Consider the following 112,002-nt stretch of genomic DNA (forward strand, 5'->3'; position numbering starts at 1 on the left):
ACCCGGCTCCCCGATCTCGTACGCCTCGTCGGCCTTGGTGCGATGCACCGAGTTGCGGTCCTCGAACGGGAACACCGCCACCGTGTCCGCACCCAGCTCGTACGCCGCACGAAAGCCGCGGATCGCGATCTCGCCGCGATTGGCCACCAACACCTTGCTGAACATGTGCGTCAACCTACTTTCCGTACGGCCATCGGGGGGTCATGCCTTGTCGAGGAAGTCCACGCGGGTCGCATCCCACGCCGAGCGCATCATGCCCGCCAAACCGGGATGGCGGGTCAGTCCGGGATCTTCCGCCACCACGCGCTGCGCGAATTCTCGTGCGGCCACGATGATGTCGAGGTGATCGAGCACCGAGAGCAAGCGAAGATTGCTGCGCGTGCCCGACTGGTCGGCGCCGAGCACGTTGCCTTCCCGGCGCTGGCGGAGGTCGAGCAGGGCGAGCTCGAATCCGTCGGTCGTTCCGGCCACCGCCTGCAACCGGTTCAGAGACGGTGAGTGCGGCCCCACGTCGGTGACCAGGATGCACAACCCCGGGTGCCCGCCGCGGCCGACACGACCGCGCAGCTGGTGCAACTGACTGACCCCGAAGCGGTCGGCATCCATCACCACCATCGTGGTGGCATTGGGGACGTCCACGCCGACCTCGACGACCGTGGTGCAGACCAGGACGTCGATCTCGCCGTGGTCGAAGGCCGTCATCACGGCGTCCTTCTCGTCGGCGGGCAGGCGGCCGTGGAGCAGTCCCACCCGGACACCCGACAGCGGTCCCGACCGCAGCGCCTCGAACACGTCGAGGGCGGCGGCCGTGGTCGGTGCGTTCTCGTCCTCGCCCTCGTCCGACGCGGACCGACGGGAGGACTTCTTGGCTCGGCGCGGCGGTGGGGTGTCCTCGTCCTCGCCGATCCGCGAGCACACCACGTAGGCCTGGCGCCCGGCGGCCACCTCTTCCGTGATGCGTGCCCAGGCTCGCTCCACCCAGCGCGGATGGGACCGGGCCGGGACCACCGACGTCGCGATCGGGGACCGGCCGCGCGGGAGTTCGCGCAGCGTCGAGGTGTCCAGGTCCCCCAGCGTGGTCATGGCGATGGTGCGCGGGATCGGCGTCGCGGTCATGACCAGCAGATGTGGGCTGATGTCACCACGCGCCTTGGCGCGCAGCATGTCTCGCTGCTCGACGCCGAATCGGTGCTGCTCGTCGACCACGACCATCCCGAGGTCGAAGAACGACACGGACTCCTGGATGAGCGCGTGCGTGCCGATCACGATGCCGGCGTCCCCGCTGACCACCGCGAGCAGTGCCGCCCGCCGCGCAGCCGTCGACATCGAGCCGGTCAACAGCACCACTCGGGTCGCGCGCTCCGGCGCCCCCAGTTCACCCGCCGTCGCCAGCGCACCGAGCTGAGCCGTGATCGACCGATGGTGTTGCGTCGCGAGCACTTCGGTGGGTGCGAGCAGCGCGCACTGATATCCGGCGTCGAGAACCTGCAGCATGGCGCGCAACGCCACGATGGTCTTGCCGGAACCCACCTCGCCCTGGAGTAGCCGGTTCATCGGATGCGGAGCGGAGAGATCGGTCCCGATCTCCTCCGCGACCGTTCTCTGACCGTCGGTGAGCTCGAACGGCAGGTCGTCGTCGAACGCCGCTGCCAGACCGTCGCGCCGGGGCGGACAGGCGGGCGCCGGCCGCGCGGCCGCCGATTGCCGACGGGTGGCCAGGACCAACTGCACGGCGGCGGCCTCGTCGAACCGGAGGCGATGGCGCGCGGCCTCGGCGTCGTCCTTCGACGCCGGGAAGTGGACGGCGCGCAGCGCATGGTCGAGGGGAGACAGTGCTTCCCGCGCCCGGACCACGTCGGGCAACGGGTCCTCGACGGGGTCGAGGTCCTCGAGAACCCTGCGGGTGCACCACAGGATGTCCCAGGATTCGATGCCCGCCGCCGCCGGATACACGGGAAGGAAGGGCAGCGCACGGACCGCGGCGTCCATGGCCTGACCCACTCCTCGACGCGGCCCGGCCGAGGCGTCGCCGCGCGAGATCAGATCCGACTCGTCGTCGTCGAGCACGAGGTACCGGGGGTGACTCAGACTCCACTTCGAGCGCCAGTACTTCACGGTGCCCGAGAACATCACCCGCTGGTCCTTCTTGATGGCGTGCTTCACGCGGGCCCCGTTGAAGAAGGTGGCCTTGACGTGCTGCCCGTCGCAGTCGATGGTGACCTCGAGCACGCTGATGCCGCGCTTGCCGCGGCGGGGGAAGAGCTCGCACTTGTCCACCCTGCCGACCACGGTGACGTGGTCGCCCTCGTACGGGTCGGTGGACCCCAGGCCGCTGCCCTGCGAGACGTAGCGCGACGGGACGTAGCGCAGCAGGTCCCCGACGGTGATCAGCTCGAACGACTCCTCCAGGGCGCGGGCCACACCCGTCTCGAGCACGGCGCTCAGCCGGTCGTCGAAATGTGTCACCGCACCCCTGTCCGTCCTACCGGCATCGCTGTCCTGCCGACCCTCGACCTCGACGGCCCTCCGTCGATCGCGTGCTCGGCATCCTCTCACCCGGTACCGTCACGGTCGTTCGCCACGCTCCGCCGTGACCCCGGTTTGGCCTGACGGGTCCCTGGCGCTAGTCTTGCAGGGTTGCGTTCGCCGGTTCGGCATGTCCGGATGTGCTGCGGACGCGAAGCTTCACCCCCTCATGATGTCCTGCAGTACCGATCGCGGCGCGCCGCATCGGTCTCACCACGAAGACCAAGGAGTTCGCGACTATGGCTGCCGTCTGCGACGTTTGCGCCAAGGGACCCGGCTTCGGTAAGTCGGTTTCGCACTCGCACCGCCGTACCAACCGTCGCTGGAACCCCAACATCCAGACCGTCCGTGCACAGGTCGCGCCGGGCAACACCCGCCGCCTCAACGTGTGCACCTCGTGCCTCAAGGCCGGCAAGGTGGTCCGGGGCTGACGTTCCCGCACGTTCCGAATCATCGGCGCTGCCCGACACCCTCGGTGTCGGGCAGCGCCCTTTTCGCGTTCCCGGCGGGTCGCCGACGTGACCGGTCCGGTTAGGGTCGGACGATGAGCATCGAGGAGACAGCCCCGACCGAGCCTCCCGTCGCCGTCCAGGACGGCGTGCTGCGCGTGCGCGTGGCCGCCCCCGGATCGGGCAGCGTGCTCGACGGTCACGCGATGGGCGACGGCGCGAGGGCATTGGAATACCTCGACGCCTCGGTCGGCGCGATTCTCTTGGTCGGCGGGGCCACCAACTTCTGCGGCGGTGGCGACGTCGCCGCCTTTCATGCGGCGCCCGAGCGCGGCGCGTTCGTCCACCAGCTCGCCGACCGATTCCATCGGTTCGTCCGCGCTCTCGCGGCGGCACCGGTTCCGGTGGTGGCCGGTGTCCCCGGGTGGGCTGCCGGTGCCGGCATGTCGCTGGTGTGCCACACCGACATCGCCATCGGTGGTCGCTCGACCAAGCTCCGACCGGCCTATCCCGCCCTCGGCTTCACCCCGGACGGTGGACTGACCTGGGCCCTGCCCCGCATCGTCGGGGTCCGCCGCGCCCGCGACATCCTGTTGACCGACGCGGTGCTGGGGTCGGACGAGGCCAACCGCCTCGGACTGCTCACCCGACTCGTCGGCGACGACGTCATCGTGTCGGAGGCAGAGCGGCTGGCGCGGACGCTCGCCGCCGGACCGACCGCCACGGTTCGCCGCACCAAGGAGTTGCTGCTGGCGTCCGCCGGGGCGAGCCTCGACGAGCAACTGGACGCCGAGACCGCCGCCATCACCGCGTCGGCGGATTCCCCGGACGGCATCGAGGGCGTGGACGCCTTCGTCGAGAAGCGGCGACCGAGCTTCGGGCGATGACGGTGCGACCGACCGCGCCCTAGGGCAACCGCCAGTCGACGGGGCGCTCCCCCATCGCGACGAGGTGGCCGTTCACGGTGCTGAACGGGCGGGAGCCGAAGAATCCTCGCGACGCGGAGAGCGGCGACGGGTGAACGGACGAGACGATCGGCGTCGAGCCGAGAAGCGGTGCGGCCGTGGCGGCGTCGCGACCCCAGAGCACCGCGACCAGCGGCCGCCCCCGCTCGGCGAGCGCGGTGATCGCGCACGCGGTGATCGCTTCCCACCCGGCGCGACGATGCGAGGCCGCGGCACCGGGTCGGACCGTGAGCACCCGATTGAGCAGCAGCACACCGCGATCCGCCCACGGTGTGAGATCGCCGGTGGTCGGTCGGGGCAGATCGAGATCCGCGACGTACTCGGTGAAGACGTTGTGCAGGCTCCGCGGTACGGGAGCGACGTCGGGAGCGACCGAGAAGCTCAGTCCCACTGCGTGTCCCGGCGTCGGATAGGGATCCTGGCCGACGAGCAGGACACGGACGTCGTCGAACGGGCGCTCGAAGGCGCGCAGCACGTTCTCCCGCGCGGGCAGCACCTCTCGGCCCTCGGCGATCTCGGCGTCGACGAAGTCCGCCATCGCCGCCAGCCGGTCCGCCACCGGCTCGAGCGCTCGAGCCCAGCCGGGGTCGATCGGTCCGAACGTCATGCGGCGCCCGCCGTGCCGAGGTCCTTCACCATGCACACCGACTGCTCCTCGTGTCGGTACAACCCGAACTTCGGCACCAGCGGTCGGTATCCGCTCGAGGTGTAGAGCCCTATGGCTTCGGGCTGCCGCAGGCCCGTCTCCAACACGAGCCGGCCCCGTCCGGCCGCGGCGGCCGAGTCCTCGATCGCGTGGAGCAACGCCCGCGCCGCTCCCCGCCCCCGGGCCCGCGGGCGGACGTACATGCGTTTGATCTCCGCATCCCCCGGCAACAACCCCGCGGCTTCCGGGCCGTCGTCGTGTCCCCGCCATCCACCCATTCCGACCGCTCCCTCGGCGTCGCCGACGACGAACAGCAGCCCGACGGGCGGCAGGAACTCCTCGACGCGCAGCGGCGTGGAATCCGGTCCACCGTAACGGCGGACGTACTCCTGCTGGACCTCGTCGATCATGTCGACCACGTCGCGATCGTCCAGGCGCGCGGTCCGCGGCGTCAGAAGCTCGTCCACCCGCGTACCCCCGTCCACTCGGATCCGTCGACGGTCACGATGCCCGCGCCTCCCTCCCCGCGATCTCCTACACCGCCGACGACGGTCCACCCCGACGGCAGTGCGGTGTCCGCCGGGAACGTGGCCAGCAGCACGTGATCCTCTCCCCCGCCGAGCACCCAGTCGAGGACGTCGGCGCCCAGTTCCGTGGCCGCCTCCCGCAGCGCGGGCGGGACCGGCAGACGAGCGGACTCGACGGCGAGCACGACGCCCGACGCGACCGCCAGGTGCGCGGCGTCCGCGAGCAGTCCGTCCGAGACGTCGCACATCGCCGTCGCACCCGCCCGCGCGGCCGCCGGACCGGCGTCGTAGTCGGGCTGCGGAACACGATGCGCCGCCAGCAGATCGGGGTGGTCCTCGACCTCGGCCACGAACAGTGCGTACCCGGCGGCGGACGCCCCGGTGGGTCCGGACACCGCCAGGACGTCGCCGGGCCGGGCGCCGTCACGGCGGATCGGCGGCGCGCCCGCGAGGTCGCCCACCGCCGTGACCGAGACCACGAGGTGATCGCCGGCCGTCACGTCACCGCCGACGACAGCGCCGCCGGCCCTGCTCGCCTCGTCCCACAACCCGGCGTTCAGGTCCTCCGCCTCGGCGACCGTCAGGTCGGCCGGGCAGGACAGCGCCACCACGAAGGCGGTGGACCGGGCCCCCATGGCGGCGATGTCGGCGCCGTTCTGCGCAATGGCCTTGCGGCCGATGTCCCGCGGGCCGGACCAGTCGCGGCGGAAATGGCGTCCCTCGACGAGCATGTCGGTGGTGATCACGACGCGTCCGTCGGCCGCGGTGACGACGGCCGCGTCGTCCCCCGGTCCGAGGAGCACGGAATCGGGGTAGGTCCGCCCGGCGGTGACCCGGGCGATCAGACCGAACTCGCCGAGGCTGTCCACGGGAGGGGACGTCTCGGCGTCGTCGGGGGTGGTGGGGGTGTCGCGACTCACGACGGCAGGTGTCCCTTCGGGGAGGTCTCGGCGGACCCGGACCGGCGCGCGCTGCGCCGAGGTCCATCGTCGCGCACCGGGGCACGCCGCCGGGTGCGGGGGTGGGCGGTCGCGTAGCGTCGAGCGTCGACGGCAGCACGATCGACGACGGGTGGTGGCACGGTGAGCAGCGACGAGACCGAGGACCGGAGACACCCGGCGCTGGTGGCCACCGCCATCGCCCTCCCCGTCGCCCTGGTGGTCGGCGTGATCGTCGCGGCGGTGCTCGCGACCCGCGCACCCGAGCAGGGCCCGGTGGCCCTCGGCACCGTGCCCGCCCCCGATGCCGAGTCGGCCGACTGCGCGTCGTTGCTCGGTGCGCTGCCCGACGAGTTCGACTCCTTCACCCGCGCGGCACTGGTCGATCCGGCCCCGGCCGGCGCAGCCGCCTGGCAGTCCCCCGACGTCGCCGAGCCGGTGGTGCTGCGGTGCGGACTGGAGCGCCCGGCCGAGTTCGATCGAGCCTCGCGTCTGGACGTGATCGACGACGTGCAGTGGTTCCCGGTGTCGGGCGACGCCCAGGGCATCGACGCCACCACGTGGTACGCGGTGGACCGCCCGGTCTACGTCGCCGTGACCGTACCGACGGGGACGGGACCCACACCGCTGCAAGCGATCACGGCCGTCGTCTCGCAGACTCTCGCCGCCGGTCCGATCGATCCGAACCCGATCAACTAGCGCAGGCCGGTACCGCGCGCCAACGCCGTCTCGACGAGGGTGCCCACGAGGTGCGCGTAGTCGATGCCCGCGGCCTCCCACATGCGCGGGTACATCGAGATCGACGTGAAGCCGGGCATGGTGTTGATCTCGTTGATCACGGGGCCGTCGTCGGTGACGAAGAAGTCGACCCGCGCGAGCCCCTGGCAGTCGAGCGCCCGGAAGGCCGCGACGGCGATCTCCCGGATGCGATCGGATGTCGCGTCGTCCAGCCGGGCCGGGATGTCGAACTCGCACACGTCGTCGAGATACTTCGAGTCGAAGTCGTAGAAGGCGTCGTCACGGTCGGAGTCCGGCATACGGATCTCGGCGACCACACTCGCGGATACCGACCCGTCGGGCATCTCGAGGACACCGCACTCCACCTCGCGGCCGACGACGGCGGCCTCGACGACCACCTTCGGATCGTGTTCGCGGGCCGCGCGGACGGCCGCATCGAGGTCGGCCCAGTCGGTGACGCGGCTGATGCCGATGGACGATCCACCGCGGGCGGGTTTGACGAAGACCGGCAGCCCGAGGCTCTCCCGCTCGGCAGCGTCCAGGGTGTCGCGATCCCGGCGCAGCACCACCTGGCGACCGATGGGTAGCCCCTCGGCGGCCAGCAGCTTCTTGGTGAATTCCTTGTCCATCGCCGCGGCGCTCGCGAGAACCCCCGGACCCACGTAAGGCACTCCGACGACCTCGAAGAGGCCCTGCACCGTGCCGTCCTCGCCGTACGCACCGTGCAGGACGGGGAAGACGACGTCGACGGTCTCGGTGGTCTCGGCGCCCGCGGAGGACATCCGGCCGGGGTCGGCGGCGTCGACGGTCAGCGCGAGCGGTTCGGCGTCCTCTACCGTCGGCATCGCGCGATCGAGGATGCGCAGCCGCTCCGGATCGGCCGTACCCCGGACCCAGGTGCCCGACCGGGTGATGCCGACGGGCACGACGTCGAAACGCTCGGGGTCGAGATGGCGCATGATGCTGCCGGCGGACACGCACGACACCGCGTGCTCGTTGCTGCGGCCGCCGTAGACGACGGCCACCCTGATGCGCTCACTCACGTGAGCACCGTACCCGTCCGGGTCACTCCGGCTTGTGACGCCGCCCCAACAGTCCGTGCACCGCGCCCTGAACCGACAGACCCTCGTGACAGACCCGATGGACGGCATCGGTGAGCGGCATCTCGACGTCGTACGCCTCCGCGAGAGCGCGAATCGACGTGCAGGACTTGACCCCTTCGGCGACCTGCCCGTGCGCCGCCTCCTGCGCGCTCTCGAGGGTGCCGCCCGCACCGAGGTTCTCGCCGAACGTGCGGTTGCGCGACAACGGCGACGAGCAGGTGGCGACGAGATCACCGACGCCGGCGAGACCGGCGAGCGTCGACGGATTGGCTCCCAGCGCGACGCCGAGCCGGGTGACCTCGGCGAGGCCGCGAGTGATGATGCTGGCGACGGAGTTGGTCCCGAATCCGACCCCGGCGGCCATCCCGCACGCGAGGGCGATCACGTTCTTGCACGCACCGCCGATCTCGCAGCCGATCACGTCGGAGTTGGTGTAGGGGCGGAAGTACTTGGTGGCGCACGCCGCCTGCAGCGCGATGGCGCGGTTAGAGTCCGGGCAGGCGATGACCGTGGCCGTCGGCTGCTCCGCGGCGATCTCTTTGGCCAGGTTCGGCCCCGACAGCGTGCCCACCCGCGACGGATCGGCACCGGTGACCTGACACACCACCTGTGTCATGCGCATGAGCGTGCCGGTCTCGATGCCCTTCGCGAGCGAGAGCAAAGTCACGTCGTCGCCGATGAGCGGCGCCCACTCGACGAGGTTCTCCCGCAACGACTGGGACGGCACCGCGAGGACCACCGTGCAGGCACCGTTCAGGGCGACCGCCGCGTCGTGCGTGGCTCGAATACCGTGCGGCAACGGCACACCGGGCAGGTAGTCCGGGTTCTCGTGGTCCTCGGAGATGGACCGCGCGAGCTCCTCGCGCCGCGCCCACATGGTGACCTCGGTGCCGGCGTCGGCCAGGACCTTCGCGAATGCCGTACCCCAGGAACCGGACCCGAGCACCGCTGCCTTCACCATCGCCGAGCCTCCGAGCGTCGTCTCCTCCGACCGCGGGGCTCCGCCGATCGTGGTGCACACAGTAGCCATCCGGGCCGTCGCCCGGGCCGCCATCCGGGACCGCGTTCCGAACGAGTCCGGGCAGCACTGGCAGGATCGACGATCATGACCACGTCGCCGCACACCGGGACCCCGGCCGCGCCCGGCGACCCGAATTCCCGTGTGCACGTCGTGCTGGCGGTGAAGAATCTCGCGGGCGCGAAGAGCCGGTTGGCCACCGCTTTGCCGGGATCGCGCCGGGCGGACCTGGTGGTGGCCATGCTGCTCGACACGGCCACGGCCGCCGCGTCGTCGTCGTTGGTCGTCGGGTGGTCGGTGGTGACGCCCGACCCACGGGTCGCGGACGCCGCAGCGCGGGCGGGCGCGACGACGGTGTCGGAACCGGACTTGCCGGTGTCGGACCCCACCGCACCGGGCGGTGTCGACGGTCTCAACCGTGCGCTGAGCGCGGCGCACGACGCGGTGCGCGGGAGCGGAGTCGACGTCGTCGCGTTGGCGGCGGACCTCCCCGCTCTCACGACTGCGGAATTCGACGCGGCGTACCGGGCCGCGACGCCGACGGGTCGCTCGGTGGTGGCCGACCACACCGGGCTCGGCACGTCCGCTCTCGTCGTCCGTGGCTCGGGGGTCGATCTGCGTCCCCTCTTCGGGCCGGATTCGGCCGCGCGCCACGTCTCCTCGGGGGCCGTCGCCCTGACGGGATCGTGGCCGGGCCTGCGGCTGGACGTCGACACCGAGGACGACGTCCGTCGTGCCGTCGCTCTGGGGGTGGGCGACCGCACCCTCGCCGTGCTGACGAACGCCGGGTGGCCGGTGGGTGAACACCGATCGCGGCAGTGACCGGGTGCCCATCGACTCGATCGGTGAGGAATGATCGTGAGGGTGAGCGACAAGGTGAGCGAGACCCGCGACGACCCCACCGACGACGGCACGTGGAGCGCCCCGCTGGCCACGGGCCGATCCGCTGCCGGCGAGGGACGCGCGGCACCCGGTGCGCCACCCGCGGCGACGTCGGACACCGCCGTGCCGGTCGACGCCCTCCCCGAGGACCGCTACCTCAACCGCGAGCTCAGCTGGCTCGACTTCAACTCCCGCGTGCTCGCGCTGGCGGAGGACGCCTCCCTGCCGCTGCTCGAGCGGGCGAAGTTCCTGGCGATCTTCGCCAGCAACCTCGACGAGTTCTACATGGTCCGGGTCGCAGGCCTGAAGCGTCGTGACGAGACCGGGTTGTCGGTGCGGTCGGCGGACGGACTGTCGCCGCGCGAGCAACTCTCGCTGATCGCCAAGAGAACCCAGGAGATCGCCGAGCGGCACGCGCGCACCTTCCTCGACAGCATCGTGCCGGAGCTCGCGGCCGAGGGCATCGACATCGTGCGGTGGTCCGAGGTGACCGAGGACGAGCGCGTCCGCCTCACCGAGTACTTCAACAGCCAGGTGTTCCCGGTGCTCACGCCGCTGGCCGTGGACCCTGCCCACCCGTTCCCCTACATCAGCGGCCTGTCGCTCAATCTCGCTGTCACGGTGAAGGATTCGACGACAGGCGGCGAGCACTTCGCCCGCGTCAAGGTGCCGGACAACGTGGACCGCTTCGTGCAGCTGCGGCGCGGCGAGCCGACGTCGATTCCGGCGTTCCTCCCGATGGAGGAGCTGATCGCGGCCCACCTCGACGTCCTCTTCCCCGGCCTGCAGATCGTCGAGCATCACGCCTTCCGCATCACCCGCAACGCCGACTTCGAGGTCGAGGAGGACCGCGACGAGGACCTGCTGCAGGCCCTCGAGCGGGAGTTGGCGCGCCGACGCTTCGGGTCGCCCGTGCGCCTCGAGGTGGCCGACGACATGACCGACCACATGCTCGGACTGTTGTTGCGCGAGTTGGACGTCGACCCCGGTGACGTGATCCAGGTGCCCGGCCTGCTCGACCTGTCGTGCCTGTGGCAGGTGTACGGCGTCGACCGACCGATGCTCAAGGACGCGCCCTTCGTCCCCGCGACGCATTCGGCCTTCGGCGAGCGGGAAACACCCAAGAGCATCTTCTCCACCCTGCGCGACGGCGACGTGCTCCTCCATCACCCGTACGACTCGTTCTCCACCAGCGTGCAACGCTTCATCGAGCAGGCCGCCGCCGACCCGCACGTCCTGGCGATCAAGCAGACGCTCTACCGCACCTCCGGTGATTCGCCGATCGTCAACGCCCTCATCGCGGCGGCCGAGGCGGGCAAGCAGGTGGTGACCCTCGTGGAGATCAAGGCCCGCTTCGACGAGCAGGCCAACATCGCCTGGGCCCGCAAGCTCGAACAGGCGGGTGTGCACGTGGTCTACGGACTGGTGGGACTCAAGACGCACTGCAAGACCTGCCTGGTGGTGCGCCGGGAAGGGTCGACCATCCGGCGCTACTGCCACATCGGCACCGGCAACTACAACCCGAAGACGGCGCGCCTCTACGAGGACGTGGGCCTCATCACGGCGGACGAGGAGATCGGCGCCGACCTCACGGACCTGTTCAACTCCCTCACCGGATACTCGCGCAAGGAGAACTACCGCAACCTCCTGGTCGCCCCGTTCGGGGTGCGTGCCGGCATCGTCGACCGCATCGAGGCGGAGGTCCGAGCACACCGCGAGGGCCGCGACTCCCGCATCCGACTCAAGGCCAACGCGCTCGTCGACGAGCAGGTGATCGACGCGCTGTACTGGGCGTCGTCGGAGGGCGTGCGCGTCGAGGTCGTCGTCCGCGGCATCTGCGCTCTCAAGCCGGGTGTGCCGGGTCTGAGCGAGAACATCGAGGTGCGGTCCATTCTCGGCCGGTTCCTCGAGCACTCGCGCGTACTGCACTTCAAGGCGATCGACGAGTACTGGATCGGCAGCGCGGACATGATGCACCGCAACCTCGATCGCCGTGTCGAGGTCATGGCGCAGGTGCGCGACGGGCGTCTGACCGAGCAACTCGGAGCCATGCTCGACTCCGCGATGGACACGACCACGCGGTGCTGGGTGCTGCAGTCCGACGGGTCCTGGTCGGCGTCTCCGGCGAGCGGTGAGACGGTGCGCGATCACCAGGTCTCGCTCATGCGCCAGCGCCGCTACACCGGATCGTGAGCCGCGGGTCGATGGCCGACACGACCGTGCGCGCCGCGGGTGCCGTTCTGTGGCAACGAGAGACGCCGGACGACGAGCCTCGGGTGGCCGTGGTCCATCGCCCACGGTACGACGACTGGTCGCTGCCCAAGGGCAAGGTGGATCCCGGGGAGATCCCCCTGGTGACCGCCGTGCGCGAGGTGGCCGAGGAGACCGGGTACGACTGCGTTCTCGGGCGCTCCCTCGGGTCGACCACCTATCCCCTGACGCGCGGCCGCACCAAACACGTCGACTACTGGTCCGCGCGCGTCACGGGCGGGGATTTCGTCGCCAACGACGAGGTCGATCGCATGGTCTGGGTGAGCCCGGCGCAGGCCCGCGACACCGTCTCCTACGACGCGGATCGCGAGGTTCTCGCACGGTTCGTCCACGGCCCGCACCCGACGTCGCACGCAGTGCTGGTCCGGCACGCGCGCGCCGGGTCGAAGGCGCGGTACCGCGGCGACGACGCCGAACGCCCGCTCGACAGCGTGGGGGTCCAGCAGGCGGAAGCGCTGGTGCCGGTTCTGACGGCCTTCGGCGGCACCGCGGTCTTCAGCGCGGAGCGCACGCGGTGCGTGCAGACCGTGGCACCGTGGGCCCGGTCGGTCGGTCTGCAGGTGGTCCCGGAGCGCGCCCTCACCGAGGAGACCTACGCCCGCGACCCGGACGTGGTGCGCCGCCGCGTGCGGGACATCGTCGCCACCACACCCGGTGTGCCGGTGATGTGCAGTCAGGGCAAGGTGATTCCGCCCCTGATGGAGTGGTGGGCCGAGCAGGACGGCCTGACCCTCACGCGGACCCGGTCACGGAAGGCGAGCGTCTGGCTCCTCGGTTTCGTCGGCGGGGTGTTGGTGACGGCCGACCACCTCGAATCGCCGCTGCCCGCGTCGGTTCGGGACGACTGACGCCGCGCGGACGTTCCGGACCCCACACGAACACGAGCGAGCCCCGGACCCCGTACGGGAATCCGGGGCTCGCGCGCGTGGTGGGGGTGCCTACTTGCGGGCGGTGCGCTTGGCCGGGGCCTTCTTGGCGGGTGCCTTCTTGGCCGGTGCCGACTTCTTCGCTGCCGCGGTGGTCTTCTTCGCAGCGGTGGTGGTCTTCTTGGCCGCCGTGGACTTGCTCGCCGTCGACTTCGCGGCGGTGGTCTTCTTCGCTGCCGTCTTGGCCGGCGCCTTGGTGGCGGTGGTCTTCTTCGCTGCGGTCTTGGCCGGTGCCTTGGTGGCGGTGGTCTTCTTCGCTGCGGTCTTGGCCGGCGCCTTGGTGGCGGTGGTCTTCTTGGCCGCCGTCTTGGCCGGTGCCGCAGTGGTCTTCTTGGCAGCGGTCTTGGCGGGCGCCTTGGTCGCGGTGGCCTTCGCCGCCGTCGTCTTCTTCGCCGCGGTGGTCTTCTTCGCGGCCGCGGTCTTCTTCGCGGCAGCGGCGGCACCACGCTTGACGGCAGGGCCGGTGGCGGCGAGCTTCTGCCCACCGGCGATGACGGCCTTGAACTGAGCGCCCGGGCGGAAGGCGGGAACCGACGTCGGCTTGACCTTGACCGTCTCACCGGTGCGCGGGTTGCGCGCGACCCGAGCTGCGCGGCGACGCTGCTCGAAGACGCCGAAGCCGGTGATCGTCACCGAGTCACCGCGGTGCACCGCACGCACGATGATGTCGACGATGTTCTCGACGGCATCGGTGGCGCTGCGACGGTCCGCGCCGGTCTTCTCGGTCAGGGCGTCGATCAGTTCTGCCTTGTTCATCGGTCATTCCTCCGCACACTGATGGCCCCTCGTCGGACCGACTGTGTACCACGGTAAACCGCGAAAGCGCACGAGTCCACGACCCGCGCCGTTTCGGCGTGGGTCCGTAAACCGTGTCGTACCAAAGCGTGTCGCGTCGACCGTGCCGAATCGGAGTGCCGTTCGGCGTGCCCTCGGTGCCGCGGGCCGCGGGCTCGGGGCCCGCCGAGAGGTCAGCGAGCGGGCTCGGGGAGGGTGATCGGCTTGTGGGACGGCCGTGTCGTTTCGAACGCGGAAATCGTGTCTACCTGCCGTAACGTCAGGCCGATGTCGTCCAGACCCTCCATCAGACGCCAGCGGGTGTAGTCGTCAATCTCGAAGCGCACCACGGTGGTTCCCGCGGTGATCGTCTTGTTCTCCAGGTCGACGGTCAGCTCGAGCCCCGGCTGTTCGTCGAGCAGTTTCCAGAGGATTTCGACGTCGGCTTGTTCGACGATCGCGGCGAGCAGACCGGCCTTTCCGGCATTTCCGCGGAAGATGTCGGCGAATCGCGACGAGACGACGACGCGGAAACCGAAGTCCGACAGCGCCCACACGGCGTGCTCGCGCGAGGATCCGGTGCCGAAATCCGGCCCCGCCACGAGAACCGAGCCGCGGTCGTACGGCTCGGTGTTCAGAATGAATCCCGGGTCCGACCGCCAGCCCGCGAAAAGCCCGTCCTCGAAGCCGGTGCGGGTGACCCTCTTCAGGTAGACCGCCGGGATGATCTGATCGGTGTCGACGTTGCTGCGGCGCAGCGGAACACCGATGCCGGTGTGCGTGACGAACGGTTCCACGGTGTGACTCCTCGTGCGATTCGGTGGTGCGAGCGGGCGGGGGCCGTCAGTCCAGGTCGGCCGGCGCGGACAGTCGACCGCGGACCGCGGTGGCGGCGGCGACGGCCGGCGACACCAGATGGGTCCGCCCGCCCTTGCCCTGTCGCCCTTCGAAGTTGCGGTTGGACGTCGATGCCGAGCGCTCGCCCGGCGTCAGCTGGTCGGGGTTCATGCCGAGGCACATCGAGCATCCGGCCTGCCGCCACTCGGCGCCGGCCGCGGTGAAGATGGCTCCGAGACCCTCCTCTTCCGCCTGGGCGCGCACCCGCATCGAGCCGGGCACCACCAACATGCGCACCCCGTCCGCCACACGACGACCGTCGAGGACGGACGCCGCCACCCGCAGATCCTCGATGCGCCCGTTGGTACAGGATCCCAGGAAGACGGTGTCGACGGCGATGTCGCGCAACGGCGTTCCCGCCTCGAGGCCCATGTAGCCCAGAGCCTTGCGCGCGGCCTGACTCTCGCCGTCGTCGGCGATGCGCTCCGGGTCCGGCACGGAGGCGCCGAGAGGAGCGCCCTGACCCGGGTTGGTGCCCCACGTGACGAACGGGGTCAGCGTGGAGGCGTCGATGCGCACCTCCTTGTCGAAAGTCGCGCCCTCGTCGGTGTGCAATTGCGACCAGGCCTCGACGGCGCGGTCCCAGTCGGCCCCCGCCGGTGCGTGCGGGCGGCCCTGCAGGTACTCGAACGTGGTGTCGTCCGGCGCGATCATGCCCGCACGCGCTCCGGCCTCGATCGACATGTTGCAGATGGTCATTCGCGCTTCCATCGACAGCTTCTCGATGGCGGACCCGCGGTACTCGATGACGTGGCCCTGCCCACCGCCGGTGCCGATCTGCGCGATGACCGCGAGGATCAGATCCTTGGCGGAGACGTCGTCGCCGAGTTCGCCGTCGACGGTGACCGCCATGGTCTTGAACGGACGCAACGACAACGTCTGCGTCGCCAGCACGTGTTCGACCTCGCTGGTGCCGATGCCCATGGCGAGCGCGCCGAACGCCCCGTGCGTCGAGGTGTGGCTGTCGCCGCAGACGACGGTGGTCCCGGGCTGCGTCAACCCCAGCTGCGGACCGATGATGTGCACGATGCCCTGCTCGAGATCACCCATCGAGTGCAGGCGGATGCCGAACTCCTCGCAGTTGCGCCGGAGGGTGTCGACCTGAGTGCGCGAGACGAGGTCCGCGATCGGCTGGTCGATGTCCACGGTCGGGACGTTGTGGTCCTCGGTCGCGATGGTCAGATCGGGCCGACGGACGGCGCGGCCGGCCAGGCGCAGACCGTCGAACGCCTGCGGGCTGGTGACCTCGTGGACGAGGTGGAGGTCGATGTAGATCAGATCGGGCTGGTCGCCCTCACCGCGCACGACCACGTGCTCGTCCCACACCTTCTCCGCCAGGGTCCTGGGTGCCATGCCGTTCCTCCTTCGCCTCCGTCGCGGACCCGGAGTCCACCGGGCACCCGCACCGCGACCGTCGTCCTGCATTCTCACCATGCGAGACGCTAGTATCGCTTCATGGGACATAGTAGCGGCATCGGCGTCCTCGACAAAGCGATGCGCGTTCTGCACGCTGCGGCGGAGGGCCCCTGCTCGCTGGCCGATCTCTGCGACGCCGCCGACCTGCCGCGGGCCACCGCGCACCGTCTCGCCGTCGGCCTCGAAGTCCATCGCATGCTCTCCCGCGACGCGGACGGGATGTGGCGGCCCGGGCCCGCCCTCGGCGAGCTCGCGCGCACCGCGGCCGATCCCGTCGTCGAGGCGTCCGCCCCCGTGCTCCCCCGACTGCGCGAAGCCACCGGGGAGAGCGTTCAGATCTACCGGGTCGAGGGGACCCGCCGGGTGTGCGTCGCCGCCGTCGAGCCGCCCACCGGGCTTCGGGACACCGTGCTCGTCGGGTCGCGACTGCCGCTCACCGCCGGCTCGGGAGCGAAAGTTCTGCTGGCATGGGCGGACCCGACGCTGCAGCGGGCGGTGCTCGCGGACGCCGCGTTCGGTGAACGCGCCCTCGCGGAGGTACGACGGCGGGGCTGGGCGCAGAGCGTCGCGGAGCGCGAGCCCGGGGTCGCGAGCGTGGCGGCGCCGATCCGCGGACACGACGGGCGCGTGGTCGCCGCGATCTCGGTCTCCGGACCCGTCGATCGCATGGGGCGCCGGCCCGGCGCGCGATGGGCGGCCGATCTGCTGGCCGCGGCGGAGAGCATCGAGACGCGGTTGGGTTCCTGACCGGGCGGCGGAGCGCCCGTACGACCCCGGGCGGCGGAGCGCCCGTACGACCCCGGGCGGCGGAGCGCCCGTACGACCCCGGGCGGCGGAGCGCCCGCCTCGACCGCGAAACGACACGAGGACCACTGCTGATGCAGTGGTCCTCGTGTATTACGTAGCCCCGACGGGATTCGAACCCGCGCTACCGCCTTGAGAGGGCGGCGTCCTAGGCCGCTAGACGACGGGGCCAGGATCTTCATGTGAAGCATGCGCTTCGGTGACGCTGGTGGAGCAACCGGACGAGCATAACCGGTGGAGGCCGTCCGACGAAATCGGACATCCTCTGCTGGGGTACCAGGACTCGAACCTAGAATGGCGGTACCAGAAACCGCTGTGTTGCCAATTACACCATACCCCACGGTGGCGGATCATCCGCCGGCTCGACCCGCTCCGATCAGGTGCCCCGGTGCGCTTCGAGCCGTGGAGAACACTACCAAACAGTGTCCGCGATTCACCAAATCGGCAGGTCAGGGTCCGGGTTCCGGCGTCGGTGACGAGTCGGGCTCGCGAAAGCTCACGTCGATCTCCTCGAAACCCTTGCTCCGCTGCGCCTCGGCCTGCGCCGTGTAGGCGTCGCGGTCACCGTCGGTCAGCTCGACGTTGTCCGTGAACGGGGTGAGCAGTGCCCGTGGATGGAGCGTGTCCACCCGCACCACGTTGACCTCGATGCAGAGCACCACGACCAGTGCCGCGATGTAGAGGAACGCGAGGAGACCGAGCACGATCGCGAACACTCCGTTGGTGGTGTCCGCGCCCCCGACGACCGTCTGGACGTAGTACCCACCGAAGGACTGCAGCACCTGCCAGAGCACACCCGCCAGGGCGGCACCCGGCAGGACGTCCCGCACCGTCACCGGCCGGGTGGTGCCGAGCCGGAACGCCACCACGAAGGTCGCGGTGTTGAGGACGACCGCGGCGATCACCACGAAAACCTGTGCGACGGAACCGAAGAAGCCCGCGGCGTTGAACCCGTTGAGGACGGTCACACCGATGACGGCGGTTCCGACCGTGACGAGCAGACCGAATCCGCGGATCCGTGCGGTGATCGGGTCCGGCCGCTCGTTCTTCGGCACGGCCCAGGCCACGTTCATCGCGTTCTGGGCCGCCACCGCGACACCGAGTCCGCCGTACAGCGACCCGACGACGCCGATCACGATGGCGCCCACTCCCCCGCTGAGCCGATCGGGCTGCCCGAGTTGATCCCCGATCAGCGGGATTTGACTCATGGCGGAATCCAGAATTCGTTGCTGCAGATCGGGATTGCCCGCCAGCACGATCCCGAGCGTGGTCGAGAAGAGAAGCAGCAGCGGGAACAGCGAGACGAACGCGTAGTACGCGATCAGGGCCGCGAGATACCCACCCTGGTCGTCGACGAACTTGTAGACGACGGCAAGCGGGTAGCCGACGGCAGGCCGGCGTCGCTGGAAGCGGTCCAGCCGCTCGGTCAACGACGTCGGCCGGGCCTCAGCCGTCGAGTCGGTCACGGGCCGCACGCAGTCGCAGGAGCGAGTCGTCTCGGCCCAGCAGGACCATCGACTCGTAGAGCGGCGGACTCACGTGCGATCCGGTGACGGCCACCCGAACCGGTCCGAACGCCTTGCGCGGCTTGAGCTCCAGTCCGTCCACCAACGCCGACTTCAAGGCCTCCTCGAGTGCCGGAGCGGTCCAGTCCGCCCCCTCGACGGCCGTGATCGCCGCGTCGAGAACGGGCCGCGCGTCCGGGCCGAGGTTCTTCGCCGCGGACGCCGGGTCGACCGTGAACTCCTCCCGCGGGGCCAGGAGAAACTTCAGCAGACCCCACGCGTCGGAGAGGACGACGATGCGCGTCTGCACGAGCTCGGCGGCCTCCGCGAATACGGCGTCGTCCACCCCGATGGGGTGACCGGCGGCCTCCAGGAACGTACGGAGCCGCCCCGCGAAGTCCGCGGGCTCCAGGAGACGGATGTGCTCGGCGTTGATCGCGTCGGCCTTCTTCTGGTCGAAGCGCGCGGGATTGGCGTTGACGGACCCGATGTCGAAGGCCTCCACCATCTCCGCGAGCGAGAACACGTCACGGTCGTCGCGGAAGCCCCATCCCAGCAGAGCCAGATAGTTGAGCAGCCCCTCGGGGACGAAGCCGCGCTCGCGGTGCAGGAACAGATCGGCCTGCGGGTCCCGCTTCGAGAGCTTCTTGTTGCCCTCGCCCATGACGAACGGGAGGTGACCGAACTCGGGAACCCGGTCCGCGACGCCGATGCGGACCAGCGCCTCGTACAGCGCGATCTGGCGAGGTGTGGAAGACAGCAGATCCTCGCCGCGCAGCACGTGCGTGATCTTCATGAGCGCGTCGTCGACCGGGTTGACCAAGGTGTAGAGCGGGATTCCGTTGCCGCGCGTGAGCGCGAAATCCGGCACGGTCCCCGCGCGGAACGTGGTGTCGCCGCGCACGAGGTCCGTCCAGGACAGGTCGTGCTCGGGCATGCGCAGCCGCACCACGGGCTTGCGCCCCTCGGCGAGGAACGCCTCGCGCTGGTCGTCGGTGAGGTCGCGGTCGGCGTTGTCGTACCCCAACTTCGGGTCCCGGCCGGCGGCCCGATGCCGTGCCTCGACCTCCTCGGGAGTGGAGAAGCTCTCGTATGCCTCGCCCGCCTCGAGCAGCGTGCGCACCACGGCGAGGTGCTGATCCCGCCGGAGCGACTGACGGTAGGGCTCGTACGGCCCGCCGACCTCGGGACCCTCGTCCCAGTCGAGACCGAGCCACCGGAGCGCGTCCAGCAGCGCGCGGTACGACTCCTCGGAATCGCGCGCGGCGTCGGTGTCCTCGATACGAAAGACGAAGTCGCCCCCGTGGTGCCGGGCGAACGCCCAGTTGAACAGCGCCGTCCGCACCAGACCGACGTGCGGGGTGCCGGTGGGCGACGGGCAGAATCGAACGCGCACGCTCACTTGTCCACCACCGGGTTGCTCAGGGCGCCGATGCCCTCGATCTCGACTGCGACCGTCTGGCCGGCGACGATCGGCCCGACTCCCTCCGGTGTACCGGTGAGGATCACGTCGCCGGGCAGCAGGGTCATCACGGCGCTGACCCATTCCACGATGGCCGGAATGTCGTGCAGCAGAAGCGAAGTACGACTGCTCTGCTTCGTCTCGCCGTCCACCGTGGTCGTGATGGCGAGGTCGCTCGGGTCGAGCGAGGTCTCGATCCACGGGCCGAGAGGGCAGAAGGTGTCGTGCCCCTTCGCCCGAGTCCACTGGCCGTCGTGCCGTTGGTGGTCGCGCGCGGTGACGTCGTTCGCGGCGGTGTAACCCAGGACCACGTCCAGGGCCCGCGCGGCCGGAACGTCCTTGCAGGGGCGGCCGATGACGACGGCCAGCTCACCCTCGTAGTGGACCTCGGACGAGGAGGGCGGGCGCACGATCGGCGCACCGGGACCCACGATCGAGGTGTTGGGCTTGAGGAAGATCACCGGATCCTGCGGTGCCTCACCGCCCATCTCGGCCGCGTGCGCCGCGTAGTTCTTACCGATGCAGATCACCTTGCTGGCCAGGATCGGCGCGAGGAGTCGGACGTCCGCGAGCGGCCAGGTCCGGCCGGTGAACGTGGGGGTGCCGAAGGGATGTTCGGCGATTTCTCGAGCCGTCCTGTCGTCTCCGTCGCCCTCGATGGACACGAAGGCGACACCGTCCGGGCTCGCTACTCGACCTAAGCGCATGGCGGGAGTCTATCGACGTGCCCGATATCGAGGGCAGACGGCGTGGGGCCTCGGCGCGGACACGGCGTAGGGTGACACCTGCACTCCAAAAGACGAGACGGGATTCTCACATGCTGAGACACCACACGTCGATGCGCAGCACGTACACCGCGTCGACGGCGGGCCGCTGGTGCATGCTCGTCGTCGGCATGCTCGCCACGGCCTCGACGGCCCTCCTGCTCAACGGTGCGGCGTTCCTCATCCCGGCGCTGCAGGATCAGCGGGGACTGTCCCTCGCCGGCGCCGGCGTGGTCGTCGCCATGCCGACCACCGGCATCGTGCTCACCCTTTTCGCGTGGGGAGCGGTCGTCGACCGCATCGGCGAACGCCGCGCGCTGATGGCCGGATCCGCCCTGACGGCCGCGTCCGCGTTCGGCGCGGCATTCTCCGCCGACGTGGTCCCCTTCGCGCTGTTCCTCCTCCTGGGCGGAATGTGCGCCGCGAGCGTGAACTCCGCGACCGGCCGGGTGGTGGTCGGGTGGTTCCCACCCCACCGGCGCGGTCTCGCGATGGGAATCCGTCAGATGTCGCTCCCCCTCGGAGTCGCGATGTCCGCGTTGACGATCCCCGCCCTGGCCCGCGACCACGGCGTGAGCGCGGCCATGCTGCTGCCCGCGATCGCCGCCGCGGTGTCCGCCCTCGCCTGCGTCGTGGCGGTGTACGACCCGCCCCGCCCGTCCCGTGCCGCCGCCTCGAGCGCCGCGCTGCTGCGCAATCCGTACCGCGGTCGCACGGACCTGTGGCGCATCCATGCCGCGTCGGTGGCACTGGTGGTGCCGCAGTACGTCGTGTGGACCTTCGCGCTGGTCTGGCTGATCGACCGCCGGGACTGGTCCGCCGCGGCCGCCGGTGTCGTCATCACCGTCGCGCAGATCTGCGGCGCGGTCGGCCGCATGATCGCCGGCGCGGTGTCCGACCGAGTGGGGAGCCGACTCGGACCGATGCGGGCCGTCTCCGTTCTCGTCGTACTCACGATGGCCGCATTGGCCGTGACGGACGCGCTGAACACCGGGGTCGCCGTCGTCGTCGCGGTCGTTGCCTCCGTCGCGACGGTCTCCCCCAACGGATTGGCGTTCACCGCGGTCGCCGAACGCGCCGGCCCCTTCTGGAGCGGCCGCGCGCTCGGGGCCCAGAACACCGCGCAGTTCGTCGCCGCGTCGGCCGTGCCGCCCACGTTCGGCGCGGTGATCACGCACTCGTCCTACGCGGTCGCGTTCGGCGTCTCGGCCGCGATCGCACTCCTCGCGGTGCCGATCGTTCCCCGCGAGCGCTGACGCACACGCGGGGCACGAGGCGAACGACGCGTCAGAGCCGACCGGTGATGCGCTCGCCGATCTCGGCGGTCGTGCCGGGGGCACCCGGGGTCCGCTCGGCGAGATCGGCCGCGACGGCCGCCTCCACCCGAGCGGACGCGTCGTCCCGGCCGAGGTGCGCGAGCAGCATCGACACCGACAACACGGCGGCGGTCGGATCCGCGATGCCCTGGCCGGCGATGTCCGGAGCGCTGCCGTGCACGGGTTCGAACATGCTCGGGTTGGTCCGCGTCGCGTCGATGTTCGCGCTGGCGGCGAGCCCGATGCCACCGGTGACGGCGGCCGCGAGGTCGGTGATGATATCGCCGAACAGGTTGTCGGTGACGATCACGTCGAACCGTCCGGGGTCGGTCACCAGGTGGATCGTCGCGGCGTCGATGTGCTGGTAGGCCACCTCGACGTCCGGGAATTCGGTCGCCACCTCGGACACCGTGCGGTGAAAGAGCGAACCGGCGAACGTCAGGACGTTCGTCTTGTGCAGCAGCGTCAGGTGGCCACGACGTGCCGTCGCCCGCGCGAAGGCGTCCCGCACCACACGTTCGACGCCGAACCGCGTGTTGACGCTGACCTCGGTGGCCACCTCGTGCGGCGTGCCGACACGCAGGGCACCGCCGTTGCCGGTGTACGGACCCTCGGTGCCCTCGCGCACCACCACCACGTCGATCGGCGGGTTGCCGGCCAACGGCCCCTCGACGCCCGGATAGAGCTTCGACGGGCGCAGGTTGATGTGATGGTCGAGCTCGAAGCGCGCCCGCAGCAACAGGCCTCGCTCGAGCACCCCGCTGGGCACGGACGGATCACCGATCGCGCCGAGCAGGATGGCGTCGTGCTCACGGATCTCGGCGAGCACCGAGTCCGGCAGCAACTCGCCGGTCGCGTGGTAGCGACGAGCGCCCAGGTCGTAATCCGTGGTCTCCACGCCCGGCTCGACCGCGCGCAGAACGTCGAGAGCGACGCCGATCACCTCGGGACCGATGCCGTCTCCGGCCAGAACCGCCAGTTTCATCGTGTTCCCTTCCTTCGCGTCGTCGGTGCTCAGGACAGGTCGACGAGCTCGAGGGTCGACGCACCCACCGCCGCGGCGATGGAGTCGCGCACCTCCGACGGCACGTCCCGATCGACACGCAGCAGGATGGTCGCGCCGGTGCCCTCCGCGTCCTGGCTGAGCGCGGCCGCCGCGATGTCCACGCCGGCATCACCGAGGGCGGTGCCGATGCGGCCGAGCGACCCGGGCCGATCCTCGTAGGTCACGAGGAGGTTCTTGCCCTCGGCACGCAGATCGAAGTTGCGGCCGTTGATGTTCACGATCTTCTCGACGTGCTGCGGGCCGGTCAGCGTGCCCGCCACGTTCAGCACGGTGCCGTCGCCGTACACCGCGCGAACGTCCACGACGCTCCGGTGGTTGGGGCTTTCGGGCGCAGTGGTGACCTCGGCGGTGACGCCGCGCTCCTCGGCCAGCGACGGCGCGTTGACGAAGGTCACCGCGTCCTCGATGACGGCCGAGAACAGACCACGCAGCGCCGACAGCTTGAGAATGTCGACGTCCTCCGACGCCAGCTCACCGCGCACGTCCACGGACAGCGACGTCGGGAGTCCGTCGGACAGAGCGCCGAGCAGGACACCCTGCTTGCGCACGATGTCCAGCCACGGAGCGACCTCCTCGCCGACCGCTCCCCCGGAGACGTTCACGGCGTCGGGCACGAACTCGCCCGCCAGCGCGAGCAGCACCGACTTCGCGACGTCGGTGCCGGCGCGGTCCTGGGCCTCGGTGGTCGACGCCCCGAGGTGCGGCGTCACGACGACCTGCGGGAGCTCGAACAGCGGGCTGTCCGTGCAGGGCTCGGAGGCGTAGACGTCGATACCGGCGGCGAACACGTGCCCACTGGTGATGGCGTCGGCGAGGGCCTGCTCGTCGACCAGTCCGCCGCGGGCGGCGTTGACGACGATCACACCCTTCTTGGTCTTGGCCAGTGCGTCCTTGCCGATCAGACCCTTGGTCTCCGGGGTCTTCGGGAGATGGACGGAGAACATGTCCGCTCGCTCGAGGAGCTCGTCCAGGGAGACCAGCTCGATGCCGAGCTGCGCCGCGCGCGCGGGCGAGACGTAGGGGTCGTACGCGATGATGTGCGTCTCGAAGGCGGCGAGACGCTGCGCGAAGAGCTGGCCGATGCGGCCGAGGCCCACGACGCCGACGGTCTTGCCGAAGATCTCGACACCGTTGAACTTGCTGCGCTTCCATTCATGGTTACGCAGAGTGGCGTCGGCCGCCGGAATCTGCCGCGCGGCCGCGAGCAACAGCGTCACGGCGTGCTCGGCGGCGGTGTGGATGTTCGAGGTGGGGGCGTTGACCACCAGGACGCCGCGCTCGGTCGCCGCGGCGACGTCGACGTTGTCCAGTCCGACGCCGGCGCGCGCGACGATCTTCAGCTTGGTTCCCGCGGCCAGGACCTCCGCGTCGACCGTGGTCGCCGAGCGCACGAGGATGGCGTCGGCGTCGGGAACGGCGGCGAGCAGTGCGGGCCGATCCGGCCCGTCGACCCAGCGGACCTCGACGCCGTCACCGAGGGCGTCGACGGTGGACGAGGCGAGCTTGTCGGCGATGAGGACGACGGGACGGCCTGGCTGGCTCACGTGGGAATCTCCCTGATCGAGTGGCGCCGGGCGGCGATTCGCGCCCGCGCGAGTGGTTCTCGTGGTAGAGCGTGCTTGACGGGAAGGAGCCTAGTGGTGGCCCCGACCCGAGTGCGGGGCACCCTCCGCTCGGGCGAGCGAGAAGATGCCCCGCAGGGGATCGACGAGACGCGCCGGTCAGGCCGTCTCGGTGATCGGGCGATCGACCCAGCTCATGAGATCGCGCAGCTTCTTGCCGGTGACCTCGATGGGGTGCTCGGCGTTCTGCTTGCGCAGGCCCTCGAGCTCGGTGTTGCCGTTCTCGACGTTCGCCACCAGGCGACGCGTGAACTCACCCGACTGGATGTCGGCCAGGATCGCCTTCATGCGCTCCTTGGTGCCGGCGTCGATCACGCGCGGGCCGGAGAGGTAGCCGCCGAACTCCGCGGTGTCGGACACCGAGTAGTTCATCCGAGCGATGCCGCCCTCGTACATGAGGTCGACGATCAGCTTCAGCTCGTGCAGCACCTCGAAGTAGGCCATCTCCGGGGCGTAACCCGCCTCGACCATGACCTCGAAGCCCGTCTTGACGAGCTCCTCGGTGCCGCCGCACAGCACGGCCTGCTCACCGAACAGGTCGGTCTCGGTCTCCTCCTTGAACGTCGTCTTGATGACGCCGGCGCGGGTGCCGCCGATGGCGCGGGCGTAGGACAGTGCGAGCGCCTGCCCCTCACCCTTGGGGTCCTGATCGATCGCGATCAGAGCCGGCACGCCCTTGCCGTCGACGAACTGACGACGCACGAGGTGCCCCGGTCCCTTCGGCGCGACCATGCCGACGGTGATGTTGTCCGGCGCCTCGATCAGGTCGAAGTGGATGTTCAGGCCGTGGCCGAAGAACAGCGCGTTGCCGTCCTCGAGGTTCGGCTCGATGTCGTCCTTGAAGATCTGCGCCTGTGCCGTGTCCGGCGCCAGCAGCATGATGACGTCGGCCCACTGCGAGACCTCGGCCGGCGTGCCCACGCCCAGGCCCTGCTCGGCAGCCTTGTCGCGGGACTTCGACCCTTCCTTCAGACCGATACGGACGTCGACGCCCGAATCGCGCAGGCTCAGCGAATGCGCGTGGCCCTGGCTTCCGTAGCCGATCACGGCGACCTTGCGGCCCTGGATGATCGACAGATCGGCGTCGTCGTCGTAGAACATCTCGACTGCCACTGGTGGTTTCCTCCTCGTCGTTCCGGGCACGGTGCCCGGTGAAAATCTGTGTGTGCTGCTCTACCGCGACGCTGCTTCGTCGCGCATCGCGCTACCGCGACGCGGTGATCGACTTGGGTCCGCGCCCCACTGCCACGACCCCGGATTGGACGATCTCCCGAACACCGTAAGGGTCGAGCATCCGCAACAGCGCCTCGAGCTTGGACCGCGTCCCCGTCGCCTCGACCGTCAGAGACTCCGGCGACACGTCGATCACCTTGGCGCGGAACAGGTTCACCGTCTCGATGACCTCGCTCCGCACGCTGGCGTCCGCGCGCACCTTGATGAGCACGAGTTCGCGAGCGACGGACGCCTCCGGCTCCTGCTCCACGATCTTGATGACGTTGACGAGCTTGTTCAGCTGCTTCGTCACCTGCTCGAGCGGGAACTCGTCCACCGTCACCACGATGGTCATGCGCGAGATCTCCGGAACCTCGGTTCCCCCCACCGCGAGCGAGGCGATGTTGAAGCCGCGGCGGGAGAACAGAGCGGCGACGCGGGCGAGGACGCCCGGCTTGTCCTCGACCAGGACGCTCAGGGTGTGACTGGTGCTCACTGATCGGTACCTTTCGCGTTCTGCTCGAGGGCAGCCTCGGTGACGTCGCCGACCACGCCGGGCTCCTGGGCGGCCTCGGCCTCGTTGTCGAACAGCGGACGGATGCCGCGCGCGGCCTGGATCTCGGTGTTGCTGGTGCCGGCGGCCACCATCGGCCAGACCTGGGCGTCCTTGCCGACGATGAAGTCGATGACCACCGGACGGTCCGTGATGGCCCGTGCCTGCGCGATGACGTCGTCGACGTCCTCCTCGCGCTCGCACCGCAGGCCGACGCAACCGAGCGCCTCGGCGAGCTTGAGGAAGTCCGGGATGCGGATCGTGCCGTGCGTACCGAGCTCGGTGTTGGAGTAGCGCTCCTCGTAGAAGAGCGTCTGCCACTGCCGCACCATGCCGAGGTTGCCGTTGTTGACCACGGCCACCTTGATGGGGATGCCCTCGACCGCGCAGGTCGCGAGTTCCTGATTGGTCATCTGGAAGCAGCCGTCGCCGTCGATGGCCCAGACCTCGGTGTCCGGCAGGCCCATCTTGGCGCCCATCGCGGCGGGCACCGCGTAGCCCATGGTGCCCAGACCACCCGAGTTCAGCCACGTGCGCGGCTTCTCGTACGAGATGAACTGTGCCGCCCACATCTGGTGCTGACCGACGCCGGCGCAGTAGATCGCGTCCGGGCCCGCGGCCTTGCCGATGGACTGGATGACGAATTCCGGCGACAGGGCGCCGTCGGACGGGCGGTCGTAGCCCAACGGGTAGGTGCGACGCACGCCGTCGAGGTAGGACCACCACTCGGTCAGGTCGGTGGACGCGCCCGTGGCGTGGTCGGCGCGCACCGCCTCGACGAGCTCGGTGATGACCTCGCGGCAGTCGCCGACGATCGGGACGTCGGCGAACCGGTTCTTGCCGATCTCGGCTGGGTCGATGTCGGCGTGGACCACCTTGGCGTCGGGCGCGAAGGAATCCAGCCGGCCGGTCACGCGATCGTCGAACCGGGCGCCGAGCGTGATCAGCAGGTCGCTGCGCTGCAGGGCGGCGACCGCGGCCACGGTGCCGTGCATACCGGGCATGCCGAGGTTCAGGTCGTGGCTGTCCGGGAAGACGCCGCGCGCCATCAGCGTGGTGACCACGGGGATGCCGGTCAGTTCCGCGAGCTCGAGCAGCTCGGCCGACGAATCGGACTTGATGATGCCGCCGCCGCAGTACAGGACGGGCCGTTCGGCGGCCGCGATGAGGCGTGCCGCCTCCCGCACCTGCTTGCCGTGCGGCTTGGTCACGGGGCGGTAGCCCGGCAGACGCATCTCCGGCGGCCAGGAGAAGGTGGTGTCGGCCTGCAGGACGTCCTTGGGGATGTCGACGAGCACGGCTCCGGGACGGCCCGAGTTGGCCAGGTAGAACGCCTCCGCGATGGTGCGCGGGATGTCGAGCGCGTCCGTGACCAGGAAGTTGTGCTTGGTGATCGGCATCGTGATACCGGAGATGTCGGCTTCCTGGAAGGCGTCGGTTCCAATGAGGCCGCGTCCCACCTGACCGGTGATGGCCACGACGGGAACCGAGTCCATCTGCGCGTCCGCGAGCGGGGTCACCAGGTTGGTCGCACCCGGTCCCGACGTCGCCATGCAGACACCCACTCGGCCGGTGGCCTGCGCGTATCCGGTGGCGGCGTGGCCGGCGCCCTGCTCGTGACGAACGAGGACGTGGCGAACCTTGGTCGAGTCGAGCAGCGGGTCGTAGACCGGGAGAACGGCACCGCCCGGAATGCCGAAGACGACGTCGACGTCGAGTTCCTCGAGGGCCCGCACGACGGACTGGGCGCCCGTCACGCGCTCCGGCGGGATCGCGCGCCGGTCCGGTGCCGTGGGCACGGGACGGTCGACGGAGGACGGGGTCTTGCGAGGAGCCGGGCCGGGCCGGGCTGTCGGTGCGCTCACTGTGGGTCCTTGGGTTCTCATCCGGGCAAGAAAAAACCCCCGCCAGCAGATGCTGTGCGAGGGTGGCGCGTCGTGGCTGAGCGTCGAGAAGTAGATCGGCTCAGGCGACGACGCGCCTGCCGATTACGAGGAGATCTTCACGCTTCACGTAGGTGAGGTTAAGCGTGCGATGCCGTGCCAGTCAACTACCGAACTACGAATCCCGGGATGTGGGATGGCGTGTGTGCAGTGCGAAGATGGAGGGGTGTCGTCTCCGCAGCAGTCCGAACCACCGCACACAGTCTCCCACACCGGCGACCCCGCACCCGACCGGTCCCCCGCGCCCGACCCCGAGGTGTTCAGGGTCGACCCGCTGACACTCGCCGCGGTGGCCCTCCTGCTCTTCGGGGCGTCGTTCCCCGTCGCGGGGGCTCCCCTCCTGTTCTGGTGGGTGCTCGCGATCCCCGCGTTCGCGGCGTACTGGGTTCTGCGAGTGAGGACCACGGTCGACGGCCGGGGACTGGTCGCCCGTCGTCCCTTCACCACCACCACGGTCGCCTGGTCCGACGTCGCCGGAATCACGTTCCCCCGGTTCGGCTTCGGGAAGGCCGCACTCGCCGGCGGCGGCAGCGTGCCCCTGCCGGGCGTGACCGTGGACGACCTCCCCCGCCTGTCGGCCGCGAGCGGGGGCGCCGTTCCGGACCCGACGCCGCCGACGTCGGAACCCGAGACGGAGTCCGAGCCCGACGCCGGCCGGTCGGCAGAGCAGTAGAGCGCGCCGGCCGGCCGAGCGGTTGAGCCCGGTCGGCCGAGCAGTAGGTCAGGCGAAGGGGTCGGCGCCGTTGAGCAGTACCCACAGGGCGACGGCGCCGCCCACGCCGATCAGCAGTGCGACGAACGATCCGACGAACGGACGGCGCGCCCAGCCGCGGCCACCGTCGACGGCGATGCGACCCGGCCCGGTGAGGACGATCGCGGCCGCGGCCAGAGCCAGCAGCGTCTCGTATTCCACCCCGGTCGGCGCGAAGAACTGCAGACCCGGCTCGGCCACCTGACGGACCAACCAGGCGTTGATCATGACGGCGAGCACCGCGGCGCCGGCCAGCGGCGTCGCCAGACCCAGGATCAGCAGCGCGCCACCGGCGGTCTCGCCGATCGCGCCGAGGATCGACAGCAGACGCGCCTGCTCGTAGCCGGCGCCGGACACGACGTCCTGGAAACCCGACAGGCCCGGCCCGTCGAACCATCCGACCAGCTTCTGCAATCCGTGCACCAGCACGATCGCACCGACGCTCACCCGCAGGATCAGCAGGCCGAGATCCAGGGTGCCGCGCCGCTCCTTCACCTCCGCGGGCGTCGCGGGGGCGACGGGCTCGGGTGTCGCTGCGGTCTCGTACGACGAGGTGGCGGCCGAGTCGTACGAGGGAGTCGCCGCCGTGCCATACGAGGACGGGGCCGCGTCCGAGACCGGGTACGCACGGGTGGCCGTGTCGTCGGAGGACGTGGACGGTCCGGGGTAGGTGGGGATCTTCTCCGTCGCGCGGGTGCCGTCGGTGGCCGAGCGGGACGATCCGTCGAGATCGTCGTCGGTCCGCGGGAGCGACGACGTGTCGTGCCCCAGCCGCTCGGTCGGCTGGTCGTACGGGCTGGACGCCGGCTCGTATCCCGGCGTGGAACGGCGCTTGTCCTCGGAGTCGCTCATGGCGCCGAGCCTAGTTCCGCGCGGCCCCCGGCCCCGGGACCACTCGCCGTGTCGCGCCCGGGTTCCTGCGTACCGTGGGCACCATGACGCGCAGTTCCCGCGCCGGCCGCGCCGCACGCCGTTCCGTCTCCCTCGCCTGCGCGGCGACCGTGCTGGTGGCTCTGTCCGGATGCGCGCGGTTCGACGATTCCGCGTCGACCCCCTTCTCGCCGGAACCGACGTTCGGCGCCGCCGACGTGAGCCCGGGCGACCCGAGCGCACCGGAGTCGAGTGCCCCACCCCCGCCGCCGCCGGGACCGTGCGTCGATCCCGATCCCGCCGTCATCGCGACCTGCCTCGACACGTTGGGCGGCCTGGTCACGCTGCCGGGCGGCGGCGCGGCCCTGGTCGCCGAGCGAGTCACGGGAGCCGTGGTCGAAGTGGCGCCGGGCACCGCGCCCCGGCCGGTCGCGTCGATCCCGGTGGACCCCTCCCCCGGCGGCGGGTTGATCGACCTCGCGCTGTCGCCGACCTACGCCGAGGACCGCCTGCTCTACGCCTACGTGGTGACGCCCACCGACGCTCGCGTGGTCCGCATCGCGCCCGGAGACGTCCCGAAGCCGGTGCTGACCGGCATTCCTCGCGGTACGGGCGACGTCGGCGGCGCGGTGGACTTCGTCGGCCCGTCCGAGCTGCGCGTGGCGACGGGCAGTGGTGGCGACCTCGCGGCCGCCGCGGACCCGGCGTCCCTCGCCGGCAAGGTGCTCTCGATCGTCGACCCTCGGGTCGACGGCAGCGCGGTGCCCCGAGTGGTCATGAGCGGTCTCGGCCGCGCCGGTGATCTGTGCTCGGACGGAACCGGGTCCCAGTGGGTGACCGACGGCGCTCCCGACGGTGATCGCCTGTCCCGGATCACCCCGGAAGGCGGCGTGGTCGGCCCCGTGTGGACGTGGCCCGATCGACCGGGCGTCGGCGGCTGTGCCGCGGCTCCCGGCACCGTCGCGGTGGCGATGTCCGGTGCACGCGCCGTGGGGGTGGTGCCGGTGGACCCCGAGACCGGATCGGTCCCGACGCCGCCCGCTCTCGTCGCGCAGGACCGCTACGGCCGTCTGCGCGGGGCCACCCTCGGCGCGGACGGGCAGATCCTGGTGAGCACCACCAACAAGGACGGCGGGGTCCCGACCCCGACGGACGATCGTGTGGTGATCGTGCAGATCCCTGCGGGCGGTGGCGGTAACGACTGACCGCTCCGGCGCTACTCGCAGGCGGCGAGCACCAGCTCCTTGACCCGGGCGGGATCGGCCTGACCCTTGGTGGCCTTCATCACCTGACCGACGAGAGCGCCCGCGGCCTGGACCTTGCCGGCCTTGATCTTCTCGACGATGGCCGGGTTCGCCGCGAGGGCATAGGCGACGGCCTGTTCGAGCGCCGAATCGTCCTGCACCACAGCGAGACCGCGGGCCTCGACCACCTGATCCGGATCCCCCTCACCCGCCAGCACGCCGTCGACGACCTTCCGGGCGTTCGCGTTGGTCAGCGTGCGGTCCGCCACGAGGGCGGCGACGCGGGCCACCTGTGCCGGGGTGATGGACAGATCGGACAGCGTCACACCGAGGGTGTTGGCCTGCTGGGCGAGGTACGCGACCCACCAACTGCGTGCGGCGTCGGGAGTCGCGCCGGCATCGACGGTCGCCGAGATGAGCGGCAGCGCATCGGCGTTGACGACGTCCCGCATCACCGCATCGGACCAGCCCCACTCCTTCTGGATGCGCGCACGGGTGATCCACGGCGCCTCGGGAATGGTCGCGCGCAGCTCCTCGATCCACGCGGCATCGGGTGCGACGGGCTCGAGATCGGGCTCGGGGAAGTAGCGGTAGTCCTCGGCCGTCTCCTTGCGGCGGCCGGCGGAGGTGGTCCCGTCGGCCTCCTGGAAATGCCGTGTCTCCTGGACGATCTCGCCACCGTCGAGCAGAACCGTCGCCTGCCGGCGCATCTCGTACCGCACCGCCACCTCGACGGACTTGAGCGAGTTGACGTTCTTGGTCTCGGTTCGCGTCCCGAACTCGGTGGCGTCCTTGGCCATCAGCGACACGTTGGCGTCGCACCGCAGCGAGCCCTGGTCCATCCGCACGTCGGATACGCCGAGTTCACGGATCAACTCGCGCAGCGCCGTGACGTAGGCGCGGGCCACCTCGGGCGCCCGCTCCCCGGCACCGACGATCGGCTTGGTCACGATCTCCACCAGCGGCACACCGGCGCGGTTGTAGTCGAGCAGCGAGTGGCTGGCCCCGTCGATCCGACCGGTCGCGCCGCCGACGTGCAGCGACTTGCCGGTGTCCTCCTCCATGTGCGCGCGCTCGATGTCGACGCGCCAGGTGGACCCGTCGTCGAGGACCACGTCGAGATAGCCCTCGGTGGCGATGGGCTCGTCGTACTGGGAGATCTGGTAGTTCTTCGGCTGGTCCGGGTAGAAGTAGTTCTTCCGCGCGAAGCGCCCCCACGAAGTGATCGCGCAGTGGAGGGCCAGGCCGATGCGCACGGCCGATTCCACGGCCGCCGCGTTGACCACCGGCAGCGCTCCCGGCATGCCCAGGCAGACCGGGCACACCTGCGTGTTGGGCTCGGCGCCGAACTCGGTGGGGCACCCACAGAACATCTTGGTGGCCGTACCCAGCTCGACGTGCACCTCCATGCCGAGGACGGGATCGAACCGGTCGATCACGTCGTCGTAGTCCAGGAGCGATGCGGTGGCGACAGACATGCACGGAAGCCTACTAGCCGAAGAGGATGCGCATTTCCTGGTAGCGCCCCGCCGGAACCGTCTTGTGGTTCGCGAGAGCCTCGTCGAATCCGACGCGGGCGATGTCGGTGCCGTGAAGGGCCACCATCTGGCCCCATCCCCCGTCGGCGACGAGGTCGACGATGGCCATGCCGAGTCGGGTCGCGAGCACCCGGTCGAACGCCGTCGGCACTCCGCCGCGCTGGATGTGGCCGAGAACCGTTGCGCGCGTCTCGATTCCGGTGCGCTCCTCGATCAACGGCGCGAGCCACTCGCCGATCCCGCCGAGCCGGGGGCGATCGAAACCGTCGAGCCCCTTGGTCGAGTGCGCCTCCGTCATCTCCGGCAGGGTGAAGCCCTCGGCGACCACGATCATCGGGGCTCGGCCGCGGTCGCGCACGCTGGTCGCCCACGCACAGATCTGCTCGAGACTCTCCGGCTGCTCGGGAATGAGAATGGCGTGGGCTCCGCCGGCGATGCCGGAGTGCAAGGCGATCCACCCGGCGTGCCGACCCATGACCTCGAGCACCATGCAGCGATCGTGCGAGTTGCCGGTGGTCCGCAGCCGGTCGATGGCCTCGGTGGCGATCTCGACCGCCGTGTCGAACCCGAACGTGTAGTCGGTGGCGTCGAGGTCGTTGTCGATGGTCTTGGGGACCCCGACGATATCGATTCCGTCCTCGAACAACCGCTTCGACGCACTGGCCGTGCCCTCGCCGCCGATGGCGATGACGCCGTCGACCCCCAGCCGGTCGAGCGTGCGTTGAATGTTCTCCGCACCCCCGTGCGGCTCCTGGTACGGACCGAACCGGCTGGTGCCGAGGATGGTGCCGCCCTGGTGCGACAGGCCACGAACGACGCTGCGGTCCAGGGGAATCGACTCCCCGTGCACCAGTCCCCGCCATCCGCCGAGGAACCCGACGAACTCCTGCCCGTGCACCGCGGAGCCCTTGAGCACGGCGCCGCGGATGACCGCGTTCAGGCCCGGACAGTCCCCGCCACTGGTCAGAATGCCGATCCTGGTCATCGCGACTCCTTCGGGTGGGGCGGTGCGGGTCAGACGCCGGACGGGTGCGGGAACTCTCCTCGCGCGGCCTCGTACGCCGCACCGACCCGGTAGAGCCGATCGTCCGCGAGCGCCGGCGCCATGATCTGCAGGCCGACGGGCAGACCGTCGGCGAGACCGGACGGCACGGACATCGCCGGATGGCCGGCGAGGTTGGTCGGGAGCGTGCAGAGGTCGTACAGGTACATCGCGATCGGGTCGTCGACCTTCTCCCCCAACGGGAATGCCGTCGACGGCGTGGTCGGCGAGACCAGGACGTCCACTTTCTCGTAGGCCGCGTCGAAGTCGCGCGCGATGAGCGTGCGCACCTTCAGCGCCTGGCCGTAGTAGGCGTCGTAGTACCCCGCCGAGAGCGCGTAGGTGCCGATCATTATGCGGCGCTTGACCTCGGGGCCGAACCCGGCGGCGCGCGTCATCGCCATGACCTGCTCGGCACTGTGCGTGCCGTCGTCGCCGACCCGGAGTCCGTAGCGCATCGCGTCGAACCGGGCGAGGTTCGAGGAGACCTCGGACGGGAGAATCAGGTAGTACGACGCCAGGGCGTGATCGAAGGACGGGCAGGAGACCTCGACCACCTCCGCACCGAGCGAGGTGAGTACCTCCACGGCGGCGTCGAACGACGACAGCACACCGGGCTGGTAGGCGTCCGAGTGCAACTCCTTCACCACACCGACGCGCACGCCCCGCAGGTCGCCGCTCGCACCCGCCCGCGCCGCCGCGACGACGTCCGGGACGTCGGCGCGCAGCGAGGTGGAATCGCGCGGATCGTGGCCGGCGATCACCTGGTGCAGCAACGCCGTGTCGAGCACGGTGCGTCCGCACGGGCCGCCCTGATCCAGCGACGACGCGCAGGCGATGAGGCCGTACCGCGAGACGCCGCCGTAGGTGGGCTTGCACCCGACGGTGCCGGTGACCGCAGCCGGTTGACGAATGGAGCCGCCTGTGTCGGTACCGATGGCCAGCGGCGCCTCGAACGAGGCGAGCGCCGCCGCCGATCCACCACCCGAGCCGCCGGGGACACGCGTGGTGTCCCAGGGGTTCAACGTGGGCCCGTAGGCACTGTTCTCCGTCGACGAGCCCATCGCGAACTCGTCCATGTTGGTCTTGCCCAGCAACGGAATACCGGCCGCCCGCAGCGCGGTGGTCACGGTCGCGTCGTAGGGCGAGCGCCACCCCTCCAGGATCTTCGATCCCGCCGTGGTCGGCATGTCGGTGGTCGTGAAGACGTCCTTGAGCGCCAACGGAACTCCCGCCAGCGGCGAGGCGGGCTCGTTCCCCGCCGCGAGCGAGTCGTCGACGGCGCGGGCCGCGTCCAGAGCCGCGTCGTGCGCCACGTGCAGGAACGAGTGCAGGGTGCCGTCGACCTGGTCGATGCGATCGAGATGAGCGCGGGTGACCTCCTCCGACGACACCTCGCGGGTGCGGATGCGCTCGGCGAGATCGGCTGCGGTCAGACGAATCAGGTCGGTCACTGCTCTTCTCCCAGAATGCGCGGCACGGCGAATCGGCCCTGCTCCGACGACGGCGCCTGATCCAGTGCGCCGTCCTGTCCGAGGCCGGGAACCACGACGTCGGGTCGGGTGACGTTGGTCACGGCAAGGGGATTCGCGGTCGGATCGACCGCGGTGGTGTCGACCTCCGACACCGCCTTCACGTGGCCGAGGATCGAATCGAGTTGACCGGCGAACTCGTCGAGCTCGGCCTCGGTCAGGGCGAGGCGCGACAGGCGGGCCAGGTGGGCGACCTCGTCGCGCGAGATCGCGGCGCCGGGGGCGGTCCCTTCGGTGTCGGTCATGCGCCACAGCCTAGTTCCCGGCCCGCGTTCCGTCGGAGCCGCGCCCCACGGCCGCGTGCGAGTCGTGAGGTCGGGCAGGCAGTGACAGGATGTGCGCGTGACCTACCTCCTGCGCGTCAAGCTCCCCGACCGCCCCGGCAGTCTGGGTTCGCTCGCCGTGGCCCTGGGCTCGGTGGGTGCGGACATCCTGTCGCTCGACGTGGTCGAGCGCGGCCACGGCTACGCCGTCGACGACCTCGTCGTCGACACGGCGCCCGGCTCGTTGCCGGACACGCTCATCACGGCCGCGGAACAGCTGTCCGGGGTGTCCGTCGATGCCATCCGTCCCTACGCCGGCGTGCTGGACACCCATCGCGAACTCGAGTTGATCGACGGCGTCGCCGCCGCGCACGACGACCGTCTGCAGACTCTCGTGGACGGTGCGCCGCGCGTGCTCCGGGTGGGCTGGAGCGTGGTCGTCGCCGCCACGGAGACCGGCACCACCACGGTCGTGGAAAGCTCCGGCGCGCCCGAGATCCGGGCGCAGTCGATGCCGTGGCTGCCGCTGACCGGCGCGCGCACTCTCGACGGCGACCGCGACGGGTTGCCCCAGTCGTGGCGCGACATGGACACCTGCGTGGCCGCGGCGCCGCTCGGGTCGACCGGCCGAGCACTGGTGCTCGGCCGCCCCGGTGGGCCGGACTTCCGACCCTCCGAGGTGGCTCGGCTCGGCTACCTAGCCGGCATCGTCGCCACCGTCCTCGGCTGACGCCCCGTCCGCGACGAGAGCGGACGCGGCCTCCGGTCCCTGCTCGAGCAGGACGGTGAAGCCGGCCTCGTCGAGCACGGGGACCCCGAGTTGCAGCGCCTTGTCGTGCTTCGACCCCGGGGACTCCCCGACCACCACGAAGGCCGTCTTCTTCGACACCGACGAGGCCGCTTTGCCGCCGCGGGCCAGGATCGCCTCCTTGGCGTCGTCCCGGCTGTAGCGATCCAGCGACCCGGTGACCACGATCGACAACCCCTCGAGGTTGCGCTCGATGGACTCGTCGCGTTCGTCCTCCATCCGCACGCCCGCCGCGGCCCACTTGTCCACGATGGCGCGGTGCCAGTCGACGTCGAACCACTCGACCACGGCCCGCGCGATGGTGGGGCCGACGCCGTCCGCCGCGGCCAGTTCTTCCTCCGACGCCGACCGCACGGCCTCCAGGCTGCCGAACCGTGCGGCGAGAGCCCGCGCGGCCGTCGGACCCACGTGGCGGATGGACAGACCCACCAGGACCCGCCAGAGCGGCTGGTCCTTGGCGCGCCCGAGGTTGTCGAGCAATCGCCGACCGTTGGCGGACAGCGCCCCGGCCTTGGTACGGAAGAGATCGGTACTGGTCAGCGACTCCTCGGTCAGATCGAACAGGTCGCCCTCGTCCTCGATCACCCCGGCGGCGAGCAGGGCGGTCGCGGCCTCGTACCCGAGCACCTCGATGTCGAACGCCCCGCGGCCGGCCACGTGGAAGACACGCTCCCGTAGCTGCGCCGGGCACGAGCGGGAATTGGGGCACCGGATGTCGGCGTCGCCCTCCTTCGACGGGGCGAGCTCGGTGCCGCACTCCGGGCAGTGCGTCGGCATGACGAACTCCCGCTCGTCCCCGGTGCGGGTGTCGACCACGGGGCCGAGAACCTCCGGAATGACCTCTCCCGCTTTGCGAATGACGACCGTGTCCCCGATGAGCACACCTTTGCGTTTGACCTCCGAGGCGTTGTGCAGCGTCGCCAACGACACGGTGGATCCCGCGACGAGGACAGGCTCCATGAACGCGAAGGGCGTGACGCGGCCGGTCCGGCCGACATTCACCCGGATGTCGAGCAAGGTGGTGGTGGCCTCCTCCGGCGGGTACTTGAACGCGATGGCCCACCGCGGCGCACGGGAGGTGTTGCCCAGCCGGCGGTGCAGCGCCATCCCGTCGACCTTGACCACGAGGCCGTCGATCTCGTGCTCGACGTCGTGCCGATGCGCGCCCCAGTACTCCATGCGCTCGACCACCTCGTCCGCACCGTGCGCGACGACGGTGTGCGACGAGACGGGCAGTCCCCACGCCGCCAACGCGTCGTACGCGGCGGACTGGGTCTGCGGCTCGAACCCCTCCAACCGGCCGAAGCCGTGGCAGATCATGCCGAGGCGGCGCCGCGCGGTGACCGCGGGGTTCTTCTGCCGCAGCGACCCGGCCGCGGAGTTGCGCGGATTGGCGAAGGGCGCCTTGCCCTGCTCGACCAAGGAGGCGTTCAGCGCCTCGAAATCGCTGAGCCGGAAGAACACCTCACCGCGCACCTCGAGCAGCGACGGGACCGGGAATTCCTCGGTGCCGGTGAGGGTTTCGGGAATGTCGTCGATGGTGCGGGCATTCAGGGTGACGTCCTCCCCCGTCCGGCCGTCTCCGCGCGTGGCCGCACGCTCGAGAACCCCGTTGCGGTACACCAGATTCAGGGCGACACCGTCGATCTTCACCTCACACAGGTAGGCCAGATCCGCCCCCGCTTCGGCCTCGACCCGCCCGATCCACGCCCGCAACTCGTCGACGTCGAACACGTTGTCCAACGACAACATTCGCTCGAGGTGGTCGACGGCCGTGAAGTCCGTCTCGAAGCCACCGCCCACCAGTTGCGTCGGCGAATCCGGCGTCCGGAGCTCGGGGTACTGCTCCTCGAGATCCTGCAGCCGCCGCAGCAGCGCATCGAACTGCCCGTCCGAGATGGTCGGTGCATCCCGTACGTAGTAGCGGAACTGGTGACCGCGAATCTCCTCGGCCAATTCCTGCCACTGCGCGATCACCTCGGCACTCGCGGGCGCCGACGGTGTGGGCTGATTCTCCGTCACTCTCGAAGACTATCGGAGGGCACCGACACACCCGGTGACCTGCGGTCGGAAGGCTCGGGGACCTGCGGTCAGAGGGCGGCGGGATCCTCGGCGAACGCCGTCGCGACGTCCCGCACCACGGTGAGCGCGCGCCGGGCCCACCCAGCCGAGGCGCCGGCCAGTCCGCACGCCGGCGACACGGCCACCCGATCGGTGAGGACGGAGCGCGGGAAGCCCAGGCGGTCGATCAGCTCGACCGCGGGACGGGCCGCGTCCTTCCATCCCGGTTCCCGCGCGCCCGGCGCCGGATCGGTACCCGGCAGGATCCCGAGCACCGCGACCCCGCCGCCGTCGAGAAAATCCCCCACCGCGTCGTACCGCCCGGGCCGCACGAGCGCGAGATCGAACGCGACGGCATGGACCCCGGCACGGCCGAACACCTCGAATGGCACGTCCTCGCCACACGTGTGCAGGACCACGGGGCGCCCGATCCGATTCAGCACGCCGGCGAGCCGGTCGACGACCTCCGGAGCCGGGACGGCGGGCACCCGCTCGAGGCTAGTCTGCCCGGTCAACGTGCCGCCCAGCACCGCCGCCAGCTGTGGCTCGTCCAGTTGCACCACCACGTCGGCCTCGAGCCGACGCGCCACCTCGTCGGCGTGCGCGGCCACCCCTTCGGCGAGGGACTCGGCCACGTCGCGCGCGGCACCGCGATCGGTGAGAACCCGCCGTCCTCGCGCGAGTTCGACCTCCGCCGCCAGGGTGAAGGGCCCGGCTGCCTGGACCTTGACGGTGCGCCCCGCGGCGCGCAGCCCCGCGAGCTCCCACTTCTCCTCGAGGACGTCGAGGTCCTCGGCCAGCAGGTCACGGGCTCGCCGAGCGGTGCCGTTACGGCCGGCGGCGAGCCGGTACCCCGTGGTCGAGACGTCGAGGTCGAGATCGACCAGTAGAGCCCCGGTCCGGCCCACGGTGTCGGCACCGAGGCCGCGGGCGGGCAGTTCCACCACGTGGGGCAGGTCGGGAAGTTCGCCGATCACCGTGGAGACGGCCTCGCCGACGTCGGTTCCCGGCCACGATCCGATGCCCGTGGCCCGGCCGGCCACGGATGAGGTCGGGGTGGTCACTCGGCCGTTCGATCGCCGGCGACGGCAGGCATCGCCGAGACCGTGCCCGCGGAGGCGGGCCGCTCCGAGACCGTGCCCGCGGAGGCGGGCCGCTCCGATACCGTGCCCGCGATGGTGCCGCTGCCGATGACGACGTCGCCGGCCGGGTCGGGACGGTAGAGCACGGCGGCCTGCCCACGGGCGACGCCGGTCAACGGGCTGTGCAGCGTGATCTCGACGGACGAGTCGCCGGGACGGGCGGTGGCCGGCGCGGTTCCGCCGTGGGCTCGCACCTGCACGACGCAGTCGACGTCGCCGACGGGCGCCTCGCCGGAGGTCCACACAGGTGCCGACGCGGTGATGCCGTGGACGTTCAGCCGCTCCGCCGATCCGACCCGCACCGTGCCCGTCTCCGGCTCGATCGCGGTGACGTAGCGCGGCTTGCCGTCCGGGGCCGGGCCCGGCAGGCCGAGTCCCTTGCGCTGTCCGACGGTGAAGCCGTGGACGCCGTCGTGCTCCCCGAGGGTGTTCCCGGTCTCCGCGTCGACCAGGGCGCCGGGACGAATGCCGATGCGGGCGCCCAGGAAGGCCCGGGTGTCGCCGGAGGGGACGAAGCAGATGTCGTGACTGTCGGGCTTGTCCGCGACGGCGAGACCGCGCGCCGCGGCCTCCTCGCGCACCTGCGCCTTGGGGGTGTCCCCGATCGGGAACATCGACCGCGAGAGCTGACGGGCGGTGAGCACGCCCAGGACGTAGGACTGATCCTTGTCCGCGTCGACGGCCCGCCGCAGCACACCGCCCTCGAGGCGGGCGTAATGACCGGTGGCCACCGCGTCGAACCCCAGCGCCTCGGCCCGGTCGGCCAGGGCGGCGAACTTGATCTTCTCGTTGCACCGCAGGCACGGGTTGGGCGTCTCACCGGCGGCGTAGGCCGCAACAAAGTCGTCGATGACGTCCTCTCGGAAGCGCTCCGCGAAATCCCAGACGTAGAACGGGATTCCGAGCACGTCCGCGGCACGACGGGCGTCACCGGCGTCCTCCTTCGAGCAACACCCGCGCGACCCGGTGCGCAGGGTGCCCGGCGCCGTGGACAGCGCCAGATGGACGCCGACCACGTCGTGCCCGGCGTCGACCGCGCGCGCCGCGGCCACGGCGGAGTCGACTCCGCCGCTCATGGCAGCCAGAACTCGCATCGTCTTCCTAACCTCGAGAACGAACGGACGACGCCATGCCCGCAGCCCTGGCGCGCTCGACCACCCGCGGCAGCGCGGCGAGAGCGGCGTCTACGTCGGCGTCGGTGGTGGTGTGGCCCAACGAGAACCGCAGGGAGCCCCGCGCGTCGTCGGGATCGACGCCCATCGCCAACAACACGTGCGACGGGCGGGGAACGCCGGCCGTGCAGGCCGACCCGGTGGAGCATTCGATGCCGGCGGCGTCGAGCAGCATCAGCAGCGAATCACCCTCGCAGCCGCGGAAGGTGACGTGGACGTTGCCGGGCAGCCGACGCTCGCCGGACGCGCCGTTGATCCGCGCGTCGGGGATCGCAGCGACGATGCCGTCGACGAACCGGTCCCGCAACGCGCTCAGGCGGGCCTCGGTGTGCGGGCGCTCCGCGACGGCGTTCGCCAGCGCCGCGGCCAGTCCCACCGCCCCGGCGACGTCGGGAGTGCCCGAGCGCACGTCGCGCTCCTGACCCCCGCCGTGCAGCAACGGCTCGCACGCCACGGACCGGCCCAGCAGCAGAGCGCCCACGCCCTGCGGGCCACCGAATTTGTGCGCGGCGATGGACAGGGCGGACACTCCGCTCGCCGCGAAGTCGACCACGCGGCTCCCGACCGCCTGCACCGCGTCGCTGTGCATCGGAACGTCGAACTCGGCCGCGACGGCCGCAAGTTCGGCGATCGGCATGACAGTGCCGACCTCGTTGTTCGCCCACATGATGCTGACGACGGCGATCTCGTCGACGTGCTCCTCGAGCGCGCGGCGCAGCGCGGCCGGTGTGACGGTGCCGTCGGCCTCCACCGGCAGCCAGGTGACGGACGCGCCCTCGTGGCGTTCGAGCCACTCGACGGCGTCGAGCACCGCGTGGTGCTCGACGGCGCTGGTGACGACGCGGGTGCGGCGTGGATCGGCAGCGCGCCGGGCCCAGAAGATGCCCTTGACGCCCAGGTTGTCGGACTCGGTGCCGCCGGAGGTGAAGATCACCTCGGACGGGCGGGCGCCGAGCGCCGCCGCCACGGACTCCCGGGATTCCTCGACGCGCCGCCGGGCGGCTCGGCCCGATCCGTGGAGAGAGGACGCGTTGCCGAGAGTGCCGAACACGTCGACCATGGCCTCGACCGCAGCCGGGACCATCGGAGTGGTGGCGGCGTGATCGAGGTAGACCGTGGGCCCGACGGGGCGCGGCGAACCGGAACGTGGCATGACGACGGCCAGTTTAGCCGCTGCGTCGAGTCCGGCCGCGCGCCGAGCAGGCTGCAGCGCTCGGCTGCGCGCCGGACGTCACCCGGCGCGCAGGACGTCCGCGGAGTGACGGTCCTCGTGGTGCGCATCGGCGACGGCGGGACGTCGGTGGGACGTGACCCGCAGCGGCGGGATCTCGGCGACGTCCGCCTCGCGTCGCACCACCGATTCGGCCCGGCGTGCGAGCTCGCGTCGGTCTCCGCCGACGGCGTCCAGGTCGGCGCCGGTGACGACCTCCGCGCGGACACCCCGCAGGCGCAGGATGCGCGACATGGACTCGCCGATGCCCTCGGCCCCGACGAAGGCGGTGGCGGTGCTCGGCGCACCCGTCCGTTCCCGGTAGGCGATGCCGACCGGGCGCACGGTCGCCCCCGTCTCGATCGCGGCCTGGAACAGGGCGGGGCGGAACCGGCCGTAGGCCGTCCCGCACCAGGTGGTCCCCTCCGGGAAGACGACGACGGTCGCCCCGCCGCGCAGGGCGTCCGCCACCTCGTCGACGGTGTCCGGCAGGGCGCGCAGACGGTCGCGCGCGATGGGGATCACCTTGACGACGCGCGCCAGCAGCCCGAGAACGGGCCAGTCGACCAGGTCGGCGCGGGCCACGAACCGGCACGGGAAGCACGCGGCCAGGACCAGGATGTCCGTCCAGGAGACGTGATTAGCGACCACCAGGGTGCCGACGCCGGACTCGGCGGGCCGGTCTCCCCGCCGGTCGAGTCCGATGCCGAGTGCGGCGAGCATCCCGCGCGCACCGATACGGGCGGCGGCGCGACGGCCCGGAGCCGGCAGCACCCGGCCGGCGAGCAGGAGCGGGAACACCAGCAGCAGGGCGACGACGAGGACGCACCGCAGCACGACGCGCAGAGTGCCGGCGGTGGCCACCGGGGCCGTCCGGCATCCGGTCCCGCAGGGGCTGGCCGGCATCCAGGCGTGGGTCACCGGTCGCCGCCGGCCGCCGAGGGCCGGTCCGGCACCGCACCGGCCGCCGATCGGAGCCGCTCGAGGTAGCGCACGTTGGCGTCCTCCATGTGCAGCAGGGCGACGAAGTCCGCCACCCCGAACTCGGGGTCGTGCGCGGGCTCGCCGCAGATCGACGCGCCCATGCGCAGGTAGCCGCGCAGCAGCGGCGGCACCACCGTTCGCGCCGGCGGCGCGATGTCCTGCAGGTCGACCCCGTCGACCCGTACCGGTGTGCGCGGGTATGCCCGGCGCGCGCTGCGATGACGTGACGACACCAGGTCGCGGACCCCGCGCACGTGCGCTCCGACGGGCGCACCGTCACCGAGATCCATGGGCACCGAGACGCAGCCCATCACGCGGTCGTGTCCGCCCAGGTCGAGGTACCGCAGGATGCCGGACCACATCAACGCGAGCACGGCTCCGCTGCGGTGCTCGCGGTCGACGCAGGCGCGGCCCATCTCGACGGTGCCGAGCTCGAAGGCTCGCAGTTCGCTGATGTCGAACTCGGTGGCGGTGTAGTAGCCGCCGGCGCGCTCCGCACCGGTCGGGGTGAGCATCCGGTAGCAGCCGACGACGGCGTCCGTCTCGTTCTCCACGACCAGCAGGTGATCGCAGTGCTGGTCGTAGCGGTCGACGTCGAGGCCGTCGACGAACGAGGTGGCGGCGAAACCGGGTTCGGAGCCGAAGACGTCGGCGCGCAGTCGCTGGGCGGCCCTGGCGTGGTCCGGGGTGGAGCCGACCAGGAGGGAGTAGTGGCGGTCCTCGAGGAGCGCTCGCGAACTCGGTAGAGCGAGCAGCGCTCGCGAATCGGGCGGAGCGAGCAGCGCTCGCGTGTCGGGTCGTGACGTCGTCGAGATCGATCGAACGGTCATGGCCCGAATCTGTCGCGCTCGAACGTCCGGGCGGCCACACCCGTGTGCCGTGTTCGTGGCAGCTACGTGACCATTCGCCAAACGAGCCGGGCCCCGTCACCTGATTCGGTGACGGGGCCCGGCCCGGGGACTGCGGGGTCAGCCCTTGCGCTTCTTGACCGCCTCGGTCAGCTGGGGTGCGACGTCGAACAGGTCGCCCACCACGCCGTAGTCGGCGATCTCGAAGATGGGGGCTTCCTCGTCCTTGTTGACCGCGACGATGGTCTTGGACGTCTGCATGCCGGCGCGGTGCTGGATGGCGCCGGAGATGCCGAGGGCGACGTAGAGCTGCGGCGAGACGGTCTTGCCCGTCTGGCCCACCTGGAACTGACCGGGGTAGTACCCGGAGTCGACCGCGGCGCGGGAGGCGCCGACGGCGGCACCGAGCGAGTCGGCGAGCTCCTCGACCACGGAGAACTTGTCGGCGCTGCCGACGCCGCGGCCACCGGAGACGACGACGGACGCCTCGGTGAGCTCCGGACGGTCGCCACCGACGATCGGGTCGCGGGAGACGACGCGGACGACGGCCTCCTCCTGGGCCGGGACCTCGACGTCGACGCGCTCACCGGCGCCGGCCTGCGGCTCGGCCTCGATGGCGCCGGGGCGCACCGAGATGACCGGCACGTCGCCGTTGGTCTTGGCCTCGACGGTGAAGGCACCGCCGAAGATGGAGTAGGTGGCGGACTTGTCGGCGCTCACGGACACGACGTCCTGGTGGAGTCCGGCGCCGAGGCGAGCGGCCAGACGTCCCGCCACCTCCTTGCCCTCGATGCCACCCGAGGTGATGATCGCGGCGGGCGACGCGGACTCGGCGAGCGAGGCGAGCACATCGACCTTGGGGGTGACGAGGAAGCCGTCGACGTCGTCGGACTCCGCGACGTAGATCTTGGCCGCGCCGGCCTCGGCGAGCGCGTCGGCGATCTTGTCGGTGGTGCCGGGCGCGCCGGTGACGACCGCGGCGGGCTCACCGAGAACCCGTGCGGCGGTGATGAGTTCGGTGGTGACCTTCTTCAGTGCCCCGTCGGCGTGTTCGACGAGGACCAGTACCTCTGCCATGTGACTGACTCTCCTGTGGTTCGGGTCGGGCGGTGGACGGGGGTGACTAGATGATCTTCTGCGAGACCAGGTAGTCGGCGACCTTGGTGCCGCCGTCGCCCTCGTCGGTGACGCGCTCGCCGGCCGTCTTGGGGGGCTTGGGGGTGACGTTGGTGACCGTGGTGCCGGCGTTGTCCACGCCGACCGTCTCCGGCTCGACGCCGATGTCGGCGAGGGTGAGCACCTGCACGGTCTTCTTCTTCGCGGCCATGATGCCCTTGAAGGACGGGAATCGCGGCTCGTTGATCTTCTCGGTGACCGAGACGATGGCGGGGAGCTCGGCCTCGAGGCCGAAGACACCCTCGTCGGTCTCGCGCTCGCCGGAGACCTTGCCGTCGGCGACGACGAGCTTGCGCATCTGCGTCAGCTGCGGGATGCCCAGGTACTCGGCGATGATGGCCGGGACGGCGCCGATGCGGCCGTCGGTGGCCTCGTTGCCGGCGATGACCAGATCCGCGGCCTCGCCGTTCTCGAACTCGACCTGCCCCAGTGCGGCGGCCAGTGCCCACGCCGTCTGGATGGCGTCGGAGCCGTGCATGGCGGGGTCGTTGACGTGGACGGCGCTGTCCGCGCCCATCGACAGGGCCTTGCGGATGGCCTCGGTGGCGCGGTCGGGGCCGGCCGACAGGACCTTGACCTCGCCGCCGTCGCGCTCCTTGATGAGCAGCGCTTCCTCGACGGCGCGCTCGTTGATCTCGTCCAGCACGGCGTCCGCGGCCTCGCGGTCCAGCGTGTAGTCGCCGTCGGAGAGTTTGCGCTCGGACCACGTGTCCGGGACCTGCTTGATCAGTACGACGATGTTCGTCATGGGTCTGCGTCGACCTCCTGAGTCGTGTTGGTGACGATCCGGTCCGATCACTACCCACCGGTAGGTCGGCGACGGTCGCCCGACGTTCCCGGTGCGTGCGGTGGGTGTGTCCACATCCTCCCGCTGTGACGTGGACGTTACCCCATCGAGGGTTACTGGTGGGTAACTTACTCCGCCGTCAGAATTTTTCAACCCCTCCTCCCCGCCTGTCCGGGTGTGTCGCGTCACGAACTACTCTCGCCCGGATGAACGACGCGACACCGGCAGCGCCGACCCGGAACGGAGATCCTCTCCCGCTCACGGGCGAACGAACGGTCCCCGGAATCGCCGAGGAGAACTACTGGTTCCGACGCCACGAGGTGGTCTACCGGCACATCGCGCCGCGGTGCGCGGGACGCACCGTCCTCGAGGCCGGGCCGGGCGAGGGATACGGCGCCGACCTGATCGCCGAGTCGGCCCGTCTGGTCGTCGGCGTCGACTACGACGTCTCGGCCGCCGACCACATCGCCGTCCGTTACCCCGCCGTCGACATCACCCGCGGCAACCTGGTGGACCTGCCCGTCGCCGCCGGAGCGATCGACGTCGTGGTCACCCTGCAGGTGATCGAGCACCTCTGGGACCAGGACCGCTTCGTTCGCGAATGCCGTCGGGTCCTGGCCCCGGGCGGCGTTCTCATCATGAGTACGCCGAACCGCATCACGTTCTCCCCCGGCCGGGACACCCCGCTCAACCCGTTCCACACCCGCGAACTCGATCCCGGGGAGCTGACCGATCTGATCGTCGCCGGCGGGTTCGAGGTCGAGCAGCTCACCGGAGTCCATCACGGGCCGACCCTGCAGGAACTCGACCGCCGGCACGGCGGCTCGTTCGTCGACGCCCAGATCGATCGGGCGCTGGCCGGCGAGCCGTGGCCCGACGAGCTCGCCCGCGACGTCGCCGGCATCGGCACCGAGGACTTCCACCTCACCGACGACCACCTCGACGCGAGCCTCGACCTGCTGATCGTCGCGCGCAGCCCGCTCGCTCCGTGACCGAGTCCGGCGCGGGGCGGGTGCCCGGAATGTTCGCCCTGGTACTGCATTCGCATCTGCCGTGGCTCCCCCATCACGGTCGGTGGCCCGTCGGCGAGGAATGGCTCTACCAGTCGTGGGCCGGCTCCTACCTCCGGGTGGTGGACGTTCTGCGGCGGCTGTCGGCGGAAGGCCGGACCGATCTGCTGACCCTGGGCATCACGCCCGTCCTCGCGGCGCAGCTCGACGATCCGCACGCTCTCGACGGCATGCACCACTGGCTCGGCAACTGGTCGCTGCGCGCCGCCGAGGCGGCGACGTCACGGGATGCCGACCGCCGCGAGGCGGGCCGCCGCGAGTACCGCGAGGCCGGGCACGCCCTCGCGGAGTTCGAGACCCGGTGGCGCCACGGCGCGTCGCCCGTGCTCCGTCGCCTGGTCGACGATCGGGCCGTCGAACTGCTGGGCGGACCCCTGATGCACCCGTTCCAGCCGCTGCTCGATCCGCGCTTGCGGACGTTCTCGCTGGCGGAGGGTCTGCGCGACGGCGCTCGGCGCCTCGGCCGACGAGCCGACGGAATCTGGGCGCCGGAATGCGCCTTCACCGCCGGCATGGAGCGGGACTACGCGGCGGCCGGGGTGAGCCACTTCCTGGTCGACGGGCCCGCTCTGCGCGGCGACACCACGCTCGGCCGGCCCGTCGGCGACACCGACGTGGTCGCGTTCGGGCGGGATCTACCGGTAAGCTACCGCGTGTGGTCGCCGAAGTCCGGCTACCCCGGTCACGCCGCGTACCGCGACTTCCACACCTACGACCACGGGACCGGCCTCAAGATCGTGCGGGTCACCGGACGGACGGTCGCCGGTCCCGACAAGGCCCCGTACGCACCGGACCTCGCCGCCGCGGCTCTGCAGGACCACGTCCGCGACTTCGTCGACGTGGTTCGGCGTCGGCTGCACGACGAACACGCGCGCACCGGACGCCCCGCGCTGGTGACGGCGGCCTTCGACACGGAGCTGTTCGGTCACTGGTGGCACGAGGGTCCCGAGTGGCTCGAGGCCGTTCTGCGCGCCCTCCCCGAGGCCGGCGTGCAGGTGGGCACCCTCACCGCCGCGCGTGCGGCCGGGTTCGTCGGCGAGCCGGCGGACCTGCCGAACACCTCGTGGGGGTCCGGAAAGGACTGGCGCGTGTGGGCCGGGGACCCGGTGCAGGACCTGGTGCGACTGAACGCGGAGGTGACGGCCTCCGCCCTGGACGCCGTCGACGCCCGCGGCCCCGCCGAGGCCGCCGGACGGGACCGGACCGCCGATCAGATCCTGCGCGAGGCGCTGCTCACCGTGTCGAGCGACTGGGCGTTCATGGTGAGCAAGGACTCGGCGGCGCAGTACGCGCGCGATCGCGCGCACGAACACGCGCACGCCGTGCGGGAAATCGCGGCCGCACGCACGTCCGGACACCACGCGGCCGCCGCCCGCCTCGCCGCGGGATGGAGCGTCGCCGACGGGCTGTTTCCCGACCTCGATGCCCGTAGGCTCCCGACGAGCGAGGCACCGACCGGCGGGGTCACGCGTCGTCGGGAAGGGGTGCGATGAGAGTCCTGCTGGTCTCCTGGGAGTACCCGCCCGTCGTCGTCGGCGGCCTGGGACGGCACGTGCACCATCTCGCGACCGCACTCGCCGCCGCGGGCCACGAGGTGGTGGTCCTCGCCCGTCGACCCACGGGCACCGACGGGTCCACCCACCCCACCGAGGCCGTCGTGGCCGACGGGGTTCTCGTGGTGGCGGTCGCCGAGGATCCGGCCCACTTCGCGTTCGGCGTGGACATGATCGAGTGGACCCTCGCGCTGGGTCACGCGATGGTCCGGGCCGGGCTGGCGCTGTCCAAGCCGGGCGTCGGCGAGGGATGGGTTCCCGACGTCGTCCACGCCCACGACTGGCTCGTCGCGCACCCTGCGATCGCCCTCGCCGAGTTCTTCGACGTGCCCCTGGTGACCACCTTCCACGCCACCGAGGCCGGCCGGCACAGCGGTTGGGTGTCTGGCCGGGTGAACCGGCAGGTGCACTCGATCGAGTGGTGGCTCGCGCAGGAGTCCGACGCGGTGATCACTTGCTCCGCGTCGATGGACGACGAGGTCGCTCGTCTCTTCGCCCCGCCCGGACCGATGCACGTTGTGCGCAACGGGATCGACACCTCGACCTGGACGTTCCGCCCCCATGGACCGACCGGGCGCGCACCCGCCCTGCTCTACGTGGGCCGGCTCGAGTACGAGAAGGGCGTGCAGGACCTGATCGCGGCCCTCCCCCGCCTGCGCCGGACCCACCCCGGCACCACTCTCACGATCGTCGGCGACGGCACCCAGCGCGATCACCTGATCGAACTCGCCCGCGCGCACCGCGTGCGGGGGTCCGTCGCCTTCGCCGGGTCCGCCGATCACGACGGCGTGCTGGTCCACCTGCATCGAGCCGACGTCCTGGTGCTCCCCAGTCGGTACGAGCCCTTCGGCATCATCGCGCTCGAAGGGGCTGCCGCCGGCATTCCCCTCGTCGCCTCGACCGCGGGCGGGCTCGGCGAAGCCGTCACCGACGGGGTCACGGGTCGCTCGTTCGCTCCCGGCGACGTGGCCGGGCTGGCCACCGCGGTGCGGCGCTCCCTGGACGAGCCGGAGCGCACCCGAGCCCTCGTCGACGCCGCCCGCGAACGGCTCACCGCCGACTTCGCGTGGTCGACGGTCGCCCGCGAGACCGCCACGATCCTCGCCGCCGCGAAGCGCCGCGTCCGCACGCCGTACGCGCGGCCGCAGGTTGTCGAACGTCCACTGCCGGAACGGGATCCGAGCTAGCCCGGCAGGTCGGTGGTCCCGGCCGCCTTCTTGCGGGCGATGTCCTCAAGCGCGGCGACGTACTTCGCGCGATCGGCAGCGCCGGCCTCCCAGTCCGCCTTCCGGTTACGCACCACTCGCGCCGGGGCGCCCACGGCGATCCCGTAGTCGGGTACGTGACCCTTGACCACCGCGTGGGCCCCGAGCACGCATCCGCGGCCCACGACGGTCTCCCGCAGCACCGTCACCTTGGCGGCGATCCACGTGTCGGGCCCGATGCGCACGGGCGATTTCACGATGCCCTGGTCCTTGATCGGAACGGTCACGTCCTCGGTGCGGTGGTCGAAATCGCAGATGTAGCACCAGTCGGCGACGAGGGTGGACGCACCGATCTCGATGTCGAGGTAGGTGTTGACCACGTTGTCCTTGCCGAAGACCACCTTGTCGCCGATGCGCAAGGACCCTTCGTGGCACCGAATCGCGTTGCCGTCGCCGATGTGGACCCACCGCCCGATCTCGAGACGGGCCAGCTCCGGGGTCGCGTGGATCTCGACGTTCCTGCCCAGGAACACCATGCCGCGCAGCACGACGTGCGGATTGGCGGCCCTGAACTTGGCCAGGCGGTAGTACCGCACCAGGTACCAGGGCGTGTACGCCTTGTGGGCGAGGACCCAGCGCAGCGACGCGAGGGTCAGGAACCGGGCCTGATCGGGGTCACGTCGCCGCGACCCGCGCCACCGCGACCGCAGTGGGGCGTTCCACATGCTCGTCATGACCGGTCACCCTAATCGGCGTCGATCGACGCACCGCACACACGGGCCGTGCCCCGGACGCGGCCGGACCCCGGGCCGGGACGGCCGGTCCGATAGCATCGCGATGCCCCGATCCGACCCGGCAGGAGCCTGCATGCCCGACGCGTACCCGCACCGGACCCGACGCCCGGTGCGCGCTCGCTCGGTGGTCGCCCTGCTGGCCGTCGCGGGCGTGATCGCCTCCTGCGGATCGAGCGACGGTCCGATCGACATCTTCGGTGAGACCGGCTGGCGCGGAGGCCTCTCCGATGCCCACAACAGCGCCTCCGTGACCACCGACGGCAGCCGCGATCTGGACCTGGAGTGGACCCGTCCGCTCGGCGCGGAGATCGCGACCCGACCGTCCATCGCGCCGAACGGGCAGATCACCGCCTCGCTGGCGGCCTCGGGCAACTGTCCCCTGGGCTCCTTCCAGGGCGAGTCCGGCCGGAAGCGTTTCTGCAACGGGCTCGGCCCGTCCGGGGTGTCGTCCACCCCCGTCGCCGACACCGCGTCCAACCTCTACGCGGGCGAGGACGGCGCCGTGGTGTCGGTCAACCCGAACGGTCAGACCCGCTGGCTCACACCGGTGTACGGCGTTCCTCGCACCCCCCAGTTCCTGCCCGACGGCAACCTGCTGGCGATCACGCAGTTCGGCCAGGTGAACGTGCTGTCCAACCAGAGCGGACGGCCCGAGGCCCCGATTCTCGATCTGGTTCCCACCCCCGACCCACTCACGGCGCCCGACACCGAGCTGCGCGCCGCCGACGACGGGCTGGTGGCCTGCCTCGGCGGAGGCCCCGCCTGTCCGGTCGCCGCCGCGCCGGCCGTCGATCTCGAGGCGAGCATCGTCTACGTGGTGCTGTGGAGGGAGGGCGCGATCGCGCCGCAGGTGGTCGCGCTGCGCTACACCGCCGGGCCCGAGCCGAGTTGGTCCGAGGAATGGTCCTCGGACCTGCTCCCGTCCGCCGTCACGTCGAGTCCCGTTCTCTCCCCGGACGGTTCCCGTCTCTACACGACGGACGTCGAGGGTTCCGTGCGCGCGTACGACACCGCCGACGGCCGGGAGGTCTGGACCTACTTCGTCGGCGACCGAGCGGCGGGCAGCGTGACCGTGTCGCCGGACGGCACCCTGGTTCCGTCCGGCGGGGCCGGCTCGGTGCTGCGGGCGGTCCGCGACACCGGCGACGCACCCCAACTGGTGTGGGAGCGTGAGGATCTCGTGCAAGCCGGCGCCCCCGCCGTCGCCGGCTCCACCGTCTACGCGGTGACCGGCACCGACGAGTTGTCGCTCACCACCGTCGATCTGACCACCGGCGAGACCGTGGACACCGACGCGCTCCCGGGCGCCGCCGGGTACAGCCCGGGCGTCGTCGTCGGCTCGGACGGTGCGGTGGTGGTTCCCGTCGGGCTCGGGACGCTCTATTCGTTCCGCTGATCGCCGACTTGCGGGGTCCGCTGATCGCCGACTTGCGGGGTCCGCTGATCGCTGACCGTGCGGGGTCCGCACACGAACGCGACCGCACTGCGGCCGATCCGGGTGATCACCAGCGACAGCGGCGTGGACCCGCGCAACCCCAGCTTCGATCGCAACACGGCCGGGTCGACGTCCACCCCGCGCACCAGGATCTCGAGGGAGCCGCAGTCCCGGCGCGCGAGTTCCTTCCGTAATTGCTTCTCCTGCATCGGAAGCCGATCCAGAACCTCGAAGCCCGACGTGTCCGGCGGGATGCGGTCGCCGGTGAGATGCGCGATCCGAGGGTCGAGTTGCCACAGACCGTGCCGGGCGGCGTACTGCCGGACCAGTCCGGCCCGCACCACGGCGCCGTCCGGGTCGATCACGTACCGACCCGGCGGGCGCTCGTCGATCTCGTCCGGGTCGGTGTCCACCAGCGACACCGGCGGCGACCCCGCACGCAGGACCGTCGCGCGTCGTCGCACCCCGGGCTCGGCGACCGAGCCCGTCCACAGGCATGCCTCGCGCACGCCACCGTCGAGCGAGACCACCTCGATCTCCGCGTCCGTCGGCAGCCGATCGAAATCCAGCCCCGGCGCGCACTTCACCACGAGGTCGCGCCCCGCGTAGGCCGAGAGCAGGTGCGGCAGAGGGGGTTCGAGTGCCGCGGGGTCGCGCAGTCGGCGTCCGCCCGACCGTCGACCGGGATCCGCCAGCACCACCGTCCCGCGGGTCACCGGCGTCAGCGCATCGGCGCGCAGGACCGGGACGTCCGGCACGTTGCGTGCCGCCATCGCCAGCCGCACGGCGTCGAGGTCGCTGCCCACCACCGACGCCGCCGTCGCCCGCAGCGCGTGCAGCTCGGTGCCGATCGAACAGGTGACGTCGTGGATCACGCGACCGGCGAGCCGGTGCGCGCGGTGCGCCGACACCGCGTCCGGCGTCGCCTGCTGGACGGCGTCGTCCGTCAGGAGCCAGGACCCGGCGGCCGCCACTTTGCTGCGTGCCTTGCGCCGGACGGTCACCGTCTCCACCAGGGCCGGGGCACGAGACCCGAAGCGGGCGCGCACCCGCGCGAGGTCACCGATCAGGGAGGCCGGGGTCAGTGCGTACTCGTCGACCTCGGCGAGCGCCTCCACCGCACCCGCCAGGTACTCGACGTCGTCGAGGTCGAACGCGTAGCCCACCGAGTCAGTCGGCGGCGAGCGGCTTGGTGCCGGTGATCATCACGTTGTAGAAGTAGCCGCGTGGCACCACGTGGTGGAGCACCTTCTCGTCGAGCCAGCTGAGCGACTTCCAGCCGGTGAAAGCGAACCGCGCCCATCCCCAGCCCAGCTTCTCCGCCGGCACGGCCGCTTCGAACGTGCGCACGGGCCACCCGAGCAGGGCCGCGGCGAACTCCTCCGTCTTCGCCTGCACTCCCTCGGCGCCCGCGGCGGTCGCGATCTCCTCGAGCTCCGTGGGGTCGAACGTGTGCAGATCCACGACGGCTTCGAGCGCCGCGGCGCGGGAGGACTCGTCGAGTTCCTGCTGCGGACGACGCCAGTCGGCGAGGAACGGCAGCTTGGTCACGCGCGTCGTCGCCTCCCACGTCGCCCGGCCGAGCCAGCGCGCATAGAAGTTGCCGACGGTGGTCGGCTCGCCCGCGAAGACGAAGCGTCCGCCGGGCTTCAGCACCCGCAGCACCTCGCGCAGGGACTGCTCGACATCCGGAATGTGGTGCAGGACGGCATGTCCCACGACCAGATCGAACGTGTCGTCGTCGTACGGGATGGTCTCCGCGTCGGCCACCCGGCCGTCGACCGGCAGACCGAGGTTCTCGGCGTTGCGCAGAGCCACCTTGACCATGCCCGGCGACAGATCGGTCACCGAACCGGTCGCGGCGACCCCGCTCTGCATCAGATTCAGCAGGAAGAAGCCGGTACCGCAGCCCAGTTCCAACGCCCGCTCGTACGGCAGTGGCTGATCACCCGCGACGGCGTCGAACCGCCCGCGGGCGTAGTCGATGCAGCGCTGGTCGTAGGAGATGGACCACTTGTCGTCGTACGTCTCGGCTTCCCAGTCGTGGTAGAGCACCTGGGCGAGCTTGGTGTCCGAGCGTGCGGCCGCGACCTCCTCGGCACTGGCGTGAGGCCGCGGTGCCGGATCGAGGGTCGCGTCGGCCGACGAGGAGTCGGCCGGGATCGGGTCGTGACGAACGGTCATGAAAACAGAGCCTAACCGGTGTCCCTCGACGGTCCGCGTCGGTTCCCGGTCAGTTCCCCGTGAACTCGGCCTTGCCGGGGCCGTTCTCGAGGAACGACGACATGCCGATCGACCGGTCGTCGGTGGCGAACAAGGACGCGAACACGTGGGCCTCGATCTTCAGGCCCGTGGCGAGGTCGGTGTCGAGGCCCTCGTCGATCGCCGCCTTCGCCGCGGCCAGCGCGCGCGACGCCCCGCCGACGAACTGGCTCGCCCACGCCCGCGCGGCGTCGTACACCGCATCGGGGGCCACGACCTCGTCGACCAGGCCGATCCGCAGTGCTTCCTCCGCGCCGACGAAGCGGCCGGTGAAGATCATGTCCTTGGCGCGGCTCGGCCCGATCAGGCGCGCGAGGCGCTGCGTTCCGCCGCCGCCGGGTATGACGCCGAGCAGCACCTCCGGCACGCCCAGCTTGGCGTTGTCCCCGGCGATGCGCCGATCCGCGCCGAGGGCGACCTCGAGTCCGCCGCCCAGGGCGTAGCCGGTGATCGCCGCGACCGTCGGCTTCGGGATGGACGCCACGGCGCCGAGGCCCGCCTGCAGACCACCGATTGCATCGGTCATCTGCTGGGCGCTCATCTCGGCCATCTCCTTGATGTCCGCACCCGCGGCGAAGACCTTCTCGCCGCCGTACACGATGACCGCGCGCACCGCGTCGTCCGCGGTGGCCGCGGCGGCGACGTCCCGGAGCTCGCCCTGCACCTGGCGGTTCAGCGCGTTCATCGGGGGCCGCGAGAGTCGGATGGTGCCGATGCCGCCGTCGACGTCGAGAGTCACGAATTCAGCCATGGCGGTGAGGCTACCGTCAGCCGAACGCCGCGTAGTACCGCTCGGCGCCGGGGAACTCGACCCGACGGTTCTCCCCGTCACGCACGAGAACGGGCTGCACCGGGTCCAGGCGATACGGGGCCGCGAACGCGTCCGCGACGGTGGCGTGCTCGGCCAGGTCCGCCAGGGTGGACCAGGTGGGCGGCATCATCGTGCGCGCACGGGTACGCAGGTCCGCCACGGCGTCGGCCGGTCGGAACCAGCCGGCGTCCACCGCTTCGCTCGTGGCGTCGTCGGCGCGCTGCCCGGCCGGCACGGCGGCGAGGAAGAATCGGGTGTCGTAACGCCGCGTCGTCTCCCCCTCCGGGGTGATCCAGCGGGCGGCGGGCCGCAGCAGATCGGCACGGACCGACAGACCGGTGTCGGCGAGGAACTCGGAGAACGCGATCTCGCGGCGCTCCACCGCCCGACGGCCGTCCGCGTACTCCGCGGTGTCGGCGACGACGGCGTGCTCGTCCGGCCCGGCCAGCAGGATTCCGCACTCCTCGAACGTCTCCCGCACGGCGGCGAGTACCAGGGCTCGTGCCGTCGGCTCGTCGGTGCCGAACTGCTCCGCCCACCAGGACGGCGCGGGCCCCACCCACGGATCGTCGCCCGTCGGCGCGGTGCGGTCGGAGGCGTCGACCCCGCCACCGGGATAGACCGTCATCCCCGCGGCGAAGGCCATCGCCTTCACCCGGCGCTGCAGGAACACCTCGAGGCCGTGCTCGCCGTCCCGCACCAGCACGACGGTCGACGCATCGCGCACCGGCACGCTCATCGGGCGCGGCGATGCGACGGGCCGCGGCGCTTGCGGCGCGCGAAGAACCGGTCGTCCGTCCGATCCAGGGCGATGGCCTGACTGAAGGCCGTCGAGAGGTTCTCCTCCGTGATGACGTCGTCGATCAGTCCCTGGGCGACCACTCCGCCTTCCTTGAGGAGCATGGCGTGGGTGAAGCCGGGCGGGATCTCCTCGACGTGGTGGGTGACCAGCACCGTCGCCGGGGCGTCCGGGTTCATCGCGAGCTCGGTGAGGATCGCGACGAGGTCCTCGCGACCGCCGAGGTCGAGGCCGGCGGCGGGCTCGTCGAGCAGGAGCAATTCCGGGTCGGTCATGAGGGCCCGGGCGATGAGGACGCGTTTGCGCTCGCCCTCGGACAGGGTGCCGAAGGTGCGGCGTGCAAGGTGTTCGATGCCGGCGCGCTCGAGCATGTCGATGGCTCGCTCGTCGTCGACGTCCTCGTACTCCTCGCGCCACCGGCCGAGCACCGCGTAGCCGGCCGACACCACGAGGTCGGAGACCACCTCGTCACCCGGAATCCGCCCCGCGAGTGCCGCCGACGACAGCCCGATCCGCGGCTTGAGCTCCGAGATGTCCACGTGCCCCAGGGTTTCCGCCAGCACGTGCGCCGTGCCCTCGGTCGGGTACAGCTCCGCGGCGGCGATCTTCAGCAGCGTCGTCTTGCCCGCTCCGTTGGGGCCGAGCACCACCCACCGCTCGTCGAGTTCGACGTTCCACGAGACCGGACCCACGAGCGTCGTCGTCCCCCGGCGGACGGACACGGAGTCGAGTTGGACGAGCAGGTCGGGATCAGGTTCGGACACGACGTCCATCTTGTCCCACGCCGCCGGGCTCGACACGGCAGGATTGCCTCGCGTGTCGCACGATCACCCGTCCCCCCGGTCCCTGTCGGCCCCCGGCCGTCCCTTTCCACTCGGCGCGCACCCCGTCGACGGCGGTGTCTCCTTCGCCGTCCACGCGCCCGAGGCCACCGCGGTGGACGTCTGCGTGATCGACGACGACGGCACCGAGACGCGTCACCGCCTGCCCGAGCGGACCTACGGGATCTGGCACGGCGTCGTCGCCGACGCCGCGGTGGGCACGCGGTACGGGCTGCGCGCCGACGGTCCCTGGCACCCCGAGACCGGCCGCCGTTTCGATCCCGGCAAGCTGCTCCTCGACCCCTACGCTCGCCGCATCACCGGCGGCCTCGGCGACGCGCACGCCCTCCTGCCGTACGACGACGAACCGTTCGGCCGCCGATCCCATCGCGACTCTCGTGGTCACGTTCCCCTCGCCGTCGTCTGCGCGCCCGCCGAGCGGCGCGGACGTGCCCGCCTCGAGACGGACTGGGACGCCACCGTCGTCTACGAACTACACGTCGGTTCCTTCACCGCGACGCATCCCGACGTCCCCGAGAACCTCCGCGGGACGTATGCCGGGCTCGCGCACCCCGCCGTCGTCGCCCATCTGCTCGATCTCGGCGTCACCGCCGTCGAGCTGCTGCCGGTGCATGCGTGCCTCACCGAACCCGGCGTGCGCGCCCGCGGGATGCGCAACCACTGGGGGTACTCCACGGCCTCCTATTTCGCCCCCGAACCGCGGTACTCCTCCGTTCCCGGCGGCGAGGTCGAGGAATTCCGGGCCATGGTCGACGCGCTTCACGACGCCGGCCTCGAGGTGATCCTCGACGTCGTCTACAACCACACCTGCGAGGGCGGTGTCGACGGGCCGTCGCTGTCCTGGCGGGGTCTCGACGGGCCGGGGTACTACCTGCTCGACGAGCGCGGCCACGACGTCGACCTCACCGGCTGCGGCAACACCCTGGACGCCGCCTCGCCCGTCGTCGTGCGCATGGTGTGCGACTCGCTGCGGTACTGGGCCACCGACATGGGTGTCGACGGGTTCCGATTCGACCTCGCGTCCACCCTCGGGCGCCCGGGCGGGTGGCGGTTCGACCCGCGGGCGCCGTTGCTCAGTGCCATCGCGGCGGACCCCGTGCTCTGCCGGACCAAGCTGATCGCCGAGCCCTGGGACGCCACCGGGCCCGGCTATCAGGTGGGCGGCTTCGGCGGCGTGTGGAGCGAGTGGAACGACCGCTACCGCGACACCGTGCGTAGGTTCTTCGCCGGGCAGGGCGGAGTGCGCGAGCTCGCCTCGCGGCTCGCCGGGTCCGAGGACATCTTCGGCGCCGGCGGGCGGCGACCGTGGGCGTCGATCAACTTCGTCACCGCGCACGACGGTTTCACCGTCCGCGACCTGGTCTCGTACGAGCGCAAGCACAACGAGGCCAACGGCGAGGCCAACCGCGACGGCTCGGACGGCAACCACTCGGTGAACCACGGGGTCGAGGGCGACACGGAGGATCCGGCCGTACTGGCGGCCCGCGACCGGCACGTCCGCGCGCTGCTGTCGGTGCTCGCCCTCTCCACCGGGACGCCGATGTTCCTCGCGGGCGACGAATTCGGGCACACCCAGCACGGCAACAACAACGCCTACTGCGTCCCGGCCGACACGCCCGCCGCCGAGGCCCACGCCGTCCGGTGGGCGGACCGCGACACCGACCTCGCGACCACCCTCGCCCGCGCACTCCGGTGTCGGCGGACGGCGCCGGTACTGCGACAGCAGGAATTCTTCGCGGGACGACGCACGCCGACGGGCGAGCCGGACCTCGTGTGGTTCGACGCCGCGGGGAACGAGATCGTCGGCGACGCCTGGCACGACGACACGGCCCGCACCCTGCAGGCGTGGGTCGACGGATCCGACGTCCGCATTCCCGGGTCGCACGGCCGATCGTTCGAATCTGCGCTGCTGGTGGTGCACGCCGGGGGGCCGACGGGCATCGTGCTCCCCCACCACGACGCCGTGACGCCGGCCTCCGACCACTTGCCCGTCTACGTGCCCGTCTTCGACTCCGCCTCACGGGACGGTCGGCCGATCGACCCGGCCGGGCAGGAACCGGGGAGTGTGGTCGAGGTGGCGGGGCCGATCGTGCTGGTGTACGTGACCGCGGCGCGCTGAGCGCCGCCATCGACACCGCGGCGCGCTGAGCGCCGCCATCGACACCGCGGCGCGCTGAGCGCCGCCATCGACACCGCGGCGCGCTGAGCTAGGTGATGCTGCGCAGGTCGGCGAGCACCGTCGTCGACCCGGGCGCGACCTCGGTGAAGCCCGCGTCGCGGACGCCGACCACGGCGTCACCGAGAGCGGTCGACTCGGTCCAGCGGGCCTCGTCGGCGATGCGCACGTCCGTCGGGCAGCCGCGACGGAACCATCGCTCGACCGTCTCGACCGGCAATCGTCCGGCCGCGAGCATGACCGCGTGGCCGACCTGGGCGGCGGTCTTGCCCACGGTCATGTCGAGGGTTCCGTTCACCCACAGGACGAGTGCGTCGGGATCGGGCGCGTCGGTGCGGTCGTCGAGCGGAAGGTCCGTGCCCTCGACCTGCAGCTTGCGCAGGCGCGGATCGAGATCGCGCACCCGACACGGCACGTACACCCGCGCCGAGGCGCCGTCGACCGTCGTCGTGATGCCGTCGACCTCCTGCGCCGCGGCCCACTGCGCGCCGCGCGCCCGCCGGGACACCTTGCGAATGCGGGCGTCCAGCCAGGCCGTGTACTCGCCGTGCCACGGTCCGTCCGGGCCGACCCGGGGGTCGAGGCACACCAGCGCGGTGGCGGTGGCGGCGGCGCGGAGGAGGGCCGACCGGGCCGGCGGCTCGGCCTTCGGGATGTGCAGCACCATCGGCATGGCCCGCACGTCGCCGGGATCGTCCGGGTCGCGCCGACTGCCGAATCGGTCCGCTCCGTCTGCCATGCGGACGAGGGCGGCGTGACGGTCGGTCAGCGACGTGTCGGGTTCGGTCGCGGGCTCCGGCTCGGGCCCGGGACCGGTCTCGGGGTCGCGATGGGGCTCGGTCACGGGATCGGGATGCGCCGGACGAGGCCGTCGACGGTGTCGGCGGCCTCGATCTCGCTGCGGGTGACTCCGAGGACGAACAGCAGAGCGTCGAGGAACGGGGAGGACAGTGCGGTGTCCGCGACCTCGCGCAGCGCCGGCTTGGCGTTGAACGCGACTCCGAGTCCGGCGGCGGTGAGCATGTCGATGTCGTTGGCCCCGTCGCCGACGGCCACCGTCTGCTCCATCGGGACGCCGACCTCGGACGCGAACTGCCGCAACGCCACCGCCTTCTGCGCGCGGTCGACCACCTGCCCGGTCACTCGGCCGGTGAGCTTCCCGTCGACGATCTCGAGGGTGTTGGCCTGCACGAAGTCCAACTCGAGTTCGTGGGCGAGCCCCTCGATGACCTGGCGGAAGCCGCCGGAGACGACGCCGCAGTGGTACCCCAGACGACGCAGCGTCCGAATGGTGGTGCGGGCGCCCGGGGTGAGCTGCAATTCGGCGGCCACCTCGTCGATGACCGACGCGTCGAGGCCGGCCAGCGTCGCCACGCGGCGATCGAGCGACTCCGCGAAGTCGATCTCGCCCCGCATCGCGGCCTCGGTGACCTCGCGGACCTCGTCCTCGACGCCGGCGCGGGCGGCCAGCATCTCGATGACCTCGCCCTGGACCAACGTCGAGTCGACGTCGAACACGATGAGCCGCTTGGCACGGCGGGCGAGGCCGGCACGTTCGACGGCGACGTCGATCCCCACTCCGGCGGCGACCGTGGCGAGGGAGGTGCGCAGACGTTCGTCGGCGTCGTCGGTGGTGCCGTCGACGGAGACCAGCAGTTCCAGCCCAGTGACGGGATAGTCGGCGATGCCGCGGATCGAGTCGATGTTCGCCCCCTGGCGGGCCAGCTCGCTCGACAGCACGCTGATCGCCCGCGCTGTGACCGGCCGTCCAAGCACCACCACCACGTGGGTGGACAGCGGGGCGCGGCCGTGTTCGCTACCCACCTCGACGTCGACGTGCACGCCGACGGTGGCCATGGCCTCCTCGAGGTGCTCGTGCAGCGTCTCGACGTCGCCGGCGCACTCCCCCAGCACGCCGAGGGTCAGACGGCCACGGATGACGACCTGCTCCACGTCGAGCACGGACACGTCGTGGCGCGCGAGGGTGGCGAACAGAACGGACGTGACACCCGGCTTGTCGCCACCGGTGACGGTGACGAGCACCGACGTGGCGCGCCGCCCGGGCTGTGTCTCACTGCTGGTCACGAAGGACCCCTTTCCAGCGAAAAGCCCCTCGCCGAGACGGGAGGGGCTGATCGCACGAGACGGTGTCAGTGGCGGCCGGAATCCGGATCGCGGTCCGCCGACGACTCGTGGTCGCTGGTGGCGATCGGTGCCCGGCGAGCCTGCTCGAGCGTTTCCGTGGTCTTGCCGCCGCCGTGGCCGGGGCCCACGTGCGCCTCGGCACGCATGCGCTCGACCATGTGCGGGTAGTGCAACTCGAACGCCGGACGCTCCGAACGGATGCGGGGCAGTTCCACGAAGTTGTGGCGCGGCGGCGGGCAGCTGGTGGCCCACTCGAGCGAGTTGCCGTAGCCCCACGGGTCGTCGACCGTGACCGGATCGCCGTAGCGGTAGCTCTTGAAGACGTTCCACAGGAACGGCAGCGTCGAGGCACCGAGGACGAACGCACCGACCGTGGAGATCGAGTTCAGCACCGTGAAGCCGTCGGACGGCAGGTAATCCGCGTAGCGACGCGGGAAGCCCTCGGCGCCGAGCCAGTGCTGCACCAGGAACGTCAGGTGGAAGCCGATGAACGTGGCCCAGAAGTGCCACTTGCCGAGCGCCTCGTCCATCATGCGGCCGGTCATCTTCGGGAACCAGAAGTAGATGCCCGCGTAGGTGGCGAACACGATGGTGCCGAAGAGCACGTAGTGGAAGTGCGCGACCACGAAATACGAGTCGGTGACGTGGAAGTCGATGGGCGGGCTGGCGAGCAGCACGCCGGACAGACCACCGAAGAGGAAGGTCACCAGGAAGCCGACCGAGAAGAGCATCGGCGTCTCGAAGGTCAGGTGGCCCTTCCACATGGTGCCGATCCAGTTGAAGAACTTCACACCGGTGGGCACCGCGATGAGGAACGTCATGAAGGAGAAGAACGGCAGCAGCACCGCGCCGGTGGCGTACATGTGGTGCGCCCACACCGCGATGGACAGCGCCGCGATGGCGATGGTGGCGTAGATCAGACCCGTGTACCCGAAGAGCGGCTTACGGGAGAAGACCGGGAAGATCTCCGAGACGATGCCGAAGAACGGCAGCGCGATGATGTACACCTCGGGGTGACCGAAGAACCAGAACAGGTGCTGCCACAGCAGGACGCCGCCCGTGGCCGGGTCGAACAGGTGCGCGCCGAGATGCCGGTCCGCCGCCAGGCCGAGCAGCGCCGCGGTGAGCAGCGGGAAGGCGAGCAGCACCAGGATCATCGTGACGAAGATGTTCCAGGTGAAGATCGGCATGCGGAACATGGTCATGCCGGGCGCGCGCAGGCAGATGACCGTGGTGATCATGTTGACGCCACCGAGGATGGTGCCCAGGCCGGACAGCGCCAGGCCCATGATCCAGAAGTCGGCGCCGATGCCGGGCGAGTGCACCGCGTCGGTCAGCGGCGTGTAGGCCGTCCAGCCGAAGTCCGCGGCACCACCGGGGGTGATGAAGCCGGCGGACGCGATGAGCGCACCGAACAGGTAGAGCCAGTAGCTGAACGCGTTCAGACGCGGGAACGCCACGTCCGGAGCGCCGAGCTGCAGCGGCATGATGTAGTTCGCGAACGCGAAGACGATCGGCGTCGCGTACAGCAGCAGCATGATGGTGCCGTGCATGGTGAAGAGCTGGTTGTACTGCTCGTTCGAGAGGAACTGCAGGCCCGGCACGGCCAGCTCCGCGCGCATGAGCAGCGCCAGAACACCACCGAACAGGAAGAACCCGAACGAGGTGACCATGTACATGATGCCGAGCGTTTTGGGATCGGTGGTCGTCACCATCTTGTGGACGAACGAACCCTTGGGCCCCATGCGGGGCGGGTACGGCCGCGAAGCCGTCAGCTCGGGGACTGGCTGGGGCGCTAGGGCAGTCACTGATCCTCCTGAATGCGCGTCTCCCCGCGGAAGCGAAGTGGACGCATGAACGTGCGCTACAAGGATCGTAACCCCCTGGGCCGACATGTGAAGCGCGGGTCCTACTCGGTGTCGTAGGTCGTCCGTCACGCCGTGACGCCTCCAGTAGGGTCACCGCCATGCTGCGTCGCTTCCGTCGTCGATCGGCCGCGCTCGTCGTCACCCTCGGAGCCCTGGTCGCGACGCTGTCCGCTTGTGGCGACACCGGTGGGGACGACGCGTCGACGATCGTGCGGACCACCACCAACGTGGCCGGCGCCGGCGTCGTCGGGATCGAGCGCGACACCGTCGGCCTGTGCGCCCTCCCCCAGCCCGCCGACACCTTCGGTCGGCAGGGCGACGGGCGCATCGTCGTCGGCAGCGGCCGCACCGTCACCGTTCCGGCCGACCCGAGGCGCATCGTCGTGCTGTCGATGGAGGCGCTCGACGCGTCCTGCGCCGTCGGTACCTGGGAGTCGGTGGTCGGCGCACCCACCGTCCCGCTCGCGCCCACCGCTCCCCCGTCCGCCCTGCCCCGCCCCGCCTACCTCGGCACCGGCATCGCGCAGATCGCCCCCGTCGGCCCACCATCGGCACCCGACGTCGACGCGGTCCGGGCGCTCGCACCCGATGTCGTCATCGGCACGGACGACCTCGACCCGGCCGTCCGCGACGAGCTCGACGCCATCGCCCCGACGGTCCTCACCCGCACCGAGTCCTCCTGGACCGACCGAGCTCTGCTCGCGGCCACCGCCATGGGACGTCGGGACGCGGCGTCGCGCGCCGTCGACGACTACCGCGCTCGGGCCGAGGACGTGGGGCGCCGCCTGAACAGTCGGCTCACCGAGGCCTCTGTGATCCGGTTCCACGGCGACGGCGCTGACGTCCTCGGCGACGACAGCTTCGCCGGTCAGGTCCTGACCGCCGCCGGCGTCCGCCGACCGGGACCCCAACAGGGTCCGACCGCACCGCTCCCCGCCGACGACATCTCCGTCGCCGAGGGCGACCTGATCTACGTGATCTTCGACGGCCCCGAGGGACTCGAGTACGGGCGCAGCGTCATGGAGACCGACGCCTGGAAGGACCTCGGTGCCGCGACCGACGGACGCGTCTTCGCCGTCGACGACGCCGCCTGGTGCGGTGACGGCGTCATCGCCGCCCGCACCGTGCTGACCGACCTCGAGAACTCCCTGAACGGGTACGTCTGACGTGCCGATCCCCGAGTTCATCCTGAGCCTGCGCGAGAAGATCGGCCACGCCCCGCTCTGGCTGTCCGGTGTCAGCGCCGTCGTTCTGGACGCCGAGGATCGGATCCTGCTGACCCGGCGCGTCGACAACGGACGGTGGGCCGTCGTGTCCGGCGTGCTCGAACCCGGCGAGGAACCGGGTCCGGCGGCGCTGCGCGAGATCGCCGAGGAGACGGGGGTGACGGCCGAGCTGATCCGGCTGACCAGCGTCGACGTGACCGACCCGATCATCTATCCCAACGGCGACCACACGCAGTACCTCGACCTCTGCTTCCTCGCCCGGCACGTCTCCGGCGAAGCACGGGTGGCCGACGACGAGAACACCGACGTGCGCTGGTTCTCGGCGGACCACCTGCCGGCCGACCTCACCGACACCTCCCGGCTGCGCATCGACAAGGCGCTCCACCACGGCCCGGAGGCGTGGTTCCGGAAGTAGTTCCCCCACCTGCGCAGGTTCCCGCCACCCTCACCGGTTGCAACCGGTGCACCTGACCACAACCTGCGCGGTCCGGGTTCGGCGGCCGGGGGTTCGCGAGTTCTGCCACATCGTCGGCAGGAGATCCACGAATCCGCGGAACCCAGGCCGATCATGTGGGAAAACTCGCACGTCGGCCGGTCCGACCGCGCCCGGAACGACGAACGGGGCACCACCGAGTAGGTGGTGCCCCGTTCACGAGCAGGGGATCAGAAGTCCCAGTCGTCGTCCTCGGTGTTGACGGCCTTGCCGATGACGTAGGAGCTGCCGGAGCCGGAGAAGAAGTCGTGGTTCTCGTCCGCGTTGGGCGACAGCGCCGACAGGATCGCCGGGTTGACGTCGGTCTCGTCCTTGGGGAAGAGCCCCTCGTAGCCGAGGTTCATCAGCGCCTTGTTGGCGTTGTAGCGGAGGAACTTCTTCACGTCCTCGCTGAGCCCGACCTCGTCGTAGAGGTCCTGGGTGTACTCGGTCTCGTTTTCGTAGAGCTCGAAGAGGAGGTCGAAGGTGTAGTTCTTCAGCTCCTCGCGCTCGGCGGCGGACCGCGTCTCGAGCCCGCGCTGGTACTTGTAGCCGATGTAGTACCCGTGCACCGCCTCGTCGCGAATGATCAGGCGGATCAGGTCGGCGGTGTTGGTGAGCTTGGCCCGCGAGGACCAGTACATCGGCAGGTAGAAGCCCGAGTAGAAGAGGAACGACTCGAGGAGGGTCGAGGCGACCTTGCGCTTGAGCGGGTCGTCGCCCTGGTAGTAGTCCATGACGATGGACGCCTTGCGCTGCAGGTTGGGGTTCTCCTCCGACCAGCGGAACGCGTCGTCGATGTCCCGCGTGGAGCACAGGGTGGAGAAGATCGACGAGTAGGACTTGGCGTGCACCGACTCCATGAACGCGATGTTGGTGTACACCGCCTCCTCGTGCGGGGTGGTCGCATCGGGGATCAGCGACACGGCGCCCACGGTGCCCTGGATGGTGTCGAGCAGCGTCAGGCCGGTGAACACCCGCATGGTGAGCTGCTTCTCGTGCTCGGTGAGCGTTTGCCACGACGGGATGTCGTTGGACACCGGCACCTTCTCGGGGAGCCAGAAGTTGCCGGTGAGGCGGTCCCAGACCTCGGCGTCCTTGTCGTCCTGCACGCGGTTCCAGTTGATCGCGGAGACGCGATCGATGAGCTTCACCATGTATTCCTACCTGCCGATTCGACGCGGTTCGCGGCCGTACCGCGATGCTCGTGCGGGCGCGTTCGTCGCGCCAAATGTCACCGGCCCCAACACTACCGGTTGTGGAATCTCTCGGAGGACAACACAAGGGAGTGTGTCTTCGACCCGTGCGCCGTTTGCACCCCTAGGGATGTGCAAACGGCGCACAGCGGGCGCAGCCCGACTCTCCGACCCACCCCTCCCTCCGCAGAACAGTGGCGACCTCGGCTGCGACGCCGCATGGGTCACGCACGACCTCGTCGTACCCGTAGACCAAGCGGGGCCGGCCGGCGAGTTCGGCGGCGTTGTCCCGTCGACGATCACGAAACGCAACGGCCGAAGTGCTGTGGAACCGACGCCCGTCCAGGCGCACGATCAGATCGGCGCCGTGCGGGGAGTAATCCACGTCCTCGAACAGCGTCCGCCCATCGACGGTGACGGGACTCTGGCGCCGCGCCCGTGGCAACCCGTGCGCTTCCTCCACCTCGACGGCGTACGCCAGCTCGAGCACCGACGCCACTCCGTCGGTCAAGAACTCGACCGCGCGATTCAGCGCCGCCCGGTAGCGATACGGGGGTCGCTGCACCAACCGTGTGCGCACGGCACCCACCGTCACCACGCCGGTGGAGACCACCGACACCAGCGTCGACATCGCCTCGCGCGCAGTGGGTTCGGCCGTAGCCAGATCTACTGCGGTGTCTGCAGCCCCCGTCCGGGGCAATGCCGAACCGTGGACCACGTACGGATATGCGCGCGACCGATGCACGACGACTCCCGGATGGACCGTCGACCCCACCCGCGCCACCGGCGCCGTGTTCGTGGACCGACCGCGTACCGACGTGGGTGCCTGACATCGCGCGGACCGTCCGTACGGAACCGTCACGTGCACCGGCTGCAGCGATGTGGCCCGGCGAACAAATCCCCACTCCTCGGCGGCCGTGTGGTGGCTGAGCAACGCATGTGCGCCGCCGTACAACAACGCGGCCCGCAGGGTCTGCTCGCGGTCGAGCGGTCCGGCGGCCACCGCGTACACCCCGCGCAGCACGATGACCCAACGACCGGATTCGATGTGCCGACGAACGCGGCTGCGGCTGTAGCCGCACACCGTCACCTGCGATTGAGTGAACAGGCCAGCCTGGTCGTCGATGACCCTCTGAAGATCGTCCCCCCGGATATCCATGGGCGGATGGTGCACCAGGCTCCCGACACTGTCAGGGTCGTGCGCCTTTTGTACATCCCTGGATGTGCAAAAGGCGCACGGGCGCGGAGCGCACTACAGCATGCAGCTGACGCAGCCCTCGACCTCGGTGCCTTCGAGGGCCATCTGCCGCAGCCGGATGTAGTACAGCGTCTTGATTCCCTTGCGCCACGCGTAGATCTGCGCCTTGTTGATGTCGCGGGTGGTGGCGGTGTCCTTGAAGAACAGCGTCAGCGACAGGCCCTGGTCGACGTGCTGCGTCGCCGCGGCGTAGGTGTCGATGATCTTCTCGTACCCGATCTCGTACGCGTCCTGGTAGTAGTCCAGGTTGTCGTTGGTCAGGTACGGCGCCGGGTAGTAGACGCGACCGATCTTGCCTTCCTTGCGGATCTCGATCTTCGACGCCACCGGGTGAATGGAGCTGGTGGAGTAGTTGATGTAGGAGATCGACCCGGTCGGCGGCACGGCCTGCAGGTTCTGGTTGTAGATGCCGTGCTCGCGCACCGACGCCTTCAGCTGCTCCCAGTCGGCCTGCGTCGGGATGTGGATGCCGGCGTCGGCGAACAACTCGCGCACCCGTGCGGTCTTCGGCTCCCACACCTGCTCGGTGTACTTGTCGAAGAACTCACCGGAGGCGTACTTCGACTCGGGGAAGCCCCCGAAGGAGGTGCCGCGCTCGATGGCGAGACGGTTCGACGCGCGCAGCGCATGGAACAGCACCGTGTAGAAGTACATGTCGGTGAAGTCGATGCCCTCCTCGCTGCCGTAGAAGATGCGCTCGCGTGCGAGGTACCCGTGCAGGTTCATCTGCCCGAGGCCGATGGCGTGAGAGTTGTTGTTGCCCTCCTCGATCGACGGCACCGACGTGATGTGCGTCTGATCGGAGACGGCCGTGAGGCCACGGATGGCGACCTCGATGGTCTGCGCGAAGTCCGGCGAATCCATCGTCTTGGCGATGTTCAGCGAGCCGAGGTTGCACGAGATGTCCTTGCCGACGTGGCTGTAGGACAGATCGTCGTTGAACGTCGACGGCGTGGAGACCTGGAGGATCTCCGAGCACAGGTTGGAGTGGGTGATCTTGCCGTCGATCGGGTTGGCCCGGTTCACCGTGTCCTCGAACATGATGTACGGGTAGCCCGACTCGAACTGCAGCTCGGCGAGGGTCTGGAAGAACTCGCGCGCCTTGATCTTGGTCTTGCGGATGCGCTTGTCGTCCACCATCTCGTGGTACTTCTCGGTGACGTTCACGTCCGCGAAGGGCACGCCGTATATGCGCTCGACGTCGTACGGCGAGAACAGGTACATGTCCTCGTTCTTCTTCGCCAGCTCGAACGTGATGTCCGGGATCACCACGCCCAGCGACAGCGTCTTGATGCGGATCTTCTCGTCCGCGTTCTCGCGCTTGGTGTCGAGGAAGCGGTAGATGTCGGGGTGGTGCGCGTGCAGGTACACCGCGCCCGCACCCTGCCGGGCACCGAGCTGGTTGGCGTAGGAGAACGAGTCCTCGAGCAGCTTCATGATCGGGATGACGCCGGACGACTGATTCTCGATGCGCTTGATCGGCGCGCCGGCCTCACGAATGTTGCTGAGCAGCAACGCCACTCCGCCGCCGCGCTTGGACAGCTGCAGGGCCGAGTTGATCGAGCGACCGATGGACTCCATGTTGTCCTCGATGCGCAGCAGGAAGCAGGAGACGGGCTCGCCGCGCTGCTTCTTGCCCGAGTTGAGGAACGTCGGCGTCGCGGGCTGGAACCGGCCGGCGATGATCTCGTCGACCAGGTGCCGTGCGAGCACCTCGTCCCCCGCGGCGAGGGTCAGCGCCACCATGACGACGCGATCCTCGAACCGCTCGAGGTAGCGCTTCCCGTCGAACGTCTTCAGCGTGTAGGAGGTGTAGTACTTGAACGCGCCGAGGAACGTCGGGAACCGGAACTTCTTCGAGTACGCGTGGTCGAGCAGGGTCTTGACGAACGACCGGGAGTACTGGTCGAGCACCTCGGCCTCGTAGTAGTTCTCCTCGACGAGGTAGTCGAGCTTCTCGTCCAGGTTGTGGAAGAAGACGGTGTTCTGGTTGACGTGCTGCAGGAAGTACGCCCGCGCCGCCTCACGATCCTTGTCGAACTGGATCTCCCCGTTCGGCCCGTACAGGTTGAGCATCGCGTTGAGCGCGTGGTAGTCGAGATCCGAGGCGTCGGATCGCGACGTCGCCGGGGACGTGTCCGTGACGGTCGGGGCCATGGGCGTAACTCCTACGGGGTGGCGGTGATGATGCGGGTCGTGTCTGCGGTCCGGGTGGCGTCACTCGGGTTCTCACCGTCGTGGCGGTCCCAGAACTGGGCGAGTCCCTCGCGGACGCGATCGACGTCCTCGGGAGTACCCATCAATTCAAAGCGGTAGAGATAGGGCACGCGGCACTTCGCGGCGATGACGTCACCGGCGAAGCAGTAGGACTCCCCGAAATTCGTGTTGCCGGCCGCGATGACGGCGCGGATCAGGGAGCGATTGTGGGGATCGTTGAGGAATCGGATGACCGGCTTGGGAACGTACGACGTGTCCCGGCCCGTGGCCGTGATGCCGCCGCCGTAGGTCGGCAGGATCAGAACGTACGGGCGGTCGACGCGCAGACCCCCGTCCCGCGACGAGACGGGAATCCGCGTGGCGGGCAGGCCGAGCTTGGCGACGAACCGGTGCGTGTTCTCCGACGCACTGGAGAAGTAGACCAGCGACTCGGTCACGGTGCTCGCCTCCCGAACGGTGGACGACGGATACCGGCGGCCGGACGGCCTACGACCGGTCCTGCGGGTCGGGCGGGACCCTTCAGGCAGCGGCGGTGACGATGGACTTGATGCGGTCCGGACGGAAGCCGGACCAGTGCTCGTCGCCGGCGACGACGACGGGAGCCTGGAGGTAGCCGAGCGCCATGACGTAGTCACGGGCCTCGGGGTCGAGCGAGATGTCCACCACGTCGTACTCGACACCGGCGTTGTCGAGGGCGCGGTAGGTCGCCTTGCACTGGACGCACGCGGGCTTGGTGTAGACGGTGACGGTGGTGGCGCTCATGAGTGTCCTCGTTCTCTCGCGTGACGGTGTCGCGTTCTGGTGCGCGACCACAGGGCCGGCGACCCTCCGATCGGGCCCCCGAAGGTGCCGCTCGTCCCTGCCGTGAATGCGGACCGAACGGGCCCACTTCCTGGAAGTTTCGGGTCGAAGCCGTGGTGGCCTCTCGCTGTCCCAGACACTACACCTGGTGTCCGACAGAGCAAGGCAACACCACAACTTGTAATGACAGTCGTGGAATTACCTGGGCGGAACCGGAAAATCACGGCGTGTCGCGCCGGGTGGGCGCGTCGCGGAGACGCGCCCACCCGCCGTCGTCACGCGTCGACGAGAGCGGCGTCGAGTGCGGAGACGACCGCGGCGATGTCGCCGGCGATCTGTGAGTTGTCACGGGGGTGCTTGCCGTCGATGGCCGACAGGATGCTGCCGATGGCCAGATCGGCGTCGTCGAGCACGGTGGCGCCGGCCACGCGGGCCGCCTTCGCGGTGTCGTCCTTGGCCCACCGGGCGGCGTTCGCACTCGGCGAGGAGCTGATGACCGCGGTCGGCTTGCCCTTGATCGCGCCGTCACCGAACGGACGCGAGGCCCAGTCGATGGCGTTCTTCAACACGGCCGGAATCGTCCCGTTGTACTCCGGCGTGAGCAGCAGGACGGCGTCGGCGTCGCCCACGGCGGTGCGCAGACGGTCGACGGCGGGGTACGCGGCGAGAGCGTCGGCGTTGTCGATGTCCTCGTTGTAGAACGGGAGATCCCCCAGGCCCTCGAAGATGTCCACCCGGACGTTCTCGGGCGCCACGGACGCGGCGGTCTCGGCGAGGCGGCGGGTCACGGATTCGGCACGGAGGCTGCCGACGAGGGCGATGACGCGAGACATGTGCGGTCCTTTCGCAGACGGTGGTCGATCGGGAGTACCCCGTCGACCAACCGGACCATAGTCCACTTTGTTCCCCCATGCGTAAGCTGGCAATGTGACAGACGCCCTGCTCCCCCTGGCGAACGGCGACACCGAACGCTGCGACGCGGCGCGAAACCGCCGGTTGCTGCTCGATGCGGCCGTCGCCCTGGTCGACGAGCGCGGCCCGGACGGCCTCACCATGGACGCCGTCGCCGCCCGTGCGGGTGTGGGCAAGGGCACAGTCTTCCGCCGCTTCGGCAGCCGCGCCGGACTGATGCTGGCGCTCCTGGATCACACCGAGACCGCCCTGCAGCAGTCGTTCATGTTCGGCCCGCCGCCCCTCGGCCCCGGCGCCCCGCCGCTCGAGCGCCTGCTCGCCTACGGTCGCGCGCGGTTCGGCGTGGTCGAGGTCCAGGGCGAACTACTGCGCTCCGCCGAGAACTCCGGCTCGTCCCGCTTCGCCGCCCCCGCCTGGGCCGTCGGCTTCACCCACGTCGCCGGCCTGCTGCGCGCCGCCGACGTGCAGGGCGACATCGAGCTGCTCACCTACGCCGTCCTCGCTCCCCTCGAAGCCACGGTGGTCCTCCACCAGCTGCGCGACGGGCGCATGACGCCCGAACGCCTGGTCCGAGGGTGGGAGGACCTGGTCCTGCGGATCACCCGGCCCGGATCGATCGACTCACCCGAGTAGGCGCACCGTTTCCGCGGCGGCCGTCGCCAACGACTCGCCGTAGCTGCGCCCGTGTCCCGCCGCGTGCACCGCGAGCGGGTGGAGCTGATGAAGCGGCGTCCGCTCCTCCCACCCGTCGTCGAGGACACCGCCGTCGCGGTAGCCCTCGTGGATCGCGGTGAGGAACGGGCAACCGAACAGGGCCAGCATCGCCAGGTCCGTCTCGCGGTGACCACCGTGCGCCGCGGGATCGATGAGCACCACCCCGTCCGGCGACCAGAGGACGTTGCCGGTCCACAGATCGCCGTGGATCCGGTCGGCTCCACCGGCAGGATCCACGACGCCCGACGCCACGATCGCGCAGGCACGCTCCACCAGGGCGGCCTCGTCGACGGTCACGGTGCCCGCGTCGACCGCGACCCGGAGGTAGGGCAGGACCCGCTCGGCCGCGTAGAACTCGCCCCACGACGCGTGGATCGTCGACGTCATCGTGCGGTTGCCGATGAAGATGGTGCCGTCGATGCCGTCGGGTGGGCAGCCGAATCCCCGAGCGCCGGCGGCGTGGGTGCGTGCCAGCATGCGTCCGAACTCCTCGGCGGCCTCCCGCGTCGGCCGTGCGGAGGGAATGCGCTCCAGGCGGATGTGGTCGCGGTCGACCTCGATCACCCGCGCGGTCCGCGCTCCCCCGTCGGCCAACCACGCCAGACCCGCGGCTTCGGCCGGGAAGAAGTTCGGGTGGGCGTCCGCACGCCGCTTGACGACGTCGTCCGGAGATTCGCGGATCGTCATCCGCCTGCGAACGGCGGCAGGACGTCGACCCGCGGACCGACCGTGCGAGCGTCGTCGCGAATCATCTCGTCGCCGACCAGGAAGACGGCGACGTCCAGGACGGGCGCGAGTCGCGCGCCGTGACGTGCCGACAGCAGGGCCTTGAGCTCGCCGACCGTGATGTCCGGCGTCGCGTCGAGCGTCTCGGCGGAGATTCCGGCCGCGTCGGCCGCCCCGGCGAAATACCGCACCTCAACCACCGATGGCCCCCATGGATCGCTCGGGTGGGACGAACCCCGCGTCGTCCATGCCGTGGCCCGCGCTCTTCTCCCACATCGCGCCGCGCCACAGGTCGGCGATCTCGGCATCGTCCGCGCCGCGACGCAGCACCGCGCGGAGGTCGGTCTCGACGTCGCTGAACAGGCACGATCGGACCGTGCCCTCGGCGGTGAGCCGGGTGCGGTCGCAGTCGGAGCAGAACGAGCGGGTGACGGAGGCGATGATGCCGACCGTCGCCGGTCCGCCGTCGACGGTCCACTCCTCCGCGGGAGCCGACGGGTCGGACCGGCCGATCTCCGTCAGGTCGAACCGGTCACCGAGAACCGCCAGCAGTTCCGCAGCGGGCACCATGGTCGAGCGGGCCCACTCCCGGTCGGCGTCGAGCGGCATCTGCTCGATGAATCGCAACGCCACCCCGCGCTCCAGGCACCACGCGAGCAGATCGGCCGCGCCCGCGAGCGTCTCGCGCATGAGGACGGCGTTGATCTTGACCGGCGCGAGCCCCGCAGCCAGCGCCCCGTCGATGCCGGCGAGGACCGCCGGGAGCCGGTCGCGCCGGGTCAGCGCGGCGAAGTGCGCCCGGTCGACGGTGTCGAGGGAGATGTTCACCCGCCCGAGTCCGGCCCGGGCGAGGGCCGCGGCCCGGCGATCGAGACCGATGCCGTTGGTGGTCATCGACAACGCCACACCCGGCGCGGCGGCCGCGGACCGAGCCACGATGTCGACGATGTCCTTGCGCACCAACGGTTCCCCGCCGGTGAACCGCACCTCGCGCACGCCCAGTTCACGGTGCGCGACGGCGACCAGGCGCGCGATCTCGGCAGCGCTCAGCACCTGCTCGGAGTCCAGCCCGGGCAGTCCCTCGGCGGGCATGCAGTAGGTGCAGCGCAGCGAACACTTCTCCGTCACCGAGATGCGCAGGTCGCGAGCCACGCGGCCGAAGCGGTCCAGCAGGACGGGGACGTCCGGGCGGTCCGCGACCGAGGGGCGCTGACCGGGCAGGCGGGGAATTCCCATGCTCACCACCGTCACCGGTCTCACCTCCTCGTTCCGTCGCGACTGTCCCGTTCGAGTATGCCCGGCTCCTACGATGAACCGATGACGCAGGGGCACAGCACACGTTCGGTGGCCGATCACGCCGCTCTGGTCGACCGGCTGATCCGGACGGCGCTGGGGAGGCGCGGACCGGACACCGTCGCCGTGGAGGATGCCCACGGACGCGTCGCCCACACCGATCTGCGCGCGCTGATCGACGTCCCGAGCTTCCGCAACTCGCAGATGGACGGGTACGCGGTGGACGCCGCCGCGGTGGCGCGGGTCCCGGTCGAACTCGACGTCACCGGGGTGGTCGCCGCGGGAGACGACGGCGGCGACGCGCACGTCCCCGGCACGGCCCGCAAGATCATGACCGGCGCGCCCGTCCCCCGCGGGGCCGACGCGATCGTCCCCGTGGAGGACACCGAGGCCGTCGGCGGTCGCGTGCGGATCGGGCGGTCCCGACGGTCCGGCGAGTACGTCCGCGAGCAGGGTAGCGACGTCCGAGTGGGCGACGTCGTCGTTCCCGCGGGAACGCGACTGGGGGCCCGCCACGTGGGCGCGATCGTCGCCGTCGGCCACGCGACCGTTCCGGTGCGGCCCCGCCTGCGCGTGGCGGTGATCGCCACCGGAGCCGAATTGGTCGCGCCCGGAACGAAACCCGGCCCCGGATGCCTGTACGACTCCAACGGGCCCACCCTCGCTGCCGCAGCGATCGCCGACGGAGCGGAGGTGACCGTCCGCACCCGCAGCACCGACTCGGCCGAGCACTTCGCCGCCGTGCTCGACGACGCGCGGACGCGAGCGGACGTCGTCGTCACGTCCGGTGGGGTGTCCATGGGCGACTTCGAGGTCGTCCGCGACGTCCTGGGCCCGCGCGGTGGCACGTTCGGCCACGTGGGCATGCAGCCCGGGGGCCCGCAGGGCTGGACCGACCTGGACGGCACTCCCGTGATCAGCTTCCCCGGCAACCCGGTGAGCACCCTGGTCTCGTATATGGTCTTCGCCCGGCCCGTCCTGCGCGATCTCGCGGGCCTGCCGGCGCTGCGCGCGGAGGACGCGACCCTGGTGGACGCCGTGCGCTCGATACCCGGGAAACGCCAGTTCCTCCGCGGTCGACGCACCCCCGACGGCATCACCACCTCCGGCCCCGGCTCGCACCTGGTGGCGTCCATGGCCGCCGCGGACGTCCTGGTCGACGTGCCCGAGGACACCACCGACATCCCGGCGGGCGCGACTGTGCGAGTGTGGCCCCTGTGAACGAGTCCGGTCTGTCCCACGTCGATTCCGACGGTCGCGCGCGCATGGTGGACGTCGGCGCCAAGCGGGAGACGACGCGCGTCGCCGTCGCCGCCGGGGTGCTGCGGACGACGCCCGAGGTGGTCGCGCTGGTGCGCGCCGACGGCCTGCCGAAGGCCGACGTTCTGTCCACCGCTCGGATCGCGGGCATCGGCGGGGCGAAGAAGACCTCCGAGCTGATCCCGCTCTGCCATCCGTTGCCGCTGACGTCGGTGTCGATCTCGTTCGACCTCGCCGAGGACACCATTGCGATCGAAGCGACCGCGGGCACCACCGGCCGGACCGGCGTGGAAATGGAAGCGCTCACCGCTGTCGCGGTGGCCGGTCTGACGTTGCACGACATGGTGAAGGCGGTCGATCCCGCCGCGGTGCTCGACGGAGTTCGGTTGCTGCGCAAGGAAGGTGGTAAGCGCGGGGTGTGGACGCGGGACGAGCCCGCCCTGCCCCCGGCCCCGTTGGGCGACCGGACCGCGGTGGTGGTGGTCGCGTCCACGGCCGGCGCCGCGGGCACCCGCGAGGACACCACCGGACCTCGCCTCGTCTCCTGGCTCACCGAACGCACCTTCGACGTCCGCGGGCCGGTCGTGGTGGCCGACGCCGACATCGCGGCCGGACTGCAGGACGCGCTGGACGGCGGACCCGCCCTGATCGTCACCACCGGCGGCACGGGTGTGTCCCCCACCGACGCCACGCCCGAGGCGACGCGAGCGATCCTCGACCGCGAACTGCCCGGCGTCGCCGAGGAGATTCGCCGCGTGGGACTGGGCGCGACCGTGCACGCCTCGATGAGCCGCGGGCTGGTCGGTGTGGCCGGGCGCACGGTGGTGGTCAACCTGCCCGGGTCACCGGGCGGCGTGAAGGACGGCCTGTCCGTCCTCGACCCGATTCTCGATCACCTGATCGCGCAGGTGCGCGGCGGAGGAGCACACGAATGACGTCCGTTCTCGCCCGCATCTCCGCCGAGCCGATCGATCCGGCGACCGTGTCGGACTTCGTCGCCGGACCGACTCACGGTGCGGTACTGGTGTTCTGGGGCGTCGTCCGCGATCACGACGGCGGTCGGTCGGTGTCCGCGCTCGAGTATCAGGCGCACCCCGACGCGGAGGCGTTCCTGCACCGCTGCTGCGCGGACGCCGCGGCGGCGTCCGGGTTGCCGACGGCGGCCGTGCACCGGGTCGGCGACCTGACCATCGGTGACACGGCGCTCGTCGCGGCCGTGGCCGCCCCGCACCGCGCCGCCGCGTTCGACGCATTGGAGACCCTGGTCGACCGCATCAAATCCGAGGTGCCCATCTGGAAGCGGCAGCGCTTCCCCGAGGGCACCAGCGAGTGGGTCGGGCTCTAGATTTCCTGGTTTCGCAGGTAGCGGTGGACGACGAGCATCTCCTCGTCCGTCGCGGGGCGATCCCGCACCACGCCTTGGAGTACCGCGTCGACGTCGTCGTCCATGCCCGCGCCGAGGAACACCAGGGCCGTGGTCCCCCGCGCCGGGGCCCGTTCGATCACGATGTGCCGCCCGACGGTCTGCACGAGGAACCGGCCACGGCCCGTCGTGAAGCGGACGAAGCCCTTCGACCGGTAGAGACCCGCCGGCGGGTCCTCGAGCAGCGCGATCAGGGCGCGTGGGTCGACGTAGCGCGATGTCTCCACCGCCACACTGCGATACGCGTCGTGCAGGTGCTCGTGATCGTGGCCCGCGGCGTGACCGTGATCGTGGTCGTCCTCGCGGAGGAGGTCGTCCAGGCTGAGCTGGCGGGGTGCGTCGTCGTCCGTCCGCTCCGGCGGGTCGAGCAGCAGGGCCACGTCGACCCGGCCGTGGTCGGTGACCACCACCGGCGCGCCCGGGGCGTGGCGACGGACCAAATCGAGCATGCGCGCCCGGCCGTCGTCACCCACCAGGTCGCTCTTGTTGACCACCACCAGGTCGGCGAACGCCAGGTGTTGCGCCAGGTCCGGGTGCCGCTCCACCGAGTCCGTCATGTTCACGGCATCGACCACCACGACGAGCCCGCCGTACCGCACCCCGGGGTGCGCGCTGCCGAGCACCATGCGGATGAGGGCGCGTGGCTCCGCGAGTCCACTGGCCTCGATGACGACGGCGTCGACCGGGGAATTCGGCCCGGTGAGCGTACCGAGCATCTCGTCGAGATCCTCGCTGTCGACGGCGCAGCACAGGCACCCGTTACCGAGGCCGATCACGGAGTCGACCTGCCCGGCCACGAGCATGGAATCGATGTCGATCGAGCCGAAGTCGTTGACGACCACCCCGAGGCGAATGCCGCGATTGCGTCGGAGGACGTGATTGAGCATCGTCGTCTTCCCGGAGCCGAGATATCCGGCGACGAGGACGACGGGGACCGGACCGGACATGGTGAGAGAATACCGTCGGGCCGCGGACGGCCGGGCCACCCGCCGAGCTGCGAATCCGACCGTCCGCCGCACGTCGTGCCATTATCGTCGGTCGTTCGTGACCCCGCCGAGATCTCGCCCGTGTCTCGCCCGTGGCGCCGGAAAGCTGTGTCGGACAGCATTTTCGAGCGTGTCGAGCCGCGTCGCCGTGTCCGATTCCGCCCGTGTAGTGTTCCCGGAACACTGCGGTCGACGGAAAGAGCAGGAATGGCGAAGAAGGTCGTGATCGAGCTGATCGACGATATCGATCGGACCCCGCTGGGTGACGACGGTGAACACATCGTCTTCGCCGTCGACGGGGTCGACTACGAAATCGATCTCGGTCCGAACAATGCCGCCGAATTCCGCCGCACCCTCGCTCCGTATCTCGAGCACGCGACGCGGGTGAGCTCGCCGGCCCGGTCGACCGCACGCCGACGCACCTCCGGGTCGACGGGCGGTCGTCGCCGATCGCCCGAATCCGCCCGCGCCATCCGCGACTGGGCCGCCGGCGCCGGGTACACGCTCTCGCCGCGGGGGCGCATTCCCGCCGAGGTGCAGCAGGCGTACGAGGCCGCGCACGCCTGACGCGACCTGCCCGGCTGCACACAACTCTCCCGAATCGACGGGAACCCACCCGTTCACTCGACCCGTGTGCCGCTACGCAGTCCGGGCCCGCGGCCAGTGCAGCGGGCGCACGACCTGCCTGACTGCACACAACTCCCCCGAACGGGCGGAATCCCGCCCCTTCGCCCGACCCGTGTGCCGCTACGCAGGTCTCGCCCCCCGCAGAACGACGAAACCCCCTCCCGACGACGTCGGTAGGGGGTTTCGTGATGGTGGAGCTAAGGGGACTCGAACCCCTTGCTTAATCCAGGTTTTTGCCGTCTGACCTGCGGTTCAGCGTAACTCGGTGGTCGTTGACGTGAAAACTTGACCTGCGGGTTCCCATCGGCGTGTTGACCGCGTCAACACGGAGGAGGTCACGCAGGCTTCGTCCACTCGTCCAGTTCCTCCCACTGCCCGAACGGCGGCTTGTGCGGTCCGAGAACCACGGCGGGAACCTCTTCACGGACGACGTCCATCCGGTTCAGTACGTCCTCCACCTCGAACCAGTTCTCATCAAAGTCGGACACGAAGATGCCGCCCGGTTGCCGCGCCTCCGCGTGCATTCGTTCTTCGGTTGTTGCTCCGGGGAACTGGGACAGGTAGCCGGCTCCGGACATCTGCACTTTGAACGCGGTGTCTTCACCGTCGATGCGTCGCCAGATGTGGCTACCAGGACGAGGGCGGATGGTCTGTTCGCTCATGGCCCGGACCTTACTGGTGAGACACGACAAGCCCCCGCCCCAGCGGAAGGCTTGCGTTCGATGGTGAAAATGCGGGGCCGGCGGTTGAACAGTTCGAACGGTCCGCACGCTGCGATGTGGCAGCGGGGCGCGCCGGTGACGTACATCTGCCACATAACCTGCACGAGGTAGTAGATGGGTGGGGTGTCTCCCCAGGTGTGCAGGTCTTCAGCGGTCTTGATTTCGAGAAGTTCCCAGACACCGGTCTCGGTGACGATGATGGCGTCGGGTGTCGCTGTGTGCGTGGGCTTCTCGTGGTGGGTGAAGCACCCCGCGTCAAGTACTCCCCAGGTGGGGTTCTGCGTGGCGACCCACTCGCGGATCATCGGTTCGAACTCGTGGCCGCGACCCATCGCGTCCGTCTGCACGTTCGGTGGGGTGATGCCCTTCTTCGCGTCGTAGATGCTGCGTGGGGTGTCCCACTTCGACAGGCCGCAGATGGCGGCGACCTGCGAAGCGGAGTAGGTGGCGAGCCACTCCGGGCTGCCGGGTTCCAACGGGGTGGTGAGGAGCGTTCCGGTGAGAGTCATTTCCCGGCTTCCATTTCGTAGATGTAGTCGGTGTCGCAGTGGGGGCAGCGGCAGGTGAGGGGGTGGCCGATGTTGTTGACGACGTCCCATGCGTCGGGGGTGACGTGGATGCCGTCGCAGCCGTTCTCGCAGAACGGTTCCGGTGCGTCGTCGTGGTGGAGTAGTTCTCCGCCGCAGTCGCACAGGGCGGTCGGCGGGTTCTCCATGAGGTCGCTGTAGGCGCTCATCGGATGGCCTCATGAATGCAGGTAGCGATGTGGAGGGTGTGCTGGTCGTTGACGTGGCTACCGCGGAAGGATTCGCCGCAGCGGCATTCGAGGGCTCGGTCGTGGCTGTAGCCGTCGATCATGTGGTCCTCCAGGAGGAGGTAGATGTCGTCGACGCTCATGCCGCACCTCCGAAGAGGAACTGGAGAATCCTGACGACCATGAACACGACGGCCCATGCGCCGGCGCCGAGGACGGTGGCCCAGATGAGTCCGAGAATGGCGCTGCCTTCGGGTGCGTCGGGGGTGTAGTCGGGTCGGGTGTAGTCACCGAACTCGACGATGGTCATGCGCTTTGGGTTGGTCATGCTGTCGCCGCGGTCGACGGCGTAGAAGTCGTTGTGGTTCATGCGGGGTCCTCGATTCCCATTGCTCTGAGCAGTCCGGCCACCGGGACGATGTACTTACGCCCGATTCGCAGCACCGGAACGGGGAACTCGCCACGCTTCGCAAGCTGGTAACCGGTGGTGACTCCCAGACCCAAAACAGAACTGGCGGTGGGAATGTCGGTTTGAATCCCGAGGTTCCGCACTTGCTGAACGGTCCATCGATTCCCGTCACTCATGCGGGAACCTGCCGAAAGTTCATGGACATCTCGTACGTATCGCATTCCGAGTTGCCGCGTGCCCTTGGCGCACTGGCGGTTTTGACGATGAATCCACGCTCCACGCCAATGCAAAGCCCTCGCCGGACGGTTCGTTCTGACAAATGACCAGACCAGGTTGGAGTCCGCAAGTCTTCTGCCATGCGGATGAGTCCTGGCGAGGCGCTGAGCCCAGATGCGTTGGCATACGTCTGCAAGTTGATGAGCACTCGGACCGTGGCGTTCGTGAGATATGGGTCTCGAACTACGGATCGAGTCCACTCTGTGGCGTTGTAAGTCATGCTGTCACCGCCTGAGGTGCGGAGAGGGCGACCTTGCCGAGGGCGTCGTCCATCGCCGCGGCCAACGTCGGTCCGGTGCCGATGACCCACACGTGGTCAGTGGCCGGATGCCAACCGGCGATGTGCGGGCCGGAGTGATCCGAGGTGAGGAACGCGTTCACTTCCCACCTGCGATCAACGAACTGGGCGAGCACGTTCGTTGTCACCGCCTCCAGCTCTGTGACGAGCCGGTCGGTCGGGGTATCCTTGCGGTGCATCTGCTTTTCCTTCCGGTTGGTGGGTGCCTGGCCCGTCCCTTTGCAGAGGGGCGGGCTTTTTCGTGGGCTGGTCACGCTGCGTGTGCGCGTTGCCGTGCGGTGCGGGGGTCGTCGAAGAGGTCGTGGAACTCCAGGCCCCAGCACTCCAAGGTGCGGTTGACGAAGTCGGGGCCGGGGCGGGCGTGTCCGTTGAGGACGCGCCATGCGGTGGTCTTGTGGACGCCGATGTCGCGGGCGAGTGCTGCGGAGTCGTGGAGTCCTCGGCGTTTCATCTCGCGCTTGAATCGGCCTGTCTTGATCGCGTGTCCTCGCGTCATCAGGTCTCCGTTCGGTTGCGTCATCGCGACTGGGTTGACACAACAGAACCTACCCGCGCGGTTGCCTCGGCGCAACCCTGTTTCATCGAGCAATCTTGCGCGAATCTCGCAGAGGCGCTGACATGCGCCGATGCACCCCTAGCTGCGGAACGACAACCGTGGCATTTGCCGCAACCGAGGGTTGCGCTGACGCAACCGATTGGAAGCAACCCAAGCAACCCCTACGCTGCACCTATGTCCAGATGGAGCGAATGGCTCACACACCAAATGCAGGTCAAAGGGATAGACCAGATCACCCTCGCGAACGCCGCCGGCTACAACAAGTCCGTCGTCTCCAACTGGGTCAACGGACGCACCAAAGTCCCCAGCCTCGAAGCACTACGCCGCACCGCCGAAGCCCTCCAAGTACCCATGGGCGAAGCACTCGTCGCCGCCGAATACATCACCGCCGACGAAATCGGAGCGACCACACTCCCCGCCGACCTCGCCAGCGTCGACACCGGCGAACTCATCCGCGAAATCGGCGCACGCCTCGGCTACGACCTCGCCATCAGCGGCAAAGCCTCCCCCGCCCGACTACGCGCCGTCGCCCAATGGGGCGACAAGTCAATCCCGCCGCCGTCCCGCGACGACGTGGGTGTAGCTGCGGATTCGGACGAATAACACCCGTGTAAGCCGCCTACCTGGACTTTGTTGTCATACCGGACAGCTAGGTTCCGACACATGACAGGTGAGGAGTGGCATCCGTGGCGGCACATGGCAGAGCAGTACCCGCACGTCGTGGTCTGCACGAGCTACGAACTCCCCCGCGGTGTCCGCGGACTCGTCCAAGGTGACCGCATCTGGTTGTGCCGCACCCTCGACACCGCCGGCCGGCGCACCACCCTGTCCCACGAAATCGGGCACCTCGAACGCGGTGTCCTCGACCACCCCCGTCACTCGATGTACGTCCGCAGGGAGGAGCGCATCGTGGATCAGATCGCGGCCCGCAGGCTCATCACGATCCCGTCGTTGATCGACACGTTGCGGTGGACACGCGACCCGATCGAGATGGCGGACGCACTGTGGACGACACCGCGCATGGTGGAGTGTCGGATGAACAGTCTCGACCCCATCGAGACGGCGGAGTTGGAACATGCGTTGGAGGACGAGTGGTAGGTGACCGTTTCGTTCTCCCCGACCGCGCCGACGGGTTGACCGAGGCGGAGCGGGCGTTGGTGTTAGCGGTGGTGGATGAGTTGTTGGCGAAGCAGGGTTCGGAGCCTGTGGCGGCGCCGGTGATCAGTTTGAGTCAGTTCAGGCGAAGGAGTGGGCAGTGAAGCGTGTGTGGATCGGGTTGGCCGCGATTGTGCTGGCCGGGTGCGGCAGTGCGGCGACGGAACCCACGGCGCCCACCACCACAACCAGGCCCGCAGCGACGACGAATCCCTACCCTCTCCCCGCGTATGACTACGTCGAGACCCGCGACGGGTACATCAGCGCCTTCGTCAACAAGCAACTCACCGACGACGAGCTGTCCCGCATCTTCTACAACCTCAAATCCTGGTACACGACGCAGGACAAGGAGGGTGGGTGGTTCGTGCAGATCAACTGCGGCACACCGGATGGGCCGCGTCTGGCAAACGGCAAGTTCGCGCTCGACAACCTCGGCGCCGCCCAAACCGGATTAGCGGGTGCGGGTGCCGGCGAGTTCGCACCCCTGGACACCCGCCAACCCTGCAACGCCTAAATCCCCTGTAGGGCTGCGCCGATCGCCGCCGACGCAGCCTCACTGCTCGAACGGTCCAAGTGACCGTACGTGCCGATGGTGGTGGTGATCGACTCGTGCCCGAAGTGCGCCTGAATCACCGGTAGCGGGACGCCGGCGGCGATCATCCACGACGCACACGTGTGCCGCAGATCGTGCGGCCGGGGTCGCTTCCCGTTCAACCCCGCCTTCGACAACGCCGGCCGCCACGCCTTGTTGTGGAACAACTGCGCCTTGACCCTGGTGTCGCGCTGCGTCGTGAACACCAACTCCGTCCGCTTCCGGTCGGACAGGTCCCCCATCGCCTCCAAGGCTTGCGGGGGGATGTTGATGGTGCGGCGCGACTTCCGCGACTTCGGCCCACCCAGCTTCTCAACCGCGTTGCCGGTGTACTTCCACGCCCTGCTGATGCGGATCGTCCCCGCCGCCACGTTCACATCCCCGACCTGGAGAGCGGTCGCTTCGGAGAACCGGCAACCGGTGGTCACCAGGAACGTCGCCAACGGACGCCACCGCTCCGTCATCGCGTCCCGCAACTCGGCGAACTCATCCACCGTCAGAAAGCACATCTCCTCCCGGTCGTGGGAGGGAAGGCGGGTGTTCTCGCAGGGGTTGGCGGGCAGGAGGCCGCGGCGGACGGCGACCTTGAGGGCGCCGGCGAGGAAGCCGTGTTTGTTGGCGATGGTCTTGCCGGATGCTCCGTCAGCTTGCATGGTGTTGACCCATCCGGCGATGAGTTGTTCGTCGACGGCGAAGAGTGGGGTGGCGCCGATGGTGGCGAGGTCGCGGGTGACGTAGGCGCGGTACCGGTTGCGGGTGGCTTCTTCGACGCCGGTGAGTCCGGTGATGTAGGCGTCACACCATGTGGTGATGGTTTCGACGTGGGTGGGTGTGTCGACGACGCCGAGGATGGCGCGGGCTTTGTCGGGGCCAGCTTGTTCGAGGTGTTGTTTGAAGCGGATGGCGGCGGCGTGGTCGTCGAAGGACATCGACGTTTGCTTGCCGTCTTCGCGCCAGAGGATTGCGGTGTACGTCGATCCGTCGCGACGGGACCGTATCCGGATGGAAGCCATCAGCCTCGCACCGCTGCGGCGACGGCGTGAACGACGTCCATGTCGAGTTCGGGATGGGCGAATCGCCAGCGGGCATAGAAGCCGTCGTCGATGCCCAAGACTTCCCACTGCACAGCGGTGACGTGGGTGTCGTCGAGGGTGTGGCCGTGCCGTTCGCCGGTGGCGCGGATGGCCTCACGGGCAAGAATGTCTTCCGCTGCCTCTTCGGGCGGAACGGTGGTGAACGGCCAAGATTCACTGCTCATCATGGCCGGATTGTATCGACTAGGTGTGACACGGTGTTGACAGCTTCCGTTGACTGCGATTTGGTGAACACCGTTGCAGGTCTCTGACCTGCGCAAATATGGTGGAGCTAAGGGGACTCGAACCCCTGACCCCCACACTGCCAGTGTGGTGCGCTACCAGCTGCGCCATAGCCCCGGATCACCGCACGAGTTCGTCCGGTGAACACTGGAGAAAAAGTTACACCATGCCCATCGGGGCACCAAATCGCCTGGCCGGTGCGCGATCGCGCCTGGTCAGCCGAGGTTCGCAACCCAGTCCTGGTTCTGGGTGTCCACCACAGCGCCGTCGACCAGCACGGTCGGCGTGCCGCGGCCGCCCGCTGCCGCCAGCGCCTGGCTGCCCGTGGCCGCGCTCTGCGCCGCGGCGTCCACGCGCGAGCCGTCGGTGATGCAGGAGATTGCCTCGCCCGACGCGCCGGCCTCCCGAGCGCGGTCCGCCAGTTCGGCGTCGGTGCGGTCGGTGCTGCCGTTCTCCTCCGGCTTGAAGTCGGCGGAGAAGAGCGCGGCGTGGAACTCCGAGAACGCGGGACCGTCGCCGGTGGCCGCCACGCACTGCGAGGCCGCCACGGCCCGCGTGCTGTACGTACCGCTCGGCGAGAGCCGGTTGAGGAAGTCGAGCATGTGGTAGCGCACGGTGATCGCGCCCTCGTCGATCTTCTGCGCCAGTTCCTGACCGTGGACCTGCTCGAGCTCGGCGCAGTACGGGCACATCGCATCCTCGAAGATGTCGACCGTCTTGGTGGCCGACGGCAGCCCCAGCGAGATGACTCCGTCCGCGTCCACCGCGGCGACGACATCCGGGTTCTGCACCGCGCCGTATCCGTCGGCACGCGGGGCGGTCCGCGAGTTCTGCCACAGCACACCGCCGATGACGACGGCCGCGATCACCAGCAACGCGAGGCCACCCAACACGTACGTGGAGGCGGACGACGACTTCTGCGGGGTGTACTTCGAGGACCCGGAATTCTTCGCGTTCACGGCGTTCATGGTGCCACGAGGGGCTGATACGACCCTGAAAGCGCTGCTGAGGGTAGCCGACGCTTGCTGGCAGCGCCGCGGAACGGGGCGTAGTTTCTCGGCCGTGACCACAGCTCAGGACTCCGACGGATCGGCCCCGATCGTTCCCCACGAGGTCGACCATTCCCACGCCGACGTCTCCGGCGGGTGGTTGCGCGCGGCGACGTTCGGTGCCATGGACGGACTGGTGACCAACACCTCGCTCATCGCGGGCGTCGGCGGCGCGGGCGTCACGACGCACACGCTGGTCCTCAGCGGCGTCGCCGGACTGGTGGCCGGCGCGTTCTCGATGGCGTTGGGCGAGTACACCTCCGTCACCACGCAGAACGAGCAGATCGACGCCGAGGTGGTCACCGAGCGCGCCGCGTTCCGGAAGTACCCGGACGCCGAGGAGGCCGAGCTGGTGGACATGCTCACCGACATGGGCATGACCCGGGGCACCGCGACCACCGCCGCCCGTGAGATCCACACGGACGCCGACCGCGCCGTCGATCTGCACATTTCCCGCGAGCTCGGCATCGACCCGCACGAGAAGCCGTCCCCGTGGGTGGCGGCGGGCTCGTCGTTCGTCCTGTTCTCGATCGGCGCGATCATCCCGTTGATCCCGTTCCTGCTCGGATTCGCCTCGCTCGCAGCGGGTCTCGGGTGCGGCGGCGTCGGCCTCCTGGCTGCCGGTGCGGTCGCCGCACACTTCACCGCGCGGTCGACCGTGCTCGGCGCGCTACGGCAGCTGATCCTCGGCGGACTGGCCGTCGCCGCGACGTACGCGGTCGGATCGCTCATCGGGGTCGGCCTCGCGGGCTGACGGGGATCCGGAGTCGGCGGGCTCCGCGACGAGAGGACGCCCGACGGTGTCCGGCACCACCGTCCAGCCCACCGCGGCGATCAGCAGGATGGCCCCGGACGTGCCGAAGGCCCACGCGTAGGACAGCTCCTCAACCAGCACGCCCGCCACGAGCGGGCCGATGACGGACCCGACGTCCATCGCCATCTGGAAGGCCGCCAACACGGGACCACCGCGTGCCCGCGACCCGACGAGGTCGGCCACCGCCGCCTGCTGGGTCGGCGTGATCAGACCCGAACCCACGCCCGCGGCGAAGGTGAGCACCAGGAACACGACGGTCGACCCGGACACCCCCATGCCGGCCGTCGTCGCGCCGCAGACCGCCAGGCCGGCGATCAGGAAAGGCTTGCGGCCGTAGCGGTCCGACCACCGACCTGCCGGAACGAGCACCACGGCGTTGCCGACGGCGAACACCGCCAGCGCGATGGCCGCCATCGAATCCTGTTGCCCCAGTGCCGCGACGACGAAGAGCGGCACGATCGCGGTGCGCACCCCGAACACGGCCCAGCCGTTGGCGAAGTTGGACAGCAGGGCCGACCGATAGATCGGCGACCGGACCGCGTCGGCGAACCGCACCGCGACGGGCGCCGAGTCGAGGTCCACGTCCTTCACCGGACTGCGCAGGCCGACCGCGACGACGATCGCGGCGATCACGAGGGTCACCGCGTAGAACACGAACGGGGCTCGCAGGCCACCGATCTCGAGCACCACCCCGCCCACGAACGGTCCCAGCACGGTGCCGGCGAGAAAGCTCGAGGCGTACATGCCCGACACCCGGCCGCGCCGGTCCGGCGGTGCGATGCGGATCAGCAGCCCGAGCGCCGACACGGTGAACATGGTGGAGCCGATACCGCCGAGCGACCGGAACGCCAGCAGTTGCCAGTATGTCTGCGCGACGGCGCACAGTCCCGTCGAGACGGCGACGACGGTCAGCCCGGTGATGTAGACGCGTCGTTCCCCGATGCGCTGGACCAGCGCGCCGGAGGCGGGCGCGAACAGCAGCCGGGTGGCGGCGAACGCACTGATGATGGCCGTCGCCGCGAATTCGGTGACCCCGAAGTTCCGCGCGAAGCCCGGCAATGCGGGAGCGACGATGCCGAAGCCGAGCGCGATGACGAACGCCGCCGAGATCAGGATCCGGATGTCCCGCTCGGTCGACCCGCGAGCCTCCGGGCCCCCGGAGGCCGGCCCGGTCACGCTCCGGACAGCACGGACGACACCAGCTCGCGCGCCGCCGCCTGCACCTCGGCGAGATGATCGTCGCCGCGGAACGACTCGGCGTAGATCTTGTAGACGTCCTCGGTGCCGGACGGGCGGGCCGCGAACCAGGCGCTGTCGGTGGTCACTTTCAAGCCGCCCAACGCAGCCCCGTTGCCGGGCGCGGTGGTCAGCGTGGCGGTGATGGGCTCACCCGCCAACTCGGTTGCGGTGACCTGGTCGGCCGACAGCTTCGCCAGGACGGCCTTCTGCTCTCGCGAGGCGGGGGCGTCGGTCCGCGCGTAGGACGGGGCACCGTGACGGTCGGCCAGAGCGGCGTACCGCTGCGACGGGGTCTCCCCGGTGACCGCGGTGATCTCCGAGGCGAGCAGGGCCAGGACGATGCCGTCCTTGTCGGTGGTCCACACGGACCCGTCGCGCCGCAGGAAGGACGCCCCGGCACTCTCCTCGCCGCCGAAACCCAGTGTGCCGGTGACCAATCCGTCGACGAACCACTTGAAGCCGACCGGCACCTCCACCAGTCGGCGCCCGAGTGCGGCCACCACCCGGTCGATCATCGACGAGCTCACCAACGTCTTGCCGACGGCCGTCTCCGCCGACCACTCCGGTCGGTGCGAGAACAGGTAGTCGATCGCGACCGCGAGGTAGTGATTCGGGTTCATCAGGCCGCCGTCGGGCGTGACGATGCCGTGTCGGTCCGCGTCGGCGTCGTTACCCGTGGCGATGTCGTACCGGTCGCGCACCTCGATGAGCGACGCCATCGCGTTGGGCGACGAGCAGTCCATGCGGATCTTGCCGTCGGTGTCGAGCGTCATGAAGCGCCACGTCGCGTCGACGAGCGGGTTGACGACCTCGAGGTCGAGCCGGTGACGCTCGGCGATCGCTCCCCAGTAGTCGACCGCTGCTCCGCCGAGCGGGTCGGCGCCGATGCGGACCCCGGCGGACCGTACGGCGTCGAGGTCGAGGATTGACGGGAGGTCGTCGACGTACGTCCCCAGGTAGTCGTACTTCTCGGCGGACTGCGCCAATGCCCGTGCGAGCGGCACGCGCCGAACGGACGAGACACCCTGGCGCAGAATCTCGTTGGCTCGCGCGGCGATGACGGATGTCGCATCGCTGTCGGCCGGACCGCCGTTCGGCGGGTTGTACTTGAAGCCGCCGTCGCGGGGCGGATTGTGCGACGGTGTGACGACGATTCCGTCCGCCTGCGCGGCGGGACCGGACGCGTTGTGCCGGAGGATCGCGTGGCTGACGGCCGGCGTGGGGGTGTAGCGACCCGCCGAATCGATCAGGACGGCAACGTCGTTCGCGGCGAGCACCTCGAGCGCCGAGGCCCAGGCGGGCTCGGACAACGCATGGGTGTCCCGGCCGAGGAACATCGGACCCGTGATGCCCTGCTCGGTGCGGTACTCCACGATGGCCTGCGTGGTGGCCACGATGTGGTCCTCGGTGAACGCCGCGTCGAGACTCGAGCCGCGGTGTCCGGACGTGCCGAACACCACCTGCTGATCGGGGTTCTCCGGATCCGGCTTCTGCGTGTAGTACGCGGTGACCAGGTGCGGAAGGTCGACCAGATCGGACGGCTCCGCGCGTCGTCCCGCTCGCTCGTGCGCCACGTTCGTTCTCCTCGCTCCCGACGACTCGTGTCGAGCCGGTCGACTCCTGCGACCCTGTCGACCTTATCCCCGCGAGAATTCGGCGACGGCGGTGACGTCCTCGACCGCGGACGCCAGCACCCGCAGCCGCTCCCCCGGCGTCTCCGCCGTGAGGACCTTCGCGCGGTCCGCCGACCCCAACGGCAACGACGACGCGAACTCCCACAGAGACGTCGGCTCGCCGTACGCCCCGGCCGGATCGAGCACCGGGGTCTCCGGCGGCGGCAGGTCACGACGCTCCGAGATGTCTCGCAGAACGTCGAACAGTCGCTCGGTGAGGTCCCGCACCTGGTGGTACTGCTCGTCGCGGGCGGGCTCGTGGTCGGAGTCGGGCCAGTCCTCCACGGTGGCGCGGGGGTACGGATCGTCCGGCAGCCACTCGAGAACACGGATGCGGTGGAGCCCGGTGCATTCGAGGACGTACCGACCGTCGGGCGTCTGCACCGCTTGATCGACCCGCACCATCACGCCGGCCGTTCCGCGGACGTCACCGCCGCCGACTTCGTGGCCCCGCTCGATCAGCACCACCCCGAACTGCGCGTCGCCGACGACGATGTCCTCGATCATCGCGCGGTATCGCGGTTCGAAGACGTGGAGCGGGAGGGCGTCACCGGGCAGGATCACGCTGCCGAGCGGGAACATGGGCAGCGGCGAGTGGGTGGTCACCTACCCCACTGTGCCACTGTCGCCGCCCCGATCGTGTGCGGAAATCCGTGTACGGCACGGACTACTGCACACGATCCGGCGGCGAGACGCCCGCCCAGAACCCGCACCGATGGACGTCGGCGACGTCGGTCACCGGCTCTGCGCGGTCGCGATCGATCTGCAGGGCCGGGTGGCCGGAGGCACCGGAGTCCGGCCAGGCGGGCAGGCCGGGGCCGTTCGGGTCGCCGGTGTGCGCGAAGGTCGCCCACGTGCGCTTCATGCGGTCGGCGAGGGCGGCGGCGGAGCCCGTCCACGGCACCGGGATACCGCCGAGCCGAGAGAACAGATAGGGCACGTCCGCCGCGTGGAACGCCCCGGGCAGCAGTGGCCCGCTCGGCGCGAGCGGCGCATCGGTGAAGCGGTACTGCCACACCCGCGCGCCGCCTGCTCGGGCCGCGTCCGCGGTGACGACGGTCGGACAGGCGAAGAGCGAATCGGTCCACACCGCGGACAGGGCGTCGGCGGGCGTCGGGTAGGCGGCGACGGGATAGGTGGCCAGGATCGGGTCCGCGTCCTCGGGATAGACCTCGCGCACCGACGCCGCGACACTTTCGGCGGTGGGCACGCGGCCGGCGGCGTAGTCGAAGAGCACGACGAAGGTGCCGCCCTCCTCGGAGTTGCTGCCCAGGAGGATCGGCACGTCGGCCGAGGCGCCGGCGCGGAGAGCACCCTCCGGCGTATCGGTCAGCACGACGCCGTCGACGACCGGTGTCCACGTCGCGTTCGGGCTGGTGAACGAGTGTGTCGCGGACCCCAGCAGGCGGTCGACCGGCAGGCTGCGCAGGCAGGCGAGCCGCCCCGGACCGTCGCCGCACCCCATCTCCTCTGCGAAGGCCGCTCCGCGCGCGAAGGCGACCTCACGACTCGGCGGGACGAGGGGGCTCCGCGAACACGGCCCGCTCTGCACGATCGCCTTGTGGAACAGTCCGGCCGAGCGCGGCGACGCGAGGTGCGTGCACACGCTCATCCCACCCGCGGACTCGCCGAAGATCGTGACGTTCGACGGGTCGCCGCCGAACGCGGCGATGTTGTCGCGCACCCAGCGCAGCGCGAACTGCTGATCCTCGATGCCCTGATTGCCCGTCGCACCACCGGATTCCGCGGCGAGCTCGGGCAGGGCGAGGAACCCGAAGGAGCCGACGCGGTAGTTCGGGATCGCGACGATCACGTCGCCGTCGCGCACCAGTTGGGACGGCGAGTCGTACTGCGTGGTGTTGCCGACGACGAACGCCCCGCCGTACAGGTACACCATGACCGGGAGCGATCGGCCCGCCGCGTTCGGCGGAACGTAGAGGTCGATGCCGAGGCAGTCCTCGGAACTCGTCGGCAGCACGGGGATCGGCGGGAGGTCGATCGGGAGCGGCACGGCCTGCGGGCATTGATCGTCGTGCCGAATCGCCTCCCGGACGCCGGTCCATCCCGGCGCAGGCCGCGGCGAGGCGTAGCGGTCGGCCACGGCCATGGGCACACCGAAGTACTGGTCGATGCCGTCCCGCGAGAACCCGGAGACGGCGCCACCGGCCACCGTCACGACGGGCACGGCGGACGCCGGTCCCGCGGTGAGCGTCGACGCCAGGGCCAGCGTGGCCACGAGGACCCCGAGACGGCGCAGCAGAACAGGACGCGGCAGCACCATGATTTCCCCCCGGAACACGGTCCCCGACGAACCGTGGCGCGCTCACCGTAGCGCGACGTCGGTCATAGCGGAGGGGGTTCGGGTGTGGACGAGCCGCCGCCCGGGTATCGGGGACGCATGAGCCCCTCCCCGTCCTCGGACACCGCCGCCACCCGCACGTTCTCCGTGTGGGCGCCGACCCCCGACCGCGTGCGTCTGCACCTGGACGGCGAGTTGCACGACATGCACGAGACGGGCGGCTGGTGGTCGGTGGACGTGCCCGCGGCGGACGGGGCACGGTACGGCTTCGTTCTCGGCGACGACGACGCGGTGATCCCCGATCCGCGCTCACCCCGCCAGCCCGACGGCGTGCACGAGCCGTCGGCGGTGTTCGACGTCGACCGCACGGCGTGGACGGACGACGGCTGGACCGGCCGCCGGTTGGCGGGCGGAGTTCTCTACGAACTGCACATCGGCACGTTCACCCCGGAGGGCACGTTCGACGCCGCGATCGACAAGCTCGACCACCTGGTCGACCTGGGGATTACCTTTGTCGAGGTCATGCCGGTCAACGGCTTCAACGGCACCCACAACTGGGGCTACGACGGCGTCCTCTGGTACACGGTGCACGAAGGATACGGCGGCCCGGCCGGGCTCCAGCGCTTCGTCGACGCCTGCCACGCCCGCGGGCTGGCCGTCGCGCTCGACGTGGTCTACAACCACCTCGGCCCGTCCGGCAACTACCTCGAGAAGTTCGGTCCGTACCTCGCCGAAGGCGCGAATTCGTGGGGGCAGACCGTCAACGTCGCCGAGAGCGGGTCGGACGTGGTGCGCCGCTACATCGTCGACAACGCCCTGCGCTGGTTCGACGAGTTCCACATCGACGCCCTACGACTCGACGCCGTCCACGCCCTTGCCGACACCACCGCGGTGCACATCCTCGAGCAGCTGGCGGTCGAGACCGAATCGCTCTCCGCGCACGTCGGGCGTCCGCTGTCCCTGATCGCCGAGAGCGATCTGAACGACCCGACGCTCATCACCCCGCGCGCGGGCGGCGGCTACGGTTTGACCGCCCAGTGGGACGACGACGTCCACCATGCGGTGCACGCGGCGGTGTCCGGCGAGCGGCAGGGCTACTTCGGCGACTTCGGTTCGATGTCCTGCCTCGCCACGACGTTGAGCCACGGCTTCTTCCACGCCGGAACGTACTCCTCGTTCCGAGGCCGAATCCACGGTCGACCGGTCGACCCGCGGGTGCTGCCGGCCAGTTCCCTGGTCGCGTACACCACGACCCACGACCAGGTGGGCAACCGCGCGGTCGGTGACCGGCCGGGTCACTACCTCACCACCGGTCAGCAGGCCGTCAAGGCCGCCCTGATCCTGTTGTCCCCCTTCACCCCGATGCTGTTCATGGGCGAGGAGTTCGACGCGTCGTCACCGTTCCAGTTCTTCACCTCGCACCCCGAACCCGAACTGGGCAAGGCCACCGCGGAGGGACGTAAGGCCGAATTCGCCTCGCACGGCTGGGATTCCGACGACATCCCGGATCCGCAGGACCCGGCGACCTTCGAGCGCTCGAAGCTGAACTGGAGCGAGGTCACCGAGGGGAAGCACGCAGCCCTGTTGGAGATCTACCGGAGCCTGCTTGCCCTGCGCGCCGCGCGGCCCGAGTTCACCGACCCGTGGCTGACGAACGTCCGGGTGGACCACGACGAGGACGAGCGCTGGATCGTGGTGCACCGCAAGCGCGTCGGGACGCCGGGGCGAGGGACGGCGCTGGTGTGCAACCTGTCCGACGCCCCGGTCACCGTCCCCGTCGGCGGCACGCCGGTGCTGTGGTCGAGCGAGACCACCAGCGACCGCACCGGCTCCTCCACCACGCTGCCCGGTCACTCCTTCGTCGTGCTCACCTGATCCGACCGCCTGCGCAGCGCCCACGCCACCAGCACCGCGTTGGTGACCAGGACCGCCGCGGTGACTGTCGCGGCGGCGTGCATGCCGTCCACGAACGCCGCCTGCGCCGAGGCGCGCAGCACGTCCCCGACCTCACCGGAGAGCGACCCGGCCAGCGCGACGGCCTCCCCCAACGTCTCGCGGGCGTGACCGGCGTTCTCGGCAGTCAGGCCCGTGACGTCGACGCCGGAGCGGAAGATGCCCATGACGACGGACCCGAGCACGGCGACACCCAGGGCGATGCCGAGCTCGTAGGCCGTTTCCGACACGGCCGACGCGGCGCCGGCGCGTTCGGGTCGCACCGAGCCGACGACGAGGTCGGAGGTGAGGGTGAGAGCCAGACCGGCAGCGACACCGACGGCGACGAAGGCCACGACGAACGTCAGGCGCCCGTCCACCGTCCCGAGTCGGGTCAACGTCAGTGCCCCGAGCGCACCGACGAGCAGACCCCCGGTGAGCACCGTGCCGGGCCGCCACCGGCGGACGAGGTAGGCGGCGAGCAGCGACGCCGCCATGTTGGCCGCGGTGCCCGGGATCAGGAACAGTCCGGCGGCCAGCGGTGACAGTCCGAGCACCGACTGCAGGTACTGCGAGCCGAAGAACAGCACCCCGGCCAGCGCGAAGATGGACAGCAGGTTCGTGACCACAGCGGTGGAGAACTGTCGCTGCGCGAACAGGCTCAGGTCGATCATCGGTGAGGTCGAGCGCCGCTGTCGCCGGACGAACGCAACCCCCGCGGCCAGGCCGACCAGGGCGATCGGCGCCAGCTCGACTCCGGGGCCGTGCGCGACGGCCTCCTTGACGACGTAGACCAGCGGCACGATCGCGACGATGGACAGCAGAGCGCTCGGCAGGTCGAACGCACCCGGCGCGGGATTCTTCGACTCCGGAATCGCGAACGGACCGGCCACGACCAGCACGATCATGACCGGCACGTTGATCAGGAACACCGACCCCCACCAGAAGTGCTCGAGCAGCACGCCACCGACGACGGGACCGGCCGCTGCGCCGCCGCCGGCCATCGCACCCCACACGCCGATGGCGAGGGTGCGTTCGGCCGGGTGGGCGAACATCGACCGGATGAGCCCGAGCGTCGCGGGCATGAGCGTGGCGCCGGCGACGCCCTGCATCACGCGGGCGGCGATGAGCATGGCGGGATCGACGGCGAACGCGGCGACCACCGACGACAACCCGAAACCCACCGACCCGATCAACAGCAACCGTCGGCGCCCGATCCGGTCTCCCAGCGTGCCCATGGTCACCAGGAGTCCGGCGAGCACGAACGAGTAGATGTCGATGATCCACAGCAGCTCGGTGCCGGTGGGTTGCAGATCGGCGCTGAGGAACGGCAGCGCGATGTCGAGCACCGTGCCGTCGACGGCGACCATCATCACCGCTCCGGCGAGAACGCACAGGCCCACCCAGTCACGGCGCGTGGCGCGCGCGGCCTCGGGGGCGACGAACAGGGACACGAGACACTCCTTCCAACCGTCCAGCCGGTACAGCCGACCGAGCGAGCATAGCAACGACCGTCCAGCCGGTACAGTGAGGCGATGGCCACGGAGACGCGGGACCGCATTCTGGACGCACTGGAGGACATTCTGGTGCGGGACGGCACCGACAAGGCCACTCTCGACGCCGTCGCCGCCCGTGCCGGAGTGTCGAAAGGCGGTCTGCTGTATCACTTTCCGAGCAAGGACGCGATGATGGCGGCTATGGTGCGACGCCTGGGCGAGCGGGCCGAACGCAAGCGCGTTCAGGCGGCGGACGCGGGCACGTCGCTGGCCGAGTGGTACCTCTCCCCGCTCGCCACTCCGTCGTCGTCGGCCGGCAGCGCAGGCACCGACACCGACCCCGACGACGCCCTCGAGATCGCACTCTTCCGATCCACCCTCGCGGCGTTCCGCAGCACCGACGGCGCGCCGGGCGCGGTTCAGGATGCCGTCGTCGAGATGATGGGGATGTACGACCGCGTGCTGCAGGACGAGTTCGACGACCCCGTGCACGCGGAGATCGTGCGGCTGGTGGGCGACGGGCTCTACCTGGCCGCCCTGGTCGGGCTACCGGGGCCGGATCCGGACCTGCACCGCCGCGTCGTCGAGCGGTTGCTCCGCGATCAGGTCAGATAGCGGTAGGCAGGTGTGCCCGGCTCGAGGTGCTCGACGTGCATCGGCGACGCCTCCATGCGCTCGAGCAGCTCGGACAGTGCCCCCGCGACACCCAGCTCGACGCCGACCAGTGCCGCCCCGGTTTCCCGGTTGTTGCGTTTGACGTACTCGAACAACGTGATGTCGTCGTCCGGCCCGAGCACCGAGTCGAGGAACGTCCGCAACGCGCCGGGCTCCTGGGGGAAGTCGACCAGGAAGTAGTGCTTGAGACCACGGTGCACCAGCGACCGCTCGAGGATCTCGCCGTAGCGGGACACGTCGTTGTTGCCGCCCGACACCAGACACACCACCGTGGCGTCGGCAGGAACGGTGATCGCGGCCAGTGCCGCGACCGACAGTGCGCCGGCCGGTTCGGCGATGACACCTTCGCTTTGATAGAGGTCGAGCATGGCGGTGCAGATGGCGCCCTCGTCGATCTGAACCACCTCCGTCTCACGCGCGGACAGCACGGCGTACGGCAGCGCCCCGATGCGGCGCACGGCGGCGCCGTCGACGAACGGGTCGATCTCGTCGAGCGTCACCGGGCCCCCGGCCACCAGGGCGGCCGTCAGCGACGCCGCACCAGCCGGTTCGGCCGCCACGACACGGGTGTGCGGCGATCGCTCGGCGAGGTAGGTCGCGATTCCTGCGGCGCAGCCGCCGCCGCCCACCGGCACCACCACGACGTCCGGCGCGGTGTCCAGTTGGTCGAGGATCTCCGCGGCGATGGTCCCCTGCCCGGCAGCCGTCCGCGGATCGTCGAAGGGCGGAACGATGGTCGCACCGGTCCGCGCCACGTCCTCGGTCGCCGCCGCAGCCGCGGCGTCGAAGGTGGACCCGACGCTGATGACCTGCACGAGATCGCCGCCGTGGAACGCAATGCGGTCGCGCTTCTGCCGCGGCGTCGTCGTCGGGACGTAGATGCGGCCGCGGACGCCGAGCATCCGGCACGCGAAGGCGACACCCTGCGCGTGGTTGCCGGCGCTGGCGGCGACGATGCCCGCGGCGCGCTCGGCCTCGGTGAGCTGCACCATGAGGTTGTACGCGCCGCGCAATTTGTAGGACCGCACCCGCTGCAGATCCTCGCGCTTGAGGAACACCCGCGCGCCCGTGGTCGCCGACAGCCGGTCGCACGGCTCCAGCGGGGTCACCGTCGCGATACCGCGGAGACGGCCGGCGGCGGCGTCGACATCCGCCGCCGTGGGCAGGGCCGACTCGGTGCGCGCCGTCCCCGACGGTGCGGCGGGGGCCGTCACGGGTCCGGAGGTGGTGCTCACGATCACCCGGACCATGCTGCCACGTCGGGGTCGGCCCAGTTCACCGGGCCGGACCGTGCCCGTGTCGTCGGACCGGGCCGACACCGGGCGCTCCGAGAACTCAGCGCGGCTCGAGAACGAAGACCGGGATCTCCCGGTCCGTCTTCTTCTGGTACTCGGCGTAGTCGGGGAAGGCCTCCACGGCGCGGTCCCACCACTCCTGCTTCTCGGCGCCGTGCACCTCGCGGGCGGTCATGTCCCACTTCTGCGTCTTGTCCCGCAGTTCCACGTGCGGCTCGGCCAGCACGTTGTAGTACCACACCGGGTGCTTGGGAGCGCCGCCCAGCGAGGCCACCGCGGCGTACTTGCCCTCGTGCTCGACACGCATGAGGGGCGTGCGGCGCAGCTTGCCGCTCTTGTTGCCCACGGTGGTCAGAAGGATGACGGGACGGCCGTTCAGTTCGGTGCCCTCCGTCCCTCCGGAGTTCTCGTAGAGGTCCGCCTGCTCGGCGGCCCAGGTGGACGGACTCGGTGCGTACTCACCCTGTAGCGGCATGGTTCCAGTGAACACAGCCGTGCCCCCGACGGCAACCGAATCGGCCTTCAACAGTGAAGTTCGGGTGCCCGAACTTCTGCGTCCGTGTACGCTGAGGCGGAGAGATCGGGTCCCCACGACGGTCCACTTCGGGAGGCGAGCATGACCACGTTCGATGCCGGCGCCGCTGCGCGTCGAGGATCCGTCCGCACGGTCGACCTGGCGGGCACGCCGTGGCCCGTGTGGAAGCTCGAGGCCCTCGTGGTCGGCCTGGTGCTCGCCGTGGCCGTCGGGTCGGTCACCGCCCTGCACGTGGGTGTCTTGACGGGAGCCGCGGCCGCCGTGGCGCTCTGGCTCGCCCTTCCTCTGGCCGAGCGGTCGCACCGCCGCCTCTGACGGCTCGGTCGGCCTGACGACACCGACGGCACCATCGCCTCCGACACGGACGACGGCGCCCGCTCCCCGATGACCGGGGGGCGGGCACCGTCGTCGTCTCGGACTCGGTCGAGCCGGGAGGGATCAGAGGCCGAAGGGCAGTACACCGGGGGTCAGGTAGAACCCACTCGAGCCGGCGGCGATCCCGCCGATGCCGCTGAGGATCAGGTTGATGAAGTCGGTGATCACAGGGGCGTCCTTTCGTTGACGTGATGTCGTGCGTCGACGCCTCGACGGTACCGGCAGGTGCTGCTCAGACCGTGAGACAGCCCGGTCCCAGCAACGCCTTGAGGTCCCCCATGAGCGCCGAGGACGGCGTCACCCGCAGCTTCTCGTCCACCTTGAGTACCGTCACCCGGTCTCCGCTCAACAACCGCAGGTGAACGTCGGACGTCCCGGGATGGCTGGCCAGCACCCGCTTGAGCGCGCCGACCTTGTCGGCCGTGCAGAGCCGGGTGGGCAGACTGACCGCGAGGGGCTTGGCGACGCCCACCGCGGAGAGATCCGGTACGGCGAGATCGTTGGCGATGAGCGAGATGCGATCGTCACGCGCGGAGACGCGCGCCTTGACCAGGACCACGGAGTCCTCGGCGACGTCGGCGCCGAACACCGAGTACGCCTGCGGGAAGAACAGCACCTCGATACCGCCGGAGAGATCTTCGAGTTGTGCCGACGCCCACGTCAGGCCGTTCTTGTTCACACGACGGTTCACCGAGGCCAGGATGCCGCCGACGGTGACCTGCGTGCCGTCCTTGAGCCCGCCCTCGAGAATCGTGGGGATCGCCGTGTCGGACTGCGCGGCCAGCACGTGTTCGACCCCGTTGAGCGGATGTCCGGAGACGTAGAGCCCCAGCATCTCTCGCTCGAGGGCCAAGCGGTGCTTGGTGTCCCACTCCTCGTCCGGGATTTTGACGTTGAACACGCTGGTGACGGACTCGTCGGCGTCGACCCCGCCGAACAGGTCGAACTGGCCGATGGCTTCGGCCTTCTTGGTGCCCAGGACGGAGTCGATCGCGTCGGCGTGCACCAGCACCAGGCCCTTGCGAGGGTGGCCGAGCGAGTCGAAACCACCGGCCTTGACGAGAGATTCGGTGACCTTCTTGTTGCACGCGGTGGCATCGATCTTCGCCAGGTAGTCGGAGAAGTCGGTGAACTTCCCCTTCTCCGTGCGCGCCGCGATGATCGACGACACCACGTTGGCCCCGACGTTGCGCACCGCGCCCATGCCGAATCGGATGTCCTCCCCCACCGACGCGAAGTTCTGCTCGGACTCGTTGACGTCGGGCGGCAGCACGGTGATCCCGAGCTTGCGGCAGTCGGCCAGGTAGACCGCGGCCTTGTCCTTGTCGTCGCCGACGGACGTGAGCAGACCCGCCATGTACTCCGCCGGGTAGTTGGCCTTGAGGTAGCCGGTCCAGTACGAGACGAGCCCGTATCCCGCGGCGTGCGACTTGTTGAACGCGTAGCCCGCGAACGGGAGGATGGTGTCCCACAGAGCCTTGATGGCGGGTTCGGAGAAGTTGTTGCCCAGCATGCCTTCTCGGAATCCCGCGTAGGCCTCCTCGAGCACCGAGAGCTTCTTCTTGCCCATGGCGCGACGGAGGATGTCGGCCTGCCCCAGCGAGTAGCCCGCGACCTTCTGAGCGATCTGCATGATCTGCTCCTGGTACACGATGAGCCCGTAGGTGTCCTTCAGGATCTCCGCGAGCGGCTCCTCGAGCTCGGGGTGGATCGGGGTGACCTGCTGGCGTCCGTTCTTGCGATCGGCGTAATCGTTGTGCGCGTTCATGCCCATCGGACCCGGGCGGTAGAGCGCGAGGACCGCCACGATGTCCTCGAAGCCGGTGGGCTGCATCCGGCGCAGCAGGTCGCGCATGGCGCTGCCGTCGAGCTGGAACACGCCGAGAGTGTCGCCGCGGGCGAGCAACTCGTACGTCGCGGGATCGTCGAGGCCGAGCGTGTCGAGGTCCAGCTCGATCCCGCGATTCGCCTTGATGTTGTCGATCGCGTCCCCGATGACGGTCAGGTTGCGCAAGCCCAGGAAGTCCATCTTGAGCAGGCCGATGGCCTCGCACGACGGGTAGTCCCACCCGGTGATGATGGCGCCGTCCTGCGGACGCTTCCACACCGGAATGGCGTCGGTGAGCGGCTCGGAGGACATGATAACCGCGCAGGCGTGGACGCCCGCGTTGCGGATCAGACCCTCGAGGCCCCGAGCGGTGTCGTAGATCTTGGCGACGTCCGGGTTCGACTCGATCAGCGAGCGGACCTCGGCGGCTTCCTTGTACCGCTCGTGCGTCGGGTCGGTGATGCCGGCGACCGAGATGTCCTTGGCCATGATGGGCGGCGGCAGTGCCTTGGTGATCTGGTCGGCGATGGCGAAGCCGGGCTGGCCGAACTGCACGCGGGCGGAGTCCTTGATGGCCGCCTTGGTCTTGATGGTGCCGAACGTGATCACCTGGGCCACCCGGTCGCTGCCCCACTTCTCGGTGGCGTAGCGCACCATCTCGCCGCGGCGGCGATCGTCGAAGTCGATGTCGATGTCGGGCATCGACACGCGCTCGGGGTTGAGGAAGCGCTCGAAGAGCAGTCCGTGCGGGAGCGGGTCGATGTTGGTGATGCCCATCGCGTAGGCCACGAGGGACCCGGCGGCCGATCCACGACCCGGTCCGACGCGGATACCGACCTCGCGCGCGTGCTTGATGAGGTCCCCGACCACGAGGAAGTAGGCCGGGAAGCCCATCTCGAGGATGACGGCGATCTCGTACTTCGCCCGATCCCGATATTCCTGCGGGACCCCGTCGGGGAAACGCCACTCGAGGCCGCGCTCGACCTCCTTGGTCAGGAAGGAGCCCTGGGTCTCCCCCTCCGGCACCGGGAAGATCGGCATGCGGTCCCGGTGCTCCCACACGTCGTCGTAGGACTGCACCCGCTCGGCGATCAGCAGAGTCGAATCACACGCACCGGGCACCTCCGAGTCCCACAGCGCACGCATCTCCTCGGCCGACTTGAGGTAGTAACCGTCCCCATCGAACTTGAAGCGGGTGGGATCCGAGAGCGTCTTGCCGGTCTGAATGCACAGCAGCGCTTCGTGATTGGTGGAGGCGTCCTTGGTGACGTAGTGGCAGTCGTTGGTCGCGAGCGGGGGGATGCCGAGCTGCTCGCCGATGCGCAGCAGCCCCTCCCGCACGCGCCGCTCGATGGACAACCCGTGATCCATCAGCTCGAGGAAGAAGTTGTCCGGGCCCCAGATCTCCTGCCACTTGGCCGCGGCCTCGAGCGCCTCCCGCTCGTGGCCGAGGCGCAGGCGAGTCTGGATCTCGCCGGACGGGCATCCGGTGGTCGCGATGATGCCCTCGGCATGGGTGGCGATGAGCTCCTCGTCCATGCGCGCCCACTTGCCCAGCTGCCCCTCGATGGACGCGAGCGACGACAGCTTGAACAGGTTCCGCAGACCGGTGGCGTTCTCCGCGACCATGGTCATGTGCGTGTACGCACCGCTGCCCGACACGTCGTCCGACTTCTGACTGCGGTCGCCCCACAGCACGCGCTTCTTTTCGAAGCGCGACTCCGGCGCGATGTAGGCCTCGATCCCGATGATCGGCTTGATGCCGGCCTTCTTGGCCTCGTTGTAGAACTCGCTGGCCCCGTACATGTTGCCGTGGTCGGTCATTCCCACCGCGCTCATCCCGAGGCGCTGCGCCTCCGCGAACAGCGGCGCGATCTTCGCGGCGCCGTCCAGCATGGAGTACTCGGTGTGATTGTGGAGATGAACGAAGTCCGACACGGGAGCCACTCTAAGCCGTCCGACCGACACGATTCGCCGTACACGCGGGCCGGTGCGCGAGTGACGGAAGGGGCGCGCCGACGCTCACCGGCCGGGGTCCGCCGCCACCGCTTCGGCGGGCACCGTGGCCACCCGTTCGGCCCGCATCCGGCGGACCGAACCGACCGTGAACACCGCGAGCGCGCACCAGATGAGCGCGAATCCGACCCACCGCGAGGCGGGCATGTCCTCGTGCAGGACCAGCACGCCCCAGGCCATCTGCAGCCCCGGCGTGAGGTACTGGAGCAGGCCGAGGGTGACCAGCGGGATCTTCTGCGCGGCCACGCCGAACAGCAGCAGCGGAACGGCGGTGACCGGCCCCGCCGTGAGCAACAGGGCGGCGTGCCACGGCCCCTGCGAGAACGCGCCCGCTCCCCCGCTCACACCCAGCCAGACGAGGAACGTCACCGCGATCGGCGCGGCCACCAGACCTTCGGCCGTCAGCGACGTGGTCGGTTCGAGCGGCACGATCTTCTTCATCACGCCGTAGCAGGCGAACGACAGCGCCAGGGTGAGTGCGATCACGGGCGGCCGCCCGTAGTCGACGGTGAGGACCACCACGGCGATCGCGGCGAGCACCAGCGCCGCCGTCTGTGCCCGCGCGAGACGCTCGCGGAAGATCACCACCCCGAGCAGCACGCTGACCAACGGATTCACGAAGTACCCGAGCGCGGCCTCCACCACCCGACCGGACGAGACGGCGTAGATGTAGGTGCCCCAGTTGATCGCGATGAACGCCGACGCGGATGCCACCACCGCCCACGTCCGCGGCGACAGCCCGCGCAGCGTGCCGAGCCGGCCCAGCACCGCCAGCACGACGGTCATGAGCACCAGCGTCCACACGATGCGATGCGCGAGCACCTCGAGGGCGCCGGCGAAGCTCAGCAGACCGAAGTACGCCGGGAACAGGCCCCATAGGCCGTAGGCGCCGACACCCGCGGCCGTGCCCACGGTGGTGGTCGATCGCGGGGACGACTGTCGTTGCACTCGCTCACGCTAGCCCCGACCCCCGACCGTGACGACGGGGCACGGGCACAATCGAGGAGGTGGCCCACCGCAAGCGCGAGACGACGACCGTGCCGGACAAGACCTGCGCCGTGTGCGGGCGCCGGATCGAGTGGCGGAAGAAGTGGGAACGTGACTGGGACTCGGTGAAGTACTGCAGCGATTCCTGCCGCGCCGACGCGCGCCGCGTCCTGGGTAGCACCGCGGCCCGTCGCGCCCCCGAGCACGACCTCGAGGGCGAGATCGGTCGCCTGCTCGACTCCCGCGCGTGGGACTCCTCGATCTGCCCGTCGGATGTCGCCCGCGCGGTGGCACCCGACGACTGGCGGCCGCTGATGGAACCGGTGCGCCGCGCCGCCCGCCGCCTGGTCGCCCGCGGCGAGGTGGAGATCACGCAGGGCGGGTCGGTGGTGGACCCGTCGACGGCCAAGGGGCCCATCCGCATTCGCCGACCGCGAAGCTAGTTTCCCGGCGTCACGCCACCCCGGCGAGTCGCCGGGCCCGGTCGACGGCCGCGTCGACCGACCCCCGCATCACCGGACCGTGCCCCGGGATCAGGACGTCCGCGTCGCGCCCGGTGAAGGCGTCGAGAGCGGCGATCTCGCCCTCGCGATCGTGCGCGAAGAGGTTCGGCAGCATCTGCGCCCCGACATGGCGGCACAGCGCGTGCCCGGTGATCAGCGCGTCACCCGTGAGAAGCGCACCCGCGTGCGGGAGGTGGTAGCCGGTGTGTCCCGACGTGTGCCCGGGCGAGGCCACCGGCACCGGTGCTCCCGGCAGGTCCAGTGCTCCCCCGGCGTCGACGACGGCCTCGAACCCGTCCGCGTCGGGCACGGCACCGGAGCGCGTACCTCCGGCACGTGCGATGCGCAGGGCCCAGGCCGCCGCCCCCGGCCGCCAGATGTTGCGAACGACGTCGGCAGGACCCGCCTGCTCGAGGTACTCCCGACGCGCGTGCCGCGCCTCGACCGACGACGTCAGCACCGGCGTGCCGTACGTGGCCGCGAAGTGCGCGGCACCGCCGATGTGGTCGATGTGCGCGTGCGTCAACAGGATTGCGCGCACGTCCTCCGGGCGGCGACCCAGCCGGGCGAGCGACTCGATCACCGCACCGACGTACCGCGGGTAACCGGAGTCGATCAGCGTGACGTCGGTGCCGTCGACCAACAGCGTCCAGTTCACGTCGGGCCCGGCGGCGACGTGGACGCCGTCGGCGACGGTCGTCACGGTGGGAGTGCTCACGATCGACGAGTATGACCGTGCACGCGGGCGCGCGGAAGGGTCGGCCATGACGTTGGTCACGCCGCGTCGAAAAGCCGCTGGCGGCACCAGGTCCGGCCGCGGGGGTCCGCACCGGTCTGCACTAGTCTCGGTCGACGTGATCGACTCCGTCTCCGCCAGCTCCGTCTCCACCGGTTCCGACTCCACCGACTCCCCCACCGCAGGCTCCGACACCCTCACCGTGTCCCGCGCCGAGCACGACGCGCCGAGGAAGTGGAGCCCGGGCGGCTGCGTCTGGTGCGGCAGCCGCGAGGACGTCCAGGATTTCGCGAACGAGCCGCGCTGCGCCGACTGCCGCGAGCACGAGTCCACCATCGACACCGCCCGCCGCTTCCTCGGGATGTACGGCCTGCGTCCGCTCGGCGGCGCCGTCACCTCCGACGACGAGGAGGAGCTCGAGCACCGCACGGCGGCCCGGAGTGCCCGCGCCGCCCTTGAGCGCGTGCGCCTGCCGAAGCGGCCGGCCGCCGCCGACGTCCGCAAGTCGTCGTCCCGCGCCGGAGCGGCGTCCACGCTCCGCCCCGCGCACCCGCCGACGTCCGCCTCCCGCACCGCGGGCCCCGCACCCCGCGCGGCCGCGACTCGTTCGACTCCGCCCGCCGGGTCCGTCACCGGGGTCGACGTCGCCGCCCTGGCCGACCGGGTCGCAGGACTGCTCGATCAGTTGAGCGCGATCGACGCCGGCATCGCCGATGCCGAGGCGTCGAGCGGTCTCCCCGCCCGCGCCCGGCTGAGCGACCTCACCCGGCAGCGCGCCACCGTCATGACCACCCTTGCCGCGCTGGAGAAGGCACGGCGCGGCGTCACCGGCTGACGAGCTCCAGGGCCCGCCGCACGGCGTCGGTCGGCGGTGACTCGACGGTCGGCGGCGTGCCCAGCAGCCGGGTGGCCGCGGCCTTCGGCCTTGCCAGCAACTCGCGTCCGAACTGCCGGATCGCGGCCGGGCGGGACACCGCGACGGGGGCGTCGACCCCGTCCGCCTCGATCCCGGCGTCTCGACACTGGGCGAGCGCGCGGGCCGTGTGCATGCCCTGACTGACCACCAGCGCCCGCGCGATCCCGAAGGTGCGCGCGGCCCGCAGACACGAGTCCCGAGTGTTCAGTCCGAACGGATCGGCCACCAGGCGTGCGGGATCGATCCCTCGCGCCACGAGATCGTCGGTCATCGCCGCGATCTCGTCCCCGGAGTCCCCGGATCCGTTGCCGGACAACAGCAGAACCTCCACCCGACCGGACTCGACCAGCCGTGCCGCGGCGTCGACCCTGGCCGCGAGATAGCGCGCCGGCGCGCCGTTCTCCACCCGTGCACCGAGCACGACGGCCACCGGTGCGGCCGGCGCGTCGTCGACGCCGTACACGTGGCCCCGCGCGGTCGCCTCGACCCAGACCGTGCTCGCGACGATCGCGCCCACGACCGCCGCCGCCGTGAGCACCGTCGCCCCGCACACGACGGACGATCTCGACCGCCGGGTCACGCGGACGGCACCGGGCCGGCTGTTCACGCGGACGGCACCGGGCCGGTTGTTCACGCGGACGGCACCGGGCCGGCTGTTCACGCGGACGGCACCGGGCCGTCGTCGGGCAGCACCGCGGTGCCCACCCGTTCCGGCCACAGAGGGGTCACGGACAGGGTCCCGAACACGGCGTCGGGCGGCGCGGCCTCGACGCCGCGCACGCCGTCGGCGGTCGCCAGGCGGACCAGGCCGGCGGGGGCGGCGCGCACGAGAACCCCGGCCACACAGGCACAGTCGGCGAGCAGTCGGGTGCGCACCAGCGCCGCGACGGCCTCGCCCCGCTCGTCCCGACCGGGCGTGACGCGTGACGCGGCATCGCGCACCGCACGCGTCAGCACCGCATCCGTGTCCGGCACCGCCACCGTGAGCAGTGGAGTCTGGACACGGTCCACCGGCACGTGGACGTACGCCTCGGACACCCGGACGTCGCCGACGAGGCCGCGAATCTCGTCCGCCCGCACCGACCGGGCGAACGACACGAGCGCCCACCGCTCCGCCCCGCCGTCGTCATCCGTCTGCGATCCGACGCGGGCCAGGTAGTCCGCTGCCGTCTCGTCGTTCGCCGGACCGAGCGCGTCGGTGACGCTCGGGGCGCGGGAGGCGGGCGTCGTCACGCCGAGGACGAGGACGAGCGCGGCGAGCACCACGAGCGCCGCCACCGACCCGATGCGCGCCACCGGATCAGCCCGCTCGCAGAACGTCCAGGGCGTGCTGCAGGTCGGCCGGGTAGGGGCTGGTGAACTCGACGTAGCGTCCGTCGGCCGGGTGCGTGAAGCCGAGCGCACGCGCGTGCAACCACTGCCGCTCGAGGCCGAGCCGGGCGGCGAGCGTCGGGTCGGCCCCGTAGGTGAGATCTCCGCAGCAGGGGTGGCGGAGAGCGGAGAAGTGCACCCGGATCTGGTGGGTCCGTCCGGTTTCGAGGTGCACGTCGAGCAGGCTCGCCGCCTGGAACGCCTCCACGGTGTCGTAATGCGTGATGCTCGGCTTGCCGTCCGCGGTGACGGCGAACTTCCAGTCGTTGGAGCGATGACGCCCGATGGGCGCGTCGATGGTGCCGCTGCTCGGATCCGGATGGCCCTGCACGAGAGCGTGGTAGCGCTTGTCGATGGTGCGCTGCTTGAACGCACGCTTGAGCACCGTGTAGGCGTGTTCGCTGGTCGCCACGACCATCACGCCCGACGTGCCGACGTCGAGACGGTGGACGATGCCCTGCCGCTCGTGCACGCCGGACGTCGAGATGCGGAACCCGGCGGCCGCGAGACCGCCGATGACCGTCGGTCCGGTCCATCCCACCGAGGCGTGTGCCGCGACTCCGACGGGCTTGTCGACCACCACGATGTCGTCGTCGGAATAGAGGATCTCCATGCCCTCGACCGGCTGCGCCTCGATGGTGAGCGGGCGTGCGGGCTCGGGCAGCTGCACCTCGAGCCACGACCCGCTGCCCAGCCGGTCGGACTTGGCGACGGCCGCACCGTCGACGCTGACCGACCCCTCCTCGGCAAGGGTCGCCACCACGGTGCGCGAGAGTCCCAGCAGCCGCGCGAGTCCCGCGTCGACACGCATGCCGTCCAGCCCGTCGGGAACCGGCATGGACCGTACTTCCCTCACGCCGTCGCTCCCGACTGGCCCGAGCGGCCGCCGGCCTCGGCCTCGCTCTCGGTGTCGGCCTCGTCCCGACGCCGCGATCCGTCCGGCTCGACCCCGAACAACGACAGCGCGACGAGCAACACCGCGCCGCACACGATGGACGAGTCCGCCACGTTGAACACCGGCCACCATCCGACGGACACGAAGTCCACCACGTGACCCTGCAGCGGGCCGGGCGAGCGGAAGAAGCGGTCGATCAGGTTGCCCAGCGCCCCACCCAGGATCAGTCCGAGCCCCAGCGCCCACCACGGCGAGCGCAGGGTCCGGCCGATCTTGATCACACCGATCACGACGGCCACCGCGACCAGCGTCAACACCCAGGTCATGCCCGTCGCGATGGAGAAGGCCGCGCCCGGATTGCGGTAGAGCACCAGCTCGACGGTGTCCCCCACGATGCTGACGGGGCGACCCGGCTCGATGAAGGCGACGGCGGCGATCTTGGTGAGCAGATCCGCGGCGAGAACGACGGCGGCCACGGTCAGCAGTCGCCTCGTCCGGAGGGGACGGGTGGCGGTTCGATCCTCGGTCACGGGTCCATTGTCCCCTACGGGACGAGCAGCACTCACCCGAGCGGAGCCTGCGTAGCGAGCATTCACCCGAGCGGAGCCTGCGGAGCGAGCATTCACCCGAGCGGAGCCTGCGGAGCGAGCAGCACTCACAGAGCGCTCAGGTTGTCTGGTTAGCCTGATTGCCGTGAGTGTGCGTCTGTCCGCCCGGCCCCGAGGGTCTCGGCCCGGGCTCGTCCGTCCCCTGACCGCCGCGCTGACGGCGGCGGCGCTGGTGTTCGTCTCCGCGTGCGGGTCGGACGACGACTCGGCGCCGAGCGAGGACGTCACCCCGACCACCAGTGCGGTGACGCTGCCGGTGTCCGCGTCGACGACCACGCTGCTCGATCCGGGTGCGGAGCCGCGCAGCGTCGTGACCCGCGAGGTGACGGACGAGCCGCAGTCGGTGACGCTGGTGACGTCGTCGTCGATCGGGCAGCGGATCGATGCGGCGGAGTCGCAGGACTTCTCGACGCCGGAGCTGACGATGCCGCTGACGGCGACCGCGTCGACGGACGACGACGTCACGACGGTGTCGATGACGCTCGGCGCCGTGACCTCGCCGGACGCGACGCTGCAGGCAGCGCTGCCCCCCACCGAGGGGTCGACCGCGGCATTCGCCACGTCCGACAGCGGGGCGGTCACCGCTCTCACCATCGATCCGGCGCCGGAGGCGAGGGACATCGCCCGGTCGGCGGTGGAGCAGGCGTTGTCGCAGGCGGTCTATCGGGCGGTGCCGTTCCCCGCGGAACCGATCGGCGTCGGCGCGCGGTGGACGGTCACCCAGCAGGTGGTGAGCGGTATCGCGTTGACCCAGACCACCACCGCGACGCTGCGGTCGATCGACGACGGCGTGGCGCAGATCGACGTCGAGGTCACGCAGGCGCCGGAGGACCCCGTCTGGGAGTTGCCGGACAACCAGGGCACGCTGAACATCGAGACGTTCGTCATGACCGGGGGCGGTTCCCTCACCGTCGACCCGACGCGCCCGCTGCCGGTCGCCGGGTCGGTCACCGTCGGCGGGGACCAGGTCTACCGCGATCCCAACAGCGCGACGACGCTGTCGCAGACCACCACCAACTCCATCTCGTGGCGGTGACCGTGGCCCGCGCGTCGGCAGCTCTGGTGGCGGGCATGGTGTCGGTGGCGGTACTCGCCGGGTGCAGCACGGACGCGCCGGACACCGACGAGAGCACCGAGTCGACACCGCCGGCGCCGCGCGTGGACCTCGCACCCTTCGAGCCCGTGCCGATCCCGACGGTCGCGGCGGGTGCCACGCCGATCGTCGACAACGCGTTCCTCGCCGGTCGTCTGCTCACCATCGCGGATCTGCCGGCCGGGTGGACGGGATACGACCTGCCCCCGCTCGATCCGTCGGCGCCGGGCGCGACCGCGGAGGATCGTTCGAGCACGGACCCGGCAGACTGCGCGGCGGTCCTGGCGCCGATCGCGACTGCGATTCCCGGCGGCATCAGCGCAGCGTCGGTGAGTTACGGCGGCCCGAACTTCGCCTCGCTCGATCAGGACGCGGCATCGTACGACGGAGACGGTGCGGCGACGGCGTTCGGGCGGATCCAGGACGCGCTCGCCCGCTGCGGGACGTTCAGCGGAACGGACGCCGACGGCGTCCGGGTGGACTATCGCGTGGGCGCGTCGGACCTGCTGTCCGGGCCGGACGTCGTCGCCCCGGGTGACGCCGCCGTGGCGGCACGCATCCAGGTCACGAGCGACGGGGTCGAGCTGACGACGGACGCGGTGGTCTCGCTGGTGGGGGCGACTGTCACGCAGATCGTGGCCACGGGACTCGATCCGGTGGATCCCGACCTCGTGCGGGGTCTGACGAGCACCGCGGCCGACCGGTTGCGGACCTAGCTCGGGTCGAGACCGCACCGGCACACCGGAACGACACCGGAACGACTCGGGCCCCGCCACCGCGAACGGTGACGGGGCCCGAGTACGGGGTGAATCAGGCCGGGCAGGCCGGCGAGGTCAGCTGCGCCAGGGACACGATGGCGCACGCGTTGTCCCGCGAGAGCTTCCACTGGCCGTCCTCGGCCACGTACGCGACCTGGAGGGGGTTGACCTGGCCACCGAGGTCGATGGTGGCGTTGGAGCTGAGGGTGCCGTCGCCGAGATCGGTGACGTCGAGAACCTCGATTTTCGCGTTGTTCACGCGGGCGGCCTCCGCCACCTTGTTGATCAGCTCCGGATCCTCCTCGGCGCCCTGGACGTAGGAGACCTTCTGCTCCAGCGGCACGTTGGGATCCAGGCTCTCCTGCAGGCGCTGGTTGAGCTCGGCCGCCGTCGGAATCGGGGGCAGGTCGCCGGCCGGTGCGGCTGCGCCGGCCGACGTGGTGGTCGCCGCCGCCGTCGTGGTGGCGGTGTCACCGCCGTCGTCCGAGCTGCAGGCCGTCATGGTCAGTGCGGCGGCGACGGCCATGCCGGCCACCAGTGCGCGTCCGGTGCGGGGAAGCTTCACGCGTCAGTCCTCTTCGTCTCGGGGGATTCGGTCTCGGGGGATTCGGTCTCGGGGGATTCGGTCTCGGGAAGTTACTGGTTACTCGGTCGAGCGTCGGAGGACGACCTTACCGACCGGTTCTGAGGAAACGGTAAAGCTCGTGGCGCACCACGAGGCCCACCGGAGGACACCGGCGCCTACTGCAGACTGTCGAGGGGGTCGGCGACCGTGAGGTGGGCGTCGTCGCCGACGAAGGTGCGGGCCACGCCGGGACCGGTGCTGCGGGTCTCGAACCGCACCGTCACCACTCCCGGGCCGGGGCCGAGTGCCGCGCCCTGGACCCACCCGTGGCCGAAATCGTCGTGCCGCACGTCCAGACCCGGCCGCCACACCAGCGTCTCCCCCGCGGTGATGGCCGGTTCCGGACGGGTGACGTCGCTGGTGGTGACCGCGCCGTCCTGGTCGAGTTCGGGGAAGAGCGATTCCTGCCGCACCGTCGACAATCCGGCCAGTCCCACTCCCACCAGGCGAATGCTGCCGAGGTCACGTGGGTCCAGGGCCTGCCGGCGGGCGGTGGCGACGATGGTCGCCAGGTCGGCCGTCGCGTACGGCAGTGTCGCCGACCGGGTGACGATGCTCATGTCGGATTTCCGCAGCTTGAGCACCACCGTGCGCGCGGCGCGCCCGTCCTTCAGCAGACGCGCGTGCGCCGCCTCCGCACTCGCCGCGATGGCGGCGCGCAGACCCTCCAGGTCGACGATGTCGGTGGCGAACGTCGTCTCGGCGCTGACCTGCTTCGCTTCTGCCCGTTCGGCCACCGGCCGGTCGTCGATCCCGCGGGCCAGCCGGTGGAGCCCCGGACCGACGGTCGACCCCAGCACGGACGCCGCCTCCGCTTCCGGCAGCGCGGCGAACGCACCGACCGTGAGCACTCCCAGTCGGCGCAACTTCTCCTCCGCGACGGGTCCGATGCCCCAGAGCTTGCGCACGGGGAGCGTCGCGAACAACGCCGCCTGCTCGTCCGGCGGGACCACGGTGATGCCGTTCGGTTTGGCCAGCCCCGACGCGATCTTGGCCACCTGCTTGCCCGACCCGGCCCCGATCGACGCGATCAGCCCCGACGCGTCCTGGACGACGTCGCGCAAACGGCGACAGAACGTGTCCACCTCGGCGGCCGTCGCGCCGGCCAGCTCGGCCGGTTCCCCGAACGCCTCGTCGAGCGAGAGCTGCTCGATGACGGGCACCACGGTCCGCACGGCGTCGAACACCGACGCGGACAGCACCGAGTAGACCTTGCCGCGTGGGGGCACGACCACCGCGCCGGCCCCGACGAGCCGCCGGGCCTGGTGCATGGGCATGGCCGACCGCGCCCCGAAGACCCTCGCCTCGTAGCTCGCCCCGGCCACCACGCCGCGGCCGCCCGACCCGCCGACGAGCACCGGACGGCCGCGCAGGGTCGGCCGGGTCAACTGCTCCGCGGACGCGAAGAACGCGTCCATGTCGAGGTGGAGAACCCACCGCCGACTGCGCTCGGCCGACGCACGGCCGAGCGCGGACGGGTGTGCAGGCGGGCCGCTGGTCATACCCCGACCGTGGGGATCAGGCCTTCACCAACGACGCGCGAACGCCGTCTCCGAGCGCCACCGCGTCCGCACCCGGATCGGCGACCTCGAGGTCCACGGCGAGGATCTCCCCCGCGATGAGGTCGCGATGGGCGTCGAACCACGGGCGTCGCGCGGACGGCACGTCGACGCGAACCACGATGCGATCGCTGACCTCGAAGCCCGCCGACCGGCGTGCGTCCTGGAACTCACGGATGCGGTCCTTGGCCCACCCCTCGGCCTCGAGATCCTCGGTCACCGCGGAGTCCAGGACCACCAGTCCGCCGTTGCCGGGCAGGGCGGCCGTGGAATCCGGCTCGGCGGCCACCAGACGGCGCGTGTACTCCGCGGGGAGGAGCGCCACGTCCGTTCCGTCGTCGATCGTCACCGTCACGGCGCCGTCGGCCTCGGACCATCGGCCCGCCTTCACGGCCTTGATGACCGCCTGGACGGCCTTGCCCAGCCGCGGCCCCGCCACGCGGGCGTTGACCACCAACTCGAACCGGCCGTGCGCGTCGACGTTCTCCGTGAGCGCCACGTGCTTGACGTTGACCTCGTCGGCGATCAGGTCCGCGAACGGCGCGAGCCGGTCCGCGTCGTCGGCCGCCACGGTGAGCTCCGGCAACGGCAGACGCACGCGCAGGTTCTGCGCCTTGCGCAAGGACAGGGCCGCGCCGCACACCGACCGCACCTCGTCCATCGCCGCCACGAGCTCCGGGTCCGCGGGCAGCTCTCCCGCGGCGGGCCAGTCGGCGAGATGGACGGACCGGCCGCCGGTCAGCCCACGCCAGATCACCTCGCTGATCAACGGCAGCATCGGGGCCGCGACGCGGGTGAGCACCTCGAGCACGGTGTGCAGGGTGT

At 70.4% G+C, this 112,002-nt stretch carries 112 protein-coding genes, 3 tRNA genes and 1 pseudogene (1 of these 116 only partly in view); 35 read left to right on the top strand and 81 right to left on the bottom strand.

The genetic code is table 11. The features are described 5' to 3' along the window. Positions 1-165, bottom strand: a 165-nt coding sequence (locus BMZ18_RS20275) for a biotin carboxylase N-terminal domain-containing protein (protein ID WP_139203688.1), incomplete at its 3' end; no start/stop codon positions are given. A gap of 36 nt (positions 166-201) precedes the next feature. Further along, positions 202-2,466, bottom strand: a complete 2,265-nt coding sequence (recG, locus tag BMZ18_RS00010; RefSeq protein ID WP_068366555.1) for an ATP-dependent DNA helicase RecG — start codon at positions 2,464-2,466, stop codon at positions 202-204. Positions 2,467-2,765: 299 nt separating this feature from the next. Between recG and rpmB the strand changes: the two genes are divergently transcribed. Together rpmB and BMZ18_RS00020 are read left to right on the top strand one after the other, a co-directional pair. Then, complete coding sequence (rpmB, locus tag BMZ18_RS00015) at positions 2,766-2,957, top strand: 50S ribosomal protein L28 (RefSeq protein ID WP_068100597.1); 192 nt, start codon at positions 2,766-2,768, stop codon at positions 2,955-2,957. A 113-nt stretch (positions 2,958-3,070) separates the two neighbouring features. Beyond that, entirely contained in the window at positions 3,071-3,862 is a 792-nt protein-coding gene (locus tag BMZ18_RS00020) for an enoyl-CoA hydratase/isomerase family protein (protein ID WP_068366557.1), read from the top strand. Positions 3,863-3,881: 19 nt separating this feature from the next. On the opposite strand, the gene BMZ18_RS00025 is transcribed toward BMZ18_RS00020, so the two are convergent. The 3 genes from BMZ18_RS00025 to BMZ18_RS00035 are packed head-to-tail and all read right to left on the bottom strand — an operon-like array spanning position 3,882 to position 6,033. After that, positions 3,882-4,547, bottom strand: coding sequence for a uracil-DNA glycosylase (locus tag BMZ18_RS00025; RefSeq protein WP_068366560.1), 666 nt, complete (start codon positions 4,545-4,547; stop codon positions 3,882-3,884). Further along, on the bottom strand, positions 4,544-5,053 hold the full coding sequence (locus tag BMZ18_RS00030) for a GNAT family N-acetyltransferase (protein ID WP_244516357.1): 510 nt from the start codon (positions 5,051-5,053) through the stop codon (positions 4,544-4,546). The genes BMZ18_RS00025 and BMZ18_RS00030 overlap by 4 nt, the downstream gene beginning before the upstream one ends. Further along, entirely contained in the window at positions 5,038-6,033 is a 996-nt protein-coding gene (locus BMZ18_RS00035) for a thiamine-phosphate kinase (protein ID WP_212634866.1), read from the bottom strand. Before BMZ18_RS00035 ends, BMZ18_RS00030 begins: the two co-directional genes overlap by 16 nt. Before the next feature lie 162 nt (positions 6,034-6,195). On the opposite strand from BMZ18_RS00035, the gene BMZ18_RS00040 reads away from it, so the two are divergent. Then, the gene (locus tag BMZ18_RS00040) at positions 6,196-6,750 is read left to right on the top strand and encodes a DUF3515 domain-containing protein (RefSeq protein WP_068364428.1); all 555 of its coding nucleotides are present in this window, start codon (positions 6,196-6,198) and stop codon (positions 6,748-6,750) included. On the opposite strand, the gene BMZ18_RS00045 is transcribed toward BMZ18_RS00040, so the two are convergent. Together BMZ18_RS00045 and BMZ18_RS00050 are read right to left on the bottom strand one after the other, a co-directional pair. After that, positions 6,747-7,832, bottom strand: coding sequence for a D-alanine--D-alanine ligase family protein (locus BMZ18_RS00045; protein ID WP_244516358.1), 1,086 nt, complete (start codon positions 7,830-7,832; stop codon positions 6,747-6,749). The genes BMZ18_RS00040 and BMZ18_RS00045 overlap by 4 nt on opposite strands. A gap of 22 nt (positions 7,833-7,854) precedes the next feature. Then, positions 7,855-8,853: an NAD(P)H-dependent glycerol-3-phosphate dehydrogenase gene (locus BMZ18_RS00050; RefSeq protein ID WP_068364449.1), complete on the bottom strand. Its 999-nt coding sequence runs from the start codon at positions 8,851-8,853 to the stop codon at positions 7,855-7,857. A gap of 144 nt (positions 8,854-8,997) precedes the next feature. Here BMZ18_RS00050 and cofC point away from each other — a divergent pair, with 144 nt between their 5' ends. The 3 genes from cofC to BMZ18_RS00065 are packed head-to-tail and all read left to right on the top strand — an operon-like array spanning position 8,998 to position 12,911. Continuing rightward, on the top strand, positions 8,998-9,732 hold the full coding sequence (gene cofC, locus BMZ18_RS00055) for a 2-phospho-L-lactate guanylyltransferase (RefSeq protein ID WP_068364435.1): 735 nt from the start codon (positions 8,998-9,000) through the stop codon (positions 9,730-9,732). Between the two features lie 30 nt (positions 9,733-9,762). Further along, positions 9,763-11,985, top strand: a complete 2,223-nt coding sequence (locus tag BMZ18_RS00060; protein WP_082895107.1) for an RNA degradosome polyphosphate kinase — start codon at positions 9,763-9,765, stop codon at positions 11,983-11,985. Between the two features lie 11 nt (positions 11,986-11,996). After that, complete coding sequence (locus tag BMZ18_RS00065) at positions 11,997-12,911, top strand: NUDIX hydrolase (RefSeq protein WP_068100579.1); 915 nt, start codon at positions 11,997-11,999, stop codon at positions 12,909-12,911. 90 nt (positions 12,912-13,001) lie between these two features. On the opposite strand, the gene BMZ18_RS00070 is transcribed toward BMZ18_RS00065, so the two are convergent. The 3 genes from BMZ18_RS00070 to leuC form a co-directional block, all read right to left on the bottom strand. After that, positions 13,002-13,745 (bottom strand): HU family DNA-binding protein, encoded by a 744-nt coding sequence (locus BMZ18_RS00070; protein ID WP_068100576.1) that lies wholly within the window; start codon positions 13,743-13,745, stop codon positions 13,002-13,004. 212 nt (positions 13,746-13,957) lie between these two features. Continuing rightward, a complete protein-coding gene (gene leuD, locus BMZ18_RS00075; protein WP_068364438.1) occupies positions 13,958-14,560 on the bottom strand; it encodes a 3-isopropylmalate dehydratase small subunit in 603 nt (200 codons plus the stop codon). Between the two features lie 46 nt (positions 14,561-14,606). Beyond that, on the bottom strand, positions 14,607-16,013 hold the full coding sequence (gene leuC / locus BMZ18_RS00080) for a 3-isopropylmalate dehydratase large subunit (protein WP_068364441.1): 1,407 nt from the start codon (positions 16,011-16,013) through the stop codon (positions 14,607-14,609). A 102-nt stretch (positions 16,014-16,115) separates the two neighbouring features. Between leuC and BMZ18_RS00085 the strand changes: the two genes are divergently transcribed. Further along, positions 16,116-16,823: an IclR family transcriptional regulator gene (locus tag BMZ18_RS00085; RefSeq protein WP_068364444.1), complete on the top strand. Its 708-nt coding sequence runs from the start codon at positions 16,116-16,118 to the stop codon at positions 16,821-16,823. Between the two features lie 155 nt (positions 16,824-16,978). On the opposite strand, the gene BMZ18_RS00090 is transcribed toward BMZ18_RS00085, so the two are convergent. The 5 genes from BMZ18_RS00090 to BMZ18_RS00110 all read right to left on the bottom strand — a co-directional run bounded on the left by BMZ18_RS00090 (position 16,979) and on the right by BMZ18_RS00110 (position 20,554). Beyond that, a tRNA-Glu gene (locus BMZ18_RS00090) sits at positions 16,979-17,051 on the bottom strand. A 97-nt stretch (positions 17,052-17,148) separates the two neighbouring features. Continuing rightward, positions 17,149-17,220 (bottom strand) — tRNA-Gln (locus tag BMZ18_RS00095). Between the two features lie 109 nt (positions 17,221-17,329). After that, positions 17,330-18,346: a YihY/virulence factor BrkB family protein gene (locus tag BMZ18_RS00100; RefSeq protein WP_235606482.1), complete on the bottom strand. Its 1,017-nt coding sequence runs from the start codon at positions 18,344-18,346 to the stop codon at positions 17,330-17,332. Further along, positions 18,327-19,781, bottom strand: a complete 1,455-nt coding sequence (gltX, locus tag BMZ18_RS00105; protein WP_170851424.1) for a glutamate--tRNA ligase — start codon at positions 19,779-19,781, stop codon at positions 18,327-18,329. Before gltX ends, BMZ18_RS00100 begins: the two co-directional genes overlap by 20 nt. Before the next feature lie 2 nt (positions 19,782-19,783). After that, the gene (locus BMZ18_RS00110) at positions 19,784-20,554 is read right to left on the bottom strand and encodes a fumarylacetoacetate hydrolase family protein (RefSeq protein ID WP_068364446.1); all 771 of its coding nucleotides are present in this window, start codon (positions 20,552-20,554) and stop codon (positions 19,784-19,786) included. A 110-nt stretch (positions 20,555-20,664) separates the two neighbouring features. Between BMZ18_RS00110 and BMZ18_RS00115 the strand changes: the two genes are divergently transcribed. Continuing rightward, positions 20,665-21,867 (top strand): MFS transporter, encoded by a 1,203-nt coding sequence (locus tag BMZ18_RS00115; protein ID WP_244516359.1) that lies wholly within the window; start codon positions 20,665-20,667, stop codon positions 21,865-21,867. A gap of 31 nt (positions 21,868-21,898) precedes the next feature. Here BMZ18_RS00115 and BMZ18_RS00120 read toward each other — a convergent pair whose 3' ends face one another. The 5 genes from BMZ18_RS00120 to BMZ18_RS00140 all read right to left on the bottom strand — a co-directional run bounded on the left by BMZ18_RS00120 (position 21,899) and on the right by BMZ18_RS00140 (position 28,245). Continuing rightward, positions 21,899-22,912, bottom strand: coding sequence for a 3-isopropylmalate dehydrogenase (locus tag BMZ18_RS00120; RefSeq protein ID WP_068363503.1), 1,014 nt, complete (start codon positions 22,910-22,912; stop codon positions 21,899-21,901). A gap of 29 nt (positions 22,913-22,941) precedes the next feature. Next, the gene (serA, locus tag BMZ18_RS00125; RefSeq protein WP_068363505.1) at positions 22,942-24,537 is read right to left on the bottom strand and encodes a phosphoglycerate dehydrogenase; all 1,596 of its coding nucleotides are present in this window, start codon (positions 24,535-24,537) and stop codon (positions 22,942-22,944) included. Positions 24,538-24,714: 177 nt separating this feature from the next. Beyond that, a complete protein-coding gene (gene ilvC / locus BMZ18_RS00130; protein ID WP_068100559.1) occupies positions 24,715-25,728 on the bottom strand; it encodes a ketol-acid reductoisomerase in 1,014 nt (337 codons plus the stop codon). Between the two features lie 91 nt (positions 25,729-25,819). Then, positions 25,820-26,323, bottom strand: coding sequence for an acetolactate synthase small subunit (gene ilvN, locus BMZ18_RS00135; protein ID WP_068100557.1), 504 nt, complete (start codon positions 26,321-26,323; stop codon positions 25,820-25,822). Next, positions 26,320-28,245 (bottom strand): acetolactate synthase large subunit, encoded by a 1,926-nt coding sequence (locus BMZ18_RS00140; RefSeq protein ID WP_068100555.1) that lies wholly within the window; start codon positions 28,243-28,245, stop codon positions 26,320-26,322. The genes ilvN and BMZ18_RS00140 overlap by 4 nt, the downstream gene beginning before the upstream one ends. Before the next feature lie 367 nt (positions 28,246-28,612). Here BMZ18_RS00140 and BMZ18_RS00145 point away from each other — a divergent pair, with 367 nt between their 5' ends. Further along, positions 28,613-28,996: a PH domain-containing protein gene (locus BMZ18_RS00145; RefSeq protein ID WP_169817726.1), complete on the top strand. Its 384-nt coding sequence runs from the start codon at positions 28,613-28,615 to the stop codon at positions 28,994-28,996. 48 nt (positions 28,997-29,044) lie between these two features. Here BMZ18_RS00145 and BMZ18_RS00150 read toward each other — a convergent pair whose 3' ends face one another. Further along, entirely contained in the window at positions 29,045-29,926 is an 882-nt protein-coding gene (locus BMZ18_RS00150; protein ID WP_068363508.1) for a DoxX family protein, read from the bottom strand. An 83-nt stretch (positions 29,927-30,009) separates the two neighbouring features. Here BMZ18_RS00150 and BMZ18_RS00155 point away from each other — a divergent pair, with 83 nt between their 5' ends. Then, the gene (locus BMZ18_RS00155) at positions 30,010-31,149 is read left to right on the top strand and encodes a PQQ-dependent sugar dehydrogenase (RefSeq protein ID WP_068363541.1); all 1,140 of its coding nucleotides are present in this window, start codon (positions 30,010-30,012) and stop codon (positions 31,147-31,149) included. Positions 31,150-31,160: 11 nt separating this feature from the next. Here BMZ18_RS00155 and gatB read toward each other — a convergent pair whose 3' ends face one another. Genes gatB through gatC form a run of 4 tightly spaced genes read right to left on the bottom strand, consistent with a single transcriptional unit; the run spans position 31,161 to position 35,545 of the window. Next, positions 31,161-32,666: an Asp-tRNA(Asn)/Glu-tRNA(Gln) amidotransferase subunit GatB gene (gene gatB, locus BMZ18_RS00160; RefSeq protein ID WP_068363509.1), complete on the bottom strand. Its 1,506-nt coding sequence runs from the start codon at positions 32,664-32,666 to the stop codon at positions 31,161-31,163. A 13-nt stretch (positions 32,667-32,679) separates the two neighbouring features. Further along, positions 32,680-33,711 (bottom strand): 6-phosphofructokinase, encoded by a 1,032-nt coding sequence (locus tag BMZ18_RS00165; RefSeq protein WP_068363511.1) that lies wholly within the window; start codon positions 33,709-33,711, stop codon positions 32,680-32,682. Positions 33,712-33,740: 29 nt separating this feature from the next. Continuing rightward, a complete protein-coding gene (gene gatA, locus BMZ18_RS00170; protein ID WP_068100547.1) occupies positions 33,741-35,222 on the bottom strand; it encodes an Asp-tRNA(Asn)/Glu-tRNA(Gln) amidotransferase subunit GatA in 1,482 nt (493 codons plus the stop codon). Further along, positions 35,219-35,545 (bottom strand): Asp-tRNA(Asn)/Glu-tRNA(Gln) amidotransferase subunit GatC, encoded by a 327-nt coding sequence (gatC, locus tag BMZ18_RS00175; protein ID WP_068100546.1) that lies wholly within the window; start codon positions 35,543-35,545, stop codon positions 35,219-35,221. The genes gatA and gatC overlap by 4 nt, the downstream gene beginning before the upstream one ends. A 97-nt stretch (positions 35,546-35,642) precedes the next feature. Here gatC and BMZ18_RS00180 point away from each other — a divergent pair, with 97 nt between their 5' ends. After that, on the top strand, positions 35,643-36,293 hold the full coding sequence (locus tag BMZ18_RS00180; protein ID WP_068363542.1) for an ACT domain-containing protein: 651 nt from the start codon (positions 35,643-35,645) through the stop codon (positions 36,291-36,293). Here BMZ18_RS00180 and ligA read toward each other — a convergent pair. The 8 genes from ligA to BMZ18_RS00220 all read right to left on the bottom strand — a co-directional run bounded on the left by ligA (position 36,261) and on the right by BMZ18_RS00220 (position 45,712). Beyond that, on the bottom strand, positions 36,261-38,393 hold the full coding sequence (ligA, locus tag BMZ18_RS00185; RefSeq protein WP_068363514.1) for an NAD-dependent DNA ligase LigA: 2,133 nt from the start codon (positions 38,391-38,393) through the stop codon (positions 36,261-36,263). The two genes, BMZ18_RS00180 and ligA, sit on opposite strands and share 33 nt — an antisense overlap. A gap of 68 nt (positions 38,394-38,461) precedes the next feature. Next, on the bottom strand, positions 38,462-39,496 hold the full coding sequence (locus tag BMZ18_RS00190) for a uroporphyrinogen decarboxylase/cobalamine-independent methonine synthase family protein (protein ID WP_068363516.1): 1,035 nt from the start codon (positions 39,494-39,496) through the stop codon (positions 38,462-38,464). Further along, positions 39,493-40,668, bottom strand: a complete 1,176-nt coding sequence (gene mnmA, locus BMZ18_RS00195; RefSeq protein WP_082895044.1) for a tRNA 2-thiouridine(34) synthase MnmA — start codon at positions 40,666-40,668, stop codon at positions 39,493-39,495. Before mnmA ends, BMZ18_RS00190 begins: the two co-directional genes overlap by 4 nt. A 7-nt stretch (positions 40,669-40,675) precedes the next feature. After that, on the bottom strand, positions 40,676-41,899 hold the full coding sequence (locus tag BMZ18_RS00200; protein ID WP_068363518.1) for a cysteine desulfurase family protein: 1,224 nt from the start codon (positions 41,897-41,899) through the stop codon (positions 40,676-40,678). A gap of 78 nt (positions 41,900-41,977) precedes the next feature. After that, positions 41,978-42,862 (bottom strand): lysophospholipid acyltransferase family protein, encoded by an 885-nt coding sequence (locus BMZ18_RS00205; RefSeq protein ID WP_082895046.1) that lies wholly within the window; start codon positions 42,860-42,862, stop codon positions 41,978-41,980. Between the two features lie 11 nt (positions 42,863-42,873). Then, the gene (locus BMZ18_RS00210) at positions 42,874-43,770 is read right to left on the bottom strand and encodes a GNAT family N-acetyltransferase (protein ID WP_082895045.1); all 897 of its coding nucleotides are present in this window, start codon (positions 43,768-43,770) and stop codon (positions 42,874-42,876) included. A gap of 138 nt (positions 43,771-43,908) precedes the next feature. Continuing rightward, positions 43,909-44,865, bottom strand: coding sequence for an electron transfer flavoprotein subunit alpha/FixB family protein (locus BMZ18_RS00215; protein ID WP_068100539.1), 957 nt, complete (start codon positions 44,863-44,865; stop codon positions 43,909-43,911). Positions 44,866-44,911: 46 nt separating this feature from the next. After that, positions 44,912-45,712 (bottom strand): electron transfer flavoprotein subunit beta/FixA family protein, encoded by an 801-nt coding sequence (locus tag BMZ18_RS00220; RefSeq protein WP_068100538.1) that lies wholly within the window; start codon positions 45,710-45,712, stop codon positions 44,912-44,914. A 245-nt stretch (positions 45,713-45,957) separates the two neighbouring features. On the opposite strand from BMZ18_RS00220, the gene BMZ18_RS00225 reads away from it, so the two are divergent. The 3 genes from BMZ18_RS00225 to BMZ18_RS00235 are packed head-to-tail and all read left to right on the top strand — an operon-like array spanning position 45,958 to position 49,561. Next, complete coding sequence (locus BMZ18_RS00225) at positions 45,958-46,743, top strand: class I SAM-dependent methyltransferase (protein ID WP_068363521.1); 786 nt, start codon at positions 45,958-45,960, stop codon at positions 46,741-46,743. Beyond that, a complete protein-coding gene (locus BMZ18_RS00230; RefSeq protein ID WP_068363523.1) occupies positions 46,740-48,314 on the top strand; it encodes a 1,4-alpha-glucan branching protein domain-containing protein in 1,575 nt (524 codons plus the stop codon). Before BMZ18_RS00225 ends, BMZ18_RS00230 begins: the two co-directional genes overlap by 4 nt. Further along, entirely contained in the window at positions 48,311-49,561 is a 1,251-nt protein-coding gene (locus tag BMZ18_RS00235) for a glycosyltransferase family 4 protein (RefSeq protein ID WP_068363526.1), read from the top strand. The genes BMZ18_RS00230 and BMZ18_RS00235 overlap by 4 nt, the downstream gene beginning before the upstream one ends. On the opposite strand, the gene BMZ18_RS00240 is transcribed toward BMZ18_RS00235, so the two are convergent. Then, positions 49,558-50,313 (bottom strand): acyltransferase, encoded by a 756-nt coding sequence (locus tag BMZ18_RS00240; RefSeq protein ID WP_068100528.1) that lies wholly within the window; start codon positions 50,311-50,313, stop codon positions 49,558-49,560. The two genes, BMZ18_RS00235 and BMZ18_RS00240, sit on opposite strands and share 4 nt — an antisense overlap. A gap of 133 nt (positions 50,314-50,446) precedes the next feature. Here BMZ18_RS00240 and BMZ18_RS00245 point away from each other — a divergent pair, with 133 nt between their 5' ends. Then, positions 50,447-51,769 carry an outer membrane protein assembly factor BamB family protein gene (locus BMZ18_RS00245; protein WP_068363529.1) on the top strand — a complete coding sequence of 441 codons (1,323 nt, stop codon included), beginning with the start codon at positions 50,447-50,449 and terminating at the stop codon, positions 51,767-51,769. On the opposite strand, the gene BMZ18_RS00250 is transcribed toward BMZ18_RS00245, so the two are convergent. The 5 genes from BMZ18_RS00250 to BMZ18_RS00270 are packed head-to-tail and all read right to left on the bottom strand — an operon-like array spanning position 51,754 to position 56,453. Next, complete coding sequence (locus tag BMZ18_RS00250) at positions 51,754-52,974, bottom strand: class I SAM-dependent methyltransferase (protein ID WP_068363530.1); 1,221 nt, start codon at positions 52,972-52,974, stop codon at positions 51,754-51,756. The genes BMZ18_RS00245 and BMZ18_RS00250 overlap by 16 nt on opposite strands. Positions 52,975-52,978: 4 nt before the next feature. Beyond that, on the bottom strand, positions 52,979-53,992 hold the full coding sequence (locus BMZ18_RS00255) for a class I SAM-dependent methyltransferase (protein WP_068363531.1): 1,014 nt from the start codon (positions 53,990-53,992) through the stop codon (positions 52,979-52,981). 49 nt (positions 53,993-54,041) lie between these two features. Continuing rightward, a complete protein-coding gene (locus BMZ18_RS00260; protein WP_068100522.1) occupies positions 54,042-54,821 on the bottom strand; it encodes an enoyl-CoA hydratase/isomerase family protein in 780 nt (259 codons plus the stop codon). 16 nt (positions 54,822-54,837) lie between these two features. Then, entirely contained in the window at positions 54,838-55,620 is a 783-nt protein-coding gene (locus tag BMZ18_RS00265; protein WP_068363533.1) for an NUDIX hydrolase, read from the bottom strand. Further along, complete coding sequence (locus BMZ18_RS00270; protein WP_068100517.1) at positions 55,617-56,453, bottom strand: ABC transporter ATP-binding protein; 837 nt, start codon at positions 56,451-56,453, stop codon at positions 55,617-55,619. Before BMZ18_RS00270 ends, BMZ18_RS00265 begins: the two co-directional genes overlap by 4 nt. Before the next feature lie 43 nt (positions 56,454-56,496). Here BMZ18_RS00270 and glgX point away from each other — a divergent pair, with 43 nt between their 5' ends. Next, entirely contained in the window at positions 56,497-58,641 is a 2,145-nt protein-coding gene (gene glgX / locus BMZ18_RS00275; RefSeq protein ID WP_244516360.1) for a glycogen debranching protein GlgX, read from the top strand. An 88-nt stretch (positions 58,642-58,729) separates the two neighbouring features. Here glgX and BMZ18_RS00280 read toward each other — a convergent pair whose 3' ends face one another. The 3 genes from BMZ18_RS00280 to ctaD all read right to left on the bottom strand — a co-directional run bounded on the left by BMZ18_RS00280 (position 58,730) and on the right by ctaD (position 62,651). After that, complete coding sequence (locus BMZ18_RS00280) at positions 58,730-59,542, bottom strand: peptidyl-tRNA hydrolase (RefSeq protein ID WP_371828469.1); 813 nt, start codon at positions 59,540-59,542, stop codon at positions 58,730-58,732. After that, positions 59,539-60,783: a phosphoserine phosphatase SerB gene (serB, locus tag BMZ18_RS00285; RefSeq protein WP_068363540.1), complete on the bottom strand. Its 1,245-nt coding sequence runs from the start codon at positions 60,781-60,783 to the stop codon at positions 59,539-59,541. Before serB ends, BMZ18_RS00280 begins: the two co-directional genes overlap by 4 nt. 65 nt (positions 60,784-60,848) lie before the next feature. Next, positions 60,849-62,651 carry an aa3-type cytochrome oxidase subunit I gene (ctaD, locus tag BMZ18_RS00290; protein ID WP_068100513.1) on the bottom strand — a complete coding sequence of 601 codons (1,803 nt, stop codon included), beginning with the start codon at positions 62,649-62,651 and terminating at the stop codon, positions 60,849-60,851. Positions 62,652-62,809: 158 nt separating this feature from the next. Between ctaD and BMZ18_RS00295 the strand changes: the two genes are divergently transcribed. Together BMZ18_RS00295 and BMZ18_RS00300 are read left to right on the top strand one after the other, a co-directional pair. Then, complete coding sequence (locus BMZ18_RS00295) at positions 62,810-63,877, top strand: ABC transporter substrate-binding protein (protein ID WP_074921651.1); 1,068 nt, start codon at positions 62,810-62,812, stop codon at positions 63,875-63,877. A gap of 1 nt (position 63,878) precedes the next feature. Continuing rightward, positions 63,879-64,352, top strand: coding sequence for an NUDIX hydrolase (locus BMZ18_RS00300; protein ID WP_068361138.1), 474 nt, complete (start codon positions 63,879-63,881; stop codon positions 64,350-64,352). 248 nt (positions 64,353-64,600) lie between these two features. On the opposite strand, the gene nrdF is transcribed toward BMZ18_RS00300, so the two are convergent. The 6 genes from nrdF to BMZ18_RS00330 form a co-directional block, all read right to left on the bottom strand. Continuing rightward, the gene (gene nrdF / locus BMZ18_RS00305; RefSeq protein ID WP_068361231.1) at positions 64,601-65,563 is read right to left on the bottom strand and encodes a class 1b ribonucleoside-diphosphate reductase subunit beta; all 963 of its coding nucleotides are present in this window, start codon (positions 65,561-65,563) and stop codon (positions 64,601-64,603) included. A 166-nt stretch (positions 65,564-65,729) separates the two neighbouring features. Continuing rightward, positions 65,730-66,764, bottom strand: coding sequence for a type IV toxin-antitoxin system AbiEi family antitoxin domain-containing protein (locus BMZ18_RS00310; RefSeq protein ID WP_068100507.1), 1,035 nt, complete (start codon positions 66,762-66,764; stop codon positions 65,730-65,732). A gap of 93 nt (positions 66,765-66,857) precedes the next feature. After that, on the bottom strand, positions 66,858-69,020 hold the full coding sequence (gene nrdE, locus BMZ18_RS00315) for a class 1b ribonucleoside-diphosphate reductase subunit alpha (protein WP_068361145.1): 2,163 nt from the start codon (positions 69,018-69,020) through the stop codon (positions 66,858-66,860). 11 nt (positions 69,021-69,031) lie between these two features. Next, positions 69,032-69,517, bottom strand: a complete 486-nt coding sequence (gene nrdI / locus BMZ18_RS00320; protein ID WP_068361148.1) for a class Ib ribonucleoside-diphosphate reductase assembly flavoprotein NrdI — start codon at positions 69,515-69,517, stop codon at positions 69,032-69,034. Positions 69,518-69,599: 82 nt separating this feature from the next. Continuing rightward, on the bottom strand, positions 69,600-69,842 hold the full coding sequence (locus BMZ18_RS00325) for a redoxin NrdH (RefSeq protein ID WP_068100502.1): 243 nt from the start codon (positions 69,840-69,842) through the stop codon (positions 69,600-69,602). 314 nt (positions 69,843-70,156) lie between these two features. Next, positions 70,157-70,714, bottom strand: coding sequence for an NAD(P)H-dependent oxidoreductase (locus BMZ18_RS00330; RefSeq protein WP_068100499.1), 558 nt, complete (start codon positions 70,712-70,714; stop codon positions 70,157-70,159). A gap of 94 nt (positions 70,715-70,808) precedes the next feature. Here BMZ18_RS00330 and BMZ18_RS00335 point away from each other — a divergent pair, with 94 nt between their 5' ends. Then, positions 70,809-71,426, top strand: a complete 618-nt coding sequence (locus BMZ18_RS00335; protein WP_068361151.1) for a TetR/AcrR family transcriptional regulator — start codon at positions 70,809-70,811, stop codon at positions 71,424-71,426. Here the strand turns inward: BMZ18_RS00335 and BMZ18_RS00340 are convergent. Genes BMZ18_RS00340 through moaA form a run of 3 tightly spaced genes read right to left on the bottom strand, consistent with a single transcriptional unit; the run spans position 71,415 to position 73,484 of the window. Beyond that, the gene (locus BMZ18_RS00340; protein WP_068361152.1) at positions 71,415-72,194 is read right to left on the bottom strand and encodes a fructosamine kinase family protein; all 780 of its coding nucleotides are present in this window, start codon (positions 72,192-72,194) and stop codon (positions 71,415-71,417) included. The two genes, BMZ18_RS00335 and BMZ18_RS00340, sit on opposite strands and share 12 nt — an antisense overlap. After that, complete coding sequence (locus BMZ18_RS00345; protein ID WP_068361153.1) at positions 72,191-72,433, bottom strand: MoaD/ThiS family protein; 243 nt, start codon at positions 72,431-72,433, stop codon at positions 72,191-72,193. The genes BMZ18_RS00340 and BMZ18_RS00345 overlap by 4 nt, the downstream gene beginning before the upstream one ends. Continuing rightward, positions 72,426-73,484: a GTP 3',8-cyclase MoaA gene (moaA, locus tag BMZ18_RS00350; protein WP_068361154.1), complete on the bottom strand. Its 1,059-nt coding sequence runs from the start codon at positions 73,482-73,484 to the stop codon at positions 72,426-72,428. The genes BMZ18_RS00345 and moaA overlap by 8 nt, the downstream gene beginning before the upstream one ends. 66 nt (positions 73,485-73,550) lie before the next feature. On the opposite strand from moaA, the gene BMZ18_RS19930 reads away from it, so the two are divergent. The 3 genes from BMZ18_RS19930 to BMZ18_RS00365 are packed head-to-tail and all read left to right on the top strand — an operon-like array spanning position 73,551 to position 76,131. Continuing rightward, positions 73,551-74,747 carry a molybdopterin molybdotransferase MoeA gene (locus BMZ18_RS19930; protein WP_068361155.1) on the top strand — a complete coding sequence of 399 codons (1,197 nt, stop codon included), beginning with the start codon at positions 73,551-73,553 and terminating at the stop codon, positions 74,745-74,747. Next, the gene (moaCB, locus tag BMZ18_RS19935) at positions 74,744-75,721 is read left to right on the top strand and encodes a bifunctional molybdenum cofactor biosynthesis protein MoaC/MoaB (protein ID WP_280141903.1); all 978 of its coding nucleotides are present in this window, start codon (positions 74,744-74,746) and stop codon (positions 75,719-75,721) included. Before BMZ18_RS19930 ends, moaCB begins: the two co-directional genes overlap by 4 nt. Continuing rightward, positions 75,718-76,131: a molybdenum cofactor biosynthesis protein MoaE gene (locus BMZ18_RS00365; protein WP_068361156.1), complete on the top strand. Its 414-nt coding sequence runs from the start codon at positions 75,718-75,720 to the stop codon at positions 76,129-76,131. The genes moaCB and BMZ18_RS00365 overlap by 4 nt, the downstream gene beginning before the upstream one ends. On the opposite strand, the gene BMZ18_RS00370 is transcribed toward BMZ18_RS00365, so the two are convergent. Next, complete coding sequence (locus BMZ18_RS00370; RefSeq protein WP_068361159.1) at positions 76,128-77,156, bottom strand: CobW family GTP-binding protein; 1,029 nt, start codon at positions 77,154-77,156, stop codon at positions 76,128-76,130. The genes BMZ18_RS00365 and BMZ18_RS00370 overlap by 4 nt on opposite strands. Before the next feature lie 246 nt (positions 77,157-77,402). Here BMZ18_RS00370 and BMZ18_RS00375 point away from each other — a divergent pair, with 246 nt between their 5' ends. After that, the gene (locus BMZ18_RS00375; protein ID WP_068361161.1) at positions 77,403-77,762 is read left to right on the top strand and encodes a histone-like nucleoid-structuring protein Lsr2; all 360 of its coding nucleotides are present in this window, start codon (positions 77,403-77,405) and stop codon (positions 77,760-77,762) included. A 395-nt stretch (positions 77,763-78,157) separates the two neighbouring features. Here the strand turns inward: BMZ18_RS00375 and BMZ18_RS00380 are convergent, their stop codons facing one another. The 8 genes from BMZ18_RS00380 to BMZ18_RS00410 form a co-directional block, all read right to left on the bottom strand. Then, positions 78,158-78,484, bottom strand: coding sequence for a hypothetical protein (locus BMZ18_RS00380; RefSeq protein ID WP_139203690.1), 327 nt, complete (start codon positions 78,482-78,484; stop codon positions 78,158-78,160). Beyond that, positions 78,481-79,053 (bottom strand): lambda-exonuclease family protein, encoded by a 573-nt coding sequence (locus BMZ18_RS00385; RefSeq protein ID WP_068361167.1) that lies wholly within the window; start codon positions 79,051-79,053, stop codon positions 78,481-78,483. Before BMZ18_RS00385 ends, BMZ18_RS00380 begins: the two co-directional genes overlap by 4 nt. After that, complete coding sequence (locus tag BMZ18_RS00390) at positions 79,050-79,280, bottom strand: hypothetical protein (RefSeq protein ID WP_139203692.1); 231 nt, start codon at positions 79,278-79,280, stop codon at positions 79,050-79,052. The genes BMZ18_RS00385 and BMZ18_RS00390 overlap by 4 nt, the downstream gene beginning before the upstream one ends. After that, positions 79,277-79,441, bottom strand: a complete 165-nt coding sequence (locus BMZ18_RS19550) for a hypothetical protein (protein WP_156511595.1) — start codon at positions 79,439-79,441, stop codon at positions 79,277-79,279. Before BMZ18_RS19550 ends, BMZ18_RS00390 begins: the two co-directional genes overlap by 4 nt. After that, a complete protein-coding gene (locus BMZ18_RS00395; RefSeq protein WP_068361173.1) occupies positions 79,438-79,668 on the bottom strand; it encodes a hypothetical protein in 231 nt (76 codons plus the stop codon). The genes BMZ18_RS19550 and BMZ18_RS00395 overlap by 4 nt, the downstream gene beginning before the upstream one ends. Further along, positions 79,665-79,883, bottom strand: coding sequence for a hypothetical protein (locus BMZ18_RS00400; protein WP_074921655.1), 219 nt, complete (start codon positions 79,881-79,883; stop codon positions 79,665-79,667). Before BMZ18_RS00400 ends, BMZ18_RS00395 begins: the two co-directional genes overlap by 4 nt. 316 nt (positions 79,884-80,199) lie before the next feature. Beyond that, positions 80,200-80,535, bottom strand: a complete 336-nt coding sequence (locus BMZ18_RS00405) for a hypothetical protein (protein ID WP_139203694.1) — start codon at positions 80,533-80,535, stop codon at positions 80,200-80,202. Then, positions 80,532-80,777 (bottom strand): helix-turn-helix domain-containing protein, encoded by a 246-nt coding sequence (locus BMZ18_RS00410; RefSeq protein WP_139203696.1) that lies wholly within the window; start codon positions 80,775-80,777, stop codon positions 80,532-80,534. Before BMZ18_RS00410 ends, BMZ18_RS00405 begins: the two co-directional genes overlap by 4 nt. A 234-nt stretch (positions 80,778-81,011) precedes the next feature. Here BMZ18_RS00410 and BMZ18_RS00415 point away from each other — a divergent pair, with 234 nt between their 5' ends. The 3 genes from BMZ18_RS00415 to BMZ18_RS00425 all read left to right on the top strand — a co-directional run bounded on the left by BMZ18_RS00415 (position 81,012) and on the right by BMZ18_RS00425 (position 82,506). Further along, positions 81,012-81,440, top strand: a complete 429-nt coding sequence (locus BMZ18_RS00415; RefSeq protein ID WP_082894904.1) for a helix-turn-helix domain-containing protein — start codon at positions 81,012-81,014, stop codon at positions 81,438-81,440. Between the two features lie 60 nt (positions 81,441-81,500). Beyond that, complete coding sequence (locus tag BMZ18_RS00420) at positions 81,501-81,935, top strand: M78 family metallopeptidase domain-containing protein (RefSeq protein WP_068361185.1); 435 nt, start codon at positions 81,501-81,503, stop codon at positions 81,933-81,935. Positions 81,936-82,092: 157 nt separating this feature from the next. Continuing rightward, positions 82,093-82,506 (top strand): hypothetical protein, encoded by a 414-nt coding sequence (locus tag BMZ18_RS00425; protein WP_068361188.1) that lies wholly within the window; start codon positions 82,093-82,095, stop codon positions 82,504-82,506. Here BMZ18_RS00425 and BMZ18_RS00430 read toward each other — a convergent pair. The 4 genes from BMZ18_RS00430 to BMZ18_RS00445 form a co-directional block, all read right to left on the bottom strand. Next, positions 82,503-83,513 carry a tyrosine-type recombinase/integrase gene (locus BMZ18_RS00430; protein WP_082894913.1) on the bottom strand — a complete coding sequence of 337 codons (1,011 nt, stop codon included), beginning with the start codon at positions 83,511-83,513 and terminating at the stop codon, positions 82,503-82,505. The genes BMZ18_RS00425 and BMZ18_RS00430 overlap by 4 nt on opposite strands. A gap of 83 nt (positions 83,514-83,596) precedes the next feature. Further along, positions 83,597-83,842, bottom strand: a complete 246-nt coding sequence (locus BMZ18_RS00435) for a hypothetical protein (RefSeq protein WP_139203698.1) — start codon at positions 83,840-83,842, stop codon at positions 83,597-83,599. 99 nt (positions 83,843-83,941) lie between these two features. Next, positions 83,942-84,017: transfer RNA gene (locus tag BMZ18_RS00440), tRNA-Ala, on the bottom strand. Between the two features lie 98 nt (positions 84,018-84,115). Then, positions 84,116-84,859, bottom strand: coding sequence for a DsbA family protein (locus tag BMZ18_RS00445; RefSeq protein ID WP_068361238.1), 744 nt, complete (start codon positions 84,857-84,859; stop codon positions 84,116-84,118). Between the two features lie 103 nt (positions 84,860-84,962). Between BMZ18_RS00445 and BMZ18_RS00450 the strand changes: the two genes are divergently transcribed. Further along, positions 84,963-85,703 (top strand): VIT1/CCC1 transporter family protein, encoded by a 741-nt coding sequence (locus BMZ18_RS00450; protein ID WP_068361196.1) that lies wholly within the window; start codon positions 84,963-84,965, stop codon positions 85,701-85,703. Here BMZ18_RS00450 and BMZ18_RS00455 read toward each other — a convergent pair. The 4 genes from BMZ18_RS00455 to BMZ18_RS00470 form a co-directional block, all read right to left on the bottom strand. Beyond that, entirely contained in the window at positions 85,620-86,939 is a 1,320-nt protein-coding gene (locus tag BMZ18_RS00455; RefSeq protein ID WP_068361199.1) for an MFS transporter, read from the bottom strand. The genes BMZ18_RS00450 and BMZ18_RS00455 overlap by 84 nt on opposite strands. Further along, complete coding sequence (gene pgm, locus BMZ18_RS00460; RefSeq protein ID WP_068361202.1) at positions 86,936-88,576, bottom strand: phosphoglucomutase (alpha-D-glucose-1,6-bisphosphate-dependent); 1,641 nt, start codon at positions 88,574-88,576, stop codon at positions 86,936-86,938. The genes BMZ18_RS00455 and pgm overlap by 4 nt, the downstream gene beginning before the upstream one ends. Before the next feature lie 63 nt (positions 88,577-88,639). After that, positions 88,640-89,281, bottom strand: coding sequence for an LON peptidase substrate-binding domain-containing protein (locus BMZ18_RS00465; protein WP_244516361.1), 642 nt, complete (start codon positions 89,279-89,281; stop codon positions 88,640-88,642). A gap of 61 nt (positions 89,282-89,342) precedes the next feature. Next, a complete protein-coding gene (locus BMZ18_RS00470; protein ID WP_068361205.1) occupies positions 89,343-90,956 on the bottom strand; it encodes a carboxylesterase/lipase family protein in 1,614 nt (537 codons plus the stop codon). 117 nt (positions 90,957-91,073) lie between these two features. Here BMZ18_RS00470 and treZ point away from each other — a divergent pair, with 117 nt between their 5' ends. Then, a complete protein-coding gene (gene treZ, locus BMZ18_RS00475) occupies positions 91,074-92,849 on the top strand; it encodes a malto-oligosyltrehalose trehalohydrolase (RefSeq protein ID WP_074921709.1) in 1,776 nt (591 codons plus the stop codon). Here treZ and BMZ18_RS00480 read toward each other — a convergent pair. Next, positions 92,825-94,360, bottom strand: a complete 1,536-nt coding sequence (locus BMZ18_RS00480; RefSeq protein ID WP_068361209.1) for an MFS transporter — start codon at positions 94,358-94,360, stop codon at positions 92,825-92,827. The two genes, treZ and BMZ18_RS00480, sit on opposite strands and share 25 nt — an antisense overlap. An 81-nt stretch (positions 94,361-94,441) precedes the next feature. Between BMZ18_RS00480 and BMZ18_RS00485 the strand changes: the two genes are divergently transcribed. Further along, on the top strand, positions 94,442-95,017 hold the full coding sequence (locus BMZ18_RS00485; protein ID WP_068361212.1) for a TetR/AcrR family transcriptional regulator: 576 nt from the start codon (positions 94,442-94,444) through the stop codon (positions 95,015-95,017). On the opposite strand, the gene ilvA is transcribed toward BMZ18_RS00485, so the two are convergent. After that, a complete protein-coding gene (ilvA, locus tag BMZ18_RS00490) occupies positions 95,005-96,291 on the bottom strand; it encodes a threonine ammonia-lyase IlvA (RefSeq protein ID WP_371828472.1) in 1,287 nt (428 codons plus the stop codon). The genes BMZ18_RS00485 and ilvA overlap by 13 nt on opposite strands. Before the next feature lie 121 nt (positions 96,292-96,412). Then, positions 96,413-96,847 (bottom strand): nitroreductase family deazaflavin-dependent oxidoreductase, encoded by a 435-nt coding sequence (locus BMZ18_RS00495; RefSeq protein WP_068105407.1) that lies wholly within the window; start codon positions 96,845-96,847, stop codon positions 96,413-96,415. Positions 96,848-96,988: 141 nt separating this feature from the next. Here BMZ18_RS00495 and BMZ18_RS00500 point away from each other — a divergent pair, with 141 nt between their 5' ends. Next, on the top strand, positions 96,989-97,222 hold the full coding sequence (locus tag BMZ18_RS00500) for a hypothetical protein (protein ID WP_068100478.1): 234 nt from the start codon (positions 96,989-96,991) through the stop codon (positions 97,220-97,222). A gap of 292 nt (positions 97,223-97,514) precedes the next feature. Here BMZ18_RS00500 and dnaE read toward each other — a convergent pair whose 3' ends face one another. Both dnaE and rarD read right to left on the bottom strand, forming a co-directional pair. Then, positions 97,515-101,048: a DNA polymerase III subunit alpha gene (dnaE, locus tag BMZ18_RS00505; protein WP_280141901.1), complete on the bottom strand. Its 3,534-nt coding sequence runs from the start codon at positions 101,046-101,048 to the stop codon at positions 97,515-97,517. A gap of 84 nt (positions 101,049-101,132) precedes the next feature. Further along, positions 101,133-102,074 carry an EamA family transporter RarD gene (gene rarD / locus BMZ18_RS00510; RefSeq protein ID WP_068361215.1) on the bottom strand — a complete coding sequence of 314 codons (942 nt, stop codon included), beginning with the start codon at positions 102,072-102,074 and terminating at the stop codon, positions 101,133-101,135. 89 nt (positions 102,075-102,163) lie between these two features. On the opposite strand from rarD, the pseudogene BMZ18_RS20130 reads away from it, so the two are divergent. Continuing rightward, a pseudogene (locus BMZ18_RS20130) lies at positions 102,164-102,256 on the top strand (DUF2256 domain-containing protein); the annotation flags it as partial. A gap of 27 nt (positions 102,257-102,283) precedes the next feature. Beyond that, positions 102,284-102,556: a DUF3253 domain-containing protein gene (locus BMZ18_RS19945; RefSeq protein ID WP_244516378.1), complete on the top strand. Its 273-nt coding sequence runs from the start codon at positions 102,284-102,286 to the stop codon at positions 102,554-102,556. A gap of 10 nt (positions 102,557-102,566) precedes the next feature. Here BMZ18_RS19945 and BMZ18_RS00520 read toward each other — a convergent pair whose 3' ends face one another. Further along, positions 102,567-103,334 (bottom strand): MBL fold metallo-hydrolase, encoded by a 768-nt coding sequence (locus tag BMZ18_RS00520; RefSeq protein ID WP_308128398.1) that lies wholly within the window; start codon positions 103,332-103,334, stop codon positions 102,567-102,569. Positions 103,335-103,470: 136 nt separating this feature from the next. On the opposite strand from BMZ18_RS00520, the gene BMZ18_RS00525 reads away from it, so the two are divergent. Continuing rightward, positions 103,471-104,187, top strand: coding sequence for a hypothetical protein (locus BMZ18_RS00525; RefSeq protein ID WP_244516362.1), 717 nt, complete (start codon positions 103,471-103,473; stop codon positions 104,185-104,187). Here BMZ18_RS00525 and BMZ18_RS00530 read toward each other — a convergent pair. From BMZ18_RS00530 to lspA, 4 genes are read right to left on the bottom strand one after another with little or no spacing between them, the layout of a single operon-like run. Next, the gene (locus tag BMZ18_RS00530) at positions 104,177-104,929 is read right to left on the bottom strand and encodes a SanA/YdcF family protein (RefSeq protein ID WP_244516363.1); all 753 of its coding nucleotides are present in this window, start codon (positions 104,927-104,929) and stop codon (positions 104,177-104,179) included. The genes BMZ18_RS00525 and BMZ18_RS00530 overlap by 11 nt on opposite strands. Then, a complete protein-coding gene (locus BMZ18_RS00535; RefSeq protein WP_082894908.1) occupies positions 104,926-105,564 on the bottom strand; it encodes a hypothetical protein in 639 nt (212 codons plus the stop codon). The genes BMZ18_RS00530 and BMZ18_RS00535 overlap by 4 nt, the downstream gene beginning before the upstream one ends. Positions 105,565-105,568: 4 nt before the next feature. Beyond that, a complete protein-coding gene (locus tag BMZ18_RS00540) occupies positions 105,569-106,495 on the bottom strand; it encodes an RluA family pseudouridine synthase (RefSeq protein WP_068100468.1) in 927 nt (308 codons plus the stop codon). Then, positions 106,492-107,064 carry a signal peptidase II gene (gene lspA / locus BMZ18_RS00545; RefSeq protein ID WP_235606470.1) on the bottom strand — a complete coding sequence of 191 codons (573 nt, stop codon included), beginning with the start codon at positions 107,062-107,064 and terminating at the stop codon, positions 106,492-106,494. The genes BMZ18_RS00540 and lspA overlap by 4 nt, the downstream gene beginning before the upstream one ends. A gap of 163 nt (positions 107,065-107,227) precedes the next feature. On the opposite strand from lspA, the gene BMZ18_RS00550 reads away from it, so the two are divergent. Beyond that, the gene (locus tag BMZ18_RS00550) at positions 107,228-108,178 is read left to right on the top strand and encodes a hypothetical protein (RefSeq protein ID WP_244516364.1); all 951 of its coding nucleotides are present in this window, start codon (positions 107,228-107,230) and stop codon (positions 108,176-108,178) included. After that, complete coding sequence (locus BMZ18_RS00555; protein WP_082894910.1) at positions 108,169-108,951, top strand: sensor domain-containing protein; 783 nt, start codon at positions 108,169-108,171, stop codon at positions 108,949-108,951. The genes BMZ18_RS00550 and BMZ18_RS00555 overlap by 10 nt, the downstream gene beginning before the upstream one ends. Positions 108,952-109,045: 94 nt before the next feature. Here the strand turns inward: BMZ18_RS00555 and BMZ18_RS00560 are convergent, their stop codons facing one another. The 3 genes from BMZ18_RS00560 to ileS all read right to left on the bottom strand — a co-directional run. Further along, positions 109,046-109,519, bottom strand: a complete 474-nt coding sequence (locus BMZ18_RS00560) for a WKL family lipoprotein (protein ID WP_244516380.1) — start codon at positions 109,517-109,519, stop codon at positions 109,046-109,048. A gap of 215 nt (positions 109,520-109,734) precedes the next feature. After that, on the bottom strand, positions 109,735-111,120 hold the full coding sequence (locus BMZ18_RS00565; RefSeq protein ID WP_068361227.1) for a DNA polymerase IV: 1,386 nt from the start codon (positions 111,118-111,120) through the stop codon (positions 109,735-109,737). Between the two features lie 16 nt (positions 111,121-111,136). After that, a protein-coding gene (gene ileS, locus BMZ18_RS00570) for an isoleucine--tRNA ligase (RefSeq protein WP_068361229.1) crosses the window boundary here: on the bottom strand, positions 111,137-112,002 show its 3' portion. The gene runs 2,293 nt beyond the window's last position; only the last 866 of its 3,159 coding nucleotides appear in the window; the start codon falls outside the window, past its right edge; its stop codon occupies positions 111,137-111,139.

This window comes from Rhodococcoides kroppenstedtii (assembly GCF_900111805.1).
In the GTDB taxonomy this organism is placed as follows: Bacteria; Actinomycetota; Actinomycetes; order Mycobacteriales; family Mycobacteriaceae; genus Rhodococcoides; species Rhodococcoides kroppenstedtii.

Excerpts from the sequence above, each read along its gene's own strand:
- rpmB (WP_068100597.1), top strand. The coding sequence starts at position 2,766 with ATGGCTGCCGTCTGCGACGTTTGCGCCAAGGGACCCGGCTTCGGTAAG.
- BMZ18_RS00020 (WP_068366557.1), top strand. The coding sequence starts at position 3,071 with ATGAGCATCGAGGAGACAGCCCCGACCGAGCCTCCCGTCGCCGTCCAG.
- BMZ18_RS00025 (WP_068366560.1), bottom strand. The coding sequence starts at position 4,547 with ATGACGTTCGGACCGATCGACCCCGGCTGGGCTCGAGCGCTCGAGCCG.
- BMZ18_RS00050 (WP_068364449.1), bottom strand. The coding sequence starts at position 8,853 with ATGGTGAAGGCAGCGGTGCTCGGGTCCGGTTCCTGGGGTACGGCATTC.
- cofC (WP_068364435.1), top strand. The coding sequence starts at position 8,998 with ATGACCACGTCGCCGCACACCGGGACCCCGGCCGCGCCCGGCGACCCG.
- BMZ18_RS00060 (WP_082895107.1), top strand. The coding sequence starts at position 9,763 with ATGATCGTGAGGGTGAGCGACAAGGTGAGCGAGACCCGCGACGACCCC.
- BMZ18_RS00065 (WP_068100579.1), top strand. The coding sequence starts at position 11,997 with ATGGCCGACACGACCGTGCGCGCCGCGGGTGCCGTTCTGTGGCAACGA.
- BMZ18_RS00070 (WP_068100576.1), bottom strand. The coding sequence starts at position 13,745 with ATGAACAAGGCAGAACTGATCGACGCCCTGACCGAGAAGACCGGCGCG.
- leuC (WP_068364441.1), bottom strand. The coding sequence starts at position 16,013 with ATGGCACCCAGGACCCTGGCGGAGAAGGTGTGGGACGAGCACGTGGTC.
- BMZ18_RS00085 (WP_068364444.1), top strand. The coding sequence starts at position 16,116 with ATGGGACATAGTAGCGGCATCGGCGTCCTCGACAAAGCGATGCGCGTT.
- BMZ18_RS00110 (WP_068364446.1), bottom strand. The coding sequence starts at position 20,554 with ATGCGCTTAGGTCGAGTAGCGAGCCCGGACGGTGTCGCCTTCGTGTCC.
- BMZ18_RS00115 (WP_244516359.1), top strand. The coding sequence starts at position 20,665 with ATGCTGAGACACCACACGTCGATGCGCAGCACGTACACCGCGTCGACG.
- BMZ18_RS00120 (WP_068363503.1), bottom strand. The coding sequence starts at position 22,912 with ATGAAACTGGCGGTTCTGGCCGGAGACGGCATCGGTCCCGAGGTGATC.
- BMZ18_RS00150 (WP_068363508.1), bottom strand. The coding sequence starts at position 29,926 with ATGAGCGACTCCGAGGACAAGCGCCGTTCCACGCCGGGATACGAGCCG.
- BMZ18_RS00155 (WP_068363541.1), top strand. The coding sequence starts at position 30,010 with ATGACGCGCAGTTCCCGCGCCGGCCGCGCCGCACGCCGTTCCGTCTCC.
- gatB (WP_068363509.1), bottom strand. The coding sequence starts at position 32,666 with ATGTCTGTCGCCACCGCATCGCTCCTGGACTACGACGACGTGATCGAC.
- BMZ18_RS00165 (WP_068363511.1), bottom strand. The coding sequence starts at position 33,711 with ATGACCAGGATCGGCATTCTGACCAGTGGCGGGGACTGTCCGGGCCTG.
- gatC (WP_068100546.1), bottom strand. The coding sequence starts at position 35,545 with ATGACCGACACCGAAGGGACCGCCCCCGGCGCCGCGATCTCGCGCGAC.
- mnmA (WP_082895044.1), bottom strand. The coding sequence starts at position 40,668 with ATGCGAGTTCTGGCTGCCATGAGCGGCGGAGTCGACTCCGCCGTGGCC.
- BMZ18_RS00200 (WP_068363518.1), bottom strand. The coding sequence starts at position 41,899 with ATGCCACGTTCCGGTTCGCCGCGCCCCGTCGGGCCCACGGTCTACCTC.
- BMZ18_RS00205 (WP_082895046.1), bottom strand. The coding sequence starts at position 42,862 with ATGCCGGCCAGCCCCTGCGGGACCGGATGCCGGACGGCCCCGGTGGCC.
- BMZ18_RS00210 (WP_082895045.1), bottom strand. The coding sequence starts at position 43,770 with ATGACCGTTCGATCGATCTCGACGACGTCACGACCCGACACGCGAGCG.
- BMZ18_RS00215 (WP_068100539.1), bottom strand. The coding sequence starts at position 44,865 with ATGGCAGAGGTACTGGTCCTCGTCGAACACGCCGACGGGGCACTGAAG.
- BMZ18_RS00220 (WP_068100538.1), bottom strand. The coding sequence starts at position 45,712 with ATGACGAACATCGTCGTACTGATCAAGCAGGTCCCGGACACGTGGTCC.
- BMZ18_RS00225 (WP_068363521.1), top strand. The coding sequence starts at position 45,958 with ATGAACGACGCGACACCGGCAGCGCCGACCCGGAACGGAGATCCTCTC.
- BMZ18_RS00235 (WP_068363526.1), top strand. The coding sequence starts at position 48,311 with ATGAGAGTCCTGCTGGTCTCCTGGGAGTACCCGCCCGTCGTCGTCGGC.
- BMZ18_RS00240 (WP_068100528.1), bottom strand. The coding sequence starts at position 50,313 with ATGACGAGCATGTGGAACGCCCCACTGCGGTCGCGGTGGCGCGGGTCG.
- BMZ18_RS00245 (WP_068363529.1), top strand. The coding sequence starts at position 50,447 with ATGCCCGACGCGTACCCGCACCGGACCCGACGCCCGGTGCGCGCTCGC.
- BMZ18_RS00255 (WP_068363531.1), bottom strand. The coding sequence starts at position 53,992 with ATGACCGTTCGTCACGACCCGATCCCGGCCGACTCCTCGTCGGCCGAC.
- BMZ18_RS00260 (WP_068100522.1), bottom strand. The coding sequence starts at position 54,821 with ATGGCTGAATTCGTGACTCTCGACGTCGACGGCGGCATCGGCACCATC.
- BMZ18_RS00265 (WP_068363533.1), bottom strand. The coding sequence starts at position 55,620 with ATGAGCGTGCCGGTGCGCGATGCGTCGACCGTCGTGCTGGTGCGGGAC.
- BMZ18_RS00270 (WP_068100517.1), bottom strand. The coding sequence starts at position 56,453 with ATGGACGTCGTGTCCGAACCTGATCCCGACCTGCTCGTCCAACTCGAC.
- BMZ18_RS00295 (WP_074921651.1), top strand. The coding sequence starts at position 62,810 with ATGCTGCGTCGCTTCCGTCGTCGATCGGCCGCGCTCGTCGTCACCCTC.
- BMZ18_RS00310 (WP_068100507.1), bottom strand. The coding sequence starts at position 66,764 with ATGGATATCCGGGGGGACGATCTTCAGAGGGTCATCGACGACCAGGCT.
- nrdE (WP_068361145.1), bottom strand. The coding sequence starts at position 69,020 with ATGGCCCCGACCGTCACGGACACGTCCCCGGCGACGTCGCGATCCGAC.
- BMZ18_RS00325 (WP_068100502.1), bottom strand. The coding sequence starts at position 69,842 with ATGAGCGCCACCACCGTCACCGTCTACACCAAGCCCGCGTGCGTCCAG.
- BMZ18_RS00330 (WP_068100499.1), bottom strand. The coding sequence starts at position 70,714 with ATGTCTCGCGTCATCGCCCTCGTCGGCAGCCTCCGTGCCGAATCCGTG.
- BMZ18_RS00340 (WP_068361152.1), bottom strand. The coding sequence starts at position 72,194 with ATGACGATCCGCGAATCTCCGGACGACGTCGTCAAGCGGCGTGCGGAC.
- BMZ18_RS19930 (WP_068361155.1), top strand. The coding sequence starts at position 73,551 with ATGACGCAGGGGCACAGCACACGTTCGGTGGCCGATCACGCCGCTCTG.
- BMZ18_RS00365 (WP_068361156.1), top strand. The coding sequence starts at position 75,718 with ATGACGTCCGTTCTCGCCCGCATCTCCGCCGAGCCGATCGATCCGGCG.
- BMZ18_RS00370 (WP_068361159.1), bottom strand. The coding sequence starts at position 77,156 with ATGTCCGGTCCGGTCCCCGTCGTCCTCGTCGCCGGATATCTCGGCTCC.
- BMZ18_RS00375 (WP_068361161.1), top strand. The coding sequence starts at position 77,403 with ATGGCGAAGAAGGTCGTGATCGAGCTGATCGACGATATCGATCGGACC.
- BMZ18_RS00380 (WP_139203690.1), bottom strand. The coding sequence starts at position 78,484 with ATGAGCGAACAGACCATCCGCCCTCGTCCTGGTAGCCACATCTGGCGA.
- BMZ18_RS00385 (WP_068361167.1), bottom strand. The coding sequence starts at position 79,053 with ATGACTCTCACCGGAACGCTCCTCACCACCCCGTTGGAACCCGGCAGC.
- BMZ18_RS00390 (WP_139203692.1), bottom strand. The coding sequence starts at position 79,280 with ATGAGCGCCTACAGCGACCTCATGGAGAACCCGCCGACCGCCCTGTGC.
- BMZ18_RS19550 (WP_156511595.1), bottom strand. The coding sequence starts at position 79,441 with ATGAGCGTCGACGACATCTACCTCCTCCTGGAGGACCACATGATCGAC.
- BMZ18_RS00395 (WP_068361173.1), bottom strand. The coding sequence starts at position 79,668 with ATGAACCACAACGACTTCTACGCCGTCGACCGCGGCGACAGCATGACC.
- BMZ18_RS00400 (WP_074921655.1), bottom strand. The coding sequence starts at position 79,883 with ATGAGTGACGGGAATCGATGGACCGTTCAGCAAGTGCGGAACCTCGGG.
- BMZ18_RS00410 (WP_139203696.1), bottom strand. The coding sequence starts at position 80,777 with ATGACGCGAGGACACGCGATCAAGACAGGCCGATTCAAGCGCGAGATG.
- BMZ18_RS00415 (WP_082894904.1), top strand. The coding sequence starts at position 81,012 with ATGTCCAGATGGAGCGAATGGCTCACACACCAAATGCAGGTCAAAGGG.
- BMZ18_RS00420 (WP_068361185.1), top strand. The coding sequence starts at position 81,501 with ATGACAGGTGAGGAGTGGCATCCGTGGCGGCACATGGCAGAGCAGTAC.
- BMZ18_RS00430 (WP_082894913.1), bottom strand. The coding sequence starts at position 83,513 with ATGTCCTTCGACGACCACGCCGCCGCCATCCGCTTCAAACAACACCTC.
- BMZ18_RS00435 (WP_139203698.1), bottom strand. The coding sequence starts at position 83,842 with ATGAGCAGTGAATCTTGGCCGTTCACCACCGTTCCGCCCGAAGAGGCA.
- BMZ18_RS00470 (WP_068361205.1), bottom strand. The coding sequence starts at position 90,956 with ATGGTGCTGCCGCGTCCTGTTCTGCTGCGCCGTCTCGGGGTCCTCGTG.
- treZ (WP_074921709.1), top strand. The coding sequence starts at position 91,074 with ATGAGCCCCTCCCCGTCCTCGGACACCGCCGCCACCCGCACGTTCTCC.
- BMZ18_RS00485 (WP_068361212.1), top strand. The coding sequence starts at position 94,442 with ATGGCCACGGAGACGCGGGACCGCATTCTGGACGCACTGGAGGACATT.
- BMZ18_RS00495 (WP_068105407.1), bottom strand. The coding sequence starts at position 96,847 with ATGCCGCTACAGGGTGAGTACGCACCGAGTCCGTCCACCTGGGCCGCC.
- BMZ18_RS00500 (WP_068100478.1), top strand. The coding sequence starts at position 96,989 with ATGACCACGTTCGATGCCGGCGCCGCTGCGCGTCGAGGATCCGTCCGC.
- BMZ18_RS00560 (WP_244516380.1), bottom strand. The coding sequence starts at position 109,519 with ATGGCCGTCGCCGCCGCACTGACCATGACGGCCTGCAGCTCGGACGAC.
- BMZ18_RS00565 (WP_068361227.1), bottom strand. The coding sequence starts at position 111,120 with ATGACCAGCGGCCCGCCTGCACACCCGTCCGCGCTCGGCCGTGCGTCG.